114 protein-coding genes, 1 tRNA gene, 2 pseudogenes and 1 riboswitch (2 of these 118 running past the window's edge) are annotated in these 109,997 nt (G+C 61.8%); of the genes and pseudogenes, 53 read left to right on the top strand and 64 right to left on the bottom strand.

Annotation, left to right across the window (positions count from 1 at the left end; translation table 11 throughout):
* Positions 1-8: the 3' end of an LLM class flavin-dependent oxidoreductase gene (locus RWJ89_RS04845; protein ID WP_025395152.1), read on the top strand. The gene continues 1,015 nt to the left of window position 1, outside the view; 8 of the gene's 1,023 nt are visible here — the last part of the coding sequence; the start codon falls outside the window, past its left edge; the stop codon is at positions 6-8.
* A 40-nt stretch (positions 9-48) separates the two neighbouring features.
* Here RWJ89_RS04845 and RWJ89_RS04840 read toward each other — a convergent pair whose 3' ends face one another.
* From RWJ89_RS04840 to RWJ89_RS04830, 3 genes are read right to left on the bottom strand one after another with little or no spacing between them, the layout of a single operon-like run.
* Positions 49-498: a potassium channel family protein gene (locus tag RWJ89_RS04840; RefSeq protein WP_077978658.1), complete on the bottom strand. Its 450-nt coding sequence runs from the start codon at positions 496-498 to the stop codon at positions 49-51.
* Entirely contained in the window at positions 495-1,886 is a 1,392-nt protein-coding gene (locus tag RWJ89_RS04835; protein ID WP_246642441.1) for an AI-2E family transporter, read from the bottom strand. The genes RWJ89_RS04840 and RWJ89_RS04835 overlap by 4 nt, the downstream gene beginning before the upstream one ends.
* Positions 1,801-2,625, bottom strand: a complete 825-nt coding sequence (locus tag RWJ89_RS04830) for a helix-turn-helix transcriptional regulator (protein ID WP_077978660.1) — start codon at positions 2,623-2,625, stop codon at positions 1,801-1,803. Before RWJ89_RS04830 ends, RWJ89_RS04835 begins: the two co-directional genes overlap by 86 nt.
* A gap of 97 nt (positions 2,626-2,722) precedes the next feature.
* Here RWJ89_RS04830 and RWJ89_RS04825 point away from each other — a divergent pair, with 97 nt between their 5' ends.
* Positions 2,723-3,646: a phytanoyl-CoA dioxygenase family protein gene (locus RWJ89_RS04825; RefSeq protein ID WP_132610077.1), complete on the top strand. Its 924-nt coding sequence runs from the start codon at positions 2,723-2,725 to the stop codon at positions 3,644-3,646.
* Positions 3,647-3,943: 297 nt separating this feature from the next.
* Positions 3,944-4,843 (top strand): LysR family transcriptional regulator, encoded by a 900-nt coding sequence (locus RWJ89_RS04820; RefSeq protein ID WP_077978662.1) that lies wholly within the window; start codon positions 3,944-3,946, stop codon positions 4,841-4,843.
* 121 nt (positions 4,844-4,964) lie between these two features.
* On the opposite strand, the gene RWJ89_RS04815 is transcribed toward RWJ89_RS04820, so the two are convergent.
* On the bottom strand, positions 4,965-6,200 hold the full coding sequence (locus RWJ89_RS04815; protein WP_077978663.1) for an MFS transporter: 1,236 nt from the start codon (positions 6,198-6,200) through the stop codon (positions 4,965-4,967).
* Positions 6,197-6,847 (bottom strand): ArsR/SmtB family transcription factor, encoded by a 651-nt coding sequence (locus RWJ89_RS04810; RefSeq protein WP_077978664.1) that lies wholly within the window; start codon positions 6,845-6,847, stop codon positions 6,197-6,199. Before RWJ89_RS04810 ends, RWJ89_RS04815 begins: the two co-directional genes overlap by 4 nt.
* 158 nt (positions 6,848-7,005) lie before the next feature.
* Here RWJ89_RS04810 and RWJ89_RS04805 point away from each other — a divergent pair, with 158 nt between their 5' ends.
* The gene (locus tag RWJ89_RS04805) at positions 7,006-7,689 is read left to right on the top strand and encodes a class I SAM-dependent methyltransferase (RefSeq protein WP_077978665.1); all 684 of its coding nucleotides are present in this window, start codon (positions 7,006-7,008) and stop codon (positions 7,687-7,689) included.
* Here the strand turns inward: RWJ89_RS04805 and RWJ89_RS04800 are convergent.
* The 5 genes from RWJ89_RS04800 to RWJ89_RS04780 all read right to left on the bottom strand — a co-directional run bounded on the left by RWJ89_RS04800 (position 7,670) and on the right by RWJ89_RS04780 (position 12,783).
* Positions 7,670-8,488: an ABC transporter ATP-binding protein gene (locus RWJ89_RS04800; RefSeq protein WP_077978666.1), complete on the bottom strand. Its 819-nt coding sequence runs from the start codon at positions 8,486-8,488 to the stop codon at positions 7,670-7,672. The genes RWJ89_RS04805 and RWJ89_RS04800 overlap by 20 nt on opposite strands.
* Positions 8,489-8,496: 8 nt before the next feature.
* Positions 8,497-9,534, bottom strand: coding sequence for a FecCD family ABC transporter permease (locus tag RWJ89_RS04795; protein WP_077978667.1), 1,038 nt, complete (start codon positions 9,532-9,534; stop codon positions 8,497-8,499).
* Positions 9,531-10,535 (bottom strand): FecCD family ABC transporter permease, encoded by a 1,005-nt coding sequence (locus tag RWJ89_RS04790; RefSeq protein WP_077978668.1) that lies wholly within the window; start codon positions 10,533-10,535, stop codon positions 9,531-9,533. The genes RWJ89_RS04795 and RWJ89_RS04790 overlap by 4 nt, the downstream gene beginning before the upstream one ends.
* A 20-nt stretch (positions 10,536-10,555) precedes the next feature.
* Positions 10,556-11,524 carry an ABC transporter substrate-binding protein gene (locus tag RWJ89_RS04785; protein ID WP_077978669.1) on the bottom strand — a complete coding sequence of 323 codons (969 nt, stop codon included), beginning with the start codon at positions 11,522-11,524 and terminating at the stop codon, positions 10,556-10,558.
* A 155-nt stretch (positions 11,525-11,679) separates the two neighbouring features.
* Positions 11,680-12,783: an adenylate/guanylate cyclase domain-containing protein gene (locus RWJ89_RS04780; RefSeq protein ID WP_077978670.1), complete on the bottom strand. Its 1,104-nt coding sequence runs from the start codon at positions 12,781-12,783 to the stop codon at positions 11,680-11,682.
* Between the two features lie 215 nt (positions 12,784-12,998).
* On the opposite strand from RWJ89_RS04780, the gene RWJ89_RS04775 reads away from it, so the two are divergent.
* Positions 12,999-13,223: a hypothetical protein gene (locus RWJ89_RS04775; RefSeq protein ID WP_017961130.1), complete on the top strand. Its 225-nt coding sequence runs from the start codon at positions 12,999-13,001 to the stop codon at positions 13,221-13,223.
* A gap of 114 nt (positions 13,224-13,337) precedes the next feature.
* On the opposite strand, the gene RWJ89_RS04770 is transcribed toward RWJ89_RS04775, so the two are convergent.
* Together RWJ89_RS04770 and RWJ89_RS04765 are read right to left on the bottom strand one after the other, a co-directional pair.
* Positions 13,338-13,646, bottom strand: a complete 309-nt coding sequence (locus RWJ89_RS04770) for a GCG_CRPN prefix-to-repeats domain-containing protein (protein WP_077978671.1) — start codon at positions 13,644-13,646, stop codon at positions 13,338-13,340.
* Between the two features lie 186 nt (positions 13,647-13,832).
* A complete protein-coding gene (locus RWJ89_RS04765; RefSeq protein ID WP_020050677.1) occupies positions 13,833-14,279 on the bottom strand; it encodes an SRPBCC family protein in 447 nt (148 codons plus the stop codon).
* A 246-nt stretch (positions 14,280-14,525) separates the two neighbouring features.
* Positions 14,526-14,668, top strand: a riboswitch (FMN riboswitch).
* 77 nt (positions 14,669-14,745) lie between these two features.
* On the opposite strand from RWJ89_RS04765, the gene RWJ89_RS04760 reads away from it, so the two are divergent.
* Positions 14,746-15,180, top strand: a complete 435-nt coding sequence (locus tag RWJ89_RS04760) for a 6,7-dimethyl-8-ribityllumazine synthase (RefSeq protein WP_077978672.1) — start codon at positions 14,746-14,748, stop codon at positions 15,178-15,180.
* A 256-nt stretch (positions 15,181-15,436) separates the two neighbouring features.
* Positions 15,437-16,126 carry a VOC family protein gene (locus tag RWJ89_RS04755; RefSeq protein WP_077978673.1) on the top strand — a complete coding sequence of 230 codons (690 nt, stop codon included), beginning with the start codon at positions 15,437-15,439 and terminating at the stop codon, positions 16,124-16,126.
* Between the two features lie 208 nt (positions 16,127-16,334).
* On the opposite strand, the gene RWJ89_RS04750 is transcribed toward RWJ89_RS04755, so the two are convergent.
* Both RWJ89_RS04750 and RWJ89_RS04745 read right to left on the bottom strand, forming a co-directional pair.
* Positions 16,335-16,868, bottom strand: coding sequence for a cytochrome b (locus RWJ89_RS04750; protein WP_077978674.1), 534 nt, complete (start codon positions 16,866-16,868; stop codon positions 16,335-16,337).
* Positions 16,849-17,325, bottom strand: a complete 477-nt coding sequence (locus RWJ89_RS04745; protein WP_077978675.1) for a MarR family winged helix-turn-helix transcriptional regulator — start codon at positions 17,323-17,325, stop codon at positions 16,849-16,851. The genes RWJ89_RS04750 and RWJ89_RS04745 overlap by 20 nt, the downstream gene beginning before the upstream one ends.
* 98 nt (positions 17,326-17,423) lie before the next feature.
* On the opposite strand from RWJ89_RS04745, the gene RWJ89_RS04740 reads away from it, so the two are divergent.
* Positions 17,424-17,792: an antibiotic biosynthesis monooxygenase family protein gene (locus RWJ89_RS04740; RefSeq protein ID WP_132610081.1), complete on the top strand. Its 369-nt coding sequence runs from the start codon at positions 17,424-17,426 to the stop codon at positions 17,790-17,792.
* Positions 17,793-17,866: 74 nt separating this feature from the next.
* On the opposite strand, the gene RWJ89_RS04735 is transcribed toward RWJ89_RS04740, so the two are convergent.
* Positions 17,867-18,751, bottom strand: a complete 885-nt coding sequence (locus tag RWJ89_RS04735) for a LysR family transcriptional regulator (RefSeq protein ID WP_077978676.1) — start codon at positions 18,749-18,751, stop codon at positions 17,867-17,869.
* Positions 18,752-18,874: 123 nt separating this feature from the next.
* Here RWJ89_RS04735 and ampC point away from each other — a divergent pair, with 123 nt between their 5' ends.
* Positions 18,875-20,032 (top strand): class C beta-lactamase, encoded by a 1,158-nt coding sequence (gene ampC / locus RWJ89_RS04730; RefSeq protein WP_077979235.1) that lies wholly within the window; start codon positions 18,875-18,877, stop codon positions 20,030-20,032.
* Between the two features lie 104 nt (positions 20,033-20,136).
* Here the strand turns inward: ampC and RWJ89_RS04725 are convergent, their stop codons facing one another.
* Both RWJ89_RS04725 and RWJ89_RS04720 read right to left on the bottom strand, forming a co-directional pair.
* A complete protein-coding gene (locus RWJ89_RS04725; RefSeq protein ID WP_077978677.1) occupies positions 20,137-20,913 on the bottom strand; it encodes a DUF1194 domain-containing protein in 777 nt (258 codons plus the stop codon).
* Positions 20,914-21,026: 113 nt separating this feature from the next.
* Positions 21,027-21,929, bottom strand: a complete 903-nt coding sequence (locus tag RWJ89_RS04720; protein ID WP_316030641.1) for a LysR family transcriptional regulator — start codon at positions 21,927-21,929, stop codon at positions 21,027-21,029.
* A 194-nt stretch (positions 21,930-22,123) separates the two neighbouring features.
* Here RWJ89_RS04720 and RWJ89_RS04715 point away from each other — a divergent pair, with 194 nt between their 5' ends.
* Positions 22,124-22,849: an SDR family NAD(P)-dependent oxidoreductase gene (locus tag RWJ89_RS04715; protein WP_094085611.1), complete on the top strand. Its 726-nt coding sequence runs from the start codon at positions 22,124-22,126 to the stop codon at positions 22,847-22,849.
* On the top strand, positions 22,843-23,331 hold the full coding sequence (locus tag RWJ89_RS04710) for a RidA family protein (RefSeq protein ID WP_316030640.1): 489 nt from the start codon (positions 22,843-22,845) through the stop codon (positions 23,329-23,331). The genes RWJ89_RS04715 and RWJ89_RS04710 overlap by 7 nt, the downstream gene beginning before the upstream one ends.
* Positions 23,332-23,412: 81 nt before the next feature.
* On the opposite strand, the gene RWJ89_RS04705 is transcribed toward RWJ89_RS04710, so the two are convergent.
* Positions 23,413-23,952 (bottom strand): Pycsar system effector family protein, encoded by a 540-nt coding sequence (locus RWJ89_RS04705; protein ID WP_077978680.1) that lies wholly within the window; start codon positions 23,950-23,952, stop codon positions 23,413-23,415.
* A 130-nt stretch (positions 23,953-24,082) separates the two neighbouring features.
* Here RWJ89_RS04705 and RWJ89_RS04700 point away from each other — a divergent pair, with 130 nt between their 5' ends.
* Positions 24,083-27,841 (top strand): FecR domain-containing protein, encoded by a 3,759-nt coding sequence (locus RWJ89_RS04700; RefSeq protein WP_316030639.1) that lies wholly within the window; start codon positions 24,083-24,085, stop codon positions 27,839-27,841.
* On the top strand, positions 27,841-29,823 hold the full coding sequence (locus RWJ89_RS04695) for an adenylate/guanylate cyclase domain-containing protein (protein WP_316030638.1): 1,983 nt from the start codon (positions 27,841-27,843) through the stop codon (positions 29,821-29,823). Before RWJ89_RS04700 ends, RWJ89_RS04695 begins: the two co-directional genes overlap by 1 nt.
* 31 nt (positions 29,824-29,854) lie before the next feature.
* Here RWJ89_RS04695 and RWJ89_RS04690 read toward each other — a convergent pair.
* Positions 29,855-30,606, bottom strand: a pseudogene (locus tag RWJ89_RS04690) (nucleotidyltransferase domain-containing protein).
* A gap of 289 nt (positions 30,607-30,895) precedes the next feature.
* Between RWJ89_RS04690 and RWJ89_RS04685 the strand changes: the two are divergent.
* Together RWJ89_RS04685 and RWJ89_RS04680 are read left to right on the top strand one after the other, a co-directional pair.
* Positions 30,896-31,591, top strand: coding sequence for a fumarylacetoacetate hydrolase family protein (locus RWJ89_RS04685; RefSeq protein WP_316030637.1), 696 nt, complete (start codon positions 30,896-30,898; stop codon positions 31,589-31,591).
* Positions 31,592-31,601: 10 nt separating this feature from the next.
* Entirely contained in the window at positions 31,602-32,132 is a 531-nt protein-coding gene (locus RWJ89_RS04680) for a gamma carbonic anhydrase family protein (RefSeq protein ID WP_316030636.1), read from the top strand.
* A 244-nt stretch (positions 32,133-32,376) separates the two neighbouring features.
* On the opposite strand, the gene RWJ89_RS04675 is transcribed toward RWJ89_RS04680, so the two are convergent.
* Positions 32,377-33,084: a methyltransferase family protein gene (locus RWJ89_RS04675; protein WP_183594419.1), complete on the bottom strand. Its 708-nt coding sequence runs from the start codon at positions 33,082-33,084 to the stop codon at positions 32,377-32,379.
* 89 nt (positions 33,085-33,173) lie between these two features.
* Positions 33,174-33,575, bottom strand: a complete 402-nt coding sequence (locus tag RWJ89_RS04670; protein ID WP_168269074.1) for a hypothetical protein — start codon at positions 33,573-33,575, stop codon at positions 33,174-33,176.
* A 441-nt stretch (positions 33,576-34,016) separates the two neighbouring features.
* On the opposite strand from RWJ89_RS04670, the gene RWJ89_RS04665 reads away from it, so the two are divergent.
* Entirely contained in the window at positions 34,017-34,388 is a 372-nt protein-coding gene (locus tag RWJ89_RS04665; protein WP_131642998.1) for a hypothetical protein, read from the top strand.
* Positions 34,389-34,417: 29 nt separating this feature from the next.
* Here RWJ89_RS04665 and RWJ89_RS04660 read toward each other — a convergent pair whose 3' ends face one another.
* The 6 genes from RWJ89_RS04660 to RWJ89_RS04635 all read right to left on the bottom strand — a co-directional run bounded on the left by RWJ89_RS04660 (position 34,418) and on the right by RWJ89_RS04635 (position 39,271).
* Complete coding sequence (locus RWJ89_RS04660; RefSeq protein WP_131642997.1) at positions 34,418-34,816, bottom strand: ester cyclase; 399 nt, start codon at positions 34,814-34,816, stop codon at positions 34,418-34,420.
* An 89-nt stretch (positions 34,817-34,905) separates the two neighbouring features.
* A complete protein-coding gene (locus RWJ89_RS04655; protein WP_131642996.1) occupies positions 34,906-35,481 on the bottom strand; it encodes a transglutaminase-like cysteine peptidase in 576 nt (191 codons plus the stop codon).
* A gap of 316 nt (positions 35,482-35,797) precedes the next feature.
* Positions 35,798-36,835, bottom strand: coding sequence for a hypothetical protein (locus RWJ89_RS04650; protein WP_316030635.1), 1,038 nt, complete (start codon positions 36,833-36,835; stop codon positions 35,798-35,800).
* Between the two features lie 324 nt (positions 36,836-37,159).
* Positions 37,160-37,558, bottom strand: coding sequence for a Fur family transcriptional regulator (locus RWJ89_RS04645; RefSeq protein WP_011652680.1), 399 nt, complete (start codon positions 37,556-37,558; stop codon positions 37,160-37,162).
* Positions 37,555-38,367 carry a zinc ABC transporter permease subunit ZnuB gene (gene znuB / locus RWJ89_RS04640; protein ID WP_221942341.1) on the bottom strand — a complete coding sequence of 271 codons (813 nt, stop codon included), beginning with the start codon at positions 38,365-38,367 and terminating at the stop codon, positions 37,555-37,557. Before znuB ends, RWJ89_RS04645 begins: the two co-directional genes overlap by 4 nt.
* Positions 38,360-39,271: an ATP-binding cassette domain-containing protein gene (locus tag RWJ89_RS04635; RefSeq protein WP_221942342.1), complete on the bottom strand. Its 912-nt coding sequence runs from the start codon at positions 39,269-39,271 to the stop codon at positions 38,360-38,362. Before RWJ89_RS04635 ends, znuB begins: the two co-directional genes overlap by 8 nt.
* A 101-nt stretch (positions 39,272-39,372) precedes the next feature.
* Here RWJ89_RS04635 and RWJ89_RS04630 point away from each other — a divergent pair, with 101 nt between their 5' ends.
* From RWJ89_RS04630 to RWJ89_RS04620, 3 genes are all read left to right on the top strand, one after another.
* Positions 39,373-40,482, top strand: a complete 1,110-nt coding sequence (locus tag RWJ89_RS04630) for a zinc ABC transporter substrate-binding protein (protein ID WP_168328978.1) — start codon at positions 39,373-39,375, stop codon at positions 40,480-40,482.
* 146 nt (positions 40,483-40,628) lie between these two features.
* Complete coding sequence (gene zigA, locus RWJ89_RS04625) at positions 40,629-41,834, top strand: zinc metallochaperone GTPase ZigA (protein WP_316030634.1); 1,206 nt, start codon at positions 40,629-40,631, stop codon at positions 41,832-41,834.
* Complete coding sequence (locus RWJ89_RS04620; protein ID WP_316030633.1) at positions 41,831-42,010, top strand: hypothetical protein; 180 nt, start codon at positions 41,831-41,833, stop codon at positions 42,008-42,010. Before zigA ends, RWJ89_RS04620 begins: the two co-directional genes overlap by 4 nt.
* Positions 42,011-42,289: 279 nt before the next feature.
* Here the strand turns inward: RWJ89_RS04620 and RWJ89_RS04615 are convergent, their stop codons facing one another.
* Positions 42,290-42,616, bottom strand: coding sequence for an RcnB family protein (locus RWJ89_RS04615; RefSeq protein ID WP_077978695.1), 327 nt, complete (start codon positions 42,614-42,616; stop codon positions 42,290-42,292).
* 474 nt (positions 42,617-43,090) lie between these two features.
* Between RWJ89_RS04615 and RWJ89_RS04610 the strand changes: the two genes are divergently transcribed.
* Both RWJ89_RS04610 and RWJ89_RS04605 read left to right on the top strand, forming a co-directional pair.
* Entirely contained in the window at positions 43,091-43,474 is a 384-nt protein-coding gene (locus tag RWJ89_RS04610) for a VOC family protein (protein ID WP_012758163.1), read from the top strand.
* 242 nt (positions 43,475-43,716) lie between these two features.
* Positions 43,717-45,048: a hemolysin family protein gene (locus RWJ89_RS04605; RefSeq protein ID WP_077978696.1), complete on the top strand. Its 1,332-nt coding sequence runs from the start codon at positions 43,717-43,719 to the stop codon at positions 45,046-45,048.
* 13 nt (positions 45,049-45,061) lie between these two features.
* Here RWJ89_RS04605 and chrA read toward each other — a convergent pair whose 3' ends face one another.
* The gene (chrA, locus tag RWJ89_RS04600; protein WP_316030632.1) at positions 45,062-46,483 is read right to left on the bottom strand and encodes a chromate efflux transporter; all 1,422 of its coding nucleotides are present in this window, start codon (positions 46,481-46,483) and stop codon (positions 45,062-45,064) included.
* A gap of 1 nt (position 46,484) precedes the next feature.
* Complete coding sequence (locus RWJ89_RS04595; protein WP_077978698.1) at positions 46,485-47,300, bottom strand: chromate resistance protein ChrB domain-containing protein; 816 nt, start codon at positions 47,298-47,300, stop codon at positions 46,485-46,487.
* Positions 47,301-47,683: 383 nt separating this feature from the next.
* Between RWJ89_RS04595 and RWJ89_RS04590 the strand changes: the two genes are divergently transcribed.
* Entirely contained in the window at positions 47,684-47,992 is a 309-nt protein-coding gene (locus RWJ89_RS04590; RefSeq protein ID WP_003541169.1) for a hypothetical protein, read from the top strand.
* Positions 47,993-48,233: 241 nt separating this feature from the next.
* On the opposite strand, the gene RWJ89_RS04585 is transcribed toward RWJ89_RS04590, so the two are convergent.
* The 10 genes from RWJ89_RS04585 to RWJ89_RS04540 all read right to left on the bottom strand — a co-directional run bounded on the left by RWJ89_RS04585 (position 48,234) and on the right by RWJ89_RS04540 (position 57,445).
* The gene (locus RWJ89_RS04585; protein WP_017961165.1) at positions 48,234-48,536 is read right to left on the bottom strand and encodes a hypothetical protein; all 303 of its coding nucleotides are present in this window, start codon (positions 48,534-48,536) and stop codon (positions 48,234-48,236) included.
* Between the two features lie 204 nt (positions 48,537-48,740).
* Positions 48,741-49,037, bottom strand: coding sequence for a hypothetical protein (locus RWJ89_RS04580; RefSeq protein WP_020050710.1), 297 nt, complete (start codon positions 49,035-49,037; stop codon positions 48,741-48,743).
* 155 nt (positions 49,038-49,192) lie between these two features.
* Positions 49,193-49,268, bottom strand: a tRNA-Lys gene (locus RWJ89_RS04575).
* A gap of 327 nt (positions 49,269-49,595) precedes the next feature.
* On the bottom strand, positions 49,596-50,507 hold the full coding sequence (locus RWJ89_RS04570; protein ID WP_077978699.1) for a PhzF family phenazine biosynthesis protein: 912 nt from the start codon (positions 50,505-50,507) through the stop codon (positions 49,596-49,598).
* A gap of 165 nt (positions 50,508-50,672) precedes the next feature.
* Positions 50,673-51,446 (bottom strand): NUDIX hydrolase, encoded by a 774-nt coding sequence (locus RWJ89_RS04565; RefSeq protein WP_222012018.1) that lies wholly within the window; start codon positions 51,444-51,446, stop codon positions 50,673-50,675.
* Positions 51,443-52,552, bottom strand: a complete 1,110-nt coding sequence (locus RWJ89_RS04560) for an endonuclease/exonuclease/phosphatase family protein (RefSeq protein ID WP_316030631.1) — start codon at positions 52,550-52,552, stop codon at positions 51,443-51,445. The genes RWJ89_RS04565 and RWJ89_RS04560 overlap by 4 nt, the downstream gene beginning before the upstream one ends.
* A gap of 179 nt (positions 52,553-52,731) precedes the next feature.
* Positions 52,732-53,751, bottom strand: a complete 1,020-nt coding sequence (locus RWJ89_RS04555; protein WP_025395200.1) for an ABC transporter ATP-binding protein — start codon at positions 53,749-53,751, stop codon at positions 52,732-52,734.
* Positions 53,739-55,433 carry an ABC transporter permease gene (locus RWJ89_RS04550; RefSeq protein WP_316030630.1) on the bottom strand — a complete coding sequence of 565 codons (1,695 nt, stop codon included), beginning with the start codon at positions 55,431-55,433 and terminating at the stop codon, positions 53,739-53,741. The genes RWJ89_RS04555 and RWJ89_RS04550 overlap by 13 nt, the downstream gene beginning before the upstream one ends.
* Positions 55,434-55,440: 7 nt before the next feature.
* Positions 55,441-56,418: an ABC transporter substrate-binding protein gene (locus RWJ89_RS04545; protein ID WP_316030629.1), complete on the bottom strand. Its 978-nt coding sequence runs from the start codon at positions 56,416-56,418 to the stop codon at positions 55,441-55,443.
* A gap of 259 nt (positions 56,419-56,677) precedes the next feature.
* Positions 56,678-57,445 carry an alpha/beta fold hydrolase gene (locus tag RWJ89_RS04540; RefSeq protein WP_316030628.1) on the bottom strand — a complete coding sequence of 256 codons (768 nt, stop codon included), beginning with the start codon at positions 57,443-57,445 and terminating at the stop codon, positions 56,678-56,680.
* A gap of 230 nt (positions 57,446-57,675) precedes the next feature.
* Between RWJ89_RS04540 and RWJ89_RS04535 the strand changes: the two genes are divergently transcribed.
* From RWJ89_RS04535 to RWJ89_RS04525, 3 genes are all read left to right on the top strand, one after another.
* Positions 57,676-58,146, top strand: a complete 471-nt coding sequence (locus tag RWJ89_RS04535; RefSeq protein WP_131666348.1) for a MarR family winged helix-turn-helix transcriptional regulator — start codon at positions 57,676-57,678, stop codon at positions 58,144-58,146.
* 215 nt (positions 58,147-58,361) lie between these two features.
* Positions 58,362-59,420 carry an aldo/keto reductase gene (locus tag RWJ89_RS04530; RefSeq protein ID WP_131666349.1) on the top strand — a complete coding sequence of 353 codons (1,059 nt, stop codon included), beginning with the start codon at positions 58,362-58,364 and terminating at the stop codon, positions 59,418-59,420.
* Between the two features lie 98 nt (positions 59,421-59,518).
* Positions 59,519-60,562 carry a DUF2278 family protein gene (locus tag RWJ89_RS04525; protein ID WP_316030627.1) on the top strand — a complete coding sequence of 348 codons (1,044 nt, stop codon included), beginning with the start codon at positions 59,519-59,521 and terminating at the stop codon, positions 60,560-60,562.
* Positions 60,563-60,864: 302 nt separating this feature from the next.
* Here RWJ89_RS04525 and RWJ89_RS04520 read toward each other — a convergent pair whose 3' ends face one another.
* Positions 60,865-62,085, bottom strand: a complete 1,221-nt coding sequence (locus tag RWJ89_RS04520) for an aminotransferase-like domain-containing protein (protein ID WP_222012024.1) — start codon at positions 62,083-62,085, stop codon at positions 60,865-60,867.
* A gap of 205 nt (positions 62,086-62,290) precedes the next feature.
* Between RWJ89_RS04520 and RWJ89_RS04515 the strand changes: the two genes are divergently transcribed.
* From RWJ89_RS04515 to RWJ89_RS04495, 5 genes are all read left to right on the top strand, one after another.
* Complete coding sequence (locus tag RWJ89_RS04515; RefSeq protein WP_131666352.1) at positions 62,291-63,391, top strand: branched-chain amino acid aminotransferase; 1,101 nt, start codon at positions 62,291-62,293, stop codon at positions 63,389-63,391.
* Between the two features lie 39 nt (positions 63,392-63,430).
* The gene (locus RWJ89_RS04510) at positions 63,431-63,607 is read left to right on the top strand and encodes a type II toxin-antitoxin system VapC family toxin (RefSeq protein ID WP_245503928.1); all 177 of its coding nucleotides are present in this window, start codon (positions 63,431-63,433) and stop codon (positions 63,605-63,607) included.
* A gap of 118 nt (positions 63,608-63,725) precedes the next feature.
* Positions 63,726-63,977, top strand: coding sequence for a ribbon-helix-helix domain-containing protein (locus RWJ89_RS04505; RefSeq protein WP_026158760.1), 252 nt, complete (start codon positions 63,726-63,728; stop codon positions 63,975-63,977).
* Positions 63,961-64,296 carry a type II toxin-antitoxin system RelE/ParE family toxin gene (locus RWJ89_RS04500; RefSeq protein ID WP_011652706.1) on the top strand — a complete coding sequence of 112 codons (336 nt, stop codon included), beginning with the start codon at positions 63,961-63,963 and terminating at the stop codon, positions 64,294-64,296. The genes RWJ89_RS04505 and RWJ89_RS04500 overlap by 17 nt, the downstream gene beginning before the upstream one ends.
* A complete protein-coding gene (locus tag RWJ89_RS04495) occupies positions 64,286-64,870 on the top strand; it encodes a class I SAM-dependent methyltransferase (RefSeq protein WP_077978712.1) in 585 nt (194 codons plus the stop codon). The genes RWJ89_RS04500 and RWJ89_RS04495 overlap by 11 nt, the downstream gene beginning before the upstream one ends.
* A 354-nt stretch (positions 64,871-65,224) precedes the next feature.
* Here the strand turns inward: RWJ89_RS04495 and RWJ89_RS04490 are convergent, their stop codons facing one another.
* From RWJ89_RS04490 to RWJ89_RS04480, 3 genes are all read right to left on the bottom strand, one after another.
* The gene (locus RWJ89_RS04490; RefSeq protein WP_316030626.1) at positions 65,225-67,219 is read right to left on the bottom strand and encodes a PhoX family protein; all 1,995 of its coding nucleotides are present in this window, start codon (positions 67,217-67,219) and stop codon (positions 65,225-65,227) included.
* Positions 67,220-67,887: 668 nt separating this feature from the next.
* Positions 67,888-68,907, bottom strand: a complete 1,020-nt coding sequence (gene ilvC, locus RWJ89_RS04485; protein WP_003560822.1) for a ketol-acid reductoisomerase — start codon at positions 68,905-68,907, stop codon at positions 67,888-67,890.
* A 49-nt stretch (positions 68,908-68,956) separates the two neighbouring features.
* Positions 68,957-69,622, bottom strand: a complete 666-nt coding sequence (locus tag RWJ89_RS04480) for a TetR/AcrR family transcriptional regulator (protein ID WP_206105938.1) — start codon at positions 69,620-69,622, stop codon at positions 68,957-68,959.
* Positions 69,623-69,793: 171 nt separating this feature from the next.
* On the opposite strand from RWJ89_RS04480, the pseudogene RWJ89_RS04475 reads away from it, so the two are divergent.
* Positions 69,794-70,253: pseudogene (locus RWJ89_RS04475) on the top strand (hypothetical protein).
* Positions 70,254-70,275: 22 nt separating this feature from the next.
* Complete coding sequence (locus RWJ89_RS04470; RefSeq protein ID WP_131666355.1) at positions 70,276-70,641, top strand: DUF4087 domain-containing protein; 366 nt, start codon at positions 70,276-70,278, stop codon at positions 70,639-70,641.
* An 83-nt stretch (positions 70,642-70,724) separates the two neighbouring features.
* On the opposite strand, the gene RWJ89_RS04465 is transcribed toward RWJ89_RS04470, so the two are convergent.
* From RWJ89_RS04465 to RWJ89_RS04455, 3 genes are all read right to left on the bottom strand, one after another.
* Complete coding sequence (locus tag RWJ89_RS04465; protein ID WP_131666356.1) at positions 70,725-72,407, bottom strand: hypothetical protein; 1,683 nt, start codon at positions 72,405-72,407, stop codon at positions 70,725-70,727.
* Positions 72,407-73,465 (bottom strand): glycosyltransferase family 2 protein, encoded by a 1,059-nt coding sequence (locus RWJ89_RS04460; protein WP_131666357.1) that lies wholly within the window; start codon positions 73,463-73,465, stop codon positions 72,407-72,409. Before RWJ89_RS04460 ends, RWJ89_RS04465 begins: the two co-directional genes overlap by 1 nt.
* Positions 73,466-73,572: 107 nt before the next feature.
* On the bottom strand, positions 73,573-74,481 hold the full coding sequence (locus RWJ89_RS04455; protein ID WP_222010341.1) for an AraC family transcriptional regulator: 909 nt from the start codon (positions 74,479-74,481) through the stop codon (positions 73,573-73,575).
* A gap of 203 nt (positions 74,482-74,684) precedes the next feature.
* On the opposite strand from RWJ89_RS04455, the gene RWJ89_RS04450 reads away from it, so the two are divergent.
* Positions 74,685-75,731, top strand: coding sequence for an NAD(P)-dependent alcohol dehydrogenase (locus tag RWJ89_RS04450; protein ID WP_316030625.1), 1,047 nt, complete (start codon positions 74,685-74,687; stop codon positions 75,729-75,731).
* 176 nt (positions 75,732-75,907) lie between these two features.
* Here RWJ89_RS04450 and RWJ89_RS04445 read toward each other — a convergent pair whose 3' ends face one another.
* The 3 genes from RWJ89_RS04445 to RWJ89_RS04435 all read right to left on the bottom strand — a co-directional run bounded on the left by RWJ89_RS04445 (position 75,908) and on the right by RWJ89_RS04435 (position 79,911).
* Positions 75,908-77,863, bottom strand: coding sequence for a TetM/TetW/TetO/TetS family tetracycline resistance ribosomal protection protein (locus RWJ89_RS04445; RefSeq protein WP_316030624.1), 1,956 nt, complete (start codon positions 77,861-77,863; stop codon positions 75,908-75,910).
* A gap of 209 nt (positions 77,864-78,072) precedes the next feature.
* Positions 78,073-79,338 (bottom strand): NAD(P)/FAD-dependent oxidoreductase, encoded by a 1,266-nt coding sequence (locus tag RWJ89_RS04440; protein ID WP_168257058.1) that lies wholly within the window; start codon positions 79,336-79,338, stop codon positions 78,073-78,075.
* Between the two features lie 108 nt (positions 79,339-79,446).
* Positions 79,447-79,911, bottom strand: a complete 465-nt coding sequence (locus RWJ89_RS04435) for an Lrp/AsnC family transcriptional regulator (RefSeq protein ID WP_003541227.1) — start codon at positions 79,909-79,911, stop codon at positions 79,447-79,449.
* Positions 79,912-80,070: 159 nt separating this feature from the next.
* Here RWJ89_RS04435 and RWJ89_RS04430 point away from each other — a divergent pair, with 159 nt between their 5' ends.
* The 5 genes from RWJ89_RS04430 (at position 80,071) to RWJ89_RS04410 (ending at position 84,304) form a co-directional block, all read left to right on the top strand.
* Positions 80,071-80,790, top strand: coding sequence for an aspartate/glutamate racemase family protein (locus RWJ89_RS04430; RefSeq protein ID WP_132610125.1), 720 nt, complete (start codon positions 80,071-80,073; stop codon positions 80,788-80,790).
* A gap of 230 nt (positions 80,791-81,020) precedes the next feature.
* Positions 81,021-81,938: a bifunctional helix-turn-helix transcriptional regulator/GNAT family N-acetyltransferase gene (locus RWJ89_RS04425; RefSeq protein WP_168257059.1), complete on the top strand. Its 918-nt coding sequence runs from the start codon at positions 81,021-81,023 to the stop codon at positions 81,936-81,938.
* A 60-nt stretch (positions 81,939-81,998) separates the two neighbouring features.
* Positions 81,999-82,622 (top strand): TetR/AcrR family transcriptional regulator, encoded by a 624-nt coding sequence (locus RWJ89_RS04420; protein WP_020050749.1) that lies wholly within the window; start codon positions 81,999-82,001, stop codon positions 82,620-82,622.
* A 110-nt stretch (positions 82,623-82,732) separates the two neighbouring features.
* A complete protein-coding gene (locus RWJ89_RS04415) occupies positions 82,733-83,941 on the top strand; it encodes an MFS transporter (RefSeq protein WP_316030623.1) in 1,209 nt (402 codons plus the stop codon).
* Between the two features lie 132 nt (positions 83,942-84,073).
* On the top strand, positions 84,074-84,304 hold the full coding sequence (locus tag RWJ89_RS04410; RefSeq protein ID WP_012758202.1) for a DUF6429 family protein: 231 nt from the start codon (positions 84,074-84,076) through the stop codon (positions 84,302-84,304).
* A 21-nt stretch (positions 84,305-84,325) separates the two neighbouring features.
* Here RWJ89_RS04410 and RWJ89_RS04405 read toward each other — a convergent pair whose 3' ends face one another.
* A complete protein-coding gene (locus RWJ89_RS04405) occupies positions 84,326-84,742 on the bottom strand; it encodes a winged helix-turn-helix transcriptional regulator (protein WP_077978728.1) in 417 nt (138 codons plus the stop codon).
* A 123-nt stretch (positions 84,743-84,865) separates the two neighbouring features.
* On the opposite strand from RWJ89_RS04405, the gene RWJ89_RS04400 reads away from it, so the two are divergent.
* Entirely contained in the window at positions 84,866-85,753 is an 888-nt protein-coding gene (locus RWJ89_RS04400; protein WP_077978729.1) for an SDR family oxidoreductase, read from the top strand.
* Between the two features lie 227 nt (positions 85,754-85,980).
* Here RWJ89_RS04400 and RWJ89_RS04395 read toward each other — a convergent pair whose 3' ends face one another.
* Together RWJ89_RS04395 and RWJ89_RS04390 are read right to left on the bottom strand one after the other, a co-directional pair.
* Complete coding sequence (locus tag RWJ89_RS04395; RefSeq protein WP_168257062.1) at positions 85,981-87,711, bottom strand: WG repeat-containing protein; 1,731 nt, start codon at positions 87,709-87,711, stop codon at positions 85,981-85,983.
* A 271-nt stretch (positions 87,712-87,982) separates the two neighbouring features.
* A complete protein-coding gene (locus tag RWJ89_RS04390) occupies positions 87,983-88,735 on the bottom strand; it encodes a pyridoxine 5'-phosphate synthase (protein WP_168257063.1) in 753 nt (250 codons plus the stop codon).
* 443 nt (positions 88,736-89,178) lie between these two features.
* On the opposite strand from RWJ89_RS04390, the gene RWJ89_RS04385 reads away from it, so the two are divergent.
* A complete protein-coding gene (locus RWJ89_RS04385; RefSeq protein WP_077978732.1) occupies positions 89,179-89,871 on the top strand; it encodes a MerR family transcriptional regulator in 693 nt (230 codons plus the stop codon).
* A gap of 97 nt (positions 89,872-89,968) precedes the next feature.
* On the opposite strand, the gene RWJ89_RS04380 is transcribed toward RWJ89_RS04385, so the two are convergent.
* Positions 89,969-91,096 carry an ATP-dependent DNA helicase gene (locus tag RWJ89_RS04380; RefSeq protein WP_316030622.1) on the bottom strand — a complete coding sequence of 376 codons (1,128 nt, stop codon included), beginning with the start codon at positions 91,094-91,096 and terminating at the stop codon, positions 89,969-89,971.
* Positions 91,097-91,169: 73 nt separating this feature from the next.
* Positions 91,170-92,093 (bottom strand): LysR family transcriptional regulator, encoded by a 924-nt coding sequence (locus tag RWJ89_RS04375; protein WP_077978733.1) that lies wholly within the window; start codon positions 92,091-92,093, stop codon positions 91,170-91,172.
* Between the two features lie 132 nt (positions 92,094-92,225).
* Between RWJ89_RS04375 and RWJ89_RS04370 the strand changes: the two genes are divergently transcribed.
* The 4 genes from RWJ89_RS04370 (at position 92,226) to RWJ89_RS04355 (ending at position 95,686) form a co-directional block, all read left to right on the top strand.
* Entirely contained in the window at positions 92,226-92,705 is a 480-nt protein-coding gene (locus RWJ89_RS04370) for a carboxymuconolactone decarboxylase family protein (RefSeq protein ID WP_316030621.1), read from the top strand.
* 68 nt (positions 92,706-92,773) lie between these two features.
* Positions 92,774-93,529: an SDR family oxidoreductase gene (locus tag RWJ89_RS04365; protein WP_025395240.1), complete on the top strand. Its 756-nt coding sequence runs from the start codon at positions 92,774-92,776 to the stop codon at positions 93,527-93,529.
* A gap of 67 nt (positions 93,530-93,596) precedes the next feature.
* A complete protein-coding gene (locus RWJ89_RS04360; protein WP_168335699.1) occupies positions 93,597-94,013 on the top strand; it encodes a cupin domain-containing protein in 417 nt (138 codons plus the stop codon).
* A 191-nt stretch (positions 94,014-94,204) separates the two neighbouring features.
* Complete coding sequence (locus RWJ89_RS04355) at positions 94,205-95,686, top strand: cyclic nucleotide-binding domain-containing protein (RefSeq protein ID WP_222040469.1); 1,482 nt, start codon at positions 94,205-94,207, stop codon at positions 95,684-95,686.
* A gap of 15 nt (positions 95,687-95,701) precedes the next feature.
* Here the strand turns inward: RWJ89_RS04355 and RWJ89_RS04350 are convergent, their stop codons facing one another.
* Positions 95,702-96,190 carry an RrF2 family transcriptional regulator gene (locus RWJ89_RS04350; protein WP_222040468.1) on the bottom strand — a complete coding sequence of 163 codons (489 nt, stop codon included), beginning with the start codon at positions 96,188-96,190 and terminating at the stop codon, positions 95,702-95,704.
* A 130-nt stretch (positions 96,191-96,320) separates the two neighbouring features.
* Complete coding sequence (locus RWJ89_RS04345) at positions 96,321-96,938, bottom strand: MarR family winged helix-turn-helix transcriptional regulator (RefSeq protein WP_316030620.1); 618 nt, start codon at positions 96,936-96,938, stop codon at positions 96,321-96,323.
* A 143-nt stretch (positions 96,939-97,081) separates the two neighbouring features.
* On the opposite strand from RWJ89_RS04345, the gene RWJ89_RS04340 reads away from it, so the two are divergent.
* The 5 genes from RWJ89_RS04340 (at position 97,082) to RWJ89_RS04320 (ending at position 99,753) form a co-directional block, all read left to right on the top strand.
* Positions 97,082-97,417 (top strand): cupin domain-containing protein, encoded by a 336-nt coding sequence (locus tag RWJ89_RS04340; RefSeq protein ID WP_038614364.1) that lies wholly within the window; start codon positions 97,082-97,084, stop codon positions 97,415-97,417.
* A 58-nt stretch (positions 97,418-97,475) separates the two neighbouring features.
* Entirely contained in the window at positions 97,476-97,892 is a 417-nt protein-coding gene (locus RWJ89_RS04335; RefSeq protein WP_221954654.1) for a VOC family protein, read from the top strand.
* Positions 97,893-98,047: 155 nt separating this feature from the next.
* The gene (locus RWJ89_RS04330) at positions 98,048-98,428 is read left to right on the top strand and encodes a COG4315 family predicted lipoprotein (protein WP_062945374.1); all 381 of its coding nucleotides are present in this window, start codon (positions 98,048-98,050) and stop codon (positions 98,426-98,428) included.
* Positions 98,429-98,458: 30 nt separating this feature from the next.
* Positions 98,459-98,974: an RNA polymerase sigma factor gene (locus tag RWJ89_RS04325; RefSeq protein WP_221954643.1), complete on the top strand. Its 516-nt coding sequence runs from the start codon at positions 98,459-98,461 to the stop codon at positions 98,972-98,974.
* The gene (locus RWJ89_RS04320) at positions 98,971-99,753 is read left to right on the top strand and encodes an anti-sigma factor family protein (RefSeq protein WP_221954641.1); all 783 of its coding nucleotides are present in this window, start codon (positions 98,971-98,973) and stop codon (positions 99,751-99,753) included. Before RWJ89_RS04325 ends, RWJ89_RS04320 begins: the two co-directional genes overlap by 4 nt.
* Positions 99,754-99,857: 104 nt before the next feature.
* Here the strand turns inward: RWJ89_RS04320 and RWJ89_RS04315 are convergent, their stop codons facing one another.
* From RWJ89_RS04315 to nthA, 3 genes are read right to left on the bottom strand one after another with little or no spacing between them, the layout of a single operon-like run.
* Positions 99,858-100,226 (bottom strand): nitrile hydratase accessory protein, encoded by a 369-nt coding sequence (locus tag RWJ89_RS04315; protein ID WP_027668583.1) that lies wholly within the window; start codon positions 100,224-100,226, stop codon positions 99,858-99,860.
* Positions 100,213-100,872, bottom strand: coding sequence for a nitrile hydratase subunit beta (gene nthB, locus RWJ89_RS04310; RefSeq protein ID WP_168287728.1), 660 nt, complete (start codon positions 100,870-100,872; stop codon positions 100,213-100,215). Before nthB ends, RWJ89_RS04315 begins: the two co-directional genes overlap by 14 nt.
* Positions 100,869-101,510, bottom strand: coding sequence for a nitrile hydratase subunit alpha (gene nthA, locus RWJ89_RS04305; RefSeq protein WP_316030619.1), 642 nt, complete (start codon positions 101,508-101,510; stop codon positions 100,869-100,871). The genes nthB and nthA overlap by 4 nt, the downstream gene beginning before the upstream one ends.
* A 97-nt stretch (positions 101,511-101,607) precedes the next feature.
* On the opposite strand from nthA, the gene RWJ89_RS04300 reads away from it, so the two are divergent.
* Positions 101,608-102,882: an SDR family oxidoreductase gene (locus RWJ89_RS04300; RefSeq protein WP_316030618.1), complete on the top strand. Its 1,275-nt coding sequence runs from the start codon at positions 101,608-101,610 to the stop codon at positions 102,880-102,882.
* A complete protein-coding gene (locus RWJ89_RS04295; protein WP_072637857.1) occupies positions 102,882-103,358 on the top strand; it encodes a DUF2269 family protein in 477 nt (158 codons plus the stop codon). Before RWJ89_RS04300 ends, RWJ89_RS04295 begins: the two co-directional genes overlap by 1 nt.
* Here RWJ89_RS04295 and RWJ89_RS04290 read toward each other — a convergent pair.
* On the bottom strand, positions 103,350-103,943 hold the full coding sequence (locus tag RWJ89_RS04290) for a LysE family translocator (protein ID WP_077978747.1): 594 nt from the start codon (positions 103,941-103,943) through the stop codon (positions 103,350-103,352). The two genes, RWJ89_RS04295 and RWJ89_RS04290, sit on opposite strands and share 9 nt — an antisense overlap.
* Positions 103,944-104,092: 149 nt before the next feature.
* Here RWJ89_RS04290 and RWJ89_RS04285 point away from each other — a divergent pair, with 149 nt between their 5' ends.
* Positions 104,093-104,941 (top strand): aldo/keto reductase, encoded by an 849-nt coding sequence (locus RWJ89_RS04285; RefSeq protein WP_316030617.1) that lies wholly within the window; start codon positions 104,093-104,095, stop codon positions 104,939-104,941.
* A 79-nt stretch (positions 104,942-105,020) separates the two neighbouring features.
* On the opposite strand, the gene ilvN is transcribed toward RWJ89_RS04285, so the two are convergent.
* Together ilvN and RWJ89_RS04275 are read right to left on the bottom strand one after the other, a co-directional pair.
* Positions 105,021-105,593 (bottom strand): acetolactate synthase small subunit, encoded by a 573-nt coding sequence (gene ilvN, locus RWJ89_RS04280; RefSeq protein WP_003560902.1) that lies wholly within the window; start codon positions 105,591-105,593, stop codon positions 105,021-105,023.
* A gap of 20 nt (positions 105,594-105,613) precedes the next feature.
* The gene (locus tag RWJ89_RS04275; RefSeq protein WP_012758226.1) at positions 105,614-107,404 is read right to left on the bottom strand and encodes an acetolactate synthase 3 large subunit; all 1,791 of its coding nucleotides are present in this window, start codon (positions 107,402-107,404) and stop codon (positions 105,614-105,616) included.
* A 322-nt stretch (positions 107,405-107,726) separates the two neighbouring features.
* Between RWJ89_RS04275 and RWJ89_RS04270 the strand changes: the two genes are divergently transcribed.
* Positions 107,727-109,751 carry an ATP-binding protein gene (locus RWJ89_RS04270; RefSeq protein WP_316030616.1) on the top strand — a complete coding sequence of 675 codons (2,025 nt, stop codon included), beginning with the start codon at positions 107,727-107,729 and terminating at the stop codon, positions 109,749-109,751.
* Here the strand turns inward: RWJ89_RS04270 and RWJ89_RS04265 are convergent.
* Positions 109,736-109,997, bottom strand: the 3' end of a protein-coding gene (locus RWJ89_RS04265) for a dihydrodipicolinate synthase family protein (protein WP_316030615.1). It continues 665 nt past the right edge of the window; the window shows 262 of its 927 coding nt (coding positions 666-927); its start codon lies beyond the right edge, outside the window; it ends in the stop codon at positions 109,736-109,738. The genes RWJ89_RS04270 and RWJ89_RS04265 overlap by 16 nt on opposite strands.

Genomic DNA, 109,997 nt, shown 5'->3' with positions numbered 1-109,997 from the left:
GGCGCTGATGTTCGTTCCCGGCGAGCTGTCTTCGCCGGCTCCAGCACACTACGGCTCATGCGCGGTTTGATTTGCCACAGCCAATTTCCCCATGGCCTGCTGGATGGCCGAGAAGAAGAACGCCGTCGTGATCCCGAACATCATCAGCCCGTTGGCTGCCTGCAGCGGCCCAAGCAGCCGGATACGACCGTCAAGCACCACGTCGCCATAACCAAGCGACGTGAAAGTGACGCCCGAAAAATACATGGCCGTTTCGAAATCCTCGAAGGCGCCGAGCGCACGATATAACAGCGCCCAGAAAGCGACTTGCAAGATATTGCCCAGCATGAGGACGATCATCAACACCGCGAATTGCAGGAAGATCCTCCGCCGAGGCTTTCGGCCCACGGGTTGCGTGCGCGCGTGAGCAAAATAACGCGCGGCCAGCACTGAAGCCAGTGCCTGGAGCGCGAGGCACATCGACATCGCAAGCAGGCCGAGACCAATGACTGTAATCATGGGGCCGGACCTTCGATCTGGGGTCCGTCCTCGATCGGGCGCTGATGCAACCATTCCATCAGCAACACGAAGCCAACAGCCAGCAACACGGGACCGACAAATATGCCGAGAAGGCCGTCGGCTATCATCCCTCCGATGACACCCACCAAGATGACCGGCATTGGCACGTCCGATCCACGGCCGAGCATCAAGGGTTTGAGCAAATTGTCGCTCAGCCCGGCGACCAAAGACCATATGGCGAAGATGATTGCCGGTGTTGTCGTTTCCGTGGCGAAAACATAGGCCATGACGGGCAGCGTCAACAGCAGCGGCGGTATCTGCACGACCGCCAAGAGAAACGTGACGAGCGTCAGAGCACCGGCAGCCGGAAGGCCGATAGCGAAGAAGCCAATGCCGACGAGCATCGACTGGATCACCGCCACGCCGACCACGCCGACCGCCACGCCCCGGATGGTAGCGGCGGTCAGATGGACAAGCCGGGCACCCCGCGCCTTGCTATTGGTGATGAGCTCCAGCAGACGGAGGGCAAATGCCGCAGCACCCTTGGCATAAGCGACAAGCACGGCGGCGATCGCGATGGAAAGAACGAAGGACAAGCCACCAGTGGCCAGGCCGCCGGCGAAGGATGCGAGCCACGCAGCAGGCTTGCTCAGCATCTGGCCGTATTGACTGAGCGCCAACGGCAGATTGGCGACAGTGAGCGACCAGCCCTCCGAGAGCTTCGCTCCGATCACCGGCAGGTCGGCAAGCCACGTTGGCGGCGGCGGGATCGTCAGGCTGTGGTTCTGCAAGCCGGAAACAAGCCAGTAAATGGAAGACCCAAGCGATGTGACCACGACGAGCATGGGCACCAGCACCACGGCAACGCCGACCATCCCGATGAGAAATGCCGACCACCGATTGCCGATCCGACCGGACAGGCGCAGATGCAAGGGATAAAGCATGACCGCCAGGATCACCGACCAAAGCAGAATGCCCATGAACGGCAATATGATCCTGGCACAGACATAGACCAGAAGCGCGACGAGGCCCAATTGAACCGCCGCGTGGATGATGGATGGTCTCGACGACGCAAGGTCGGCGTTCAATGCGCTGGACGTCATTTTCCCCTCCCGATCCGGAACGTTCGCGAATGAGCGAAGCCGGACGTTCCCCAATCGGACAACGAAACCTTCCTGCCGGTAACACGCCGTAATTGGTGGTTCGGCGAAAATATTACCGACGCCATGAAAGGTCGTCTCCAACGCCCCGTCATCATACACGACTTCGTGAAAACGGGATACGGCCGCCGCTGCCGGGCTCTCAAGCCCGCGGATATCTCGCACGGAATTCGCGAGGGCTGCAGCCCTCGCGTTCATGAAAGACCCGCGAAAAATAAAACGGGTCATCGAGGCCGATCATGGCGGCCACCGTTTCGATCTTTTCGTCGGTGGTTGCCAGTAGTTGTTTGGCATGATCCATGCGCGCCCGAAGCTGAAATGCCTTGGGAGGCAGTCCGGTCTCGAGCGTGAACCGCCTGCGCAGCGTGGCCGGAGACATGCCATGCTCGCCGGCAAAGGCTGCAAGGTCCAACGGTTGCATCGCCCGCCGCCGTAGCGTTTCCACGATGTCGGCCATATCCCGCCTTTCCTGGCGTCGATCGGCCGCGCCGCTTGCCTGTCTGGCGGCTGATACGACGATGCGATGCAGCATCAATGCCGCCGACGCCTGCCCGAGGTTGGTGTCGTCAAGCAGATCGGCATGAAGCTTGCCGAAGAGCCGCACCACCTCGTCGAGATGATGCAGGGCCACGACGGGATGTCGCTCCGCGATGATCCTCAGCCTCACGAAGTCCCGCGTGAACGACCCTTCGAAAAGCGCCCAGCGCTCGTCCCAGCCGCCTTCGTCGGGGGCATAGGAATGCACGCGGTTGGGAAACAGCCAGAACAGTGCAGGTCCGGTCAGGCTCATGCGGCCGGTGGCGGCGGTTTCCAGCCAACCCTGCCCCCGCTCCACCAACACGACGGCAAAATTCGGTAGTTTCCGGTCCGTCACCGCGCGGCGGGCATGCTGCCTGCCGCTGCCGGTGACTGCCAGTCCGCCGGCCGCGCTGAGCGGTGTTCTATAGATGGCCTCGGCATCTCTCATGGTGAGCGAAAAGTCCAGCTATGAATTTCCTCTATGTCGGTTGGTATGCCGGATCAGGTAATTGATGACAAGCCAACTCAAGCGACGGAGGAGTGAAATGTCAATTGCTGCAGAGGTCATACAAGCTCGCAAGATGGAATTTCCTCTTGCCGCAAATGGCAGAACCTTGCCCGTTGAGCGAGTCGGTTGGCTCGCGCCGACCGATCCCGGCATCGGCATCGACGCCATCCGCCGCCGCTATCAGGACGATGGTTATGTCTGGCTGAAAGGCCTTCTGCCGCGGGCCGATGTGATCGATTTCCGCCGCTGGGTCTTCGAACGCCTCGCCGAAACCGGGCTGGTCGAGCCCGGAAGCGATTTTTCGCTGGGCTTGGCGTCTGCCGGTGGCTTCGACAGGAGCCTGGCGGACAGGCGCCTGATGTCGCTCGTCCGCTCCGCCGCCTATGAAGGCTTCTGCGCGCAACCGCCACTCGCCCGATTCATGGACGATTTCCTGCAGGGTATCTCCTATCTCCACAAGCGCAAGATCATGCGTTTCGTCCAGCCGGGAACGCCGACGGCCACACCCGCCCACTACGATCTCGTCTATCTCCGCGGCGGCACCAGGCGCCTGGTGACGGCCTGGATTCCGATCGGCGACATCCCGACCGAGATGGGCGGCCTGGTCTATCTCGAAGGTTCGCACGCGCTGGGCGTCAGGATGGAGGCCGAGTTCCAGGCAGCAAGCGGCGATCTTTCTGCGGAAGAGCGGGTCAGTGCCTATAACCGCCATATGGCGGAAGGCGGCTGGATCTCGAAGGATCTGCCCGATATGGCGGAGCGCTTCGACACCCGCTGGCTCGCCGCCGATTATGAGGCCGGCGACGTGGTGCTCCACTCGCCCTATATGATCCACGCCTCGACCACCAACCAGGACCGCAGCCGGCGGCTGCGCCTCTCCACCGACATAAGATATCAGAATGTCGACGACGAGATCGACGTCCGATGGAACAACCATTGGAGTCTCGGCGATATGCTGTAGTCCGGCTCTCCAAGGCCCTTTCGGCAGAACCCCGATTGTCTGAAGTCGACGCCGGCCGCGCGTCAGCCGGCATTGGCGGCCATGTCCCTTTCCTGCCTGTTTGTCGTGCCCCCGCCACCCTTGTTGACCGGCGATCCGGTGCGATGGCTGCTATAGCAGGTTGTTTGACGAAGGCATGTCGACACAGAAGCGAAGCGGTCGGACCTTACTGCCGCGTTGGACGTTGATGGTCGGAACCTTGAATCGATCCCATGACTGACCGACTTATGGCTGTAGCCGAACCGCGCGAGTTGCCTGATGCCGCGTACGAACCTGAACGATATTCTGATCTTCATGGCCGTCGTCGATGCCGGAAGCTTTATCGCCGGCGGCCAGGCCGTGGGCCTGTCGCGTTCGGCGGCAGGCAAGGCTGTCATCCGTCTGGAAGACCGGCTCGGCGTGCGCCTCCTCAACCGCACGACGAGGACGTTGAGCCTGACCGAAGAAGGCCGGATGTTTTACGAGCGCGGGCTGCGGATCCTTGTGTCGGTCGACGAGGCGGAAGCAAGCGTTGCGGGGCAGGACAGCACGCCGCGAGGCGTTCTCCGGCTTACCGTTGACGATGCTTTCGGGCGGCTCGTCGTGCTGCCCTTGCTTGAAAAATATCTTCGGGCCTGGCCCGACATCCAGGTCGAAGTGAGCTTCACCGATCGCCTGGCCGACATTGTCGAGGAAGGCTTCGATCTGGCGATCCGGGTCGGCGCGACGGCGACGGACACCCGCCTGGTCTCACGCGTGATCGCCACCTATAAGGCGCGGCTCTGCGCTTCCCCATCCTACCTTGCCGAGCGCGGCGAACCGCGCAATGTCGACGATCTCGCGGTCCACGACTGCCTGATCTCCGCCGGCCGCAATCAAAGGCAGGGCTGGCGCTTTCGCGGGGAAGGCGGCTCCTGGATCAAGGCGCGGGGCCGCAGCCGACTGAGGCTCGACAGCGGAGAGGCGATCCGCGACGCCGCCTTGGCGGGGCTGGGCATCGCACTGCTTCCCGATTTTCTCGTCACCGACGATCTCGCTGCCGGCCGTCTCCGGCAGATCCTGGCCGACCTCGAAACCGACGACGCAAAGATCGTGACGCTCTATCCCGACAAGCGCCTGCTGGAACCGCGTGTCCGCCGCTTCATCGATCTGATCGGCGAGGAGCTTGGGCGCGGCTAGAGCCTTTCCGGATCAGATTGAAGCATTCTGTTGGCTCAAACGGAGTCGGATGGTCGACCGGCCGGCGCGTGTCGTAGCCCGGCTCTACGGCCAAGCCGGCCGGTCGATCAGCCGGCCCGTTTCAGCCAACTTCAGGCGAGGCCCTGTCAAACCCGCGAAAGCTCTTCAGCGCCAGCGGCGCAAGCGTTGCCGCGAGATAGGCAATCCCCATCAGGAACAGCGCCGCGGCAAGGCCGAGCGTGCTGATCAGCGCGCCGCCGGCGAGGCCGCCGAAAGGGATGAGGGCGAAGCAGAGGGCGGTGTTCAATGCGGTGACGCGACCAGTCAGCGGCTTGGGGATGCGCTCGAAGATGACCGCCGACAGGATCGGGTTGAGGAAGCCCGACGCGAATCCTGCTATGGCGAGCGTCGCAAATACGAGGCCGATGGGCGCGTCCAGCGCCGGAACGAGAAAGCGCGGAAAACCGGTCAGGAGGAAGGCCACCGTATAGACCATCAGTCGCGGCATGCGCTCGCCTATCGCCGCGGCAATCGCCGCGCCTGCGATCGAGGCGCCGGCGAAGGCGGCGAACATCGCACCGAGCAGCTCCGGGCCATGACCGGCATCCCGTGTCCAGACCGGCAGCAGCACGGCATGATAGGCTTGGTCGAAGAGATTGGTAACTGCCACCATGGCGACGATGCTGACGAGCACCGCATCGCCGCGCAGAAAGCGCCAGCCTTCGCGCAGATCCTCGATATAGGAAGCCCGCTCAACCGGTCGAGTCTCGGGCGCGGGCGTGCGTCGCGTCCCGGGTATGCCAGCAGCAACGATCAGCGCGGCGGCGGCGAAAGTGGCGGCATTGACGAGCAGCGCCTGGCCGGGGCCGATCAGCCCGATCAAAGCGCCGGCGCCGGCCGCACCCGCCGTCGAGGCCAGCCGCTCGATGGCGCTCGCAACGCCGGTCACTCGTTCGAGCGGTACATTGGCGAGTGTGGCGATACCGGGAACCATCGCCTGCTTGGCCGCATCGGAGGGGCCGCGCAGCACGCCCATGGCAAAGACGAGCGGCAGCAGCACCGGCATGCCGAGCATGCCGAAGAGATCGAGAAGCGGCACCAGAGCGACCACGAGCACCGAGGCGGTGTCGCAGATGATGGCGATGCTCTTGGCGCCGGCGCGGTCGATCAGCGGTCCGCCGAGCGCCTTGGCGATAACATAGGGTAGCATCTCCATCATTGCCGTCAGGCCTGTCAGCACCGGGCTGCCCGTCGTGCTCAGCACCAGCCAGGGAATTGCGATGGTCGAAAGCCGCGTGCCGGAGAGCGAGAATGTCTCCGCAGCCGCGAGCGCCAGGAACGGCCCGCCCCGTCTCACTGCTTATCCTCACCTTCGCGATGCGGAACGCGGCCCGGATAGGGAAAGGCGTGCAACATGACATAGAAGGGAACCATGCCGGGAACCTGCGACACCGCCTCCCCGAGCGGCGGGGCCGCCCGCATCGCCTCCAGGATGATGTCGCTCAGCCGTTTTGTCAGGGCCTCAGCCTGTACCGCCGTCATCGGGATGATGATGTCGTCGGCAGCCGTCGCCTTGCGCCATTCAGCCGGCAGCTCGGCATATTCCTCCAGCGCCTGCTGCATCTGGCCGACCTGCAGCGAGAGTGCGGCCTGGTTGAAGGCGATGTCGAGATCGAGCGCCTCCCCTTCGGCCTCACTTGGCGGCACCGAGGTCAGCTCATGGCTGGCGCGCCACCAGCGGTCGCGCCGCGAGGCATGCGGCGCCTCCTCGATGAAGCCGTACTGAGCAAGCTGGCGCAGATGATAGCTCGTCGCGCCGCTGTTCAGGCCGAGCCGCGCGGCAAGCTGCGTCGCCGTGGCAGGCCCATCGATCCTGAGCATGCCGAGCATGCGCAGTCGGACAGGATGCGCCAGCGCCTTCAGCGCGGTCGGCTCGGGCACGACCCGGCTAACGGTGCGGGCAGCGGCGGCATCTGCGGCAGGTTTGGTGTGCGGATGTTTCATGCGCGAAGCATATAATCGCAAACATATCTTTGCAAAACTTTCTTTGCAAAAATTTGACTGCTGTGGAAGGCGCTCGAAAACCGGCTTCTGATCTAGCCAAGCATGACCACGCATTTTAAGACCGTCACCGTGATCGGCATGATGCGAGGGGCAAGAGGATGGCTGAGGAAGCGCAGAAAAACATCGGCACGTGGTATATCGATCCCGATGCCGAAGACAGGATGGCCGATGGACATGCGCCAATCTGGCGCCACCTGATCGACCTCATCGTCGAGCGAGACCTGACCGACAAGAGCGTGCTTGATTTCGGGTGCAATCAGGGCGGCCTGCTGCGACATCTCTATGCGATGCGCCCATTCCGCAAGGCGCTCGGCATCGACATCGCCGAAACCTCGATCGCCAAGGCAGAGACGCTGAAAGGCAACCTGCCGATCCAGCACCAGGTTGGCGGCCAACTGGAAGGCTGGGCTGAGGAATTCGATCTGGCCATCAGCCACGAGGTCATCTACCTCGTTCCCGATATCGACTCCCACGCCGCCGATATCTGGCGGGCGCTGAAGCCAGGCGGCGTCTATTATGCGGTGACGGGATGCCATACCGACAACCCGCTCTGGCCGAAATGGCGCGAGCTCGTCGCCAACCGTACGAATACTGTCGTTCAGGATCGATCGATCACTGATTATGGCCGCGCCTTCGAAAAGGCGGCCTTCGACGTCTCCGCCCGCAAGCTCGAATATGACGGCTTCATTCCCTTCGTCGCGGACGGCTGGACGCCGGACTTCGCCGATGCGCTGACCTACTATACCCAGACTAAAACCGTCTTCAGACTGGTGAAGCGCTAATCCCAGTTTCGGATCGTTGAAGCCTCATGAGCTCGACGTCGAAATGCGGCGGGCTGTCCGGAGCGACCTGGACGAAGCGGCCCCTGACGCGGAAGATTTGCTGGATCAGGTCGCATTCGGCCAGCTCGTGCGGTGCGCCGTCAAATCTGAGCTGTCCCTTTTCGAGCAGCGAGATGCGGTCACTGACGGCGATTGCCTGGTTGATGTCGTGGATCGCCATGATGACGGTGACGCCCTTTTCCCGGCTCAGACGATGCACCAAGTCAAGCACTTCGACCTGATAGCCGATATCGAGGAAGGACGTCGGCTCATCGAGCAACAGGATCTCCGCTTCCTGCGCAAGGGCGGCTGATATCCACGCCCTTTGCCGCTCGCCCCCGGACAGTTCCCGAAGGCTGCGATCGGCAAGTCCTGTAAGTCCGGTGCTTTCGAGCGCCCATTCGATCGCCATCTCGTCGCCGCTGTCATAGGAGCGGAACAGACCGACATGCGGATAGCGGCCCTGCCGGACGAGTTGGGCGACAGTCATCTCGTCCGGTGCGGCTGGCTGTTGCGGCAAGAATGCCAACCTCCTCGCCAGCATCCGCCGCGACATCGAGGTGACGGCAACGCCGTCCAGCGACGCCTTGCCCTCCGCCGGTTTGATCAGGCCTGCAAGCGCATGCAGCGCCGTGCTCTTGCCCGAGCCGTTCGGACCGATCAGCGCTCGAATCTCGCCCTTTTCAAGCGAAAGGCTGAAGCTGGTGAGAGCCTTTCGCTGGCCGTACATCACCGACAGGTCAGAGCAGGACAATGGCATTTTCGGCCTCACATGGTTTTGCGCAGCAGCGCGAGCAGAAGCGGCACGCCGAAAACAGCCGTCACCACCCCGATTGGGATTTCCTCCGCCTGTCCCAGCAGCCGGCCGGCGAGATCGCCGAGCGTAACGATGATGGCGCCGAGCACGATCGTCAGGGCAAGCGACAGGATGAAATTCCTCCCCGCCAAAAAGCGGGCGAGGTGCGGCACGATGAGTCCGACGAAGACGACCGGACCGACCGCGCCGACGGCGCTCGCCGCAAGTGCGCAAGACACGATCAGCACGAGCGTGAACTGCCGCCGATAGGCAAGTCCGAAGGACCGGGCAACAGGCGCATCGAATTGCAGCAGCATCAGCGGCCGGTAAATGGCCGGCAACATGGCCAGTCCGGCGATCGTGAACGGCAGCAGGAAGAGCGCGTGATCCCAGCTGCGGGCGTAAAGGCTGCCCGAAAGCCATTCGAGAATGATCTCGATGCGGGCCGACCCCCATCCGGCGATGAGGCCGATCGCCAGTGCATGCAGCACCGCGCCGACCGCCACACCGCAAAGCGTGATGCGCAGCGCACTCAAGCCGAGCCGAAAGGCCAGCAGATAGATGGCGCCGCCGGAGAGCATGCCGCCGGCGAGCCCGGCGGCGGGCAGCCATGCGACCGGCAGCTCGGCAAGCGTGTTCGAGCCGGGCTGGAAGATATAGACGGTGAACAGCAGGAAGATCGTGACGGAGAGCGTCGCCCCTTGCGACACACCCATCAGCGACGGGTCGGCAAGCGGATTGCGGGTGATGGTCTGTAACAGATATCCCGCCAGCGAAAAATGGATGCCAGCCAGAATGCCGGTGACGATGCGCGGAAGCCGGATATCGAGAATGATCGAACGCGATTCAGAGGATCCGCCGCCGGTCAGCACGGCTACAACATCCGCCATCGGAATATCGGCGACGCCGAGGAAGATCGCGGCGGCAAGCGACAAGACCGCCAATGCGGCGAGCGCGGCAACCATCCATGCGGCCGAGAAGCCAACCTTTGTCGAAACCGAAGCGGTCATCGCGTTTCACCCGCAAGGTTGAGCTGCCCGCGCTGGATGAGGTAAATGAAGACGGGACCGCCGAGCAGCGCGGTGATGATGCCGACCGGCAGCTCGCGCGGAATGGCGACACTGCGGGCGATAACGTCGGCGACCGTGACGATCAGCGCGCCGAGGGCGGCGGATAATCCGATCTCCCATCCCGTGCCCCGCGGTTTGAGCAGCCGGGCAATATGGGGAGCGGCAAGGCCGACGAAGGCGACCGGCCCGGCGACCGGCGCGACCCCCGCCACCGGGATGACGGCGAGAATGAGGATGAGCGGTTTCCACAGGCCGAGCTGAAGCCCCATGCCGGCCGCCGCATGATCGCTCAGCATGAACATGCCGATGACGCGCCGGAGAACGAGCGCACCGGCGACGCCGGCGACCGTCCAGGGCAGCATGTAGAGGAGGTGCGACCAGGTGCGCCCCTGGAAGCCGCCGGCCAGCCAGAAGAGCAGCGATGCCGATTGGGGCCCGGTTAGTAAAAGCACATAGGTGGTGATCGCGCCGAGGAAGAGCGAGACGCTGACGCCGCCGAGCGCAAGCTGCAGCGGCCGCCCCTGCCCGCCGCGCGACACCCAGAATGTCACCGAGGCAGCCGCGAGCCCGCCGGCAAGGCCGATGAAGGGATAATAGCCGGCCGAAAGCCAGGGCACGAACACGAAACAGCAGACGATCGGCGCGACCGCCCCCGATGTCACGCCGGTGATGCCGGGATCAGCCAGAGGATTGCGCGTCAGCGTCTGCAGCACGTAGCCGGAAACAGCAAGCCCCGCGCCGCCGGCAACGGCCGTCAGGCTGCGCGGCAGACGCAGCGTCCAAACAAGGATGGATTCGATCTTCCCATCGGGTGCGAGGAGCACGCGGACCGCCGTCTCGATCGAAATCGGCTTTGCGCCGACCAGCAATCCGAGCATCACGGCCAGCATGGATGCAACGACGATGAGCCCTATGGCCAGGAACGATTGCCGGGGGCTCATCGCAGGTCTTTTCCTGAGCTTTAGTTCTGTAGTTCGGCGGGGATCAGCTTGGCGGCCTCCGCTTTGACATCAATGGCCGGGAACGTATCGGGATAGAGATAATGTGCCGCCTCGCGCAGGACGATTTCGCGGGCGATCGGGCCGTTGGTCTCGACCCACTGGTCGCCGACATAGAAGACCCGGTTGTTCTTGACCGCCGACAGCTGCGACCAGATCGGATTGCTCTCATGCGGGCGATCCGGGCCGGAATCATAGATGAAGATGACCTCGGGATCCTTCTCCAGCATGGTTTCGAGGCTGAGATCGATGCCGAATTCACCACCTGGGCTCTTCGGCCCCGGAATATTGTCACCGCCGATTGCGGCGACGATCGAAGCCGAGGTATTTTCCGTGTGGAAGGCGAAAGGTGTTGCGCCACCCCACATGATCAGGAAGCGGGGATGAACATCCTTCGGCGCCTTGGCTGCGTACTCTGCAAGATGCTTGCGGAAATCGGCATTCAGCTGCTCGCCGCGTTCGGGCTTGCCGAGCAGCATCGAAAGCGCGGCGGTTTCGCTGTAGCTCTCTTCGAGCAGTTCCATATTGTAAGCGACATAGGGGGCGATGTTCTGCAGCTGCGCCGCGTTGCCGACGGTATAGCGGCGGATCGCGATGATCAGGTCCGGCTTGGCTTCGGAAAGAAGTTCCAGATTGGGTTTGGCACGCTGGCCGATCTGCTTCATCCCGGAGGTCAGGCCGAGCAGGAAATCGGGTTCGCGGCCCGCCGTCATATAGGTGCTCGCAACGGGCTTGATGCCGAGCGCCAGCGCGACGTCATCGGCGAAATAGGAAATCGAGGCAATGCGCTTCGGCTGCGCCGGGACTTCGACGGTGACGCCGCGGTCGTCAACGATCGAGACTTTCTTGCCCTCTTCGGCCCGAGCGGCCCCTGCCATCAGAATTGCAGACAGACCCAGAGCAGAGAAAAACGTGCGTGTGTATCGAGCCATGCGTGAAACCTCCCGTGCGATGTGCGGACAGGCTTTAGCTAAAAAAGCGGAGTTTCACAATCATGATTTTGCGGTGCGATTTCCCGGGTGGACAAATCGCAACTGGAAGAAACCGTTGCATATCCAACTCCATCGGGCAGTGTCCTGTTGACGGCTCAATCCGCCGGCAGCGTGAACACCGCACAAGGGTCGGCAATGCCGCGCAAGGTATGCTCTCCGAGCGGCGTCAGCGCCGTCGCCGTATTCGCTGCCACCGCGCCCGAGATCAGCACGCTTCGGCCGAGCGGCTTGCAGAGCCCTTCCAGCCGGCTGACCAGATTGACGGCGGGGCCGATGGCGGTGAAATCCAGCCGGTCGGCCGCGCCGATATTGCCCCACAGGATTTCCCCGAAATGCAATGCTGCGCCGAAGGGCAGCGGCGCCAGCCCCTGCGCCAGGCGTATCTGGTCGAGATGGGCCATGCCGGCACGGCTCGCGGCAACCGCGCGAAGGGCGGCCTCGCAGGCCTCGCGATCCCCTCGGCCAGCGTCTGCCTCGACCGACCCAGCCGTGACCGGAAAGATCGCCAGCACACCGTCGCCCATGAATTTCAGCACCTCGCCGCCGAAGGCGTGCACGGCGCCTGCCACACGATCGAACCAAGCGTCCAATGTGGCGATCATTGCGTGCGGCTCGGTCACCTCCGAAAGCGCGGTGAAATCGCGCAGATCGGCGCAGAGAAGAGCGGCACGGATGGTCTCGCCGGTGCCGCGGGCAAGCTCGCCGGCCTGCACCCGGGCGGCACTACGCCGGCCGAGATAGGCTTCGAGCAGAGCTGCCCGCGCCTCCCGCGCCGCGAGTGCTGCGAGTGGTGCGGCGGCAAAACGCGCAACCTCGCGCAGCCGGTCGGCGTCGGCCGGAGCGAATGCGCCCGACCCTGCCCGGTTGTCGATACCCGCCCAGTCGAGCATGGGACTATCCTGCGAAGGCCCTATTCGCTCCTCCCATACCGGCCCGAGCCCGGTCAGCCAGTCGCGCCCGGCCTCGCTCTGCGGAGCCGCGGCAAAGGCCAGCGCCTCGATGACAGCACCGGTCTCGGCCCGCCATAGCCAGGTGCGCCGTGCAATGATCGGATGCGGCACCGAAAGCGTCAGCGTGCCGCCGGAAAGCGGCAGTCCGTCGGCCAGCAGCCGGCGCCCGAGTTCGGCCAGAAACCGTTCGGGACCAGGCGAGGCTCCGGCCTCATCAACCAGCCAGGCAAGGGGAGACGGCAGATCCATCGCTTAACATCGCACGCCCACGTGGACATCCGCAAGGACATCCCCGGGTGATCGTGGGGACGTTTCCAGCGACTCGGCCTGTCGCCCGCAAAGGCCGTCCGCATCGGCTGTCGAAAACCATTCGGCGTGGTGGAAAACAAAAAATAAACACTTTAAACTTGCGCGACTTTGATTCCACTATAGGGTCGTTCGTCATCGTGTGATTGAGGGGTGCGATGGGCACGATATTCTGGCCGAAAGATCCGCTGGATGGGAATGACATGACGCTGCTGACGTCGATCCTTAGGCGATGGTGCGAAAGACATCAGGTCGAGCTGACGGCGGAGGAGAGCAGCCGCAAGGCGAAGGAACTCGTCGAATGGTTCGAATTCGGCGTCAAGGACCCGGTCGAGCTCGAGGAGCTGATCGACGACAAGTACTGGCTCGTCAGCAGGATCTGACCGTATCGGACAAATCGGGAGGACGCTGCCGGTCAGCGTCGTGAAGCTGTCTCATCAGAAAAGGCCGGGCGAAAATCGCCCCGGCCTTCGTCCATCTCCAACTAAGCAAGACCCTTAGTCATCATCCCGCCAACGGCGGTCGCGATCCCAGCGCCGCTCATGGCGCCAGCGCGGACCATCCCAATCCCGGTGACGCCGCTCCCAGCCCCAGCGGGGCGGGCCACCGTAGAAAGCTACCGGCGGTGGGCGGCGCCAGTTTCGCCGGCATTCGCCCCAGCGCGTCAGATGCCAGCCGCGACCGCAGGCGTAGTCGACCTTTGTGACATTGCTCTGGACATTGATTGTCCCCATCGGCATCGCCTGCGCTGTGCCGAACGAGAGGCTGCCAGCGAGCAAGGCAGCCGCGATAGAAAGTGCCTTCATCGAGAACTCCATTTCAATCCAGCCGTCCACACCTTATGACCGCCAAATTGAACTGGAGATGAACTGCGCGTTCATGTTTGCGGGAGAAAAAGAAGCGCTTCCGCACGGCTGGTCCGAGCGCTCGCCGACCGCTGTTGTCGCAACGGCAAGCGCTTCAGAACCGCCCCGCCGCCCGCAAAAAATTGTTCATGTCCTGCCGTAAAAAGGATCGGGACCCGGATCCCCCCCGGCGGCGACCTCGGTCAGCCGTCCGAGATAATGTGCCCAGCCTTCCGCATGGCCGGCGCATTGCTCGGCGCTCGGCAGGCCGCTGTGGGTGAGCCGCAGCAGCGTTCCGCCCCCCTGCTCGATCAGGTCGATCTCGACTAGGCTCGACCCCGGCGGCACCACCTCGCTGCCGTCCCAGCCGAAGCTGTAGGCAAGGCGATGAACCGGCACCACCTCGCGAAACGAGCCGCGCGCAAAGCGCGCGCCGGTAACGTTGACGAGATAGAGCCCGCCGGGCTGCGGCTCGACCTGCGCTTCCGTTCCCATCCAGCGCAGGATCTTTTCCGGGTCGGTCATCAACGCGAACACCGCAGCCGGCGGCGCCGCGATATGCGCCTCGCGGTGGACGACAAAGGGGTCTTGCATCTCTCTCTCCCATGGTTTCCACGGCCCTGCCCGTCTCCGGTGGAGACGGCGCAGCCTGTCTTGCCGTGCTATTCTGACGTGAATATCCTCACGCACAGCATGTAGGCGCAAGCCCATCCTCCGCAAGAGGGCTTGCCCGTCGCGATCGACCAACAAGCGAAATCGCCGGGTCGGGAGCGCTGATGCTGCATTGGCCGCCAAGCATTTCGACCTATTGCCAGCCCGTCACCTTCCCCCTATTGTTCGCGCCGTTCTCAGGGCGGGGTGCAAGTCCCTACCGGCGGTATGCAATTTAGATTGCGAGCCCGCGAGCGCCTTCTCAGGAAGGGTCAGCAGATCAGGTGAGATGCCTGAGCCGACGGTCATAGTCCGGATGAAAGAGAACGTGCGTTCCTGCCGCCCTGCGGCTGTCGGGGACGTTCGTGATCGCCTTGGGTGATGTGTCTGTTCGCCAAAGGAGATTACCATGACACCCACCCGCTATGCCTTCGTCAAAGCCAGCTGGCACGCCGATATCGTCGACCGCGCCCTAGATGGCTTCCATCAGCTTATTCCGCCCGAGCAGATCGATGTGTTCGATGTTCCCGGCGCATTCGAAATGCCGCTGCTGTCGCGCGATCTTGCGGCAACCGGACGCTATGCCGCTGTCGTTGCCGCCGCCTTCGTCGTCGACGGCGGAATCTACCGCCACGAATTCGTCGCCCAGGCCGTCGTCGATGGGCTGATGCGCGCCGGCATGGATACCGGTGTGCCGGTGCTGTCGGTTTCGCTGACGCCGCATCAGTATCAGGAAACCGAGCACCACAAACAGATCTACCGCGCACATTTCGTCGAGAAAGGGCGCGAGGCAGCAAAGGCGGCTCTGACGATCGGCAAAACCCGCGCCGCTCTCGCCGCGTAAGAACTTCCTGCACGCCGGCTCGACGAGCCGCAGGACGACAGACGAAGGTGGCGGGGAACCGACCCCGCCGCCTCACGGACGACATGCCCTCACCAACCGCACGAATCGAGAGCGACGCGCCGTGTGTCGCAGCGGACTCCGCCAATACCGGCCAAATCAGACAGAATAATTGATTCGACGACCCCACCGCGCCGTGGTCAACTTGACCGTCACGTGTCCGCAATTCTCAAGACATCCAGAACCCAAGGAGCTTAAGATGAGCAATGCACTGCGCAGCGAACCCCCCATTGAGACCCCGAGAACACAGCCCGTCGATACCAAGCTCGAGGTGGTCGTCATCCCCGTTTCCGACGTCGACCGCGCCAAACGTTTTTATGACGACCTGGGCTGGCGGCTCGACGCCGACTTCGCCAATGATGCCGACTTTCGGGTGATCCAGTTTACGCCGCCGGGCTCCGGCTGCGCGATCATCTTCGGCAAGAACGTCACCGCCGCCGCCCCCGGCTCCGCCCAGGGCCTCTACCTCGTCGTCTCCGACATCGAGGCCGCCCGCCGCGATCTCATCGCCCGCGGCGTCGAGGTCAGCGAAGTGTTCCGTGACGCGGCCGGCGTCTATGCCGGCAAGGACGAACCATACCTGTTCGGGCGGCTCCGCATTGCCGGCCGCGATCCCGATCACCGCAGCTATCGCTCCTTTGCCTCCTTCAAGGATCCCGATGGCAACGGCTGGCTGTTCCAGGAAGTCACCACGCGCCTGCCGGGACGCATCGACGCCGACGGGACGACATTCACAACGTCGACCGATCTCGCATCAGCCATGCGCCGTGCAGCGACCGCGCACGGCGAACACGAGAAGCGAAACGGCGGCAAACACGACGAGAACTGGCCGGACTGGTACGCCGAATACATGGTCAGCGAACAGGCCGGCAAGCAGCTGCCCTTATAGGCAAGGGCGGCGACGTCACGCAGACGGTGACATCATTTGAGAAGCGTCTCGGCGGGCAACGGCGCGGTGCTTTATCGCGCCTTCTTGGCGCACAGCGTTGATCGTCGAATTGGGCGTGGCACTGGCCAGCTCCTTGCCGGCTTGGTGATCTGCGTCTCCTGAGTCAGGCCCGAGAAGCCAAACATTAGACATCGACGGCGGCGGGATCTCAGCCGCCATACCACATTCGCCGCAGCAGGTGATCACCGCGGACGAACTGGTGATAGAGCGCGGCGCTGGCATGGAAGACCAGCAGGCCGACAAGCAGGAAGGCGCCGAACCCATGCGGGCCACGCGGCGGATAGGTGGTGAAATCAGGCAGCGTGGCGCCGGCTGCCCCGAAGACGGCGGGAGCAGCGCCGCTGAGGATCATCATTCCGATGCCGCTGGCAACCATGCCGAGAATGAAAATGTAGAAGGCGAGGTGAACAAAGCCCGCCAGCCGCTCCTGCCAGCGAGGCGATGCCTGCACCGGCGCAGGCTTGCGATCGAAACGCCACCACCAGACAATGCGGAGAGCCGTGAGAAGCAGGACGACGATCGCCACCGGAATGTGGAAACGCAGCAGCCCGGCCTTGGTCACCGCGTCCATGGCGTTGGCAGCCCGGAAGCCGGAGCCGAGCAGCGCCAGGATCAGAACCGCACTCAACCAGTGGATCGAGACCGCTATTGCGCCATGGCGATCAGGCCTGCTCTTCAACATCTCCATGTCCTTCCAGTTTGCTGCGCAGCGCCTTCATGACGGCATGCGTGGTTTTGATATCCTCGACCTGAAGCCCTTCCGAGAGCATGTCGACCCAGGGGGCCTGCAGGTGCATGGCGGTTTCATATGCCTGTTTTCCTCTGTCCGTCAGCACGACGAGCTGTGCCCGTCGGTGGTGCGGGTTGGGCTCGAACGCCAGAAGCCCTTCCTTCTCCAGATCGTTGACGATGCGCTGGACGTTCTGGCGGTTGGCCCCCATGTCGCGCGCCAGCCATGCGACCGGTTGTGGCCGGCCTGCTGTGATGACGGTGCCGAGGACATGCCAGCGGGCGCTGGTCAGGCCGAGCCCCTCGACGAGCTTGTCGCCGGCGTTGATCATCCGGTTATTGAGCCGGAAGAGATCCAGAATGAGGTCGGTCAAGGCTGTTCCGGCCGGGGTCCGTTGAGGTTCGTGCATTTGTCACCATAAAGCTATATTGACACCATAGTGTCAAATTGATTATGTATCCATATCACCAGATTGACATCATGTAACCAAATCAGATGGAGTCGACCATGTCGCTCATGCGCCCGATGGACCCTGCCTTCCCGATCGATCGCCAAATCGCGATCGATGCCTCCGCGATCGTCCTCATCAACCTCTTCACGCTCGACAAGGCCGATGAGCAGGCCTTCCTTGATGCCTGGCAGGCCGATGCGGCCTTCATGAAACGGCAGCCGGGCTTTATCTCGACCCAGATGCATCGCGCCGTCGGCGAAAGTCCTGCTTATCTCAATTATGCCGTCTGGGAATCGACCGCCGATTTCCGGGCGGCATTCTCGCATCCGGAGTTTCGGGGGAAGCTCTCGGCCTATCCGTCCTCGGCGGTCGCCTCACCGCATCTCTTCCAGAAGGTCGCCGTGCCGGGCATCTGTGTGGCGTAAGCAAAGCGGCGGCGGTGGAGGCATGAAGTCCTTGAGCGTCGGGATGATCTCGGCCTCCGGCTCGCCGGAAGCTGTCATTGCGATGCGGAAGACATCTGCGACATCATCCAATCGGAAAATGCGAGCATGGCTGCTGTTGGCGGCCTTGATTGCAGTCGGGTCAGCCAATAGCTTCCCAGCGATATGGTCGTGGGAAAAGGTTGTCTGATAGCCCCCGAGGATAGATGTCTGGAAAACATCGACGGCGGTGCCAGAGCGATCCCCAGTCCTTGCAGAGCCGCCTCCATCATCGCCAGGGAAGAGTCGAAGACGATACCGGCGTTTATCTGTGCCGCCGGCGGAACGTTCGCTGCGGCAAACCAGGTGCTCCACTCATCCGCTCGATAGCTCCGCAAAAGCGTCGCCTCGACCAGATCTGCAGGCGACCTTAAACGCTCCGCCAATTTGGGTGTGCACAGAGGAGAGAGCGGAGCCTCGAACAGACGCAGCGCCTCTGTGCCGTGCCAGGAGCCGCTGCCGAAGCGAATGGCAAAGTCCAGTCCCTCGGCCGCCATATCGACGCGATTATTGTTTGTCGAAACGCGCACATCGATGAACGGGTGCCGCAGTTGAAAATCCGAAAGCCTTGGCAACAACCAGCCGACGGCAAACGTCCCGACCACGCCCAGGAACAGCAATTCCCGAACCTGCCCGGCTTCAATCCGGTCCAGCGTGATCGCCATCTGATCGAAGGAATTGGTCAGGGTCGGCAAAAGAGCTTCGCCTTCTGCGGTGATTTTCAAGCCTCTTGGGAGGCGCTGAAAAAGCGCAGCCCCCAATCGCTTCTCCAGGCTTTTGACCTGCTGGCTGACAGCCGCCTGGGTAACGCAAAGCTCGATCGCAGCCCGGGTGAAGCTGAGATGTCTTGCCGATGCTTCGAAGGCCCTCAAGCCATTCAAGGGGAGGAATTGCCGAACCATCTTAGCCCTAGATTTTCTTGGATCTCCTCCGAGATATCATCGTTTGCTGCCGCAAAACAGTGCCATAAAATGCCGTCCTCATGCGCCTTTGCGCTGATGAAGCTGCTTTTAGAGGATGAAGAAATGACGCGTGATTGGATAGGAATTCTATCGGCCGCATTGGTCTCGACATGCATTTCCACAAGTGGCTTTGCGGCTGACGAGCTGAAACTGAAAGCCATCTCGGACGCCGCGATAAAACCAATCATGGATAAATACAGCATTCCGGGCATTGCCGTTGCCATCACCGCTGACGGACAGAACCACATCTTCAACTACGGCGTCGAGTCGAAGGACACGGGCAGGCCCGTCACCTCGGCGACCATGTTCGAACTGGGATCGATCAGCAAAACCTTTACAGTCACCCTCACCTCCTACGCAGACGTGACCGGCCGACTTTCGCTGTCGGACAAGGCAAGCAAATATCTTCCGTCGATGAAGGGAAGGCCCTTCGGCGATGTCGTCCTGATGGATTTGGGCACCCATACGGCTGGTGGATTTCCGCTGCAAGTTCCCGATGAAGTCAAAACCGAAAAGCAACTGATGGAGTATCTCGCAACCTGGAAACCATCATATGCCGCCGGAACGCACCGAACATACGCCAATCCAAGCATTGGCGCGCTCGGATATATAACGGCAAAAAGCATGGGCAAAGACTTCGCAGCTCTTATGGAAGAGCAATTGTTTGCTTCTCTCGGGTTGACGAGCACGTATATCAATGTGCCGAAATCGAAAATGGCTGACTATGCCCAAGGCTACAAGCGAAGCGGCGAGCCGGCTCGGATGACACCCGCCACTCTTTCGTCCGAGGCCTATGGAGTGAAATCCACAGCAGGCGACATGATCCGGTTCATCGACGCGAATATGGGACTGGTCGAATTGGACGATAAGCTCCAGCAGGCGATCACGAATACGCACACGGCATACTTCGATGTCGGCGCGATGGCCCAGGACCTTATTTGGGAACAGTATTCCTATCCTGCGACATTGACGACGTTGATGGACAACAATTCCAGCGCGATGCTCAAGACCATCCCCGTCAAGCAACTGATGCCGGCAATGAAACCGCGCGACGATGTGTGGATCAATAAAACCGGCTCAACGAATGGTTTCGGCGCATATGTCGCGTTCGTCCCGAAAGAGCGGCTCGGTATCGTCATTCTGGCCAACAAAAACTATCCCAACGAGGACCGCGTCTCCGCCGCTTACCAGATACTGACTGATATAATTTCGGCGCGCTGATCCGGTAGAGCATGATGCCGAAAAGTGTTCATGCTCTAACTATGTAATTCAGAACAGGATTGAGATTTTAGGCCGACCCGGCCTAAAATCATCCTGTTCTGGCATCAACGGTCGAAGATGTCCCGCCACTGCTTCTCACCGATCAGGCAGTCGGCACCCGCCTCGGCGCCGGCTGTTTCCTGCACCGTCGCCGCCGGGGAAATGCCGCTGATCTCCAGCACCAGCTTGCGGCGCACGGCAACGGCGAAATCCTCGATTTTGCGGACAGGCAGCACAAAGGCGCCGGGACCGCCGATCACGCAATCCGCATAATATTTATCGAGCCCGTTGGGCGCATCGGAAGGCCGCAGCATGATGGCGAGGCCATTGATAATCATGCCGGCTTCTATCGCCTTGTCGCGGGCGGGGGTGACAGGATCGCCGGAATTGTTCGGCCCATCGCCGGAGACATCGATCACCTGCCGCCTGGACTGAAAGGGACTGGAAACGATCATGCTGGCGCCCTGGGCGATCGCGGTGGAGATCGATGTGCGCCGCTGCGTGGCAATCGGCCGGGCTTCGAGCTTGTCGGCAAAAGCGATCGCGTCCTCTTCAGTCTCGATCACCTGCCAGTCGATGACGGAATCCTGGACGACATAGCCTGCCCATTCGAAATAGCTGATGGCGATGCGGCCGGTCAGCCCGCCCTTGACCGCGTCGATGAATTCCTTGTGCTTGAGCGCTTCGACATAGCCCTCGCGCTGGATCCCGATCTCCTCGAAATCCATCGACCGCGAGGTGTCGACGGCAAGTACGAGGGTCACATCGACCTCGCTTTCCCCCGCTTGCGCGATGGGGACGATGCCGGAAAGACTCATGAGCACCGCAAGTGTCGTCAGCATTGGCAATCCAATCCCTGCGCCATGCAAGCCGGCGAACTCTAACACAGCTTGGCCGAGGGAGGACGCTCGCCCACGCGCACGGCTTCAATTTTCGGTGATGGAATCGGAAGCCTTCAATGCAAGGGAAGCCACAAGGGGGTCTTCCATGCTTTCAGCGCCTCGAGAAAGACCTGCAATCGGGAGGGCAGGAAGCGGCGCGTGGGATAGACGGTGTGCACGAAAATTTCCTCGGACGACCAGTCCGGCAGCAGGCGGACAAGTTCGCCTCTTCTGATCTGTTCGTCGCAATAAGTCGAAGGAAGCAGGCCGATGCCGTGTCCGCGATAGGTAAAGGCGCTCACCGCATCGAAATCCCGGCTCGATACCGGCCCCGACACATGCAGGCGAACCGATTTGCGACGGCTCACGAGATGCCATTCTGCCTCGCCGTTGCGGCCGTTCAAGAGCACGCACTGATGGTCCTTCAGCTCTTCGGGCTTCAAGGGAAGCACCCTGGCCTTCAGATAATCCGGTGCGGCGACCAGATAGCGCACGCTCTTGCCGAGCCGCTGCGCCACGATGGAGGAATCCTTAAGATCGCCGAAGCGGATGGCGAGATCGATGTTCTCCGCGATCAGATCGAGGAACAGGTTGGTGACGAAGAGATCGAGCTGGATATTGGGATAAGTCTTCAGGAAGGATGAGATGAATTCGTAGAAGACTTCCTGCCCGAAGATGACGGGCACGGAGATCTTCAGCAGACCTTCCGGTTTTCTCTGTGTCTCGGTGAGCGCCTGCTCGGCGTCGACGAGATGGGCGAGCGGTTCGCTGCACCTGTCGTAATAGGCGCGGCCTTGCGCGGTCAGGCTCAGTTTGCGGGTCGTCCGCTGTATGAGCGTCACGCCGAGCTGCTCCTCCAGCGACGTCACCTTCCGGCTGACGGTCGATACCGGCATGCCGAGGGAATGGGCAGCGCGGCTGAAGCTGCCATACTGCGCCACCTTCACGAAAACGGCGATGTCGTTCAGATCGGCCATGCGTTGATTTTTGCATGGATGCAAAAGAGAATCCAGATATTTCCATCTAATCGGGTAATGAAGTTTTCGCCATATTCACCTTGCGAAAACAACCACAACCGATGGAGGCGCATTCGCAGCAGCCCCATCTCGAGCGACCCCCGCCTTTGCAACCGCAAGGCCCGCGTTGCCCGAACCAGATTATGGAGATCAGCATGACTACGAGAAAAACAGTCATCGTCACGGGCGCCTCCCAGGGTATCGGAGCCGGCCTCGTCAACGCCTTCATCCAGCGCGACTACAATGTCGTCGCTACCTCGCGCCAGGTCAGTGCTTCGGAGGCTTTCCAAGCCTCGGACAGGCTGGCGCTCGTCGATGGCGACATCGGCGATGCCGAAACCGCAGCGCGGGTGGCAAGGACTGCGATCGATCGCTTCGGCTCGATCGACGCACTCGTCAACAATGCCGGCATTTTTCTAGCCAAGCCATTCGTTGAGTTCACGATGGCCGACTTCGAGAAATTGTCCTCGACCAATCTCGAAGGCTTCATCCACCTGACCCAACAGGTCGTCAGGCAGATGCTCGCGCAGAAAACGGGCGGCAGCGTCGTCAGCATCACCACGCCATTGACCGATCATCCGATCGCCGGCTTCTCCGCCTCAGTCTCGATGATGACAAAGGGCGGCATCAACGCCATCTCCAAGAACCTCGCGATGGAATATGCGAACGAGCGAATTCGCTTCAATATCGTCGCTCCGGGTGTTGTGGACACGCCGTTGCACAAAGACAACCCGAAGGACTTCCTGAGCACTCTGTCGCCGATGGCAGGCATTTCCAATGTCGAGGAGATCGCCGATGCGGTCGTCTTCCTCACCGAAGCTCCGCGTGTCACCGGGGAGGTGCTGCACGTCGACGGCGGCGCACATCTGGGCAAATGGTAGACCATGCAAAAGCTGAGGCAGCCGGCGCGGAACGGCGGCTGCAGGATCTCGGCATCGCCCTTCCCCCACCGCCGACGCCCTTGGGCGCCTATGTCGAGGCGGTCAGAACCGGCAAGCTGGTCTTCTTCAGCGGTATGCTGCCGGTCGTCGACCGCAAGCCCCGCTATATCGGCCGCGTCGGCGGCGCGCTGACGGCCGAAGACGGCAGGAAGGCCGCCGAGACAGCGACCCTTAGCGCCCTTGCGGCCGCCAGGGAATATCTCGGCTCGCTGGACAGGGTGGCAAAGGTCGTCAAGCTCGGCGTCTACATCGCCACCGAAGGCGATTTTCGCGACCACCCAAAGGTCGCCGACGGGGCATCCGAAATGCTGCTCCAGGTCTTCGGCGAAGACAAACTCTCCGGCCGTATCGTCCTCGGCGTGGCCAGCCTGCCGTTAGGCGTGCCGATCGAGCTCGAGCTCGTTCTCGAGATCGAAGATTGAACCGGCGGGCGCGCCTCGGCGCGCCCTGCATTCTTGGCCGCGCCTGCGATCGGCGCATTCGCTGGTTCGCCGCTTACTCCCTCACAAAGCAATCAACAGCAGCACATAGGCGATCACGCTTACCATCAGCCCACGAAACGCGAAGGTGACGCAGCGGTATTTGTTGCGGGCGATGGCCGAAAGAATGTTGGCGTTTTCGAGATATTGGTCGAAGAGGTAGCGCTCGTCACGGCGAAGCGCGGCCTCGAAGAACATATCGCGATGATCAGGCCAGGCGCCCCAGAATAGCGAGGTTGAGGTGCCGAGACGCCGCGGCAGCACGACAAGAATCGCCGAGAGGATCGAGAAGACCGAGGCTGAGGCAAGCAGGCCGGAAAAGAGCATGCTGCCCGGTGTGCCGCCGGTGTAACGCGTCAGGCTGAACACGGCCCTCACCTCGCTGGAGCTCACCAGAAAGGCGAGCATGAAAGTAAAGATATAGGCGGCCTTTTGGTCGGATATCTTGATCTGATCATAAAATATGTCGTTGATTTTCTTGATATGATCGAAATACTCGGTGCTGACGTCCCCGCTTGAGGGCTTGCTCAGCATAACCTCAGTGGCATTTTCAAATTCACTCACCTGAATACTCCATACCCCAAAGTGTTTCCCTGATATTACACTTGACGACGAAAGCAAGAACACGTGTGCAACATACTTGACTTTTCCACTCTACACGGACAAAGGGGAAGCGGGGTATGGGGTCGAGGACATGCGGGGTTATTCCAGTAACATCTGTCGCGTCGGGATGGCGCTGGCGTTTGCCGTGCCCGGTTTCGGGCTGCCGGCGATGGCCGATCCCGTGCCGCGCGCTACGCCGGTCGCCGGCTCCGTCATCGCCCGCAAGATCGGCGAGGAAGTCCGCTTCATCGACGTGTCGAACTGGCGCGTCGTCGACATCAATCAGGATCTTTTGACCGGCGACGTGCTGCGCACCAACGCCAACGGCCAGCTCGCCATCGTCTTTTCCGATCACACCCAGGTCCGCCTCGGCCGCAATTCCTCGCTGCAGGTCAAGAAGATGGCTGCCGGCGGCGATACGGTGCTCAATCTCCAATCCGGCACCATCTGGGCACGCGCCGAGCGTGGCGGCCAGGGCCTGACGGTGGAAACACCGGCCGCCGCCGCCGCCATCCGCGGCACGGACTGGACGATGACCGTCGAGGGCGCCAAAACCTCGATGATCGTGCTCGAAGGCCGCGTAGCGCTCAGCAACCCGCAGGGCAGCGTCGAGGTGAACGAGGGCGAAGGGGCGGTCGCCACCATCGGCCAGGCGCCGAGCAAGATCATCAGCGTCAATCCTGACGACCGCGAACAGATGCTCTTCTATCTGGACTTGCGCGACGGCTTCGACCTGATGCCGACTTCGCCGCTGCGGGCCGACCGCATGGCGACCGAACGCCGCCGCCTGTTAGGGCTGCCGCCGGAGCGCCGCACCACCGAAGATTGGCTGGAACTTGCCGAAGTGCAGAGCGCCTTCGACGGACGCCAGGCTGCAGCCGCAACGCTGCAGAATATCCGTGGCCGCAAACTGACGACAGCCCAGCAGGCGCGCGTCGACCTGATCGACGCCACCATCGCCGGCTCGGAAAAGCGTTATGGCGATGCCGCCAGGCTCTTCCAGAAGGCCCTGCCGCATCTCGACCCGACACGCCGCAACATGGCCCAATATGGCGGCTATTTCGCCCGTTCGCTGGCCGACCCCGCCCATGCCGAACAGCCGCCGGCCAACACCACCGGCCCCTATGGCGCAATCATGCAGGCATATACCGCTGGCTTCCTTGAGAATCCGCGCGCGGCGATTGATATCATCAGGAAAGCGGAGCAGCGGTATCCCGATGATCCGACCCTGCCGGCAGTCCGCGCCCAGTTGGCGCAGCTCACCGATGACCGTGAGCAGATGAAGGAAGCAATAGAACGCTCGCTGTCGCTCGACCCCGATCATCCGATGGCGCTGTCGGCCCGTGCCGGCTACAAGGCAAGTTATGAAAGCGATATCAACGGCGCGCTTGCGGACCTGAACCGCGCCATCGCGCTTGCCCCCGGCGCATCGGGCACACTGAATTCTCTCGGCCTGCTGCAGAGTTCGCGCGATGCCAACGGCGAAGCGGAAAAGGCCTTCAAGAAGGCGATCGAGCTCGATCCGCAGGACCCGCTGCTGCACGCGAACCTCGCGATCCTCTATCTCGATCAGGCGCGCATGAAGGAGGCCAAGCGCGAAATCGACACCGCGATCGCTCTCGATCCATCCTTCGATCACGCCCTGCTTGCTCGCGGCCGCTATTACCTGCAGACCGGCGAGCGCGACAAGGCGCTGGCAGATCTGCTCGCCGCCAGCACCGCCAATCCCGCGCATTCGCAATCGCAGTTCATGCTTGCGGCCGCTCATTACGAAAAGGGCGACCGGCTTCCCTCCGAGCAGGCGCTCGACAATGCCAACCGCCTCGACGATGACGATCCTGTTATCTCGTCCTTCCGCACCGCGATCGATATCGACGATTATGATTCAGACGGCGCGATCCGCAACGCGCAGGAATTCCTGCGCCGCTCGCGCGCCCGCGGCGGCGATTACAGCGGCCTCGGCGCCAATGCGAGCGCCGGTTCGACACTGAACGACGCCTTCCGCCTGCAAGGATTGGATGCCTGGGGCCGCTATTACGGCGATGCCGTCTTCGATCCCTTCAACGGCACGGGTTATATCGATCAGTCGATCAAGGGCAGCATCTTTCCTTTCGTCAACGCGACCAGCTTCAGCGACGACAATATCATCCAGAACCGCGGCAACGCGTCGAGCTACTCATCCTTCATCCAGGGCCTGCTGCTTTCGCCGCACATGCTTTCCGGCCGCTCACGCTCGGTAACGCTGTTTGATGTGCCCTTCATCGAAGGCTCGCTCGGCGGCGGCATCAACAGTGTCGACGGCCATACGAGGCGTATCGGCGAAGCCGAAATCCAGGGCTATTCGAACGCGACGATCCCGATCAGCTTCTACGGCAACCTCAACTGGGAAGAGATTGCGCGTGACGGCAACTACACGGACTTCGGCGGCTTCTCCACCGACAACAAGATCCTCAGCGGCAACGGCTATCTCACCGCGACGATCACGCCGGACGATCGCGTGGTGGCCTTCGTCAACCACGCCAAGAGCGACGGAGCGCTGAACGCTCTTTCGCAAGGCAGCGCCTTGACGGATTTTCTGAACGCTCTCGGCGCCGGCATTCCAACGTCGATCTCATCGCAATTCTCCGACCGCTACAATGAGAGCGAGTTAACGAATGCCGGTATCGGCTGGAGCCACACCTTCAGCTATGACAACATCCTGAACGGCGCGTTTTTCTATTCCCAAAGAAAATCGCAGACGGACAATTTCCTGAGGGTTGATGATGCGCCTGTTCTAGGTTTGCGCGATCCCGATATCATTCCGTTCCTCGATGCAACCGAGGACACAAGCTCGGAAACTTACATCTGGGCTCTCAATCACTCTATCGATACAGGCCCGCTGACCTGGCGGTACGGCATCGAGCGCGGCTGGATCGATGCCAGCACGACCACCTCCTCACGCCTTCATGAACTCTTTCCGCGTCTGCTCATCCTTCCGGAAATCATCGATGGTCCCAATACCCTGAGCAACACGATCGACATCGGCCGCGCTTATGTGGACGTCCTGCACGAGATTACACCCGATCTGAAGGCAGAATATGCGCTGTTCGGCACGCAACTGACGGGCGACGGTGTCGATGTCAGCCGGCTAGAGCCACGTTTCGGCGTTGCCTGGGCGCCGGTCCAGAACCACTGGCTGCGTGCTGCCTTCATGCGCCAGAGCGTGGAAACCGGCGTTCCCACTCTCGCCCCGGTCGGCATCCTCGGCCTGCAGACCAACCAGTATTCGGTGGGCATCGAAGGTTATAGCGATACAGTCGCGCTGCAATGGGACGCCGAGTGGACCGACCGTTTCTTCACCTCGGTCGAATACCAGCACCAGGAACTGCATGATTTCTCGATTGACTTTCCGCTGATCTCGCTTCCGGCGGCCGACAGCCTGCCGCTGTCGCGCGGCAGCGTCGACCGCGCCGCCGTGACTGCCAACGTCGCGCTCGGCTACGGTTTCGGCCTCTCCGCCACTTACGCCTACATGGAATCGGAGAACAAGGACCCGCTGGAACCGAATTACGGCGGTTCCCTGCCGTTCATCCCGAAGAATTCCGGCCAGATCGCACTGACCTGGGTCAATGAAGCCAAGGTCAAGGCGACGGTGGCGGCCAATTATATCGGCGAGCGCGACGGCGACGATCTCGGCACCAAGCTCGACGATTACTGGAGCCTCGACGCCCACTTGGTCTGGGAACCGTTCGACAAGCGCATCGAGCTGGAGGCAGCCGCCTATAACCTGCTCGACGAGGAGTTCGAGATCACCCCCGGCGTGCCCGGCTGGGGCCGCGCCTTCAAGGGCACGCTCAAAGTCCGCTTCTGATGCGGGCGCAGAAAAAGCCTCGGCAGGTCAGACCGGCCGGCGGGCAGGCCGAAAGCCGCCGCCTCCGTCTGCTGGTGCTCTCGCTTACCGTCCTGATCGCCATCTCGTTTCTGTCGCGCCTGCCCGCCTGGTCGCTGCTGGAGCTCAGAAGCTTCGACTATCTCTCGACCGTCGACGATCCCCGCCCGCCACCCGGCGGACCCGTCATCGTCGCGATCGACGAACCGTCGCTTGCCGATATCAACGCGCAATGGCCCTGGCCGCGCAGCCTTCATGCCCAACTAGTGACCCAGTTGCGCGCCGCCGGCGCCCGCGTCATCGGCCTCGACATCATCCTGGCCGAACCCTCGACCCCGGAGAACGACAACGCGATCACTAACGCCGTCGGCCCGGATGTCGTCCTTGCCGGCGACGAGACGTTGATCGAGACGCCGCAAGCCACGCAACTCATCCGCGTCACCCCGCTGCAGCAACTGACCGAAGCGGGAGCGAAGACCGGCATTGCCTCCGTCGATCTTGGCGGCGATGGCACTTTCCGGCGGATTCCGGCCTATGAGGACGGGTTTGCCGCAACGCTGGCGAAAGCGTCTGGAACGATTTCGGCAACCCTGCCGGCGGGCCAGCTTATCCAATCATTCGGCCCGGCCCGCTCCTATCCCACGGTCTCCTATTACCAGGCGCTCGATCCCGCACATCTTCTGCCGCCGGATTATTTCAAGGGTCGCGTCGTGCTCGTTGGCCTCAGCCTGCAGAACGCGCCGGTGATCGATAAGGGCGGCGTCGATGCCTTTGCCACGTCCTATACCGTCCACACCGGCACGTTGACCTCGGGCGTCGAAATCCAAGCGACGATCTACGACAATATCCGCCGTGGCCTGTCGATCGAAGAAGCTCGCCTCCCGGTGGTGGCCGCCTGTATCCTCATATCGGTCCTGCTTGCCGCCGCCACCGTCTGGCGCTCGACGGGATGGCTGACGATCGTGACCAGCGCAGCTGCCCTTCTCGCCTTCGCGGCCCTCAGCTTTGCCGGTGTCCGGCTTGCCCATATCTTCGTCGCGCCGCTCGGGCCGACGGTCGCCTATATCTCGGTCGTCTTCGGCCAAGCCGCCTTCGACTACGCCGAAGAGCGCCGCAACAAGCGCCAGATCATCCGCGCCTTCGCACAATATATCTCGCCCGATCTCGTCCGGCGCCTGTCGCAGGATCCCTCGCAGCTCAAGCTCGGCGGCGAGCGGCGCACGCTGTCGGTGTTGTTTTCCGATGTGCGTGGGTTCACCACCATCGCCGAGACCTTGAAGGATGATCCGGAGCAACTGACCGGCCTGATCAACCGGCTGCTGACGCCGCTCTCCGACGTGGTGATGGATCACGGCGGCACGATCGACAAATATATGGGCGACTGCATCATGGCCTTCTGGAACGCCCCGCTCGACGATCCCGATCATGCACTGCACGCCGTCAAAGCCTCGCTCGCCATGCAGGCCGCGATTTCGAGCCTCAACCGCGAGCTGGAACGGGAGGCGGCGATGCGCGGCGGCAGGCCGCACGTGCTAAAGATGGGCGTCGGCATCAACACCGGCGAATGCATTGTCGGCAATATGGGCTCGACCCGCCGCTTCGACTATTCCTGCCTCGGCGACAGCGTCAACCTTGCCTCCCGCCTCGAAGGCGCCTCGAAGAACTATGGCGTGGCCCTGCTGCTCGGCGAGAAGACCGCAAGGCTGGTCGCCGGCACCTACACGGTCGTTGAGCTCGATCGCATCATCGTCAAAGGTCGCACCGTGCCTTCGCCGGTCTATACCGTCGTGCACATGGCCGAAGCCGAAGCCCTTGCCGCCCACCAGGCCTTCATCGCGGCGAAATACGCAGGCACGCTTGCGCCATCCGACCCCACCTTCGACAGGCTGGCCGCCGATATCCCCGAGCTCGCCCCCTATTACGCGATCGTCCGCGAGGCGCTGGCCGAGTCCGGCGAGGAATGACCGAGCAGAATGCAGGCAACGTAAATCGATACTATTCCAGGCGGCGCGCTTCCAGCGGCGCGTCCTGTCTGAACCCCTCGAAATAGCGGCCGCCATGCAGGGCAAGCTCCCGATCGGCCAAAGTCAGAAATCGGGCGCCGTCGCCCGCTGCCGCCACTTTGAACGCCGCGTCGAATTCCGTTGCCAATTGTGCATCGAGCTTCCGCATCAGGCGCGGCGCCCACTTGCCGCGGCCGGCCCATGCGCCGCGCCCGAGCAGGATCAGGTCGGCGAGCTTCTGGTAGAGCAGCGCGGCAATAGCGGCGACCTCTTCGGGCGGGCGGGTACCGCGCAGATCATCGGCCAAATCGGTGACCTGGTAGCGCACCATGTCGTAGTCTGCCCCGGCAAGAGGTTTCGGTCCTGCCGCCAGCATACTTTCCGCCTTTGCCTGGATGACGTGCGCGCTGTCGATATCCGATCCACTATACAGCCCGTCGCGACCATGTGGGCCATGATGGGATAGCCGCTGTCTGCGTCCCGATGGAGGTAATGCGCCAGCGTCTGCGGATCGTGGACAAAGGCTTCGACCGGAAACCCATCCGCGCTGAACGACTCCCGCCAGGCTCTTTGGAGCGACGGGAACACCACGACGAGATCGATATCCGAAAGGACGGTGCCTTCGCCGCGCATGATGGAGCCGGCGACATAGGCGAATGCAGCTCCGGCATAGCGGCTGGCGATGCAGTGGCGGGCGACGGCCAGCGCCCGCTCCGCAAGAACATGTTTCTGGATATCGTCCACGATCTCGTCCTCGAATACGGGGCACAGGCGGGAACAAAAAACCCGCTCGTTTCCGGCGGGTTGGTTTCAGCAGCAATGAACGGAATTCAGTTCACGCGTCTACCACCCACCGCGGCGCGGTGGTGGTAGACGTCGTCGAAACTGCAAATATCCTGCTCATGGCAGTAACGATACCGCTGGATAGTGATAGCGTCAATGCTCCAGGCGCCGGCCAAGGACGCTTCCCCGGCGCGCCGATTTCCGTCTAAGATGACCACAAAGCAAGACTCGAAACAGGAAGAGCCCGCCAATGTCCGATCCCGCCACCGTCATCCCGCTTCCGCAACCGGTGTTGTTGCCGGTCGAAAGCAGCGCCGAGCGTTTTCCGGTGCGCCGCGTCTATTGCGTCGGGCGCAACTATGCCGACCATGCGATCGAGATGGGCCATGATCCCAGCCGCGAACCGCCCTTCTTCTTCCAGAAGAATGCCGACAACCTGCTGCCGGCGGGCAATGCCTTTCCCTATCCGTCGCTGTCGAACGACGTGCATTACGAGGTCGAATGCGTGCTGGCGCTGAAATCAGGCGGCGCAAACATCGAGGCCGCGGACGCGCTCGACTGCGTCTATGGCTATGCCGTCGGCATCGACTTCACCCGCCGCGACCTCCAGGGGGAGGCAAAGAAGCTTGGGCGTCCCTGGGAGGTCGGCAAGGCCTTCGAACATTCCGCCCCTATCTCCCCAATCGTTCCGGCCAGCCGCCTCGGCCACCCCGCTCAAGGCAAGATCTGGCTGGAACAGAACGGCAAGCGCGTGCAGGACGGCGATCTCAACCAGATGATCTGGAAGGTGCCGGAGATCATCACCGAACTGTCGAAGCTCTTCACTCTCGCAGCCGGCGATATCATCATGACCGGCACGCCCGCCGGCGTCGGCGCGGTGGCCAGAGGCGATCGCATCACTTGCGGCATCGACGGCGTCGCCACCCTATCGGTCGAGGTCGTCTGAGGAGAGAGCCATGCCCGTCTACGCGCTTGGCGGAGCGACGCCGAAACTGCCCGCTGCCGGCCTCTATTGGATCGCCCCGGATGCCAACATCATCGGCCAGATCGAACTCGGCGAGAATGTCGGCATCTGGTTCGGCGCCGTGCTGCGTGGCGATAACGAGCCAATCAGCGTCGGCGAAGGCACCAACATCCAGGAAGGCGTGATGGCCCATACGGACATGGGCTTTCCGCTGACAATAGGCAAAAGCTGCACCATCGGCCATCACGCCATCCTTCACGGCTGCACCATCGGCAACAACACGCTGATCGGCATGGGCGCGACCATCCTGAATGGCGCCAAGATCGGTAACAACTGCCTCGTCGGCGCCAATGCGCTGGTGACCGAAGGCAAGGAATTCCCCGACAACTCCCTGATCGTCGGAGCACCCGCCCGCGCACTGCGAGTGCTCGACGAGGTGGCAATCGAAGCCATCCGTCGCTCGGCAGAAAACTACGTCGCCAACTGGCAACGCTTCGCCCGCGATCTCAAACAGATCGGGTGATTGGGTAACTCGGCGACGGGTGGCCAGCCCCGTCCTTCGAGGCCCCTGCGGGGCGCCTCAGGATGAGGCTGGAGAGAGGCTGCGGATGACGGTCGCGAACACCTCAGCTTGCCAGATACACAACGCATCCATCAGCTTATCAGCCTCCAGCCGCCCGGCACTCCGATCAGCCCTCATCCTGAGGCGCGCAGGCCAAGGCCGGAGCCTCGAAGGACGGGGGCGGGTGGCGAAGCACCCTCTCCGCTCACCACACGCCCGGAATCCACCGCCACCGCACACGCTCCATATACTCCGCATAGCCTTCGAGGCCCTTGCGCAGTTCGGCTTCCTCGCCCAGCGTGCGGCCGAAGAGGACGACGACGAGCAGGCCGGCGGGGATCAGCGCGTAGAGCGATCCAAGCGACAGCGCCATGCCGGCGCTGAGCACGATGGCGGTTGCGTATCCGGGATGGCGGATTACGGCGTAGGGTCCGGTGTCGATCACCTTGTGGTCGCGATTGGTCTGAATGCGCACCGTCGGCTCGAAATGCCGGTTGACCGATTGCGCCCAGGTCAGGCCGAGATAACCTGATGTCATCAGGAGATAGCCGATAAAGACGACCCAATCGGGCTGCGGTGCCCAGTGGAAACGTCCGTCGTCGAATGCGCCGACCGGAAGAATGGCGGCAAAGAGAATGATCGTCAGCGTCGCCACTACGGCGTCCCAGGATTTGGTACCCTTCTGGTATCGGCTGCGCGCCGCAAACAGCTCCGGATTCGTCCGCCAGATCCAGATGATTGCGACAGCAGTCAGCACAAGGAACAGGCCGAGAAAAATCCAGCCGCGCGGCCAGTCGAGCGTGCCGGCCGGCCAGAACAGCGCTACAAACATCACGGCAATGGTGATGGCGAGCGATCCGAGCGATGGCGCCGCGGCGAATGAGTGACCGGGCCGAGTGTCCCGCTGTGTCATGATCGCTCTCCGTTCCATTACAGCGGCGAGCGTCCTCTTAGACGCGCAGAAAGACGCTCCGCATGGCGGATTTAATTGAAAAAACCGCGTTACTCGGCGGCTTCGAGAAACTGGCTGTTTCGTGAGGATGAGGCAAGAGCCTGAACCCTGGCTTCGGCCTTGGCGATCAGCTGATAGAATTCGTCCTGCGCTTCGACATCCAGCTGAATGACGGCATTGACGTCATCGGGCGTATCGCAAACGCAGGCGACCGCAGAAATCGGACAGATGCCGCCGGGATAACGCCTGCCGGCGCCCGTATAGGCGCGACGTCCCCAACGCTCGGAATAGACCGTCTCTTCCCGCTCAAGATGCAGGATCGTTCCCTTGCAGGCGGTCACGATAGCCGCCTTGCCGTAGGCGAACCAGTGATAGTTCAGCCTCCGGAGAATATATTTGCCGGTGATATCTTCGCCAGCCAGTTCGGCAGGGTTTTCAATCATTCTAATCATGACGGCTTCCTCAACGTTTAAACAATATCCGTCATGTCTTCGCGCGCAGCAAGTCAAAAAACGCAGCTTTTGGAGACACTTAGTCACAAAGTGTTTCCGATTCTTACATTAACCACGCGCCGAGCACCCCTTGTGCACACAATTATTCGTCGAACTTCCCGCAACCTGCTACCGATTTCGTCATTGTCCGAGGTGGCAGTCACGTCAATGTCCCCTTGTGTTTTTCGGCGCGGGCTCGATATGTCTCCCTGATTGGCCCGAAGACCGCGCCGTTTTCATCCCAGGAAGCGGGCGGCTGGTTTGCCGGTTCGCCATGAGCATGATGCCGAAAAATGTGAGCAGTTTTCGGACGACATCATGCTCTAACTCTTTGATTTAGAACAGGATTCAGGTTTTAGGCCGACCGGACCTAAAATGATCCTGTTCCAGCAAGAGAGCATCATGGTCGACGCTATCAACCCCATCTCCGCCACCGCCGCGTCCGAACCCACCAAGGTTGGCACCAGCACCTCTATCGGCTCCGAACCCGACAATGCCTGGGTCGCCGCCCGCCAGTCGCAGATCACCGCCGATCAGCTGGCAGCGAAGAAGGCCGCGGAGAAGGAGGCCGCAAAAGGTCTCATCCCGCACGCGGATCTGATCGTCGAAAATGAGGAGCATCCGCAAAAGCGGCACGGGCATGCGGCATCGGACGACGGGGAAGAGGCCGGCGAACAGGCGGAACAGCCGGTCTTGTCAGGTGAAAGCGATCGGATCAGCACCCGGAATTTCGACGACGATACGCCCTTCGGCGAGCGCGTCGCCATCATCTGATCGACGCAGACCAGAAACCGTCCGCGCCGTCAATTCGAGCCCGCAAGCTGGGCTTCGATCGCCGACTTATCGATGACCGACCAGACCTCGACGATCTTGCCGCCGCGAAATTCGTAGATGACGTTCTCGGTGAAGGAAAGGCGCCTGCCGTTCACATCGAGGCCGAGGAATTTTGCCTTCGGCCTGCAATCGAAGCCGAGCCGGCAGGCGATGTATGGCGGATCGCAAAGCAGCATCAGCACCTTGAAATAGAGATCGGGAATCTCATCGAAGTCCTGCTCGAGCATGGCCACATAACCCGGCAGCCCGAGCCGCCGGCCGTTATGAACCGCATCGTCGCCGACGAACTGCCCGAGATTGTGCCAGTCCTGCCTGTTCAAGCAGGCGATGTAGCCGCGGTATATCTCCGCGAGTTCGGTTTTCGTCACGCGATCGCCCCCGACTTGGTTTCTCAGGCAAAGATAGCGCCGGGATCAGCACTTGCCAGCAGCGAACGCGCCGCCTCGATAGTTTCAGTTCAAGAGAACTCGCCTGCACGGGGACCAGCAAGCGTCACGCGCCAGCCCGTTCGCGATTGGAAATCCTGGGTGGCCAGAAACGTATAGCCTGTGGTGCGCCAGAGCCTCACCGCGCTGGTCAGATTATCGAGCACATAATCGCCGCCGTCCGTCCGGGCAATGAGAACGACATGGTTTTGATCCTGCGGTCCAATCACCACGGAAAGCGCCAACCTGTTCGATGGAAAACCAGCTTCGATCAGGTCCTTCATCTTCTGAAGAGCGTAGTCCTCACAGTCGCCACGGCCGGCAACCGGCAGAGACCAAATATCCTTATTTCGGGAAGACGGGCGATCTTCCGCGGGAATGATACGTCCATTTACGGCGCGATTGACCTTTTGAAGAAGCGCTGTTCCTGTCTGATCATTCAGCTGTTGCGCCGCCATCCTGCCGCACAGCCACTTGTACTTGGCGCAGGCTGCGGCGAATCCCACGGGTGCGCCGATGCTTCGCGTCACAGGAAGTGATGATCCCGCAACCGCTTGAAAATGCAGCAGAATGAATAAAAAGGCAGCGAGCGAAAAGAGACGCTTCATAGCCGATTCCTTTATTTGTCATGAGACGATAACATGGTTACGATAAAAATTTAGTAAAATTTTATACTTGCGAATTTAACTGTATTAAGCGATTGAGACAGATTAACCATTATCTATTCTTCATGTTAATTGATCGTTAGTGTAAGAGTTCTCGCAGTTAACATTTAGTTAACCTTGGGAGACGATTGAAATGATCAGCAGAGCCGCGAAATTCAGCATCGCCGTTGCTTCCCTTCTGGCAAGCAGCAGCTTGGCAACGGCAGCCCCGGCAGTCGTTAATTGCAAGGCCGCAGTTCGCGGCACACTCGAATACAGACTATGCATGCCGACCAAAGCAATTCGTGCCGATAACAAGTTTAGTCCGAACGATAAGGATCGCGGCAGCCGAGACATTGGCGGCGGCCAGAAGACATCCAGCACCGAATCCGTCGCCAGCAACGGGAATAGCGGCGGCGGCAATGGTGGCGGCAATGGTGGCGGCAATGGCGGCGGCAACGGCGGCGGCAATGGCGGCGACAACGGCGGCGGCAATGGCGGCGGCAACGGCGGCGGCAATGGCGGCGACAACGGCGGCGGCAATGGCGGCGGCAACGGCGGCGGCAATGGTGGCGGCAACGGTGGCGGCCATGGTGGCGGCAACGGCGGTGGCCATGGTGGCGGCAACGGTGGCGGCCATGGTGGCGGCAACGGCGGCGGCCATGGTGGCGGCAACGGTGGCGGCCATGGTGGCGGCAACGGTGGCGGCCATGGTGGCGGCAACGGCGGTGGCCATGGTGGCGGCAACGGTGGCGGCCATGGTGGCGGCAACGGCGGTGGCCATGGTGGCGGCAACGGTGGCGGCAACGGTGGCGGCAACGGTGGCGGCCATGGTGGCGACAATGGCGGCGGCCATGGTGGCGGCAACGGCGGCGGCAACGGTGGCGGCAACGGCGGCGGCCATGGTGGCGACAATGGTGGCGGCCATGGTGGCGGCAACGGCGGTGGCCATGGTGGCGGCAACGGTGGCGGCAACGGCGGCGGCCATGGTGGCGGCAATGGTGGCGGCAATGGTGGCGACAACGGTGGCGGCCATGGTGGCGACAACGGTGGCGGCCATGGTGGCGGCAACGGCGGCGGCAATGGCGGCGGCCATGGTGGCGACAACGGCGGCGGCAATGGCGGCGGCCATGGTGGCGGCAACGGCGGCGGCAACGGTGGCGGCAATGGCGGCGGCAACGGCGGCGACAATGGCGGCGGCAACGGCGGCGACAATGGCGGCGGCAACGGCCGCGACAATGGCGGCGGCAACGGCGGCAATAACGGTTCGGGCAAGGGCGGGTCTGAATCTAAACCGAACTAACTTGATCGGCGACATGAAAATGGACGTGAGGCCGGGTAACCGGCCTCACCTTTTTGATCGCCGCTTTGTGTATCAATGGGCGTCTAATACGGTCCGGGACCCCTGCGGGCTCAGCCATCGCGGTCGCCCATGTGGGCTATAGCATCGCTTCCAGCGAGCACCTTGGCAGCTCATGTCCCAACAGATATGGCCGTCGACGCCGAGCGGCATCCGTGAAAACGGAATGCGATACCGTAAGAATGCAAAGAAGCCGGCGAAAAGGGGGAAGACCAAATCCGCGCCCGCGACTTTGATGACGACGACCCCTTTAGTGAGCGCGAGGCGATCGTCTAGCGAAGCTTACGCCGCGCAGGCCTCGCACAATCCGCGGATCTCGATCGTCGTCTTTTCAGGCTTGAACTTCTGCCCGCGCACCCATTCCATCAGTCGGTGGTCGACCTCGTGGTCGTGGAACTCCGTCACCTGGCCGCAGCTTTCGCAAATGGCGAAGGCGACGATGCCGTGACTGTGGCAGTCGTCGCCCGGATGGGCGCAGGCGACGAAGGAGTTGATGCTTTCGAGCCGGTGCACCACGCCATATTCGAGCAGCTTCTCCAGCGCCCGGTAGACCTGCAGGGGCGCGCGAAAGCCGTGGTCGCGCAGCTTGTCGAGAATGGTGTAGGCGCTGAGCGGCCCTTCGGCCTTTTCGAGCACGTCGAAGACCAGCGACTGGTTCTTGGTCAATTGCGGTGTCGTCATGAGCCTTGTCCTTGCATGACCGCGCGGCGCCTGACCGGAAGCAGGCTGAGCATGAAGAGGATCAGCGCCGCGACCACGATCGAGGGGCCGGAGGGCGTATCGTAGGTGAGCGAGCCGAACAGACCGCCAACGACGGCCGCCGCCCCGATCAGCGAGGCGAGCACTGCCATGATCTCCGGCGTCGGCGAAAAGCGCCGCGCCGCAGCCGCCGGAATGATCAGCAGCGAGGTGATCAGCATGATGCCGACGATCTTCATGGCAATGGCAATGACGACGGCCATCAGCAGCATGAAGAACAGCCGCGCCCGCTCCGGCTTCAGCCCCTCGGCCTCGGCGAGCTCGGCATTGACGGTCGCAGCCAAGAGCGGTCGCCAGAGCCAGGCCATTGCCACGAGCACGAACAGCCCGCCGCCCCAGATCAGTGCGATGTCGGTGGTGGAAACGGCAAGAATATCGCCGAACAGGAAGGCGATGAGATCGATCCGCACCCAGCTCATGAAGGCGACCATGACGAGGCCGATCGCGAGTGTCGCATGCGAGAGGATGCCGAGCAGCGCATCGGCCGACAGCGCCTGGCGTTTCTGCAGGAAGAGCAGCAGCACCGACACGAGGGCGGCGACGGCGAAGACAGCCAGTGTCAGGTTGAGTTCGAAGAGCAGCGACAGCGCCACACCGAGCAGCGCCGAATGGGCGATCGTATCGCCAAAATAGGCCATGCGCCGCCAGATGATGAAGCAGCCGAGCGGCCCCGTCGTCAGCGCCAGGCCGACGCCGGCAAGGATGGCGCGCACGAAGAAATCGTCAAACATGGCGCTCTCCCGCTTCATGCGCGTGCGGATGGGCATGGTCAGGATGATCGTGACCATGTTCATGACCGGCATGCCCATGCTCATGCGCGTGATGGCCGTCGTCGGCGTGGCAATGATCGGTTACCGTGCCGTCGGCATGTTGCACCCGACCGTCCGGCAAGTGCGTATGATCGTGGTGATGGCTGTAGACGGCCAGCGTCTGTGCCGCCCGGCTGCCGAACAGGCGCACATATTCCGGGCTGCGGCTGACGGACTCAGGCGTGCCGCGGCAGCAGACATGTCCGTTGAGGCAGATGACCGTATCGGTTTCGGCCATGACGACATGCAGGTCGTGCGAGATCAGCAGTATGCCGCAGCCCGTCGCATTGCGGATCGACTTGATCAGGTCGTAGAGGGCGATCTCGCCGGAAAAATCGACCCCCTGCACCGGCTCGTCGAGAACCAGCAGATCGGGCTTGCGGGCAATCGCCCGGGCCATCAGCGCCCGCTGGAATTCGCCGCCGGAGAGATGCTGGACCTCGGCATCGAGCATATGCGCCATGCCGGCCGATTCGAGCGCCGAAAGCATGTCGCGTTCCGGCAGCGGCCCAGTCAGCGTCATCAGCCGGCGCACCGAAAGCGGCAGCGTCCAGTCGATCGACAGCTTCTGCGGGACATAGCCGACCTTGAGGCCTGGCTTGCGCTCCACCCTACCCTCGTCGGGCTTCAACACGCCGATCGCCGCCTTGGCGCTGGTCGATTTGCCCGAGCCGTTCGGCCCGATGAGCGTGACGATCTCGCCGCGCGCGACGGAAAAATCGACCCCACGCACCAGCCAGCGGCCGTTGCGCAGAATGCCAACATCTTCAAGCGAAACCAGCGGTTCGGCCCTGACACTGGCGGAGATATTTGCGGGAGAGAGCATCAAATTTTCCGAAAGTGCTGTTGCGTCCTGCTATTGCACACGTTATAGCATAACGCAATTGATGTAATAACATAACAATCGCAATTCAAGCGGAGCATATGATGAAACGTGCGAAAGGGCTTGTCCTTAAAATGCCGGCCTCCGTAATCCCGATGGCGGCGATCCCGGCGCTGGCGATCCCGGCCCTGCTCTTCGCCGGAACCATGCGGGCGGCCGATGCGCCTGTCGTCGTCACCTCGATCAAGCCGATCCATTCGCTGGTCGCGGCGATCATGCAGGGTGTGGGCGAACCGGAGCTGATCGTCGACGGCTCCGCCTCCCCGCATACCTATAGTCTGAAGCCCTCCAATGCCCGCGCGCTACAGGATGCCAAGGTGATCTTCTGGGTCGGCCCCGGCCTCGAGGCCTTTCTCGAAAAGCCGCTGCAGGCGTTGGGTTCGGATGCCAGCATCGCCGCCCTCGACGACGCCCCCGGCCTGGTCAAGCTGCCCTTCCGAGAAGGCGGCGCCTTCGAAGCGCATGATGATGATGCCCCGGAGCACGATAGTGCTTCCCCGGAGCACGATAGTGCTTCCCCGGAGCACGATAGTGCTTCCCCGGAGCACGATAGTGCTTCCGGTCATCATGAGGCCGAAGCCGCGCATGGCGCCGAAGCTGATCATGACCATGGGCACGACGATCACGACCACGGCGCATTCGACACCCATCTCTGGCTCGACCCTGTGAATGCCAAAGCCATGGCGAGCGAGATCACCACGACGCTGGTCGCCGCCGATCCCGCCAATGCGCTGACCTATCAGGCGAACGCCAAGGCGCTGGACGACAGGCTGACGGCGCTCGACAAGGAGATCGCCGCCACCGTCGCCCCCGTCAAGGACAAGCCCTTCATCGTCTTCCACGACGCCTACCAGTATTTCGAGCACCGCTACGGCATCCGGGTCGCCGGCTCGATCACCGTCAGTCCGGAAACCATTCCCGGTGCCGAGCGCGTCTCGGAAATCCACCGCAAGGTCGGCGAACTCGGCGCCACCTGCGTCTTTGCCGAACCGCAGTTCGAGCCGCGCCTCATCGATGTCGTCATCGAGGGCACGAGCGCCAAGTCAGGCGTGCTCGATCCGGAGGCTGCCACGCTGAAGGCCGGCCCCGATCTCTACTTCACCCTCATGCGCGGCATCGCCAACAGCATGAAGGACTGCCTCTCCAGCGCATGACTCACATGCGCTGCTCCGCGCGTCCTGCCGGACACGCGACGCTCAAGGGAGAGCTGAGGCGGAAAAAGGCGGACAACCCGGTTCCGCCTTTTTTCGGATCGTCAAATGTAATGATATAACATTAATAAGACTCTGATGAGGTTCCCATGGACATTAGACTTCCCGTCACGGTGCTTTCAGGCTTCCTCGGCGCCGGCAAGACGACGCTGCTCAACCACGTGCTGAGCAATCGCGAAGGCTTACGCGTCGCGGTTATCGTCAACGACATGAGCGAGGTGAATATCGATGCCGCCCTGGTGCGCGACGGCGGCGCCAATCTCTCCCGCACCGAGGAACAGCTCGTCGAGATGACCAATGGCTGCATCTGCTGCACGCTGCGCGACGATCTGCTGAAGGAGGTGCGCCAGCTCGCCGATCAGGGCCGCTTCGACTACCTCTTGATCGAATCGACCGGCATCGCTGAGCCCCTGCCCGTTGCCACCACCTTCGAATTTCGCGACGAGAATGGCCAAAGCCTTTCCGACGTCGCAAGGCTCGACACCATGGTAACCGTCGTCGACGCCGCCAATCTTCTTGCCGATTATGCCTCGGCCGATTTCCTCGCCGACCGCGGAGAAACGGCCGGCGACGGCGACAACAGAACCATCGTCGACCTGCTGGTCGAACAGATCGAATTCGCCGACGTCGTGGTGCTGAACAAGATCGGCACGGCAACCAAGGAAGAGCGCGACGCCGCGCGCAAGATCATCACCGGCCTCAACCCGGATGCGAAGCTGATCGAGGCGGATTTCGGCAAGATCGTCCTGAAAGACGTGCTCGGCACTGGCCGCTTCGATATCGACAAGGCCGAAACCCATCCGCTCTGGTACAAGGAACTGCACGGTTTCCGCGATCACGTGCCGGAGACCGAGGAATATGGCATTCGCTCCTTCGTCTATCGCGAGAAGCGGCCCTTCCATCCGGCAAAGCTGCAGGCCTTCCTCGATCGGACTTGGCCAGGCGTGGTGCGCGCCAAGGGCTTCTTCTGGCTGGCGACGCGCCCGCACCATGTCGGCGAGATCAGCCAGGCGGGCGCGATCGTGCGCACCGGCAAGATGGGTCTCTGGTGGGCGGCCCTACCCCGCGAACAATGGCCTGAGGAGCCGGCCTTCATGCGCGCCATCGGCCCCTATCTCGACCCCGTCTGGGGCGACCGGCGCCAGGAAATCGTCTTCATCGGCGCCGATCCGATGGACGAAGCCTGGATCAGGAAGGAACTCGACGCCTGTCTGGTCGACAGCACGGTGTTTGCGCCGGAGCGCTGGCGCAACCTGCCCGATCCTTTTGCCAGCTGGAACAGGCAGGCGGCATGACGGCGAAGGCAATCAAACGCACTCTTTGCGTCTGTACCGAATGCGAACCGCTGCCGCCGATCGAAGGGCTTCATCCGTTTACGCATGAGGAGGATACCGACGCTGAAGTCGGAAGACCAAGAGGTTTTCTCGGCATCATTGCTGAACGGATGGTAGCATTGCGTCGGCAGGACTAAGTGATCATAATCGACACCGCGAGTCTGGCGGGAACGTCCCCTCACCCTCCCTCATTCCTGTGCTCGTCACAGGAATCCAGTGCGCCCAAGCCCTTGGGCGCGAGAGACCACTTCGTTCAGAGGAAACATTCACGGCGCAGACGCGCCGTGGCTGGATTCCTGTGACGAGCACAGGAATGAGGGAGGACAGAGAGCGACGATCTTATCCGAGACGGAGGCGCTTGCCGCCCCAGAGTCAAAAAGTCGGCCGAAGCCGCCCTCTTCTCATCCATCCGCCGATCAGCGACCGGCAATAATGCTGGAGATGACGCCGCTGGTGACGCCGATCAGCAGGTAATCGTTATCGGCCCGCACCCAGCGATACCCGCGCGGCGGAGGCGCGAGACGGTAGCGGCGGTAGTCGTTGACATCGGAGAACCGGCGACGCTCGCTGGCATTGACGCGGTATCCCTTTTTCCAATGCGACCGGACGACCGTCTTCTTGACGACCACCTTCTTCTGCACGACGACAGGCGGACGGCGATAATCGTCGGCGCTGGCCTGGGAAACAACCATCGGGGCAAGAAGGAAGGAAGCGGAAAGAAGAGCTGCAAAAATCTTTTTCATGTGGGGTTCCTCATGTTGGGCACGAGACCAAACTAGGGCCGAAAAGATGAACCGAAACTGAAATAAAAATTAAACTTTTGTAATGAAATCCAATAGCTATGGGAAGACGTTTATATTTTAGATTAAACTTATGCACTGTGACGAATATTTCGTCGCCATAGACGAGGCATCGGCGCCGCCGGCCAGTTTCGTCCTTTGGCAGCACCTCAAAGCATGACGGAAGAAAAGATATTTGCGGAGCATCTGAGGATGAGGTTGGGCGACGCCGCCAGTGCTCATCGCCTGGAAGGCGCCGTCGTGGAGGGATGTCCTGCTGCTGGCGGCGGCAGGTGCTCAGCGATTTGGCATAACGAGATGCTAAAAAAACTTGAAACGGGCGCATAATCGAGTTTCGAAGCGACGTATCTTGGGCACAGGAGAATTCTGCATATCTGGTGAGGGGACGATCAGACCAAGACAACAATGGAGGAAAACATGCCCGGTATCAGCATGCGCTATATCGTCGACGACGTCGACGCCGCGGTGGAATTCTACACGAGACATCTCGGCTTCTCCGTCGCGCTTCGTCCCGCACCGAGTTTCGCCATCCTGACCAGGGACGGGTTTCGTCTGTTCGTCAGCGGTATGACGGGACCGGGCGGAGCATCTCAAGCAATGCCCGACGGGCGAAAACCGGAGCCTGGCGGATGGAATCGTATCCAGATCGAGGTCGGAGATCTGGAGGCGAAAGTCACCGCACTGCGCCAAGCCGGTGCGCGCTTCCGCAACGAGATCGTGCAGGGCATCGGCGGCAAGCAGATCCTGCTCGATGATCCGGCCGGAAACCCGATCGAACTCTTCGAAGCGCCCAAGAGGTGAACGAGGCGACGTCGGTAATGCGGTTCACCACGCGTTTTACGCTTCGCATCGATGAACCGCACGTATGATCCCGGTCATGCGGTTTGCCACGCATTTTGCGGCCAGCATAGCAAACCGACGCAGTATTTCCGATTACGCAGCCCGGCTTCGGCATCTCTCGCCCCAGGACTAGCCGGAACGCCTTGCCACCGGTGTGCGAGCGTGTAGTTTCGGATTCCCATCAATTCGAAGGCAGGGAAAACATGTCCGATTCCGCCGGCGGGCTCTCCGACTATGTTGGGATACTAGCCGTGTTTCTTCTTGTCGCCGCCAATGGCTTCTTCGTTGCCGCCGAATTCGCCCTGGTGTCGGTCAGGCGTAGCCGCGTCGCCGAACTCGCTGCGGCAGGCCGCATGAACGCCTCGGCACTTCAGCGCGCCGTCGACAATCTCGACTCCAACCTTGCAGCCACCCAGCTCGGCATCACCATCTCGTCGCTCGCCCTCGGCTGGGTTGGAGAACCGGCGCTTGCCCACCTGATCGAGCCGCTGCTGTCCTGGCTGCCCGGGCAATGGGCGACGGCGGGCGCGCATACTGTTGCCGTCGTCATCGCCTTCGTCATCATCACGGCGCTGCATATCGTGCTCGGCGAGCTCGCGCCGAAGAGCCTGGCACTTCAGCGCAGCGAGGCCACTTCGCTTGCCGTAGTGCGCCCGCTCGGTCTGTTCCTGGTGCTGTTCAAGCCGGCGATCTTTGTCCTGAACGGCATGGGCAACATGGTGCTGCGAGGCGTCGGTCTTCGCGCCGGAACCGGGGAATCGTCGTTCCATTCGCCGCAGGAGCTCAAGCTGCTGGTTGCCGAGAGCCAGGAGGCCGGCCTTCTCAACCAGGTGCAGCAGCAGCTCGTCGAGCGGGTTTTCAACATCGGCGACAGGCCGATCTCCGACATCATGACGCCGCGTCTCGATATCGAATGGTTCGACGCCGACGACAGCGAGGCTGAAATCCTGAAGACCATCCGCGAATGCAGCCACGAACAATTGCTGGTCGCCAGGGGCTCGATCGACGAGCCAATCGGCATGGTGTTGAAGAAGGACCTTCTCGATCAGGTTCTCGACGGCGGCAAGGTCCGGCCGATGGAGGTGATCAAGCAGCCGCTGGTGCTGCATGAGGGCACCTCGGTCGTCCGCGTGCTCGACAGTTTCAAGGCCTCACCCGTTCGCCTCGCGATCGTCATCGACGAATATGGCAGTCTCGAAGGCATCGTCACCCAGACAGACCTGCTCGAAGCCATCGCCGGCGATCTGCCGGGGTCCAACGAAGAGCCCGATATCGTCGTCAGGGAAGACGGGTCGCTGTTGATCGATGCGATGATGCCGGCCTTCGACGCCTTCGAACGGCTAGGCCTGCGCGATCGTCCGGATGCCGATTTCCATACGCTGGCGGGCTTCGCGCTGCATCAACTTCAGCACATCCCCGAAGCTGGCGAAACCTTTGTCTTCGACAACTGGCGCTTCGAGGTGCTCGACATGGACGGCATGCGCATCGACAAGATGCTCGCGACGCGCATTTCCATGGATGGGGCGGAGGCCTAAAGCCGGAAATGCTCTAGTTCACCGCCAGCGTCCAGAGCATTCCCGCGGCTGCGCAGGCTAGCAGCGTCGCGATGACGGAAGCCTTGAAGCGGAAGATCGCTATCGCCGCGGCGGCAGACAGCGCCATTGCCGCCGGCACGGCCGATTGCAGCACGGGAATATCGAGCCGCAAGCCGCCAAGCTGGACGGTCGCAACCTCGGCAAACAGCGTGTGCAGGGCAAACCAGATCGCGAGGTTGAGGATGACCCCAACCACCGCCGCTGTTATGGCCGACATCGCGCCGGCGAGCGCGATGTTGCCGCGCAGTTTTTCGATGAACGGCGCACCGAGGAAGATCCAGAGAAAACAGGGCACGAAGGTGACCCACGTCGTCAGCATCGCCGCCAGCGTGGCGGCTAACATGGGATCCAGCGATCCGGGATCGCGGTAGGCGCCCATGAAGCCGACGAACTGCACGACCATGATCAGCGGTCCCGGCGTCGTCTCGGCCATGCCGAGACCATCTAGCATCTCGCCGGGTTTCAGCCAGCCGAAATGCTGCACGGCCTCCTGTGCGACATAGGCAAGCACGGCATAGGCCCCGCCGAAGGTGACGACGGCCATCTTGCTGAAGAACAGACCGATTTCGGCAAAGACGTTATCGGCACCGAATGTCGCGTAAATCGCCGCGAGCGGAGCGAGCCAGAGGGCGAGCAGCACGGCCGAGATGCGCAGCGACCAGGCGAGGTTTGGACGAGCATGCGCCGGTATGTCCTCGCCCAGCGCTGAATCGGCATCCGACAACACCGCCCCGCTGCCCGCCTTGTGTCCGCCACCAGTCCTGAAGGCGGCGATCCCGGCCCGGCCGCCGAAAAAACCGATAATGCCGGCGGCAAGTACGATCAGCGGGAACGGGACATGGAGAAAGAAGATGGCGATGAAGGCCGCGGCCGCGATACTGACCATGACGCGATTCTTGAGCGCGCGGCTGCCGATGCGAATGACGGCCTGCACGACGACAGCGAGCACCGCCGCCTTCAGCCCGAAGAATAGGCCGGCGACGATGGCGACGTTGCCAAAGGCGGCATAGATGTAGCTGAGACCGAGAATCGACAGAAGTCCCGGCAGCACGAACAGAATGCCGGCAACGAGACCACCCACAGTCCGGTGCATCAACCAGCCGATATAGATGGCGAGCTGCTGCGCCTCGGGGCCGGGAAGCAGCATGCAATAGTTCAGCGCGTGCAGGAAACGATGCTCACCGATCCATCGCTTCTCGTCGACGATGATGCGGTGCATGACGGCAATCTGGCCGGCCGGGCCGCCGAAACTCAATGCAGCGATCCGCAGCCAGACCCGGAAAGCCTCGCCAAACGAGACGCCGTGATTATGTTCCTTGCCTGTGTCTTTTTCCACCATCTCGCCGGCGGACGCATTTCCTGTCATCTCGACCATCTCATGCCCTCTTCTTTGGAGCGGGCCAGTTGTGGGTTTCCTCGGTTGCGTCGCGGCACCAGCGGAAAAAAGCGTCGTAGAGAAGCATCCCCGCCTCGAGTTGCTCCAGATCGTCGGAATACATTCTGGAGAGGCCGAGCGACGCCGCAAGCAGGCCCGCCGCCTCGGGGGCAAGATCGAGCCTTGCGGTATCCGCCGCCCTGACGATCCGCGCCAGGCGCAGAAGCGGTTCCGACGCTAGCCCGAACTCTTCGATCATGACGTCGAAAGTGCATAATTCGCCGCGATGGCTCCAGAACACGTCTTCGATATCGAAGGGCGTCGCCGCGAAGCGCTCGCTGACGGCTAAAACGTCAGGCGCCGGCACGAACAGGAACACGGCGTTCGGATCGACGAAGCGCCGGATCAACCAAGGACAAGCGATACGATCGATCTTCGGCCGTGCGCGCGTCACCCAGACGGTGCGCTCTTCAGCGTCGCGTTGCGGCAGCTTTGCATCGGGCACGGCCGGTCCGCCCGCGATCCACGCCTCGAAGCCACCTTCGAGGCTTTCCGCGTCGAGCCCGGCATGGCGGAGATAGGCGGCAACACCATGACTGAGCTTGCCGCCTCTCTGGCATACCACGACCACGGCTTCGGCATCGACACTGCCAACCCAAGACGCGACGCCGGCATGGGCGCGCCGGATCGAGCCCGGCACCAGGCGCGGATCGAGCGCGAAGTCCTCCTCCGTGCGCACGTCGATAATCATGGGAGCCCCAGGTGTCCCGATGAGACGGCTGAGCTTTTCAGGTGAGATTTCTAGAAATGACGGCATGACGCGTCCCTCCGTTGATCGGTTTTACTGGACGCGATTCTTCAGCATGACGCCTCGTGGGGTGATCGCGACCCCATGCAGAAATCATTCGCAAACAGACCCCGTGGTGTCAAGCGCATTGCGCCCAGGCGGCTGCCGTCCGCACCGGCGGGCTGCCATCCACCAACGCACCCGATCAGCCGGCAGCTCTACTGCCGGGTCCCTGCTGGTCGTCCCCAAGCAGATGAGCAAGGGGTGTGAGCGACAAAGCCCGCGAATGCGCGGAGCGCCAGTAAAGCGAGAATAATGAGTACGAAAACCCAATCAGCACAAGCGCTTCGGCCCAGAACGGAACAAAATGCCCACTTCGGCATTCTTCTGTCACCGAAAGAGGAGAAAGTACCATGACGTACGACCCCAATAATGCCAACGACCCGAACCGCCCGCTGAACCCAAATCTGGATCTGCGCACCACGCCGAGCGCGCGCAGCAGTAATACGTGGGTTGTCTGGGTCGCTGCATTGGCCGTGATCGCTGTCGCTGCATTCGCCTATTCGCAGTGGAGCACCCCCGGCACATCCCCGGACACGACAGCCTCCACGACCCAATCAGAGCCGGCGCCGGCCAAGCCGATCGCTCCAACCGACAACAGCGCAACGCCTGCACCGGCACCAGCACCGGCCACCCCGCCGGCTGCCCCTGCACAGCAGTAATCGCTGCCCGGTCAGAAGAAGCCGACCCAGTGCCGGCTTCCTCTCGGCTGCGAGCTCTTGAAGATTTTTAAGCAAACCCTATTTAAGGGATACTAAATCTGTCTCTGACGGCTGACCACGGAGGTACTGGCAGCCGTTATCGAGACTGATCGAGGAAGGTCGGTGCGAGTTTCGCCCGGCCTTTTTTCTTGACCTCGTCATCCATGCCGAACAGGCTACTGGCAACGCCTGCATCAGGATATTATTTGGGAATCCTATTATAGAAGGACTGCGGATCGTACACGCACTCGTAGTCGAGGAGGCAAAGCTTGCCATTGGCATCCCTCACCCTCGCGGTGTCGTACTTGTCGCCGAGATTGCATCTGGCCGGCGGATAACGGAAGCTGCGGCCGCCAAAGCCCATGCGCACAAAAACCGCCTTGTCCTTGCGGATGATCTGCGCAAGCTCTTCGCAATTGTGATCCCTGGCATTGACCTCCACCGCCTCCGCGGCAAGAGCGACGGACGGAAACAACAGTGCGACGGCCAGAACAACGCTTTTCATGGAAACTCCTGAATGAGAGAGAGCGAAGGTAGGGCATCGCACCGCGTGCCGCCAGTGCGGGAACCGCCGCAATTATACACTGAGCACAGCTCTGCCTTTTTACCTCTCGTTTTTCATCGTCGCAGGCCTCTGGCTCGCAGGCATGAAACTGAGCGGCGGCGATTGAGGGACACACAAAGAACGATTTTCGGAAAGCGCGATGCGCTAGGGAAAGTTATAGGGCGACGCAGGGTCGAAGACGCAGGAATAGTCAAGGATGCACTGCTTTCCCAGCGCATCGCGCAAACTGGTCGTGGTGCGCTTATCGCCCATGCTGCATTGGGCGGGCGGATAGCGGAAACTGCGGCCGCCGAAACCGACGCGGACAAAGACCTTTTTGTTCTGGCGGATGATCTGCGTAAGCTCACTGCAGCTATGCTCGCTCGCTTTGACGTTCATGACGCCTGCGGCAAAGGCAGGCAACGGCAGAGACAATGCGACGGCAAAAATAACGCTTCTCATAGCCCCCTCCCGATACGCGAGAGGGAGATAGGGCGCACGGACCGACGCGGCCAGTCCCGCGGACAGCGCGAACCATGCCGCTCGCTTCGAGAACAGTTTCCGGCAGGCCGGAAAATCCGGCCTGAATTCGAATATATCAATCTTTTCAAGAAATTTGGTGGGTGATGTAGGGCTCGAACCTACGACCCGCTGATTAAGAGTCAGCTGCTCTACCAACTGAGCTAATCACCCGTTCGCGCTTGGCTGCGCGGTGTGACGGGGCGTATAAACAGGATCGGCAGCCTTGTCCAGCGCATAGCCGAAATTTCTTTGGTTAATCGCGAAGATTTTTCGGTTTGGCTGAAATGCAGCCCATTACCCCGAAAATCGGAATCGATTTTCGGAAAGGATTATGCGCAGATTCAAAGTGATAGAGCGTCGCTTAGCGCGTCCTTGGGCGCGGCGCTCCAATACATGTCGCCCAAAAGTGCGCAGCGGTTTTGGGATAACGACTTGCATAAAACAAAGACTTAAAGCGCGTCGCATGAATCCGGATTGACGCGACGCGCTTTAACGAAATCAAAGGTCGAGCGTGCCGCTGGCCAGCCGCACTGCCTGGCCGCCGATCCGCGCGTTAGAGATTGTCCCGCCGTCGACATCGATATGCAGGTGGATGAAGGACGGCCGGCCCATCTCGACGCCCTGCTCGATCATGATCGGGTGATGCCCGTCCGTCAGCCGGTCGAAATGGTGGATCGCACCGGAGAGTGCGGCCGCCGCCGAGCCGGTGGCCGGATCTTCGGCGATGCCCATGCCGCTTGCGAACATGCGCGCATGGAACTTCGCCACGTGGTTGACGCCGCCGCGGCAATAGACATAGGCCGAGGCAAGCGCGCCATCGACGAAGGGCACGATTTTTTCCCAGAGTTGCGGATCGAATTCCACCCGCTGCGTGGCTCCGACATCGTGCACCGGAATGAGCAGGAAGGGAACGCCGGCGCTCCAGACGGAGGGCACATGATTTTCGAAGCCGATCTCGGTCACCTTCAGCGATAGCGCATCGGCGATGCCGAGCTTGTCGAGCGGCATGATGGCCGGCTGCGATTTGCGCGGCAGGTCGAATTCGGCAAAACTCGCCTCCCCCTCTCTCAGCCGCACCGCGCAGCGCACCGGCCCGACATTTTCCTCGAGCACCGAGACAAGATCGCGCGTAGCAGCACCATGCGCCCGTTCGGCCAGCGCCACCGCCGTACCGACCGTCGGATGGCCGGCAAAGGGCAGTTCGCGCCCCGGCGTGAAGATCCTGAGCTTCGCCGCATAGGCGGGATTGGTCGAAGGCTGCACGAAGACCGTTTCGGAGAGATTGATCTCCCGGGTGATCGCCTGCATCGCCTCGTCGCTGAGATCGTCTCCGTCGAAGATCACCGCCAGCGGATTGCCCGCAAGCTTTCGATCGGTGAACACGTCATAGACGCTGTAGCTTCGCGCCACATCGGCCTCCTTGAATCGTCATCGCGCCGCCAACCTGCCCGACCACGCGAGCGAGTGCAAGGCGCTAAAACGCGTCACGTCAACCGGATTCACACAACGCGCTTTCGATCTTTACGTGATGCGTGTCGTTATCCCGAAACGCTACATGGCTTTGGGCGGCATACATCAACTCCGCTCGGCCTTACCGAAATACCAGTCGATCACGGGCAACATGGCGATGTTATAGGCATGGGCGGAGGGATCGGCCGAGCGGATCGCCACCGCACCCGCGATCTCCTGATCCTCGGCGACGAGCATATGCCGCTCGATCCGCTCGATCATCTCGTCCGCCGTCATGTCGAAGCGGAATAGCCGCAGCAGCGTCACCGTGCGCTTGTTATGGGTGGCGAACAGCCCCTCACCCGCGACGGATTCGGCAAGATCGAGCCCGGTCTCCTCGTGGACTTCGCGGCGCATGTTCGCCTCGATGTCGCAGCGCCCCTCGACGATATCCTCCGGCTCCAGCGAGCCGGCGGCGAAATAGACCTGGCCGGGATTGGCGGTATGGGCGCCCATGCGGATCGCCACCAGTGCGCCGTCGGAGGTCTCGAGCACCGGATAGGCGAAGATGTGAATGCCGCCCTGGCGCTGCGGCTGCCGGCGCCACCACATGAAAGCGGAAAAGGGAATGACGTAGCCCTCGCCGGCAATCCCGTCTTCACCGAGCGATACCAACCGCTGGAACACCATGCGCCCGTCGAACAGCGCCGGATTGGCAGCGGTCTCCCTGACCCAATTCTCCCGGATCGCCGCTTCTTCGGCGGCGACGAGGGGATGGGGACCGGGCAGAATGCGCAGATCCACGCCGGCAATCGGAAAGATCGTCGCCTCCGGCGGCCAGCCGGCGAAATCATCGGAAAAATTGATGTTGGTGAAATTCGCGTTCAAATTTGCATTCATGGGAGATCCAGTGTCATGACGACGGGGCAGTGATCGGACGCCTTCGGCCTGTCCCAGCCGGTGCGCGGATAACGCTCCACCTCCTGCCCCGGCGGGAAGACGGTGCGGTAGGGCTGGCCGCTGCGGATGATTTCGGGCAGGCGGCCGGCATTATGGGCGGCAAATGCTGGCGAAAGCCAGAGATAGTCGAGTTGGCAAAGCCACTGCTCCTGTGGCCCGCGCGCGTGATAAAGCGTCCAGCGGTCGAGGGGGTCGCGGCGGCGCACGACATTTTCGGCAAAGCCGTCGCGACTGAAAACGTCGAGCGCGCTTTCGGTCTCGTTCTGATATTCGAAGCGATAGCCGGTGCCCCGGCGGCCGATGACATCGACACGCTCCTGATAATCGTTCATGTCTCCGCAGATGGCGAAGCTCTTCGTACCGGCTTGCTCCGCACTGAAGCGATCCTCGATGATGCGGCGCACGGCGCGCGCCTCGGCGCGGCGGATCGGCATGGTCGATTGCCGCCCGTCCAGCCCGTCGCGCGGATTGCCCATCGACTTGAAATGCACGACGTAGAGCGAAAACGGCCGGCCGCCGATCAGAAGGTCAAGCTCCAGGCAGTCGCGCTTGAAGATCTTGTCGTCGATGCGGTTGGTGAGCATCAGCTCCTCATTGAAGAGATCGAGATCGCGATAGGTCGTCATCGCATGGCTTCTGATATCCCGCAGCTCGATCTTCTGGCCGTCGCGCGTTTCCTCGCGCATGACGACGGCAACATCGATGCCGCGGCCGTCATTGCCCTCGACCAGGAATTTCTGCCGGTAGCCGTTTCCAACCATGCGGAAGAGGTAGCCGTATTCGAAGGCCTGAAGGGCGGCCATGTTGTCGATTTCCTGCAGGCAGAGGATATCGGCATCCGCATCGGCGATAGCCAGCGCCGTCATCTGCCTTGTGTCGTCGGTCGCGGCGACTACCCGCGCCTGCTCGAGCTGCTGGTAGACGCCCTCGCTCGACACTTCGAAAAGCTTGATGACGCGGTCTTGGCGCAGCTGGTTGCGGAAGCCGGTGAAATCGAAACGAGTAAGCAGGTTTTCGACATTGAAGGTGGCGAGGCGAAACGACATGGAATGAGTCCGGTTGCGGGCAGTACCTTAACCAGTAGAAGCAGGAGGAAAAGATGGATGCCGCAAGAAAAGTGCGAATGGCCGTGGCTTTCGAAGCCCCGGACGTGATTGCCTGTGACTTAGGCCGCTGACATTTTCCCGCAGCCGCGGCCACTTTTGCGCGACATGCTTTAGATCTCTCAAAGCCGCCACCCGGCGCGGATGACGATGTGTACGACTTCACCGGGCACGACAGGGACGCGGCTGAAGGCGCGCAGCGTCTGGCCGTTGCCGAGCGTCAGTTTCGCAGCATAACGCTCGCCCTCGAAAAGCGCGGATTCGACGGTTGCCGGAGCCCCCTCGCCGCCGATGATCACATCCTCCGGCCGCACGAGGATATCGGCGCCATCGATATTGGTGGCCTGCAGCGCATCCTGCAGTTCATCCCATTCCAGCTGGCGTTCGCCGCCCATTACCGACAGTGTCAGGATCGCGCCGCGCCCGATCAAGCCGCCGACGATGCGTCCTTCAGGCCGCGCGTAGATCTCGGCGGGCGCCGCCACCTGCAGCAGCCGCCCTTCCGACATGACGGCGACGTCGGTCGCGAGTGCCATCGCCTCGCTCTGGTCGTGGGTGACGTAGATCATCGTCGCGCCCGAGCGCTGGTGGAACTCGCGAAAAGTCTCCTCCATCTCCTGTTTCAGGTGCCGGTCGAGATTGGCAAGCGGCTCGTCGAGCAGAACGACGTCGGGCGATGTCACCAGGCAGCGGGCAAGCGCCACGCGCTGACGCTGGCCGCCGGAAAGATCGGCCGGACGCCGTTCGGCGTAGTCGGCGAGCCTGACGGTGCCGAGCGCATCGCGCACCTTCGCCTGGTAGGCTTCGCCCGAGATGCCGCGCACTTTGAGAGGATAGCCGACATTGTCGGCAACACTCATATGCGGCCACAGCGCGTAGGACTGAAACACCATCGCCATGTTGCGCTTTTCCGGCGGCAGCGACTGTGCGGCATCGGCAAGCAATCTCTCGCCGAGATGGATCGAGCCGTCGCTCGGCGTCTCGAAACCGGCGATCATCCGCAGCACTGTCGTCTTGCCGCAACCGGAAGGCCCGAGCAACGCCAGGAAGCCGCCCTCGCGCACATCGAGCGAAAAGCCGCTGACGGCGGCGCGACCGGTGCCGAAAACCTTGCCGAGCTGGTTGAGGATCAACCTCGCCATGGGACCACTCCTTTCGGCAGTCGTTTCGCCAGAAGTTCGAGCAGCAGCATCAGCACGACGACCATGAGCACGACGAGCACCGAGAGCGCCGAAGCAAGGTCCGAGCTGCCGCTATCATCGAGATTGTAGATGGCGACGCCGAGCGTCTGTGTGCCGGCAGACCAGAGCAGCGCCGAGATTGTCAGCTCGTTGCAGGCAATCAGAAAGACAAGAATAACGGAGGCGCCGGCGGCCGGCGCAATCAGCGGCACGATGATATCGGCAAGCCTGCGGAAGAAGCCGGCGCCGGAAAGCCGCGCCGCCTCTTCCAGCGCCGGATCGAGCTGGTGGAAGGCGCTGACCACGGGTTTTAGGCTGACGGCGAAGAACGAGGAGAAATAGGCGATCAGGATGATCCAGATCGTGCCATAGAGCGACAGGTGGAGGATCGGGATCGGTGCTGCGAACACCAGGATGAAGCAGACCGCCATGACGATGCCGGGCAGCGAATAGGGTATCTCGATCAGACTGGAGACAATGCGGGAAGCCGCATCCCTGCGCCGCGTCAGCGCGTAGGCCGCAAGCACCGTCACCACGAGGAGACCAAGCGCTGTGGCTCCGGCGAGCGACAGCGAATTGATAAAGGCCGTGCGCGTCACCGCCTGCCGGAACAGGATCTCCTCAAAGGCATGCAGCGACATGGTCTTGAAGGTGAGCGGCACGCCATAGGCCGGCACCAGCGCGCCGGCGACCAGCGCGAAGAAGGGTGCTGCCAGCATGAAGAACAGGATCGCCCAGACGAGCGGTGTGAAAGCAAGGCGCCAGGCGCCGAGCTCGAAGGCCGCACTCGCTCCAGATAAGCCGATGACGCGGTAGTCGCGGCCGCGCAACGCCCGGTCCTGTATTATCAGCCCGACGACCGAGATGATGGCGATGATCGCCGAGAGCACGGCGACATCACCGAAGGTGCGGCTGGTGAAGGCGGAGAACTTGGTGAAGATCAACGTCGGCAGCGTGAAAATCGAGGCCGGAATGCCGAGAATGGCGGGAATGCCGAAATTGCCGGTGCAGGAGACGAAGGAGATCGCCGCACCCGCAATGATGCCGGGCAGCGACAGCGGCAAGATGATATCGCGGAACACCTGCAAGCTGGAAGCGCCGGAAAGCCGTGCGGCTTCGACGCCATCGCGCGGCAGCGTCATCAGCCCGGCCCGAAGCGCCAGATAGACCAGCGGCGCATGCTGCACGCCATAGAGCAGCGCAATGCCGCTCACCGAATAGAGCGGCTGCGGCGAGCCGAGTGGCGGGGCGATATGCAGCGCCTTCAGCAGCGGGCTGGAGGGGCCTGACATCTGCACCCAGGCAAGCGCCGTTACCTGCGGGGGGATCATCATCGGCAGCACGAAGAAGAAGCTGAGCAGCCCCTTGGCGCGGATATCGGTCAGCGTCAGCAGGAAGGCAAAGAGGCAGCCGATGACGAGCGAGATGATCGTGCCCAGAATGGCGGTGACGACGGTGTAATAGGTCGCCGACCAGAGCGACGCCTCGCTCAGAACATCAATCACGCCGCCATCGGCAAAGGCCGCCATTCCGACAATGGCGAGGCGCGCGAGCGGCAGCACGCTGAGGATCAGGACGACCACGACGACAAAAGGAAACAGCCAGGCGGGCTGGCTGCTTCCGGTTTTGATGTATCCGTACATGAAAGGATCAGTTCGAGCCGTAGATGCCCGAGAAGGTCTTGAGATCCTGGTCGGTATTCTTCAATGCTTCGGCCGCCTTGATCTGCAGGACCTTGATGGTGTCGCGCGCCGGGAAGCCGTCCGGCAGCTTCATGCCGTTACGGGCCGGGATGTAGCCGAGCTTCAGGAAGCCTTCCTGGCCCGTTTCGGAGAGCACGTAATCGACGAATTTCCTGGCGGCATCGGCATTTTTGGTGCTGGCAAGGATGCCGACTGGCTCGGTGACGGCTGAAACGCCTTCGCTCGGGAACACGAACTCGACGGGAGCGCCCTTGGCCTTCTCGCGGATCGGCATGTAGTCAACAACCATGCCATAAGCCTTTTCGCCCGAGGCGACCGACTTCAGCACGGCGCCGTTGCCGCCGGCAGCAATCGCGCCGTTTTCCGCAAGCGACTTGTAGAAGTCCCAGCCGAGTCCCGGACCGGCGGCAAGCGTCTGGGCGTGGATGAGGGCCGCACCCGAGGCAAGCGGGCTCGGCATGGTGACGAGGCCTTTGGCTTCCGGCTTGGTCAGGTCCTTCCAGCTCGCAGGCTTCATGGCGGCCGAGGTGTTGTACATGATGCCGGTGGTGATCAGCTTGGTCGAGTAGTAATAGCCGTCGGCGTCATAAAGGGCGGCATCGTACCCTGCGGCTTCCGGCGACTTATAGGCCAAGAGCTTGCCGTCTTCCTTGAGGCGCTCCAGCGTCACCACATCGGCGATGAGGAGAATGTCGGCAACCGGATTGCCGGCCTGGATCTCGGCCTGGAGTTTCGCCATGATCTTCGGCGTGCCGTCGCGTACCCAGTCGACCTTGATATCGGGATTGGCGGCCATGAAGCCATCGACCGTCGCCTGCGCGTCTTCGTTCGGCTGGCTGGTGTAGAGAACGAGGTTTGCGGCCGAAGCCGGAATGGCAAAGAGGCTCGCGGCGACAAGGGCTGCGGCAGAAACGATCGTTTTCATGGGAAGGAATCCTCGATTTCGATGTCCCTCCCTTATTAGGGGTCGTTGACAGAGATGTGACAGGGCGCGGCGGTTGGTCCACGCCCTGCGCCACTACTTTGCCACCGACCGGTCGTGACCTCTCCAGGGCTGCTGTGTCGGCATCGAATGGAACGGGCTGAGCCCGGCTTTAACGACGGCGGCATTCTCAAGCCAAATGATCAGGCTCACAACATCCGAGGGCCACGGCGCTCGCGCGCCGTGGCCCTCGGATCGAATACTACTTTGCAGCCTCTTCGATCAATTCCGCCACCTTCTCGGGATGCGACACCATCACGACGTGGGAGGCGCCATCGACCACGACGGTCCTCTTCGAGCTTGCCCGCTCGGCCATGAAACCAAGGGCTGCGGCCGGGATGTTCTTGTCGCCGGTGCCGTAGACAAACCACGACGGCAGCTTCTTCCAGGCGGGTTCGCCGGATTTGTCGGTCAGGGCGGCCTCGGTGACTGGACGTTGGGCAGCCGCCATCAGGGCCGCCTGCTCGGCCGGCACGTCGCTGGCGAACTGATCATGGAACTTCGCCTGGTCGATATAGAGATCGACACCGCCGGTGCTGAGCTTTACCGGGGCCGCCAGCGCTCCGCTCAGCGTGCCGCCCGGAAACTTGCCGGCAAGATCGGCAACCGATTCCCCTGCATCAGGGGCGAAGGCCGCGACATAGACCAGCGACTTGACGTTGTCGTGGCCGTTGGCCGCGGTCGAAATGACCTGGCCGCCATAGGAATGGCCGACGAGGACCACGGGGCCGGCGATGCTGCCGACCACGTCGGAGACATAGGCAGCGTCATTCGCAACGCTACGCAGCGGATTGGCCGCTGCCACGACAGAAAAGCCATCCTTGCGCAGGATTTCAACGACGCCGTTCCAACTGGATGAATCGGCAAAGGCGCCATGGACGAGGACAACGGTCGGCTTGGCCGGCTGGGCAACAGCAGCACCGGAAAGAAGAGCGCCTGCCAGGGCGACGGCAGCAGCAAACTTGAACATTGGTCATTTCCTTTCGTCGGTTGAGTTTCAAAGGAACCGAATCGGGAGCCACAAGGGATTCATGTGCTTGCGCATCCGTTGACGCAGCAAACCTCTGGAGCTTTCCGTGTTTGGCGTATACTTTGTGAGCGATTTCTTTGTACGCTATCTAATTAGGCCGCCTCACTTGCCGAGTCAATAGCTTGCAAATAGATCGCGCACAAATTATATTGAAATCAAAGGAGAGCGTGATGAAAGAAACCAGATCAAATGATCTCGCTGACGTGCCCAAGATCGATGAAATGCTTTGCTTTTCGATCTATTCGGCAAGCCACGTCTTTAACCAGCTTTACCGTCCCCTGCTCGACGAGCTGGAACTCACCTATCCGCAATTCCTTGTCATGACGGCTTTGTGGGCGCGCGACGAACGCACGGTGAAGGATCTCGGCGGGACGCTTTTTCTCGACTCCAGCACCCTCACGCCGCTGCTGAAGCGGCTGGAAAATGTTGGGCTCGTCACACGCAACCGAAATCCCGCTGATGAGCGCCAGGTGCTCTTGCGCCTGACGAAGAAGGGACTGGCTCTCAAGAGCCGTGCCACTCATGTGTTCGACTGCATCGGCAAGGCCGTCGGTCTCGACGCCGAGACTGTCAACAAGATTCGGGACACGATTGCTTCGCTTCGCGACAATATTCATAACAAGGACAAGCACGAGAGCTGATGCGGCCTCCGGCGCGTCGACTGCGCCAAGACGATTTCCGTCGACAAGCCGATGACATATTGTACGATCTGCCGCCCGGCTCGTGATCGGCCATAGCCGCCACATGACCGGAAGATGCCGGCGCTCAGGAATCTTTACCTAAGCCTCGCGAACACGCCGCCATTGCCATCTCGGAGCGTTGAAGTACGTCAGTCTCGTTTAAAGGAGGAGTTCCAATGGAATATCGTTTGCTTGGCCGTTCGGGCCTGAAGATTTCCACATTGACCATGGGCACGATGACCTTCGGCGGCGTCGGTTGGGCGAAGATGGTCGGCGATCTCGGCACCTCCGAGGCGAAAAAGATGATCGATATGTGCATCGATGCCGGCATCAACCTGATCGACACCGCCAACGCCTATTCATCAGGCGAATGCGAAAACATCATCGGTGACGTGCTCTCCGGTAAGCGGCCGCAAGGCGTGTTGCTCGCCACCAAGGCCCGCTTCAGCATGGGCGACGGCCCGAACGACCAGGGTCTGTCGCGCTACCACCTGATCCGCGAATGCGAGGCGAGCCTCAAGCGCCTGAAGACCGATGTCATCGACCTGTACCAAGTGCATGAATGGGACGGCCAGACGCCGCTCGAAGAGACGATGGAAGCGCTCGACACCCTGATCAGACAGGGCAAGGTGCGTTATGTCGGCTGCTCGAATTATTCCGGCTGGCACATCATGAAGGCGCTCGGCATCGCCAACGAGCACAGGTACCAGCGCTTCGTGAGCCAGCAAATCCACTATACGCTGGAAGCCCGCGACGCCGAATACGAGCTGCTGCCAATCTCGATCGACCAGGGCCTCGGCGTGCTGGTCTGGAGCCCGCTCGCCGGCGGCCTGCTCTCCGGCAAGCATCGCCGCAACCAGGCAGCGCCCGAAGGTACGCGCCAGTTCGCCGGCTGGACCGAACCGCCGATCCGCGACGAGAACCGCCTCTGGAATATCGTCGAGACGCTGGTCGCGATCGGTGAGGAACGCGGCGTTTCCGCCGCACAGGTGGCGCTCGCCTGGCTGATCGGCCGCAAGGCGGTGACGTCGGTCATCATCGGCGGCCGCACCGAAGCCCAGTTCCGCGACAACATCGCAGCCGCCGAGCTGAAGCTCACGGACGAGGAGCGCAAGCGCCTCGACGCGGTCAGCCTGCCGCCGGTGATCTATCCCTACTGGCACCAGCTGAACACGGTGAGCGACAGGCTTGGTGAAGCCGATCTCGAGCTTTTCGGACCGCATCTTCAGCAATAGCGTCGGCGCTCCTCCCTTGCACGGTGAAAGATATGCGTCACAAAAGATGCACTTTCACCGTGCTACCATGAGATCCCGCCACCGCAGCGAGGGTTTCCATGCTGAAGAACTACAACGTCCTGAAGGGTACGGCGAGCGCACTCGCCCTTGATGACGACAACGATCCCCATATCGAGATCCGCATCGAGGCGGACGGCGTCAGCTACCGCATCGCGCTGAACGTCCGCTCGAAGATGTCACCGCACGACCTCCTCTACGCCAATATCGTCGATTTCAAGCATCCGGCACTGACGGACGCGCTCGAAGCCCTGCCGATGGGCCTGACCGACATCCGCAAGGACCGTCCGGAGCTTGCGATCGACTACGTCCGCGGCGGGCTGATCGAGCGCGAGGACATGAATGTCGCGCCCTTCCAGCTTTCCGGCCCGAAGAACGATCTCAGGGAATTCATCGAACCGATCGTCGAGGAAGGCATTGCCGATCCCGACATCCATTTCTATGCCTTCGGCGAGGCCTGGGGCCCCGAGCATAACAAGCCCGACCAATATTTCGATTTCGAGCCTGGCAACGGCATCCACGACATCCACATGAACCAGGGCGACGGCGGCAGCTTCAAGGCCACCAATGGGCCGAACCAGGACGGCGCGCTGCTCGTCCATTTCAACGATACCGACGAATGGGCGGCGATCTTCCTCTGCTTCCAGTCCCAGAACTGGAACACCGATGCGGCGACCGGCCATCCCGTTTCGGAGAACCGCGGCGGCCAGGGCCGCGGCGAAGGCACACGCCGGCCGCAGCCGATCGTCGCCTCGTCGCTGCGCATCGTCGCCGCGCTGATCAACCCGGTCAACGGCGAAGGCGGCACCGAGGCCGAAACGGTGACGATCATCAACCGCTCCGACATGGAGGCATCGCTCGAAGGCTGGAAGCTGGAGGACGAAAACGGCAGAACCCAGACGCTGTCGGGATCGCTTAGCGCAGGCGAGCTGCGCACCATAGCGCTCGATGCCGCAGCCGGCGGCCCGCAGCTTGCCAACCGGGGCGGCGACATCATCCTGCGCAACGCCGACGGCGCCGTCGCCGATCGGGTCGGTTACGGCAAGAGCGAGACGGCGAACGAAGGCTGGACGACGATCTTCTGATCGGCGCCCTGCCTGCTGTTTTGCAAAACGGGAAGTCCAGGGAGCTGCATGGCATATCCCACATGTTGCCCTTCGCTTGCGCTCCGTGCATTCGCGGCTCTGCCGCTCACCCCTCAACCGGCTGCCGCCACCTTCTCCCCGCTGGGGAGAAGAGATTTGTGGCGACGCCTCGCCTCCTCGAAAGCGTTCGTCATGGAAGCGAGAGCTTACGGCTTGCTTCTTCTTCTCCCCAGCGGGGAGAAGGTGGCCTGAAGGGTCGGATGAAGGGCCGCACGGCACGCCCTCTCCTCAACCTCTCACGCTCAGCTACCGATCTCGGCCGAGATCAGCGCGCTCAGGCGGCCTATGCCGTCCTCGATCATCTGCTCGTTGGCGCAGGAGAAGCTGAGGCGGAAGGTGTTGGCGCCGGAACCATCGGCGAAGAACGCCTTGCCGGGCACGAAGGCGACCTTGGCGGTTTCGAGCGATTTCGCCAGCAACTTGGCGCCGTCCATGCCCTCCGGCAGCGTGATCCAGATGAACATGCCGCCCTCCGGCTTCGTCCAGCTGGTGCCTTCCGGCATGTATTTCTCAAGTGCGGTCAGCATGCAGTCGCGGCGTTGGCTATAGGCACCCTTGATCTTGGCGACCTGCGCATCGAAGCCGCGCTCGGCGACATCTGATATCGCCATCTGGTTGATCGTCGAAGAATGCAGGTCGGCCGCCTGCTTCATCAGCACCAGCTTGCGGATGACGGGCGCATTGGCGACGATGAAGCCGACGCGAAGGCCGGGCGCCAGCGTCTTCGAGAAGCTGCCGCAATAGATCGTGCGCGTATCGTTGATATGGCCCTTCTCGGCTATCTCCAGCGCCAGGATCGGCGGGATCGGATCGCCGTCGTAACGCAGCGACTGGTAGGCCGCATCCTCGATGACGGCGATGTCGAGATCTTCCGCCAGCGCCAGGACCTTCTTGCGGCCGTCAAGATCGACGGTCTCGCCGGTCGGATTGGAGAAGTCAGTGGAGAGATAGGCGAACTTTACCTTGCCGCCGGCAGCGGAAGCGGACGCACGGTAGGACTCGGGCGTCCGGTTGCCGTTCGGCGTCAGCTGGTCGTAGACCGGTTCATAGGCATTGAAGGCCTGCAGCGCGCCGAGATAGGTCGGCCATGTCACGAGTGCGGTGTCATCAGGCGACAGGAAGAGTTTGCCGAGATAATCGAGGCCCTGCTGCGAACCGGACACGATGAAAACGTTGTCGAGTTCGCAGGGGATGGCGAGAGCCGCCATCTGCCCGACCAGCCATTCGCGCAGCGGCTTGTAGCCTTCGCTGACCGAATATTGCAGCGCCGCGTTGACGGCGGCGCCGTCGAAGATATCGGCATAGGCCTGCTTGAATTCCTGATCGGGAAAGAGCGCCGGATCCGGAATGCCGCCGGCAAATGAGATGATGTCCGGCCGGTCGAGAAGCTTCAAGAGCTCGCGGATCTCGGATGCGCGCATGCGCGACGAGCGCGACGCAATCATGGTGTCCCAGTTCAGCATGGAGTTTCCTCATATTTTCTATACCGCCGACAAACCATGCCGCCGGAATTATGTCAATAATACTGACCTATTTTCTTGTCATGGTGACAAGAAAGCGATGATTCCTCTGATCGATGCCGAAACCGGCTGATTCAGGCCTTTCCAAGACCAGCCCGGCGGCGGTAGTGTCGCCGCCACTATTCAATGTACTACCAAGGTGCCAGCAATGACCGCTACGACGACCTCTCCTGAAATCAAAATCGAACTGCACAAGTCTCCCGTCTCGGACGCCGATCGCATCCAGGCACTGGAGACGCCCGGCTTCGGCAAGGTCTTCACGGATCATATGGTCCTGGCACGATGGACTGCCGACAAGGGTTGGCACGATGCCAAGGTTACGCCGAGGCGTCCTCTGGAGCTCGATCCTGCAAGCGCCGTGCTGCACTATGCTCAGGAAATTTTCGAAGGCATGAAAGCCTACAAGGCAGACGATGGCCGGATTCTGCTCTTTCGGCCCGAAGAAAACGCCCGCCGCTTCGCGCAGTCGGCGACCCGCATGGCGATGCCTCCTGTGCCCGAAGAACTCTTCTTGAAGGCGGTCGAAGAACTGGTCCGCGTTGACAAGGCCTGGATTCCATCCGGCGACGCCAGTCTTTACCTTCGCCCCTTCATGTTCGCCAACGAGGCGTTTCTCGGCGTTCGTCCGGCTCAGGAGTATGTCTTCTGCATCATCGCCTCTCCGGTCGGCGCCTACTTCAAAGGCGGAGCGAAGGCGGTCTCCCTATGGGTCGAGACCGAATACACCCGTGCTGCCGCCGGTGGCACCGGTGCTGCAAAATGCGGCGGAAACTACGCAGCCAGCCTCGTGGCGCAAGCGGAAGCCGCGAAGAAGGATTGCGATCAGGTCGTCTTCCTTGATGCAGCCGAGCATCGCTGGGTCGAGGAACTCGGCGGCATGAACGTCTTCTTCGTCATGAATGACGGATCGGTGGTCACCCCGCCTCTTGGCGGCACGATCCTGCCGGGTATCACCCGGGCCTCGGTGATCGTGCTCGCCGAAGAAAAGGGCTTGCGCGTCGAGCAGCGTCCGTACTCCTTCGAAGAATGGCGGCAGGACGCAACCAGCGGCAAGCTCGTCGAAGCCTTCGCTTGCGGCACTGCCGCGGTCCTGGCGGGCATCGGCCTGGTTCGACATGCCGGCGGCGAGTTTCTGGTCGGAGACGGACAGACCGGTAAGTTGACCAGCGAACTGCGCCAGCAACTCGTCAGTCTGCAGAAAGGCGTAACCAACGATGAGCGCGGCTGGACGCGCCTTATTCCGGCCTGAACTCCCGACGCTTCACGCGAATGGCGGCGTCACACCGGCTTGGTGGACACCGCCTCCGCCTCGCCCAGAAAAGCCGTCGGGCTGACGATCTATTCCGCCCTCGCCGCGGCAATTCATAAACTCGCCACCGCGGAGTGCCACGATGCCGATATCCTGACCTGCGACGCCCATTTCAAGGGTCTCGAACGCGTCATCTATATCGATAAAAAAGACTGATCCGCATGTGACCCAAGCCCTCGACGGCGCGGCACAACGCTTCTATCACAAACTGGGAAATGATAATCTGGCATCTGGAATGGCTGATAACCGGCATGTGCAGGCGGCACCGAATCCAATGGCGAAAATGACGATCTCGCTTCCGGATAATCTGGCGGAATACGTCGAAAACCGTGTCGCAAGCGGTAGATACAGCAGTGCCGACGCATTCCTGGCGGAGCTTGTTCTGAAGGATCAGCTCCATCATAAGCTTGACGACGAAGAACTGCGCAACATTCTGAGACAGGCTGAGGAAAGCGGCCCGAGCGAGCGACGCATTCCCGACATCCTGTCGGAAACGAAGGCAAAGCTGCGTGACAACCACCTATAGGCTGACCCGAACCGCGTACTCCGTGCTATCGGGCATCGACGAATATGCTTGCCTCAATTTCGGCGAGGCGCAGGCAGACGCCTATCTTCTCGACTGGGACAGGATTTTCGTGCTTCTTTCGCATGCTCCCTCCATGGGAGAAGAGTGCGACGAACTCGGCGCTGGCCTTCGCCGCCTCCTCCACATGCGCCACGTCGCCTTCTACCGGGTGACGTCGGAAGGGATTGTCGTCATTGACATCATCGACGCCGACCGGCTTCCTGAAAGACATCTCCAATCCAACCGACGCCCGCGATCGGCCGAACAGCATGCCTCTTGACCGCACCTCCGCCTTCTATGAGGAAAATGCCGAGACATACGCCAAGCGGGTGCGCAGCCTGCCGAAGCAGCTCGATGGCTTCCTCGCCGGGCTTGCGCCGGGTGCGGCAATCCTCGAGCTCGGCTGCGGCGGCGGGCAGGACAGCGCCTACATGCTAGCGCACGGTTTCGACGTGACGCCGACGGATGGCTCGACCGAGCTTGCAAGACAAGCGGAGGCGCTGATCGGCAGGCCGGTGAGGGTCATGCTGTTCCAGGAGCTCGACGCCGACAGCGCCTTCGACGGCGTCTGGGCGCATGCAAGCCTTCTCCATGTTCCAAGATCTGAGCTGCCCGACGTCTTCGCCCGCATCCGGCGCGCGCTGAGGACGGGCGGCATCATTCACGCGACCTTCAAGGCAGGGGAAGCGGAGGGCCATGACGGCTTCGGCCGCTATTACAACTATCCCTCTGCCGACGGACTGTTGGCGCTTCTGACAAAAGGCGGCTGGCGTGACATCACCATCGAGGAAAACGACGGCGGCGGTTATGACGGTGAGCCGACACGGTGGATCACGGTGATGGCGCATCGGTAGAGGCTGCTTGCTTTCCGGGCTGAGCGTCCATTCCCGGTTGAGATCACGATCTTATTCGTAGAGGCGGATTTCTCTGCAGTTGACGGAGGTCTATGTCTCGCTTTGCCCCGTCAATTTTTGCGGCTGCTATCTGAAATCCAAACCGTGCTTCAAGAAACCCTGCATCCATAGCAGGCTACTTCTCAATGGGTCGGGATGACCTTGAGTTTCCCACCGATACGACGGCCACGCCCGTGCTCAAAATGAGAGCTACATAACGCACATACGGGCGCGGCGACAGGCGGCCGGAAGATGGGCTCATCCACGGCCGCCAGAGGGCATTTACAGCGAGGTGGCAGCCTCCGTGTTCAACCGTCAGACGGCAATCTTGCCACCGCCAACCTTGGTGATGGCGACGACCGCAGGCCGCACTGGCATGTCGGGCTTGAAGTCCGGCCAGCGGGTCGAAAGGTCCTCGTAATAGGACGGGCGGCCATGGCCCGGCCAGTCCTCGCCGCCATCGGCGGGATGCTGCACGGCGACGAAGGCGGTCTCGTCGTCCGGCGTGAAAAGCGGGCCGCACATTTCGGCGCCGACCGGCACGCGGAAGAACAGCTTCGAAGTGGCGCGCGCCGCCCCTTCCGTATCGACGGCCCACAGACCGTCGGTGCGGCCGGTGGCCTTGTTGTTGTTGCCGTCGGTCGAAACCCAGAGGCGGCCGGCAGCATCGACGGCGCAGTTGTCGGGCATGCCGAACCAGCCGTTCTTGGTCGTTTCGGTGGAGAAGGTCGCACCGACGGCCGCAACCGAGGGATCGCCGCACTTCAGGAGCACTTCCCACTTGCCCGATGTGGCAGTGAAATCGCCGTCGTTTTCAGAGATCTCGATGATGTGGCCGAAGGCGTTTTCCGCGCGCGGATTTGCGGCATCCACCTGGTCGGCCTTGCGGCGGGTGTTGTTGGTCAGCATGACATAGACCTTGCCGTTGACGCTGTTCGGCTGGACGTCTTCCGGGCGGTCCATCTTGGTGGCGCCGAGCGCGTCACCGGCGCGACGACATTCGATCAGCACGTCAGCCTGGCTGGTGAAACCGTTTTCCGCCGTCAGCGGACCCTGGCCGAAGACCAGCGGCAGCCACTGCATGGTGCCGTCCTCGTTGAACTTGGCGACATGAAGCGTGCCGCTGTCGAGCAGGTTCATGTTGGCGGCGCGATCATTCGGGTTGAACGCTGCTGATGTCACGAACTTGTAGACGTAGTCGAAGCGCTCGTCGTCGCCGAGATAGAAGACGACCTTGCCGTTCTTGGCGACGATCGACTCGGCGCCCTCGTGTTTGGTGCGGCCGAGCGCGGTTCGCTTCTTCGGCGCCGACGTCGGGTCCATGACGTCGACCTCGACGATCCAGCCGAAACGGTTCGGCTCGTTCGGCTCCTTGGAAAGATCGAAGCGGTCGTAGAAATTGGCCCACTCGTAGGCGCCTTCCGGAACGCCATAACGCTTATAGTTCGGGGCTTCCTTGTGACCTTCCGGCAGCGCGCCGGAGAAATAGCCGTGGAAGTTCTCTTCGGCCATGATGTAGGTGCCCCAGGGCGTGACGCCGCCAGCGCAGTTGTTGATCGTGCCGATGGCGCGGGTGCCGGTCACGTCGGCACTGGTCTTCAAGCGGTCGTTTCCGGCGGCGGGGCCGGTAATTTCCATCGGCGTGTTGGCGGTGATGCGGCGATTATACTTGCCGTCGGCGACGACCTGCCACTTACCACCCGTCTTGCGGATCTCGACGATAGTGCCGCCGTGGGCCGCCATCTCGACATCCACCTGCTCCTTGCTGAGCGCGCCCTGCTTGATCTTGCCGTCGACCACCTGGACGAGGCTGGGGAACATCAGGTGCGGGTTCGTGTATTCATGATTGACGACGAGCAGGCCGTGCTCGGACGAACCTTCGAGCGGAATGAAGCCGACATAATCGTTGTTGTAGCCGAACTGCTTGCTCTGTGCATCGGCCGTCTGCTTCGCCGGATCGAATTGCGGGGCACCCGGCAGCACGGCATCGCCCCACCGCAGCAGAATATCGGCATCATACCCTTCAGCGATATGATGCTTGTCATCGACGCCGGCCTCCACTTCGGAGAAGTTGAAGGCAGAGCCTTTATTGTCTGCAGCGCGCGCCTCGTCCGCGCTCATCAGCGCGATCGGGCTTACCGTGGCTGCAATGGCGGAAACGGCAAGTGAGCCCTGCAGAAAATTGCGGCGTGAAAAACGCTTGCCGATGATTTCACCCATCGTCGGATTGGCGCTGGTGTTGTGGCCGTCACCATCCGCGTCTTCGAGCTGAGTCGTCGGGAAAATCCTCTGGGAAAGATGCTCGTTCATCCAATGCCTCCACGGTTAAAAACTGGTGTCAAATTGTCTTGTTTTAGATCCGCTCTAAACCTAAAGGCGCGATATTACGGTTTTGCGACAGGAACATCTTGAGGATGCTGTTCTTTCTCAGGCAGGAGCGACACGGCTCAACGAAGGCCAAGACCGGACGTTGCCGTAGTCGGCACGTTGCCTCCGCCCTATGATTCATGCGTCATGAAGATGAGACAATGGATCGCTCGATGAGCTCTCCGACACGAATGAGGCTTTCGAGCTCGCCTTGACCGGTCCCTATGCCGGGTCTGCGACCCCTCAGGTCCACCAGATGCTTGGCCATGCCACGATCCAGGGAGGCCTCTCGTGTCGCGCAGAGGCATCAAGCTTAGCCGCCTCGCAAGGCTTTGGCGAGTTGGACGACCCGGACGGCTGGATTGTTCTCGCACGGCTGCGCGCCGGCTCGGCAACGGGTCGCGTCTTTTGGGACGCCAGCGATCTCGTCATCATGGCTCCGGCCGCTGACGTTGCAGCCCGACGCTTCGACCATTGTGTGCTCTTGTCCGGCTAGTCCGATGCAAGCGGAAAGCCGCTACCGATGGCAACGGCTTGGCAGGACGATATGCACGGAGGATAACCGCAAAGCGCGCCGCATGAACCAAGTTCGATGCGGCGCGGAAAGTCGCTTAGTTGACCGACTTGTCGACCAGCTTGTTCTTGCCGATCCAGGGCATCATGCCGCGCAGCTTGGCGCCGACTTCTTCGATCGGGTGGCTGTCGTTCAGGCGGCGGATGCCCTTGAAGCGCGAGCCGCCGGCGCGGTATTCCTGCATCCAATCGGACGTGAACTTGCCGGTCTGGATGTCCTTGAGGACGCGCTTCATCTCGGCCTTGGTCTCGGCAGTGATGATGCGCGGACCGGAGACATATTCGCCCCACTCGGCCGTGTTGGAGATCGAGTAGTTCATGTTGGCGATGCCGCCTTCATAAATCAAGTCGACGATGAGCTTCACTTCGTGCAGGCACTCGAAATAGGCCATCTCGGGCGCGTAACCGGCTTCGGTGAGCGTTTCGAAACCGGCGCGGATGAGCTCGACGAGACCACCGCAGAGAACGACCTGTTCGCCGAAGAGGTCGGTTTCGCACTCTTCGCGGAAGTTGGTTTCGATAATGCCCGAACGGCCGCCGCCGACGCCACAGGCGTAGGAGAGAGCGAGTTCAAGCGCATTGCCCGAAGCGTTCTGATGAACGGCAACGAGGCAGGGAACGCCGCCGCCCTTCTGGTATTCGCCGCGAACCGTGTGGCCCGGGCCCTTCGGTGCGATCATGACGACGTCGACCGAAGCCTTCGGCTCGATGAGACCGAAGTGAACGTTGAGGCCGTGAGCAAAGGCGATGGCTGCGCCATCGCGGATGTTGCCGGCGATGTCGGCCTTGTAGATGTCGGCCTGCAGTTCGTCCGGGGTCGCCATCATCATCAGGTCCGCCCAGGCGGCAGCTTCGGCAACCGTCATGACCTTGAAGCCATCGGCTTCGGCCTTCTTGACGGTCGGCGAACCGGCCTTGAGTGCGATGACGACGTTCTGAGCGCCGCTGTCCTTGAGGTTCAACGCATGGGCACGGCCCTGCGAACCATAGCCGATGACGGCGACCTTCTTGGCCTTGATGAGGTTGAGATCGGCATCACGATCGTAATAGACGCGCATTTGAAGTTCCTTCCCTTTGCTTGTCTTGTTGACTGTCATTAAAGCGGAATCAGCCGAGAACCGGCATCTCCGCCAGAACCTTGTCCGTGCCATAAAGCCTGAGGAAGGCGGTGACGGCCCTCTCCGCCTGGCGTGCGGTATCCTTGAGGCCTGGTTCGCCGAGCAGCATGCGCACATGCAGGTCGGAGACAACAAGGCCGTAAAGCGTGTGATAAGCCTCGTCGGCATCGGCAAAACGCAGGAGCCCTGCCCTTTTGCCGGCATCGATCAGCGCCATGGCGCGCCGGTCGATCTGGCGACGGCCGCGCTCGAGCAGCAGTTTGCCGAGTTTCGATCCCTCGCGGTTCGACTGCCCGATCGCCAGCCGGTTGAGCGCCAGCGAGACGTCGCCGGCAAGCACCTCCAGCAGGTCACGCGCAAAAATGACGACATGGTCGTGCAGGCTCGCCGCCGTCAGCCGCTCGCCGTTGCGCTCGAAGGTGCGCACTTTGCTGGCCTGATAGGCGATCATCGCCGACAGCAGCCCGTCGCGATCACCGAACCACTTGTAGAGGCTTTCCTTCGAGCAATTGGCGGCGCGCGCCACGCCGGAAGTCGTCAGCGCCTTCTCGCCACCATCGACGAGCAACTGCAGCGCCTGCTCCAGAACGGCGTTCTGGCGCGGCGAAAATTCGCTCGGCTCTGCGGTATCGACGGACACGGTCATGGCTCCCATATACGTACCGTACGGTACGGTTCGTGAGGTTTATGCGACAAACCGATCAGGTCGTCAAGAAGCCTGGATAGATTTTTTATACGGGAAAGCTCGGTGAGACACCAGAATTGGATAGGCGCGCAATATCAGGGACCGCATAATGCCGCACCACGCCATTTGCCGGAGCCTTCCATGCCGCGCCTGCCTGCAGCCCTTCTCCTCGCCGGAACGATGCTTCTGGGAACTGCGCTTCCGAGCACCGGCGCCTTCCCCCCAGTCGGAAAACGAGGTCTATAACCGCATCGAGGAACTGCACGGCGATGCCGCGAGCTTCGATCGGCCGCTGCGCCGACTCGTTCGGGCGATGCGCTCGGGAGACGCCGAGACAATCGCTGGCCTGGCCGAGTACCCGCTGACGGTCAAGGCCAACGGCGAGACCTACGACGTCGAGAACGCCGAGGATTTCATCGACAATTTCGACGATCTCGTGACGCCGGAGACGCGCCGCGCCGTCGGACGCCAGCAATACGAGGATCTTTTCGTCAACAGCGACGGCGTCATGCTGGCCGGCGGCGCCGTCTGGATGGGCGCGGTCTGCGACGACAACGCTTGCGAGGCGAGCCATTGGGCGATCATCGCGATCAACAACTGACATTTGTCGTGGGGAAAAGGCAATGAGATACTGGATAGCCGCCGCGGTCATGACCACAGCTCTCGCCATCGCAGCAAACGCACAGGCCGCCGAAACGCGCTGCGGCTGGATCGAGAATCCGACGCCCGCCAACTGGTGGCTGGAGGACGCGGAGAACACCTGGACAATCATGACCCAGGGCGACGATGCCGGCGAGGTCGAAGGCATGGAGCTGATCTCCGACATCTCCGAACATGATTATGTCAAAACCAACGGCAATTACGGTTATGCCTGCGCCTGCATGAGTGTGGAAACGGATGGCAAGAACCGCATCACCCGCATCCTCTCCTTCCGTCAGTTAAAGCTCGCCAAATGCCGTGCTGACAAGGCGTTGAAATTCCCCGGCTGACCAACCCATCGCCCGAATACCGGATGGCGGCCGCGATCACGATCCACTCGCCCAGAGGCAGTCGATCCGCGACGAGCCGGAGCCTATGACGCCGTAGCGCAACCAGCAGGGATCGAGAGAGGCTCTGCCGGCATCGCCTTGTCGATCGCGTAAAGCTTTGCGAAACCCGCATCTTCGACCAGCGTCAGGCCCGCCGGCATCAAGGTGCCGACATAGCGGTCGGGGATATCGGCATTGGCGACGAGGATGAAATCGAAACGCCTGCGCCAATCCGACAGGTAAGGCGTAAAGTTTCTATATTCCTGCATCATTGCCGGGCATGAAAGCACGCCGATCGACAGCAGATTGCCCTCGGGAACTGCGATCTCAGACCATGGCGGCAGAACGGAGAGCGGCTGCTTGCCTTTTGCCGTGAAGAGCGTCGGCACGAAAGCATGCGACAAGGGCACGGCAACCGTCGGCAGGTGCCGGAAAGTATCCAACCCCCAGGCAAAATGCCGGTTCGAGTGGGCAAGACCGCTCACTGTCTCGGGTTCATGTCCCAGAGGCAACACGGCTGCACCGGCCGGCACCTTTTTAAGCACAGCCTCGACGGCGGCAACATCCTTCTGTGCCAGCCACCAGTTCCAGCCGACCCAGCCGGTGCGGCCGAAGACTGCGAGATTGATGATGAGTGCCAGCAACAGCGCTTGCCGGCGCGTGAGATTGGCGAACGGGCACACCATCGCCATGGCGACGAGCGCCGTCATGATCGGAAAGCGCCAACTGATCCATCCGGTGCCGAGCATGTGGCGAGGCGAAACACAGGACAGAAGCAGCAGGCCGCAGGCGGCGACGGCAAGCCCTGCATGCATGCGGATGTCGCCCGCGCGGACGGCACGCGTGCAGATGAGGATCAGCGGCAGAACCAGCACGACATCCACCACCGGGACATAGGTCGTGATGGCGGAGAGCAGATTAAGGACGATCAGGACGATGCCGTCGTTCCAGGCAAGGCCGAGGCCGTTGCCGCCGGCGTTGGGCAAAGCCGCCGTATGGAGATAGAGCGCGAGCGGCGGCAGGGCGCAGGCGCCGAGCGCCAGCGCCAACCGGCCGGCGAGCCTCATCAGACCCGCCTTAGATCGCACTATATCGGTGCGCCAGGAAAATTCGAGGCCGCAGACGATCGCCATATAGAAGCCAAGCGCGAAGAGATGCATCACCGTCAGCAGCAGCGCGGCGGCGAGCCGCCATGCAAAAACCAGGGCGGGATTTCTGCGCTGCAGCCGCAGATCGACGCAGGCGAAGAACAAGGCCATGCCGAGGCCGATCTGGAAGTTGATGAAGCCCCCGATCATGGTGGCGCACCAGCCGAGCGACAGCATGGCGGTCTGCCAGTGGTGCCGACCGCCGAACAGCGCGCGGTGCAGGCCGATCGCGCCCAGTGGCGGCAGCACGATCGCCAGGAAAAGCAAAGCCCGCGCAAGCCTGTCTGCACCGACAAGCGGCCCCAGCCAGGTGGCTAGAACGTCGATCCCGACATTGGTGAAGGTGCGGTTCCAATCGACGGCATAGATCTCAGGAAACGGCTGCTCGCCGATCCCGCCCGAAAGGAGCCAGATACGGGCGTAGTGATTGGCGTAATCGAGAACCGGCGGAAAGGGAAACAGGAGGACCAAAGCCGCCGTAAGTCCGACGAATGCGACGATCGCAACGGTGGAATCCTGCCTGGCGATCGATTCCTCAGGCCCGGCTGCGGCCACAGCAGGCGCGGCAATCCGGTCCATTATCCGATCCGGCTGTTCTTTTGCGAGCGCGGCGGCTCTTCGGATGCAAAGGCCGCATCCAGCGCGGCGCGCTTGTCGCTGGCGCTCATCTCCGAGAAAGCGATCGACAACTCTGCGTGTTCACTGCCGCGCACGATCGTCTCGACCATGAACATCGGCCGCTTCTTGCTCTCTTGTACCAGACGGCCGAGATACTCGCCGATGATGCCGATGCAGATCAGCTGGATGGCGCTGAAGGCGCTGACCGCGGCCATGATCGACGACCAGCCGGTCACCGTCTCGCCCTGCAGCCAGCGAGCGAAGGTGTAGACGAGCAAGGCGATCGCGACGCCCGCGCTCATCATGCCAAGCCAAGTGCTGATGCGCAGCGGCGTCGTCGAAAAGCTGGTGATCGCATCGAGAGCGAAATTGATCATCTTTCGCAGCGGATATTTCGTCGTGCCGGCAAAACGGGCGTCGCGCTCGTAAGGCAGCGCCACCTGCCTGCCGCCGATCCAGCTGACCATGCCGCGGATGAAGCGATCGCGCTCCGGCATCGCCAGCAGGATATCGACGACGCGTCGGCGCATCAGCCGGAAATCACCGGTATCGCGCGGGATGGTCACGGAAGCGAGCTTGGACAAAGCGCGATAGAAAAGCGAAGCGGAGGCCAGTTTGAACCAGCTTTCGCCCTGACGGCGCGTGCGCTGGCCGTAAACGACATCGGCGCCGCGCTCCATGATCGGCATCATCATTAAAAGCAGCTCTGGGGGATCCTGAAGATCGGCATCGATCAAAAGCACGCGCTCGCCGCGCGACGCGGCAAGACCCGCCGTCGATGCCAGCTGGTGGCCGTGATTGCGCAGAAGACGAACACCGAGCAGCTGCGGCACATCGGCCGCCAGATCCGAAATGATCTCCCACGTGCGGTCGGACGAGCCGTCATCGACGAGAATGAGCTCGAAGCCATCGCCGGCAACACTATGCGCGGCAGCAGCGGCGCGGCGGCAGAATTCGCGCAAGCCCTCTTCCTCGTTGTGACAAGGAGCGACGATGGAGAGAAACGGTGCTTGCGTCATGCGGACATCTGGGCCTGCTTGATATCTGCCGCAAGACTAGTCGGAAACGTCAAACAATCCTTTAATGATCCCACCGCACTTTGGCACGTTCTTGCTGGGCGCGGTACTTATTCCGCCGCCATGACCTCGCGGGCGCCGTCAATATCGCGGGCCGGCGAGGCACCGTAAAGGCGGCTGTATTCGCGGCTGAACTGCGACGGGCTTTGATAGCCGACGCGGTGACCGGCCGTGCCCGCATCGAGCCGCTCCACGAGCATCAGACGGCGCGCCTCGTGCAGGCGAAGCTGCTTCTGATACTGCACCGGCGTCATCGCCGTGACCGACTTGAAGTGGTGATGGAAGGACGACACGCTCATGCTGACGCGTTCGGCGAGGTCTTCGATGCGCAGCGGCCGCGCGAAATTCTCCTTCAGCCATGCAACGGCGCGCGCGATCCTGTTGCTGTGGCTATCTGATGTGGCGATGTTGATCAGCCGCGCGCCATCCGGCCCGGTCAGCACCCGGTAGAGGATTTCCTGCTCGATCAGCGGCGCCATGGCGGGAATGTCACCCGGACGATCGAGCAAACGCAGCAGCCGGACGGCAGCATCCAGGAGCTCCGGCGGAGCGACATTGACCGCCATCCCGCGCTGCCCATCGGTATGGGCGGCCGGACGCGGAATATCGATGCGGCTGAGTAACTCCAGCAGCTTTTCGGAATCGATTGCCAGCCCAAGGCACAGATGCGGAACCTCGGGGCTTGCCTCGGTGACGCGCCAGGCGACCGGCAGGTCAAGCGAGGTCAGCAGATAGTCGCCGGTCCCGTAGCTGATAAGTTCCGTGCCGAGGCGCAGGCTCTTGGCGCCCTGCAGTACAAAGGCGAAACATGGCCGATAGCTGCTGTGCAGCGGATCGCTGGGCCTGGATCGGCGGCTGACATGAAGATTGCCTATATCAGTCGCAAACTCACCGTCACCAGGCGCGAAGCGCATCGCGATATCGACAATTTCCTGATAGGGGCTGAAGGGCAAAGTCATGCGGCAACTCTTTCTGTCAACTGTCTGACGCCGGCGATACCGCCCCTATCTAGAGTGTCTTCGCCATTTCGCAAACAGGCAGGCGTCTCACTTTTGCAGGATCGTGCAAAAAGCTGAGAGGATCGCTCTAACCGTCTCACGCAGTTCCGGGCAATAGTCCACCATCCCGTTCAACCCCTCCACAATCGAAAAGGAAGGTTCCCATGCCTATTGCAAGAGGCTACGCCGCGACCGACGCTTCCAAGCCGCTGACCCCTTTCACCTTCGAACGCCGCAACCCGAACCCCGATGACGTCGTCATCGACATCAAGTTTGCTGGCATCTGCCATTCGGACATCCACACTGTCCGCAACGAATGGAAGAACGCCGTCTATCCGATCGTGCCGGGCCATGAGATTGCCGGCATCGTCTCGGCCGTCGGCTCCGCCGTGACCAAGTTTAAGGTCGGCGACCGCGTCGGCGTCGGGTGCTTCGTCGATTCCTGCATCGGCTGCGCCGAGCGCGACCTCGATCGGGAACAGTATATGCCGGGGCTCGCCGGCACCTACAATGACTTCGAAGCTGACCGCAAGACACGGACCCAGGGCGGTTATTCCGACTCGATCGTCGTTCGGGAGGGCTATGTCATGTCCATTCCGGACAATCTGCCGCTCGATGCCTCCGCGCCGCTGCTCTGCGCCGGCATCACGCTCTACTCGCCGCTGCGCCACTGGAATGCCGGCCCCGGCAAGAAGGTCGCGATCGTCGGCATGGGCGGTCTCGGCCATATGGGCGTCAAGCTCGGCGCCGCCATGGGCGCCGATATCACCGTTCTCTCCCAGAGCCTTTCCAAGAAGGAAGATGGGTTGAAGCTCGGCGCCAAGGAATATTACGGTACCAACGACCCGGAAACCTTCACGAAGCTCGCCGGCACGTTCGACTTGATCATCTGCACCGTCAGCGCCGAGATCGACTGGAATGCCTATCTCGGGCTCCTGAAGGTGGATGGTTCCTTCGTGGTGGTCGGCGCGCCGGAAAACCCAATCCCCGTGCATGCCTTCTCGGTCATCCCCGGCCGCAAGAGCATTTCCGGCTCGATGATCGGCTCGATCAAGGAAACCCAGGAAATGCTCGACTTCTGCGGCGAGCACAACATCGTCTCCGAGATCGAGAAGATCAACATCCAGCAGGTCAACGAAGCCTATGAACGCGTCCTGAAAAGCGACGTCCGCTACCGCTTCGTCATCGACATCGCCTCGCTGGCGGCCTGAGGAATGAGAGGCGGCTCGCGAGAGCCGCCTTTTTGATAAAGGCATCCTCCATCCGTCCTTATGCTGAGGTGCGATCCAAAGGGTCGCCTCGAAGCATCGCCGGTCAACGCCGCTTCTGCCCGCCGCATCGGAGCGCCCCGCTCGTGCTCGATGTTCGGGCCTCTGGCCTGCGCACCTCAGCATGAGGATCTCGTGGACTGCAGCCGCAGCAAATATTCGACTGGATTGAACGGATCAGGCCCCGAACGCCGGCGCAGGCGCGGCGGCCCGGCCATCGGGGCGTAGTGATCGAAGCCGGTTTCCATCGTCCCCACCCCGCTCGTCAGCCCCGGCAATTGCTGATGGACGCTCTGGACCATCTGAGACGCCAGAGTGCCTTCGAGCCGCGCTACGCCATCGGCAATCACGGAACCCGTCGTCACCGCTGCCGATTTGGCAAGCAAGGTGAGCACGCCACTCAAACTCTCCGCCGGCGCTTCGAGATGGAAACCGTCGACCGGCTCGCAGATGACGGTTTCAGCGGCCGATAGCGCCGTTGCCAGCACCCAGGGCGTCAGCTGGCGGAAATCGGCGGCGGCGCTTGCCGGCGAACTGTGCCGGGCTGCCGTCATCGCCACGTGGCAATCGATGACCTGCCAACCGAAAACACCTTGCTTCAGCGTCTCGAACACGGTGTCCTCGACGGCCCGGTAAAAGGCTGCCGGCATCTGGCCGACATCCACTTCCAGCGCGAAGCTGTTGCCCGCGCCGGCAGGCCGCGGCTCGACCCGCAGACCTACCGTCGCCAGGAAGGGATTGGGTTCCTTGAAGAGGATCTGTAAGCCGGTCCCAGTTCCTACAGGCCTCTCGACCAGAATGACCGTACTTTCCTCGAAGCTGGCGTCGAGGCCGAAATCCGTCAGCAGGGTCGACTGGATAACCTCCTTCTGCACCTCGCCATAGAGCGAAACGAAGACCTCGTCCGTTTCCTCGTTCCGGCGCAGATTGATCAGCGGATCCTGTTCGGCCATCTGGTTCAGCGCAAGCCACAGCGCCGCCTTCTCGGAAGGTCGCCGGGCAAGAACTCGGGTTTCCAGCGTCGGCGGCGCGAAGTAAGCCCGTCTGGCGGAGAGCGGATCGCCGCCCACCGCATCGCCGATGCGGGCACCGGTTAGGCCGCCGACACGCGCGATCTGCCCGGCGCGGACGCTGTCGACGCCATGGCTGCGGCCTTGCTCGAAGAGCTGGATCGCGGTTACTCTTTCCGGGCCTTTCGGCAGATCCAGATATTGCCGGAGCCGCACCGTGCCTGAGGTCAGTGAGAGATAGCACAGCTTTTCCCCGCCCCAGCCGCGCTCGATCTTGAATATCTTGCCGGCAACCGGACCATCTGGATCGGGGCGCCGCTCCGGCAAGATCGTCGCAATGGCCGTTGCCAGCGCGGCTATGCCGACACCGGTCATCGCGGCGCCTGCAAAGACGGGATGCACGAGGCCGCGCGCCACCTGACCGGCTAGAGAGCGGCCAAGCCTTTCCTCCGTCAGGCGCTCGGGGGCGAGCACATAATCCTCGAGCAGTGCTTCGTCGTTTTCGCCGAGCGCCTCGCAGAGCGCCGAAAAAAGCGGCTCGCATCCCGGAGAGAGCGCCTCCACCCCGGCAAGTTTGCTGCCGGCATCGATAACCGCGGACATGGCGATCGGCCGGACCGAGAGCTGCGCGGCAAGTGTCTCCAGCACCTCCTGATAACGGGCACCGAGACGATCGACCTTGTTGACGAAGAAGACGAAGGGAACGCCAAGCCGCCGGAGCGCCCGAACCAGCACGCGCGTCTGCGCCTGCACGCCTTCGACCGCCGAAACGACGACGACGGCCGCGTCGAGCAATCCAAGCACCCGCTCGACCTCGGCGATGAAATCGGGGTGGCCGGGCGTATCGATCAGATTGACGACCCTGTCGCCGATCGCAAACGACACCACCGCGGCCCTGATCGTGATGCCGCGTTGCCGTTCGAGCTCGAGAGTGTCCGTCTGTGTATTGCCGGTATCGACGCTGCCGAGTTTGTCGATGACGCCGGCGTCAAAAAGCAGTCTTTCGGTAAGGCTAGTCTTGCCTGCATCCACATGGGCGAGGATGCCCAGATTTAAAGTGCGCATGAACCACCAATTTCTCAGAAATTCGGATGTGATTTTCGTGAGAAGTGAGTCTGCGCATTGGAACCTCTACTCGCTGTAGCTACGGCTGGATGCGTAACCCCCGGTGGTATCCGGAAGACACGGCGCAAACCTAAGGGCGGATCCGAAGATATGTCAAGCTTGGCTACATCGCTGCTTCAAGGCTTGGCCTCTGGAGGACGGGAGAAGAGTTACTCCTCCTCCCGCATCGTCTCCCGCTGGGTGATCAGCCGGGCGCTGTGCTGGCCGCTCAGATAGATCCACAGCCAACTCCAGGCGACGGAGAAGCGCGAGCGGGTGCCGATCAGGAAGTAGATATGGGCAAGGCCCCAGATCCACCAGGCGAGCCAGCCTTTCAGCTTGATCCGGCCGAAATCGATGATCGCCGCACTCTTGCCGATCGTCGCCAGGCTGCCCTGATGCCAATAACGGAAGGGCGCCGGCGCCGGTTTGCCGGACAGGCGCGCGCGGATGACCTTGGCGACGTAACCGCCCTGCTGCTTGGCGGCGGGCGCAATGCCCGGCACCGGCCTGCCATCCTCGCGCATGACGGAGGCGGTATCGCCGACGACGAAAACGTCGGGCAGGCCGGGCGCGCTCAGATCGTTCTCGACCACGACGCGCCCTGCCCGGTCGGCCGGCACGCCGAGCCATTGCGCTGCCGGCGACGCGGTGACCCCGGCGGCCCAGACGATCGTCCGGCTGGCAACGAAGGTCTCGCCGATCTTCACGCCGTCGGCGTTGCATTCGGTCACCGGCTTGCCGAGATGGATCTCGACCCCGAGTTTCTCCAGCGCCTTCTGAGCATAGGCCGAAAGCTCCTCGGCGAAGGTCGGCAGCACCCGCGGGCCGGCTTCGACCAGAACGACGCGAGTCTTGCGCGTGTCGATGTTGCGGAATTCCTTGGGCAGCGTGAAATGCGCGAGTTCGGCGATGATGCCGGCCAGCTCGACGCCGGTCGGCCCCGCCCCGACGATGGTGAATGTCAACAGCGCATCGCGCACGGCCGGGTCGGCCTCCATCTCCGCCTTCTCGAAGGCAAGCAGCACGCGTCGACGGATCGTCGTCGCATCCTCAAGGGTCTTCAAGCCGGGCGCCACCGGCTCCCATTCGTCGTGGCCGAAATAGGCATGTGTCGCCCCGGTCGCCAGCACCAGCGTATCGTAACCAAGAGTCATGCCGTTGCTTAAGGAAACCGTCTTCGAACCGCTGTCGACGCCGGCGACTTCGCCGAGCAGCACCGTCACGTCAGGCCGGTCGGCATAGAGGCGGCGGATCGGCCAGGCGATCTCCGAGGTGGAAAGAATGGTGGTCGCCACCTGATAGAGCAGCGGCTGGAAGAGATGGTGATTGCGCCGATCGACCAGCGTGATCTTGACGCCGGCACCTTTCAAGCCGTTGACGAGCTGCAGCCCGCCGAAACCGCCGCCAATGACGACGACATGATGATCGCTCATGACCTACCCTTTTGCGCCATTTCGCTCAAAGCCAATGTGGCCTTCGCCGCGATGGTTGCAACTGCCGTTTCGGAATAGCTCCCCTGCATCCCGGTCGGTGGACCCGGCTCAATCGGCATACCCCACGGGGATCGCCGTGCCGCCCTTCAGAAGCTCCATCGAGATTGAGGCCGAGACGTCGAAGAGCTCGATCTTGCGCACGATCTGCTTGTAGATCACGTCGTAGTGCTCGACGCGCGGCAGCACGATCTTCAGGATGTAGTCGTGATTGCCAGTCAGCCGGTGCGCTTCGACGATCTCGGGAATGTCGCTGATGATCCGGCGGAAGGTCTCCGTCCATTCGTCGGAATGGTGCGCCGTCTTGACCAGCGCGAAGACCGTCGTCGGCACGCCCATCTTTTCCCGGTCGAGCACGACGATGCGCCGGGCGATATGGCCGCTCTCCTCCAGCCGTTGGATGCGCCGCGAGCAGGCCGATATCGAAAGGGCCACGCGCTCGGCAAGATCGGTCACGGATATGCCCGCATCCTTTTGCAGCATGTCCAGAATGCGTCTGTCGCGATCATCAAGCATGTGTCGAACATATACCTCTCGCGTCTTTTTTTGCAGGATTTCATAAAATGACGCAAAATCCTGTCACATATATGACGCGAGAGACAAACAATGCAAACACATCGCGCCGGGATTGCGGCATCATTTTCGAAAGTTCAGAAGCATGGAGAGCATGAAGAGATGGAAACGATCGGCCTTATCGGCGGCATGAGTTTCGAAAGTTCGGCGGTCTATTACCGTGTCGTCAACGAGATGGTGCGTGACCGCAAGGGTGGCCTCGCCTCGGCCGAACTCATCCTGCATTCTGTCAATTTCGAGGAGATCGTCGCGCTTCAGAAGGCCGGCGACTGGGGTATGGCCGCCCGTCGCCTCGCCGACGTGGCGCTGCGCCTGCAGATCGCCGGCGCCGGCTGCATCCTCATCTGCACCAACACCATGCATCTGATCGCCGACAAGGTCGCAGAGAAGATCTCCGTACCGCTGATCCACATCATTGACGAGACCGCGAGATCGCTGCATGCGGCCGGCCGCAAGCGCCCGCTGCTGCTTGCTACCCGCTATACGATGGAGCACGGCTTCTATAGCGACCGCATGAAGAGCCTTGATGTTGATATCATGGTGCCAGATGCTAGCGACCGCACGACCGTGCACGACATCATCTTCAACGAACTCTGCGCCGGCAAGGTGCTCGACAGCTCTCGCGACAAGCTCATGGCAGTGATTGCACGCGCCATCGACAACGGCGCCGACAGCATCATCCTCGGCTGCACCGAGATCTGCATGATCCTCGATCCCGACCATTTGCCGCTGCCGGGCTTTGACACCACCGCGATCCATGCGAGGGCGGCGGTCGATTTTGCGCTCGGCGCAGACGAAGCGGCAGAAGAGGAAGCAGCTTGATATTGCCATGTTAGTTGACTCAGTCCACTAAATACAGGACAAGATCTCCATCTGGAGATCTTGTCGGACTGCTGACAAAGTCGGCCAACTCCTCTTTCGTCATGCTCGGGCTTGTCCCGAGCATCTGCAACCGGTGCAGCAGATCCTCGGCACAAGGCCGAGGATGACGCCGAGCAAAGAGCGAGGTTTGTCAACAAACCGGCAACGATCTCCATCTGGAGATTTTTGCCATGTCCGATATTGCCCTCATCGAAACCGCTCGCGATTTCAACCGCTTCTATACGAACTTCCTCGGCCTGCTGAACAAGGCCTATCTCGACACGCCCTTCACGCTGACGGATGCCCGAATCCTCTTCGAGGTCGGCTCGCATGACGGCGTCAGCGCCGCCGCACTTGTCCGCGACTTGCATCTCGACGCCGCTTATCTCAGCCGCATCCTCAAGCGTTTCCGCGCCGAGGGGTTGATCGAGACCAGCCCCGATCCGGCCGACCTGCGCAGCCAGGTCATCATTGTCACCGACCGGGGACGAGAGCAGTTTAAAGAACTCGGCCGGCGCGCCAATGCGCAGATCGCCGCCCGTTTCGACAATCTCGCCAGCGGCGAGCCGGAGGCCGCGGTCTCCGCCATGCACACGATCCGCACGCTGCTCGACCGGGCGGCAAAGCCCGCACCGGCCATCATCCGCGCCCACCGCGCCGGCGATATCGGCTGGATCGTTCAGAGCCAGGGCCGTTTCTATGCCGAGGAGTATGGCTGGGACCTACGCTTCGAGGCGCTGGTGGCCGACGTCGCCGGAAAATTCCTCGCCAATTTCGATCCGGCCAAGGAATATTGCTGGATCGCCGAACGCGGCGGCGTCAATATCGGCTCCGTCCTCGTCACCAATAGCGGCGACGGCATCGCCAAGCTCCGCCTGCTCTATGTCGACAAATCAGCCCGCGGCCTCGGGCTCGGCAAACTGCTGGTCGACGAATGCATCCGCTTCTCCAGGCAGAAAGGCTACCGCGAACTCTCGCTCTGGACCAACGACATGCTGGAGACCGCCCGCGCCATCTACGTCAAGGCGGGCTTCCGCCTTGTCTCCGAGGAGAGACATCGCATGTTCGGCCCTGAGGCCAACGGGCAGACCTGGGTGCTCGACCTTTGAATTTGCTGCGTCACAGAAATTTCACTTGATTTGGAAACGTTCATTCCCTAATTAGGCGCCATGACCGTTGCCACTCTCACATCAGAAGCAAAGACCCGCAGCCGTGGCCGTCCGCGCGAGTTCGATATGGACGCCGCATTGGATTCGGCCTTACGGGTATTTTCCGAACGCGGCTACCACGCCACCTCGATCAGCGATCTGACCGAGGCAATGGACCTCGCCTCTGGCAGTATCTACAAGGCGTTCAAGGACAAGCGCGGCGTCTTCCTCGCCGCTTTTGGTCGTTATCGCCAACTCGGCCGGCGGCGTCTCGAAGCGATGATTGCGTCGGCGGAAACAGGCCGCGACAAAGTCTTCCAGATGGTGATGTATTATACCGAGCTCTCCTATGGCGAGGCCGGCCGTAAAGGCTGTCTCGTCGTTGGCGGCGCCAACGACTTCGCCCTGCTAGACGAGGAAGCGGCTGCCCACGTCGTGACTGCCTTTGCCGCAGACGAAAAGCTGATGGCCGATCTCATCCGCATCGGCCAGGCAGACGGCAGCATTCCGAAGACGGTGGACCCGGATGCCGCCGCCCTCGCCTTCCTCTGCTTTACCAAGGGCCTGCGCGTCATCGGCAAAACAGGACGCAGCAGGGAAGAGATGATGTCTGCGGCCGAGGCCGCGATGAAGCTCGTGACCTGAACAGTCCGCACCGTGGACGAGAGAAATACCGGCATTCGGTCAAGGATCGGGTGGCCGCAGCCAGCATTTTTGCATTCAATCCCTACAATCTTTGAATACCGGAGTTTCTGATGAGCGTTTCAGCCACCACGCCGGATGAGGCCATTCCCCGGGCGTTATCCCCCTGGCTCACCTTCCTTTTCGCCGCCGCCTGCGGGCTGGTGGCCGCCAATCTCTATTACGGCCAGCCGCTCGCCGGTCCGATCAGCGCCGACCTCGGCTTCACGCCTGCCGCCACTGGCCTGATCGTCACGCTGACGCAGATCGGCTATGGTCTCGGTCTGCTGCTGATCGTGCCGCTCGGCGACCTCACTGAAAACCGCCGTCTGGTGCTGATGCTGATCGCCGTCTCCGCCGTTGCGCTCATCGGCGCGGCGCTGTCTTCGACGCCCACAACCTTCCTCGTCGCCTCGCTCTCTATCGGTCTTTCATCGGTCGCAGTTCAGGTCCTGGTTCCCTTTGCCGCCAACATGGCGCCTGATGCCACCCGTGGCCAGGTCGTCGGCAACGTCATGGGCGGCCTGCTCTGCGGCATCATGCTGGCGCGCCCCTTCGCAAGCTTCGTCGCCGAGGCCTCTTCCTGGCATGTGGTCTACTACGTCACTGCCGGCGTCATGCTCGTGCTCGCCGTCGTGCTCCGCGCCAACCTGCCGGTCCGCCGGCCGACGACCAGGCTACGCTACGGCGAACTGCTCGCCTCCATGGGCCATCTGGCGCTGACGTCGCGGGTGCTGCAGCGCCGGGCGCTCTATCAGGCCGGCATGTTCGGCGCCTTCAGCCTGTTCTGGACGACGACGCCGCTGCTGCTCGCAAGTCCCGCCTTCGGCCTGACACAGAACGGCATCGCCCTCTTCGCCCTCGCAGGTGCTGCCGGCGCGATCGCCTCGCCGATTGCCGGCCGGCTTGCCGATCGCGGTATGACGAAGATCGCCTCGACGCTTGCCATGCTGCTCGGCATGGCTGCCTTCCTGATTGGCCATTTCGCCGGCGACGGCTCGCTTGGCGCTTTGCTGCTCTTGACGGCAGCGGCGATCCTTCTCGATTTCGGCGTGACAACCAATCTCGTCTGCGGCCAGCGCGCCATCTATGCGCTCAACCCGGAACACCGCAGCCGGCTCAACGGCCTGTTCATGGCGACCTTCTTTGCCGGCGGCGCACTGGGCTCAGCACTCGGCGGCTGGGTCTATGCGACCGGCGGCTGGACGATGACGGCCTGGATCGGCTTCTGCTTCCCGGCGCTGGCTTTCCTGCTGTTCCTGACGGAAGGACGCGGCAAGTAAGGCGCCATTAGAATCCAGGATCGAACACCTAAACCTTGACAGAGCCAACTTTTGGATGCCCACATCCAGGAGGCAGCGTATTCATCCGTTTGAGATCTGCAGAATTTTCGCCTTTTTGCATGGGATTCCGGCATGGAGATAGACGAAGAGAAAATCGACGATGCCGTTCTCGCATTGTTATGGCTGACCCTGCATGACGGAGACCGTGCCTGGAAGGGTTTTGACTGGGGCGTGATGGACCGTTTGCATCAGAAAGGTCTGATTGCAAATCCCGCGGGCAAGGCCAAGTCTGTGGTTCTGAGTGACGAAGGTTTGCGACGATCGGAGGAATTGTTCCGCGCTCTGTTTATGCGATCGACCTGATAGTCCGATTTATCAGTGGCACTAGCCGTTGGCGGAATCGAATTGCGAACGGGCGGCGCGAACCGCATCATGGTTCGCTTCCGCCCAGTTCAACAGTTGCGCCAGCGTCTGATAGAGCGAGCGGCCGAGTTCGGTCATCGAATATTCCACACTCGGCGGCTTGGTTGGGAACACCTCGCGGTGGATGTAACCGTCCCTCTGCAGGTCGCGTAGCGTCTGCGTCAGCATGCGCTGCGAAATATCGGGGATCATCCGCCGCAGCTCGCCGAACCGGTAGGGCCGATCCGCCAGCACATCGAGGAGCAGCGTCGACCATTTGCCGCCGATCTGCTGCATCATGTCCCTGACCGGGCAATTGCCGAAATCGAGGCCGGCAAGATCGATCTCGCGCCGCGTCCCCGGCATCCTGTTCTTCAAACTGAGGACTGCACCGCTCATCTGCTGGTTCCCTTTTGGTAACGTACAGCCGAAAAACTGCCTCCTTTACACCGCCAAGTCAATTCCTATTCTAGTGTTACTCTCTTTTTGAGACCACCGCTGAAACATAGAAGGAAACGACTTATGAGCGAAACCATCCTGGTCACCGGCGCTGCCGGGCAGCTCGGCCAGCGAGTCATCCATCACCTCATCGAGACCTACAAGGTCGCCCCCGGCAACATTGTCGCGGCAACGCGCAGCCCCGAAAAGCTCTCCGAACTCGAAAAGAAGGGTGTGGTCACCCGCAAGGCCGATTTCGATGACGCGGCTGGCCTGGAAAAGGCTTTCGCCGGCGTCGACCGGTTGCTGATCATCAGCACTGACGCACTGGATACTCCCGGCAAGCGCCTCGCCCAGCACCAGGGCGCCGTTGCGGCGGCAGTCAAATCAGGCGTAAAGCACATCGCCTACACCTCGATGCCGGCGCCTGACAATTCGGTCGTCACCTTCGCGCCCGATCATCTCGGCAGCGAAAACGCCATCAAGGCAAGCGGCATCGCCCATACGATCATCCGCGACGCCTGGTATCACGACAACTATCTGCACGGCATGCCGCACAATCTGCAGGGCGGCAAATGGTACAGCGCCACGGGCGGCGGCAAGATCTCGACCATCTCGCGTGACGACTGCGCCCTGGCGATCGCCGCAGCCCTTGCCTCCGGCACATCCGAGAGCGCCACCTATACCGTAACCGGCACCCAGTCGCTGAACAGCCGGCAGATTGCCGCCATCGTTTCCGACGTCGCCGGCAAGCCGCTCGAAGTGATCGACGTCACCGACGAACAGCTCGGCCAGGGCATGCGCGGCGCCGGTCTTCCCGGTTTCGTCGCCGACATGCTGGTTTCTGCCGACGCCAACACCCGCGCCGGCAAGTTCGACATCGTCACCGAAGACTTCTCCAAGCTGACCGGCAAACAGCCGCAGCCGTTGAAGGATTTCTTCGTGGAGCACAAGGCTGCCCTGACCGCCTGAGGCAACGCTTGTCGCCCCTGTCCTTTGGGTTTAGCCCAAGGACAGGGGTGCTGTAGACACCGTCCTTGATTGCAAAAAAGCTTCATTCCAAGTGCGTCATTCACGACGAAGACGCCTGCGGCTGAATTCTGCGACAAGAACATGACCGAGGGACCATTGGAGAATACCGCGCTGTTTCTCGATACGGGATCGCCTGACGACTTCATGACGCAGAAAATAGCCGATCCTTAGAATTGCGAGACGAAGCGAGGCGGTTTTTCCCTAAGGTCGAGCCCGTATTCAAGCTCGGCCCGCATCCAGAGAACACCGCTTTCATAGGGATCGTCAGACATTGTCTCAGCTCGCGCGTGGGCGACATTACTGTCAGGCCAGTTCTTGATGCACGCGACGCTCTCGCGTCTCCGCTCGTTCCGGTCGATCGCACACCATTCTTGTCTCTCGTCGAACGGAACCCATACGAGACCATCCCGGAAACAGGTGATGGCGCGATATTTCGGCTCGACGACGATATTCCCGGCTGCATCCGCGATGCCCCAAAACAAGGTTCCGTTCGAATTCCTGGAGACGCGCTGTCCGCCGTCTGGTTCGCAACGCAACTTTGATTGCCGATCCTCCAGGCGGCGCGGCTCGGAGACTTCACGTCCTGATGCGTCGATCCAGAACTTCCGCGCATCCTTCGATACCGCATAGGCGCCGGAATCGGGCTGCATCTCGTCGAACTGAGGAGCGAGGGCCAGCAAACCGCCACTGTCCAATATACCCCATTTGCCGTCAATCTTCACGCCGGCAAAGCCACCGCTGAAACCAAATTGGCTCTGAAATGACGGCGGATCGACAAGCAGTTTGCCGTCCTGCTTCAGAAATCCCCATTTTCCATTGTACCGAACCGATACGGGGAATTCGCAAGTCATGTGCATGTCGTCAAAGAGATACGAAACCGTCGGCTTTTCGTCCGCTCCTACGACCTGAATACGGTTGCCGCTGTGCATGAATTTGATACCCGACGGACATACCGCAAGCACCTTCCCATCCTCCGGGTCGGGTATCAGATCCCCGGCACGGTTGAGCCCGATCCACTGGCCGTTGACCAATATCTTGGCCACCTCACCGGAATAATCGGGCAATCTCGCATCGTCAAACAAACGCCCGCCAAGCAACCGTCCCGCCTCGTCAAGGACGCCCACTTTCTGGCGTTCGGTCACAAGGTAAAAACCGTTTCGATACCCATGAATCCTAAACTGCTGTGGGGCGAGAATAGTTTGACCGTCCCGGTCGATCGCGCCGCATTGGGTGGCGTCGGCCAGGCCATGTTGGGCGGACTGATCTTCGTGTCCGGTCGGCCGGCCATAACAGACAATTGCTCTTCCTCCATGGAGTTTACCGGCTGTTTCGAAGCGAGGCTCGATCTTCCAGGTTCCGTCGGGAGCAAGCAATCCGTATCGTTTATCTCCCGGTTGAGCGGCCCAGACGAAAGTGCCGAATTCGAATTCTTTAATGGCCAGCTCGTCCTTCAGGATCTTTCCCGAAGGCAGATCAATGAGCAGATAGCGCGAATCGGCTCTTTGGAAAAAAAGTTCCTGAGCCGTAAAGCGTAAAAGGCCATAGGCATCCGACGCGACCGCTTTGCCGGGACGAACGAGCGCCGCCCCGGCTCCGAACGGAATGGCACGCGCATAGTTCGGCGACAGCAGAAACTTTCCCGTTCTATCGACAATTCCTGCCTTGTCACCAACCACCACTTCGGCGTGCCCATTGCGAAATCCGCGGGCAAGGTCGAACGCAGGCGCGATCACCATCTCGGCACTCAAATTGATATAGCCGAATTTGCCCTCGGAGCGCACGGCGGCCAGCCCCTCCGAGAAAGGAAGCCCAACTTCGAACTTGCGATCGATCCGCGGTTCTAACGTCGCTCTGTCGATATAGCCGCACAGAGCGTAGACGCCACCGCACCTTTCCACCCATCTTTCCGGTCGGGGATCGGCGACTCCAGCTCCAACGGAGCAGAGCAAACACGCCCATGCCGCCGTGATAAACATAAGTTGACGCGTAACAACTCTCATCCTATCACCGCCGGTTGAAGGAACTAGGAGATGCTCGTGTGTTGGAAATATGGCCGGTCCGCAGGTCAGATGTAACGAACACAGGAATCCTGCGCCCTCATTCGCGGCACGAGAGACCCTTGCAGGGCAAGTTAGTCGCCGCCAATACGCAAGAAGTAAGCGACCTTCCTCAAACCACCTGCCCGCAAGCCCGGCAGAAGCGGCGCACCGTTTCCGCCATGCCGTATTCCAGTGCATCGGCGGTCAGGCCGTGGCCGATCGAGACCTCGGCAAGCTGGGGAATGCGCTTCACCAGATCAGGCAGGTTTTCGACCGTCAGGTCATGGCCGGCATTGACGGCCAGCCCGATCGCAAGGGCCGCATCCGCCGTCCGTCCGAGCGCTTCGAGGATCGGCGCCGCCCGCTCCGGCGCGTCGAAGCAGCCGCCATAGGGGCCGGTATAGAGTTCGATTCGATCGGCGCCGACCGCCTTGGCGATCTCGACCGCTTCTGCATCCCCGTCACCGTCGGCAAACAGCGACACCCGGCATCCCATCGTCTTCAGCCGCGCGACGGCATCGGTCAGGAACGCCTGGTGCTTGCGGAAATCCCAGCCGTGATCGGAGGTCGCCTGCGCGGGATCGTCAGGCACCAGCGTCACCTGCTCGGGTGCTGCCCCGGCACAGAGCTCGAAAAATTCCTCTGTGGGATAACCCTCGATATTAAACTCGGCCTTGGGAAATTCGTCATCGATCAGATTGCGGATGACGGGCAGGTCGGAGAAACGAATGTGCCGCTGGTCGGGGCGCGGATGCACCGTCAGGCCGCTGGCGCCGGACGCGAGTGCGATCCGCCCGAGCGCTTCGACGCTCGGCCAGGGCAGGTCGCGCCGGTTGCGCAGCATGGCGATGGCATTGAGGTTCACGGAGAGCTTGGCGGGCATGGCTGATATCCATCGGTCACGGAAACGGGAGGCCCTGCTTTTAAGCCAAGGGCCATGCGATGGCCAACGAGATTCGCAGATGGATGCGATGCGGATCGCTGATGAAACCCCGGTATTTCGGCTCGGCATTGACCGGGTGCGCACGGCAAACAGTATTTCCCGTCGCCGTTGAAGACGACCGACCGATGCGGCGGTGCAACACATGTCTTGCTGCAGCACACCCGAAATCATGCCGTCACGTTGCTATCCCATTTAAAAGAGATTATTTTTAGCACTTATAAAAAAGATCGTTCACGCATAACGTGGACATCGTATCGCGTAGTGTACGCCGCGTACTGCTTCTTTCCCAATGAGAAGAACGCCTAGAGGAAACCCCACTCGCCGCGCATGGGAAGCAACTGGCAAAACCGCATGAGGTGCAACAACATGCCCCAGGAGGGTTCATGCCAGACGGTTCCAAACGCCTGTTTGCCACCGCCGGTATCGCTTCGGAGGCCCGGTCGAAATACCGGTTCCTGCCTTCGGCCGCGCTACCGCCGGATCTACCGGATGGTCCGGTGCCCATTGCCGACATGGCAAACGCATTCGGCGTCACGCACAGGACACTGCATTTCTATGAAGAGAAAGGGTTGATTTCAGCCAACCGCATCGGCCTGATGCGGGTCTACGGCCAGGACGACGTGATGCGCATGGCCGTCATTACAGTCTGCCGCGAAACCGGCATGCCGATCGCCGTTATCCAGGAACTGATGGACGAACTCCGCAACGCTGATTCGCAGGAAACGGCTGAGGCGATGTTCCGCGAGGCCCTGCAGGTGCGCAAGCGCGAACTGACGGCCGAGATGTCGACGCTGCACCGCCAGCTCCAGCAGGTTGGCGACCTCCTGGATTTCGACGGCGGCGTCGAGTCGCCGCCATTGAACGACAATCAGGACAGTGCAAGCCTGACCGCACAGGAGCGGCGTTGCCTGGAACTGATGGCGGAAGGCTATTCCACCCAGCGAATCGCCCGGGCGCTCGACCTGAAACATGACGAGACCCGTGACCTGGAGGCCGGAATTATCCTGAAATTTCGCGCCAACAACCGCTTCCAGGCCATCGCCAAGGCAGTTCTGCTCGGTATCGTGCAGGCTTAACGCCACTCACGAGCCACCCACCTGAGACACGGCCGCCACCGTTTCTTGTTCGCCAGTCAAGATCGGGAATGCGACCTGGTCGTAGGTGCGACTGGAATTAGCGGACGATTGTCAGCGTCTCCGCCGCGCGCGTGATCGCGGTATAGAGCCAGCGTTCCCGGGTATCGCGAAACGCCCAGCTCTCGTCGAAGAGCACGACATCGTTCCATTGCGAACCCTGCGCCTTATGCACCGTCAGCGCATAGCCAAAGTCGAACTCGTCGTATCGTTTGCGGGTGTTCCAGGGAATCTCGCCCTCGACATCCTCGAAGGCCTGCTTCAGCAGTTTGATCTTGGCAGCCCCGCGGTCCATGTCGTCGTCTTCGGGGCGAATGAGCAGATTGATGCCCGGCTTCGTCGTTTCCTTGGATGAGGTCATTACCTGCCAGAGCGAACCGTTGAGCAGGCCCTTGGCCGGATCGTTCCTGAGGCAGACGAGCTTGTCGCCGGTCTGTGGATAATCGGCGTTGAAGCCTTTTAGCTCGCGCAGGCGCTGATTGTAGCGCCGCCGCGTGCGATTGGTGCCGACGAGCACCTGGTCGGCATCGAGCACCAGCTGCTGCGTCACCTCGTTCTTCGAGATCACCTTGGCCGTGCCGTAATCGCCGTACATCACCTCATTGCCTTCGCGCACCTGCATGGCGAGCTTGATGATCGGATTGTCGCGCGCCTGCCGGTGGATATCGGTGAGCAGGTAGTCCGGATCCTGATTGGTGAAGTAGCCGCCGCCGGTCACCGGCGGCAGCTGGCCGGGATCGCCGAGCACCAGGATCGGCGTGCCGAAGCTCATCAGATCCTTGCCAAGCGCCTCGTCCACCATCGAGCATTCGTCGACGATGATCAGCGCCGCCTTGGCGACCGGGCTTTGCCGGTTGATCGAAAACATCGGCGCGATCGAGGTCTTGCCCGTTTCCTCGTCTTCCACGGCCTCCTCGCCGCGCGGCCGGTAGATCAGCGAATGGATCGTCCGGGCGTTGGAGGCGCCGCGCGAGCGCAGCACCTGCGCCGCCTTGCCGGTAAAGGCGGCAAACAGCACGTCGCCATCGACATTCTCGGCGAAATGCTTGGCAAGCGTCGTCTTCCCCGTTCCGGCATAGCCGAACAGGCGAAAGAGCGGCGAGCGCCCTTCCTTCAGCCATTTCGAAACAGCCTTCAGGGCTTCGTCTTGTTGCGGCGCAAATTGCATGATCGCAGGACTTGGCAGGATTCGCGGGCTTTAGGCAAGGCGGAAAACGGCAAATCGCCCGGCCGGACAATCATCAGTTCCACTGCCGGTCCGCGCCACTGGCACACATCGACGGGTCCTGCCCCATAGCGTCGGTGAGAAAATCCAGAACCGTCTTGACGCGCAACGGCATGTTGCGCCGCGAGGGATAGACGACGGTAACCGGCAGCCGGCTCGGCTGGAAATCCCTCATCACGGGGACCAGCCGGCCGGCGGCGATATCGGGCATCGCGATGATATGCGAAAGCACCGCAAGACCCGCTCCAGCAAGGGCTGCCCGGTGGATGGCGACCGCATTGCAGGCGGTCAGTCGCGGCGAGATCCGGACCGATATGTCTTCCGAACCGTTCGAGAAGGACCAAGTATTGGCCTCGCCCGCCCTGTTGTAACACAGGCATTCATGGTCCTTGATCTCCTTCGGTGCGCGGGGGGCAGCCCTGCGCGCGAGATAGGCGGGCGAGGCGACGAGGAAGGCCGTCGTCCAGCCGATCCGCCGGCAGACGAGGCTGCTGTCGGCGACCTGGCCCAAGCGCACTTCGAGATCCAGGCGCTCCTCGATCATATCAGAGCCCTGCTCCCTGAAGATGAGTTCGACCGAGAGCTTCGGATGGGCGGCAAGAAGATCGCCGAGCCGCTCGCTGAGATAGAGGCCGAGTGGTGCTGGAACGCTGAGCCTGACCTTTCCCGAGGCCATGGTTCCGTCCGATCCGGCCGCATCGCCAAGCTCCTCAACCGCTTCGAGAATCCGCAGCGCCATCGGCAGCATCCGCTCCCCCTCTGCCGTCAGCGACAGGCCACTCGTCGTGCGATGCAGGAGGCGGGTGTTGAAATGGCCCTCGAGGGCTGCGACCTGTCGCGAGACGGCGGGCTGCGTCACGTCGAGATCGTGCGCCGCCGCCGAAAACGAACCCGTCTCCACGACGCGCTGAAAGGTCCGCAATGCCGAAACGATATCCATCCCCCTGCCCCTCATACTTTTGCGCATAAGCTTTATGCAGCCAGACTAAACGAGAATGGCTTTACAGTCCAGCAATTAAGGATATCTTCTATCCATAAGGATATTCAATATCCTTAATTAAAGGAGAGACACATGACTCAGCGACTGAACTACGCCCAACAGTCCCCCGAGCTTTTCAAGAAATTCATGGAATTCAGCATGGCGCTGAAGGGCAGCGTGATCGACGAGAAGCTGCAGGCCCTCGTCGAGATCCGCGCCTCACAGATCAATGGATGCGGCTTTTGCCTCGACATGCATGTGAAGCAGGCCAAGATCTACGGCGAGACGGAACTGCGGCTCTACCACGTCGCCATCTGGCGGGAATCGAACCTGTTCATCCCCCGCGAGCGCGCAGCCCTTGCCTGGACCGAAGCACTGACCAAGCTTTCCGAAGGCGGCGTTCCCGACGAGATTTACGAACGGGTGCGCGGCCAGCTTTCCGAGAAGGAAATCTCGGATCTGACTTTCGTCGTCATGGCGATCAACGCCTGGAACCGCGTCAATGTCGGCTTCAAGACCGTGCCCGGCACGGCCGACAAGGCCTACGGCCTCGATAAGGCTGGCCTGAACTAAACCGCGCAATTCATTGAGAAGATTCACCTTTGACGCTGCCGCACCACGACAGCGAACGGAGATCCATTATGAAAATCGTTGTCATCGGCGGAACCGGCCTCATCGGTTCAAAGACTGTCGAACGCCTGCGCAAACGCGGCCATGACGTGATCGCCGCCTCGCCGAACTCCGGCGTCAACACGATCACGGGAGAAGGACTGGCAGAGGCGCTCTCGGGCGCCGAAGTCGTGCTCGACCTCGCTAACTCGCCGTCCTTCGAGGATAAGGCCGTGCTCGAATTTTTCGAGACCTCGGGCCGCAATCTTCTCGCCGCCGAAAAAGCTGCCGGCGTCAAGCACCATATCGCCCTCTCCGTCGTCGGCACTGAACGTCTGCAGGAAAGCGGCTATTTCCGCGGCAAGCTTGCCCAGGAAAAACTGATCAAGGAATCGGGAATTCCCTACACCATCGTCCATTCGACGCAGTTCATGGAATTCCTCGGCGGCATCGCCCAATCGGGAACGGTCGGCCAGACGGTCCACCTGTCTCCGGCCTATGTGCAGCCGATTGCTTCCGACGACGTGGCGGACGCCATGGCGGACGTGGCCCTCTCTGCTCCCGCCAACGCGACGCTCGAGATCGCTGGTCCGGAACGGGTGCGCCTCAGCGAGCTCGTCGCCCGCTATCTGAAGGCCATGAAAGACCCGCGCACCACCGAGGCTGACGTAGAGGCGAGATATTTCGGCGCAAGACTGAAAGACCAGTCGCTCGTTTCCGACGACAATCCGCGGCTTGGTTCGATCACCTTCGAGCAGTGGTTCGCAAAGTCCACCCAGCCGACATGATTGACGTGCCCTTAAGACGCAACCGCTCGGACGCGTCTTCCCCGACCCAGCAACCATGGAGATTCCGATGATCAGAACACTTTTCCTCGCCGCCGCCCTCGCCTTTCCGGCTGCCACCGGCGTCAGCGCCCATGACAGCAGCGAGTCTGCGGAGGTGACACTCGTCTATGAGCACGAGCTTCCGAACGTGCCGGGCAAGAGCATCAAGGGAGTGCTGGTCGAATACGGCCCGGCCGGCTTCTCCGAAGGCCACACTCATCCCGACACCGCCTTCATCTACGCCACCGTGCTCGAAGGGTCGATCCGCAGCCAGGTCAATGACGGCCCGGTCAAGGTCTATCAGGCCGGAGAGAGCTTCTCCGAAATGCCGGGCGACCGTCATGGCGTCAGCGCCAACGGCAGCGAGACTAAGCCCGCCCGCCTGCTCGCCGTCTTCGTCGTCGACACCAACCAGAAAGAGCTGACCTATCCGCTCAAGAAGTGACGATCGCATTACAGCGCCGCGCGTCTTTCAGACGCGCAAAGGACGCTGCAACACTTTGCATCTACGCATCGTGCTTTCCGAAAGTCGGTTCCGATTTTCGGGCCGATACAATACCGCCTGCGCAGGCCTGATGCTTGCGCAGGCGGCCGAGATGCTGAATCATGTGCGGCCTGCACACCGGAGACAGAGAGATGATTGACGACGCCCTCTTCGGCAAGCCTCTGATATCCCTGATAACAGTAGGATTTGCCGGTATCGTCGTCTGGCATCTGCTCTCCCGTCATCGGCCGACGACGCGGCTGGTGGTGCAGATCCTCTTCTTTGCAGTGATGACGCTGATCCTCGTCGGCAGCGGCATCGAACCCCACCGGTTTCAAGGATATGAGTCCGAGGATCCGCGGGCCCTGCTCGTCATCGTCGCAAAAACGCTCTGGTGGATCCATCTGGCATGGGCCGTCATCGGTTTCATCAGGCTCTATCTGGTGCTGGAGGGCAGTCCGCGAGAGGCTCGCCTGCTACAGGATCTGGTCATCGGCGTCGTCTATATCGGCATGGCCCTGTCGGTTCTGGCCTTCGTCTTCGGCGTACCGATCGGAACCCTCGTCGCGACCTCGGGCGTGGTCGCCATCATTCTCGGCCTGGCGCTGCAGAACACGCTCGCGGACCTCTTCTCCGGCATCGCCCTGACACTCGGCCGGCCATACATCATCGGCGACTGGATCCTTCTCGGCGACGGCACCGAGGGACGCGTCGTCGAAAGCAATTGGCGCGCGACACACATCCTGACCAGCGCCAACAATGTCGTCGTACTGCCGAACAGTTTTCTGGCAAAGCTCGGCCTGACGAATGTCAGCCGGCCTGACGAGAGCCATCTCCTGATCCTCACCATCCGCATCGCCCCGACGCGGATGCCAGCATCGGTCCGGCACGTCATGGCAACGGCACTTGCGAGTTGCAATTCGATCGTGCGCGAACCGCCGCCGGTCGTCGCGCTGAAGGGACTGGATGCCACCGCACTTGAGGTCGAGCTGCAGTTTCGGGTGACGAGCCCGAGCCAGCGGGTGCCGGCGCGGAACGAGGTGCTCGATCTCGTCTATCGCCATTGCAAATCCGCCGGCCTGCTGCTGGCCATCCCGCCCTCGGCGACGGTGCTGACCGCCGATCTGCCGACGGAAGAAAGCGCAAAGCCGCCGAGCGTAACGCCGCTTGCCCTGATCGAGGCCATTCCGGTCTTTACGACACTGACGTCCGATGAAAAGCGCAGGCTCGCCGAAACCGCGACTGTCCGGGAGTTCCGCAAGGGCGATGTGATCGTGCGGGAGGACGAAATGCTCCCCTCACTGATGATGGTGCGCGCCGGCATCATCGCGGCGAGGAACGCAGGCGAGGAACGCGGACGGCTCGCGCCGGGCGACTTTTTTGGCGAGACCGGACTGCTCGCCGGCATGCAGGAAGTGTGCACCCTGGAGGCTCTGACCCCCGTGACCGCCTATGAGATCGATCAGGAGGCGTTCGCGCCGCTGCTAAGCGAACGCCCGGCGCTGGCCGAAGAAATCGCCGACCACCTCGCCAGCCGCGCCGGGCGTTTCCGCAACGGCGCCTCTTTGCCCCCGGAACATGCCCGCAGCGCCCATGCCATCCTGAAGACTATCAGGACCATCTTCAAGGCATAGAGACCGGCACCCCGCTCAGCCGGCGCGCTTGAGCACCCATTCAAACGTGCTCCGCCAAATGTCGGCCGGCACTTCCTCGGACAAGGTGCCGACCAGATCGGAAAGCCGGACGCGCCTCAGCGTATCGCGCCAGGCCTCGTCGGCTTCCCACATGATGCGGGCGACCGCGCAGGGCTTGCTGTCGCAATAACCGGCCGGCCGGCAGGGATTGTTCTCCCGGATGTTCGTGCAGGTGAAGCTGCGCGCCGTCCCCTCGACCGCCTCGACGATCTCGAGAAAGTTGATATCCGAGGGGGGCTTGGCAAGCCTGTAGCCGCCACTCGGACCGAGCGTGGTCTCGACCAGCGATGCCTGCGAAAGGCTCTGCAGTGCTTTGGAGAGATATTCCTTCGGCAGACCATGAAGCTCGGCGAGCGCCTTGGTGGAAAGATACCTGCCCTCTGGCAGGCCCGCGAGAATGGCGCAGCAGTGAAGCGCCCACTCGACCTGGCTTTTCAGGATCATTCAGCAACTCGTGTGATAGCTGGTTCCGCCAATGGAATTAAGGATATATCATATCCGAAAGCAGCAGTGATGTAAATGAGCTGCAAAAGCAGCGTGTTGCTGCCTGAACGGTGACGGCGTCGATCTCCATTCAGCCGGCGTTCTCGCCCTCTGCCTCACTTCGCGCCTGATCACTTTCAATTCCTGCGATCAGCTTGCGCAGCAGCGCCGCAAGCGCCTCACGCTCCTTTCCATCAAGAGCCTGCAGAAATGAGGATTCGCTCGCCATGTCGGTACGGAAGGCCTGTTCGGCGAGTGCCGCACCCGCCTCGGTCAAAGCTACCAGCACGCTGCGCCCGTCACGCGGCGATTTCTCGCGGCGGATCAGTCCCGCCTTCTCCAGCCGGTCAAGCCTGTGGGTCAGGCCTCCGGACGAGATCATCAGCGCCGAATACATCTCCGTCGGCGTCATCAGGTAAGGCGGTCCGGAACGGCGAAGCGTTGCGATCACATCGAATTCGCCGCGGTCGAGGCCAAAATCGGCAAATGTCGCTTCGATGCTGGGGCGCACCAGGTTGGATAGACGAAAGGCCCGCCCCAGGATCGCCATCGGCTCGGTATCGAGGTCGGGCAGTTCCAGCGCCCATTGCCGGCGCAGCCGGTCGACATGGTCCTCCCTGGGGCAGTCCTCGTCCCCGGGGCGGTCACCGTCCCCGGGGCGGTCACCGTCCCCGGGGCGGCCACCGTCCCCTTTCGTTCCATTCATCATTCTCTGCCTCATATCACCACAAGCGAGACATACACCTTCCAACCGAGTTACGGAAGATATCTTGACAGGAAGATAGTTTTGGGAATATATCTTCTCGCGAAGATAGTTTTGCGATCGCAGATGGCACCAACAGGAGGCACGTGATGTTCAGGATTCTTCGCCACCAGGAACCGCGACCCGATCAGAGCCGCACGATCCGCTTCGAAGGCCGCGACCATGGCGGCGAGATATCGCTTTTCCTGGTCGACAATGAGCCCGGCCAAGGGCCTGACCTGCATGTCCACCCCTATTCCGAAACGTGGACAGTCAGGAAAGGCGAAGCCGAATTCACGGTGGGCGACGCCAAGACCCGCGCCTTTCCCGGCGATATCGTCGTCGTGGCCGCCAACATTCCCCACCGCTTCGAGAATGTCGGCACCGGACGGCTCGAAATCGTCTGCATTCATGCCAGCGACACCATCGTGCAGGAATTTGTGTGAGGCAAAGCCCTCGCCTGGAAGACAAAGCCTGGAGACAAAGGAAGAGGAGAGAACTGCAATGTCGAAGGTGATCTTCGTGAACCTGCCGGTGAAAGACCTTGCCGCTGCGACCCGCTTCTATGAAGCCATCGGCTGCAGCAAGAACGAACAGTTCAGCGATCACCAGGCCTCGAACATGGTTTGGTCCGACGCCATCTTCTTCCATCTGCTGACGCGCGATTTCTTCGCGACCTTCACGCCCAAACCCGTTGCAGAAGCGCAGAAAGCGAGCGAAATGCTGATCGCGCTGACGATGGACAGCCGTGAGGAGGTGGACGCTATCGTCGAGGCAGCCGCAGCCGCCGGGGGCCAAGCCGATCCACGCGCGCCGACGGACATGGGTTGGCTCTACAACCGTGCCTTCGAAGATCCCGATGGCCATATATTCGAGGCGGTCTGGGTCGACATGGCGGCGGCGACTGCCCCCGGAGCATAACCGGTAAGGCGCCCGACACGAAGTGCGCGGGCGAAACGGGCTCGGCCCACCTCGCCCGCCGCGAAAACTTTTACTGCCTCTGGAATAAAACTACCGCGCCTCGTGTCTCATCTCAGGTAGCGCAAGATCGCGTGCCCAACCTGAGGAGAGACATCATGAAATCCGTGAAATTCCTGTCCGTCGTGGCGGCCGCCGCCCTTGCCGCGACCGCTGCTTTCGCCGCCGCTCCTGTCACGACCGTGGAATCCGCCAAGGGCAAGGTGCTTGCCGGCGAAAACGGCATGACGCTCTACACTTTCAAGAAGGACGTGAAGGGCGTGTCCAACTGCTACGATGATTGCGCCAAGAATTGGCCGCCGCTGATGGCGGCTTCCGATGCCAAGGCTGATGGTGCATATTCGATCATCGACCGTAAGGATGGCACGAAGCAATGGGCCAAGGACGGAATGCCGCTCTATTATTGGGTCAAGGACAAGAAAACGGGCGACATCACCGGCGACGGCGTTGGCGGCAACTGGGATCTCGCCAAACCTTGATAGTCAGGCCCTGATGCCAAGAGAGCCGGCATGAAGATACCCGCACCCGAAACCTTCGAGGGCCAGATCCTGGCCCTCCTGCCCTCGCTCAGGCGCTATTCGCGCAGCCTGACGCGTTCGGATGCCGATGGCGAGGATCTGCTCCAGGATTGCGTCGAAAAGGTTCTCACGCGCCGCGGCCAATGGCGCGGCCTCAACCTGCGCGGCTGGGTCCTGACCATCATGACCAATCTCTACCGCAACGGCCGGCGCGGCAAGACGCGCGATGGCCTTGTCGAGCTCGATGCCGCAGACAATCTGGCCGTGCCCGAACCGCCGGCCGATCCGCTGGAACGTGCCCGGCTGGGCGATGCGCTGAACAGCCTTTCGGAGGAACACCGCGCCGTGCTGATGCTCGTGGTCATCGAGGGATACACCTATGGCGAGGTCGCAGCCGCGCTCGATATCCCGATCGGCACCGTCATGTCCCGCCTGTCGCGCGCCCGCCGGCGCGTCGCCGAGCGATTGAAGGCCGACAACATCATTACGCTTCGGAGACCGAAATGAACGAGCCCAATCCGAGCGTCACCGAAGCCGACCTTCACGCCTATGCCGACGGCCAGCTGCCGGAAACGGTGCGCGCCCGCATCGGGGCCTTCCTGGCCGACAATCCCGAAGAGGCGGCGATGGTCGCCGAATGGCAGGCGCAGAATTCAGGCATCCGATCGCTGTTTGCCGGTTATGAGAAGGCGAAGGACACCGATCCTCTGCTCGTCGTCCCCCCGCGCGCCGTTTCATCGGGAGCGAAACGCTGGGCGATCGCCGCATCAGCCCTCCTCGTCTTCACGCTCGGCGCCGCCAGCGGCTATTATGGCCCCGCACTTCTGGAAAAGCCGGAACTGCAGCTTGCCGGCTCCGAAACCCTGCCGAAACAGGCCCAGACCGCGTTTACGGTCTATGCCGCCGAGGTTCGCCACCCCGTCGAGGTCTTCGCAAACGAGGAGGTCCACCTCGCCACCTGGCTCGGCAAGCGCCTGGCAATCCAGCACCTCAAGATTCCGAACCTACAGTCGCTCGGCTTCAAGCTTGTGGGCGGCCGCCTGCTGCCGGTCGACGGCAGGCCGGGCGCGATGTTCATGTATGAAAACCAGGCCGGCGAGCGCCTGACCGTCATGGTCGGCCGCAACACGGAGAACCGCACGACGAGCTTCCGCTTCGCATCATCGGGCAATCTCGAAACCTTCTACTGGATCGACGGCGAACTCGGTTATGCCGTGACCGGAGAAATCTCCCGCGAGACGCTGCGGGAGGTAGCCGAGGAGTGCTACAAGCAATTCCCGTCGTAGAGTAATTCCAGGAAAAGTGCGAAGCGGTTTTCCGTCCGGAATTACGTAAAACAAATACTTAAAGCGGTTCTGCGCTTCCGTGAACAGCTCAACCGCTCTAGGGATCAGCGTGAGGGATCGTTGCTGAGTTCGATCGGCCGTCCATGCGGCGTCGCCTCCGCCGCCCGCTGCCAGCTCTGTTGCAGTGCCAGGATCGTTTCCGCATCGGCGATGCCGTTGTCGACGATGAGGTCGCAGAGTGCCGCCACCCAGCAGTCGAAATAGTCGCTGCCATCTTCGGCCCGGCCAGGCTTGTGCAATTGCGCGGAAAGCGTTTCAGCCCATTCGCTCCAGCTGAACAGGCCTTTTGCGTGCAGGTGCACGGTCATGGCGAAAGCTTCGGCCGCCCATGGTTCCGGAAAAACCGGCTCGCCCTCCGGCGACCTCGGCAGCCCGGACGATTGCGTCAGCGGCGACATTTCATGCCGGCTCAAGATAGCTCTCCCAAGCATCGATCGACACGGTCAGCGTGGGATCGGCATCTCCACCCCAAAGCTCCGCGCCGTCGAAAACGACCGTATAGAGCCATTGCGGGTTTTCGCCCTCGCCATGCGCATTGTCGTCAGGGAAGACGAAAGCACCCTGCACTGCCTCGACCACGCCTGTTTTGGCTCGGGCATAACGCGGCAGGCGCGTATGTGTTACTGGATTGAAATTCTTTGTCTTCACCCCTTCGCCGGCCACGAAGCGCGGCGCGGTCTTAACAGGACGATCGCAAGACCCGCCCTTCGCAAGAACGCCGGGCACCATGTCCGCCTTCAGCACCCGCTTCGGAACGGCTCCTGGCTGCTGCGCATGACCGGACAGCAATTCCGCGCGAGTCGCAAAGCCATGCTGTTCGAGCAGCTTGTCGATGCCGCGGATCCAGATCTCGTAATAGCTGGCGGCGAGATAAACGGCCGGCGGAATATTCTCGCGCGCGTGCCGGCTTTCGTCGATGGTCCAGGCGCCGAAAGCGCCGCAGGAAAGCGTGATGCCGAGCGCCCGCTTTTCCCATTCGGCATGGAAATAAGGCTCGTCCTTTTCGGGCGCGACAGGTCCGAACCCCATCTGCCCGCCGAGATCGTGCGGTCCGTTCATGTCAAGCTCTCCGGCTTGCCGGCAACGGCCGTACCGATCATCGCATCGCGGCTGACGAGGCCAGCGAGCGCCTGCTCGTCCATTCCGTCGGTCCCTTCGGGCCGCTCGGGAATGACGAGGTAACGCAGCTCCGCCGTCGAATCCGAGGCGCGGACCTTCTTATCCTCAGGCAGCGTCAGCCCGAATTCGGCCAGCACGCCGCGCGGATCGATGACGGCGCGCGAACGATAGGCCGGCGCCTTGTACCAGACCGGCGGCAGGCCGAGCACCGACCAGGGATAACAGGAGCAGAGCGTGCAGACGACGAGATTATGGGTCTCGGCCGTATTGAAGACGGCGCGCATATGCTCGCCCTGCCGGCCGGTATAGCCGAGGCTGGCAATGGCCGCCGTCGCATCACGCTTCAGCCAGTCGGCGAAATCAGGATCGCTCCAGGCCTTGGCGACGACATGCGCGCCGTTCCTCGGCCCCACCTTCGTCTCGTAGGTCTCGACGATCGCGTCGATCGCTGCCGCATCGATCAGCCCCTTCTCCGTCAGCAGCGTTTCCAGCGCCTTCACGCGCGCCTGCATGTCGGAATAATGGTTGTCGTGATCATGCCCATGGGCGTGCTCATGGTCGTCGTCATGGTCGTGCAAGGCGAAGCCCTCCCGAAACTGCCCGCTATTTCTAACAGATGCCGCAGGCCCGCCAAGCCCTTCTATGTCTCATGCGCTTTTCCGCTAATCTCCTGCCATGAACATTCTGATTCTCGGCGCAACCGGTTTTATAGGATCCGTCGTCGCGGCCCGGCTCGTCGCCGACGGCCACGTCGTGACCGGCCTCGGCCGCAATCCCGCGCGTGCGCGCCTGAAACAGCCGGCGATCGACTGGCGGCGCGCAGATCTTTCATGCATGACGAAACCGGCGGATTGGGACGAGATCCTCAAGAACCGGCATGTTGTCGTCAATTGCGCCGGCGCCCTGCAGGACGGCCTGTCGGATGATCTGTCGGCCACCCAGGCAGAGGCGATGCTGGCGCTCTATTCCGCCGCAAAAGGCTCGTCCCGCCCGCTGATCGTGCAGATATCGGCAAGGACGGCGGGAGCCGCTGGCGATCTTCCCTTCCTCGCAACCAAGCGGCGGGCCGACGAGGCGCTGGCGGCAAGCGGCCTGCCTTACCTTATCCTGCGCCCTGCCCTCGTTCTCGGCCGCAATGCCCATGGCGGCTCGGCGCTGCTGCGGGCGCTTGCCGCCTTTCCCCTGGTGCTGCCGCTGGTCCACGCCGAAAGTCCGGTCGAAACGCTTTCGGTGGACGATGTGGCGAAAGCCGTGTCGCAGGCGGTCTCCGGCGGCATCTCCGGCGATATCGATCTTGCCGCCGCCGAAGTTCTGACGCTCGCCGATCTCGTCCGCCTTCACCGCCAGTGGCTCGGCCTGCCGCCAGCCCGCGTGTTCGCTCTCCCTCGCTGGCTTGCCGGCCCGGTCACGTGGCTGGCCGATCTATCAGGACTGCTCGGCTGGCGTTCGCCGCTGCGCTCGACGGCGATGACCATCATGTCGGAAGGTGTGCGGAGCTTGAAAGTGGAGAGGGGCCTTGCCACAACACCCGCGGCAGCGACGCTCTCGGCCAATCCCTCCGGCGTACAGGATCTCTGGTTTGCCAGGCTCTATCTCCTGAAGCCGCACGTCATAGCGGGCCTATCTGTTTTTTGGCTGCTCTCAGGTTTGATCCCGCTGCTGACGCTCGAGAAGACGTCCGCTCACTTCCTGCCGTTCATGCCTGAGGCCGCAGCAACGGCGCTGACGCTTGCAACCTGCCTGATCGACATCGCTCTCGGCGCCGCCGTCATCCTTCGCCCGCTGGCGAAACGTGCCCTTCTCGGCATGCTGGCCGTGTCGTTCGCCTATCTTGCCGGCGCCAGCCTGCTCGAACCCGCGCTCTGGCTCGATCCTCTTGGTCCACTCGTCAAGGTGCTGCCATCGATCCTTCTGACGCTCACCGCACTTTCCACGCTGGATGAACGCTGATGCTTGAGGAATGGCTGCTGCTTGCCCATGTCATCGGCGCGACCGTGCTCTTCGGCACCGGCGCCGGCATCGCCTTCTTCATGGTGATGGCGCACCGGACACGCGATCCCCGTCTGATCGCCCATGTCGCCAGCACGGTTGTCATCGCCGACACCCTCTTCACGGCCACCGCAGCTATTCTCCAGCCGGTGACCGGCTATCTGCTGGCCCGGTCGATCGGTTGGGACCTGTCGGAGGGATGGATTGCGCTGTCGCTGCTGCTTTATGTCGTGACCGGCCTGTTCTGGCTGCCGGTCGTCTGGATCCAGATCCGATTGCGCGATCTCGCCCGTGCCGCAGCCACAGCGGGAAAGGCCCTGCCGCCGGCCTATTTCAGTCTTTACCGCATCTGGTTTGCCTGCGGTTTTCCGGCCTTCTTCGCCGTCATCGGCATTCTCTGGCTGATGCTCATGAAGCCGGCAATCACTCTATTTTAGCATCGGCCAGAGGCTTAGCACCAACAGCACCGCCATGCTGATATTGAACCATTTCAGCCGCACCGGATCGGAAAGCCATTCCCTCAGCGCCGAGCCGAAGCCGGCCCATGTCGAGACGCTGGGCACATTGACCGCCGCAAAAGCGAGACCCACGATCAGCACGCTCACCAGGTAGAGTTGCGGATTGGTGTAGGTCGCCATCGCGGTGACCGCCATCACCCAGGCTTTCGGGTTGACCCACTGGAAGGCGGCCGCCGCGAAGAAGGACATCGGCTCGACGCCGCTCCCGCCTTCGCTGAGCGAGCGCGACGAGGCGATCTTCCAGGCGATCCAGAGGAGATAGGCTCCGCCCGCAAATTTCAGCGCCGTATAGACCATAGGCACCGTGTGCAGCAGCGCGCCGAGCCCAAGGCCGACGCCGATCAGCAGCGAGAAGAAACCGACACCGATGCCGAACATATGCGGGATCGTCCTGCGGAAGCCGAAATTCACGCCCGATGCGAAGAGCATCATATTGTTCGGCCCCGGCGTGATCGAGGTCGTGAAGGCGAAGAGAACGAGGGCGAGAAATGTATCCAGCGGCATGCGACCTCCCGAAGCCAGCTTTCTGCGGCCTGTTTATTTAGGTCAGCATAACTGTCCTAAGTGGCCGATACCATTACATCATTGTCATGGTGACAGGATTACTTGAAAGATAAGAAATCGCCGCAATCTCCTGCAAAGTGGAAAAGATCATGCAAGACAGCCGGATTCCGACAATCACCTTCCCGAACGGCGTAGAAGTGCCGGCGCTCGGCCAGGGAACCTGGGCGATGGGCGAGGATGCCGGCCATGCCAAAGCGGAGATCGAAAGCCTGGGGGCCGGCATCGATCTCGGCATGACGCTGATCGACACCGCCGAAATGTACGGCGACGGTGGCGCAGAAGAGATCGTCGGCCAGGCGATCAGGGGCCGGCGCGACGAGGTCTTCATCGTCAGCAAGGTCTATCCCTGGAATGCCAGCCTGACAGGCACGATCGAGGCGTGCGAGCGCAGTCTCGAACGGCTGGGCACCGATCGCATCGATCTCTATCTGCTGCACTGGCGCGGAGACCATCCGCTCGCAGAGACCGTCGCCGCCTTTGAAACACTCAAGGCATCCGGCAAGATCGGCGCCTGGGGGGTCTCCAACTTCGACACCGACGACATGGAGGAACTGCTCGGAGTGCCCGACGGCACCAAGGTCGCCGCCAACCAGGTGCTCTATAACCTTTCCCGCCGCGGCATTGAGTTCGATCTGCTGCCCTGGTGCCAGAGCCGCGGCATTCCTATCATGGCCTATTCGCCGATCGGGCAGGGAAATATCCTGCACCATCCCGAGTTGATCCGCATCGCCAAGGCCTATCAGGCAACGCCCGCCCAGCTGGCGCTCGCTTTCCTGCTGGAACGCGGCGGCGTCATCGTCATTCCGAAGACCTCGAATGCCGAGCGCGCAGCCGAAAACCGCGACTGCGTCTCGCTCGACATCACCGACGACGACTGGGATGCCCTCGACGCCGCCTTTCCACCGCCCACAAAGAAAAAGCCGCTGGAGATGCTTTGATCTCAGCGGTTTTCTCAATTATTGCAGCATCGGGCTTTGATTCCCGGGCTGTAATCCTTACATGCCCGGGCTGTAATTTTTACATGCCCTGCACGCCGCGGTTCATCGCCGCAATGCCGGTACGGCACACCTCGATGAGGCCGAGCGGCTTCATAATCGCCACGAACTGATCGATCTTCGATGATTTGCCGGTGATCTCCAGAATGAAGTGGCCGACCGTCGCATCCACCACCTTGGCATGGAAGGCATCGGCAAGGCGCAGGGTCTCGGCGCGCATCTCGCCCTCGCCGATCACCTTGACCAGCGCCACTTCGCGCTCGATCGGCCGGTCCTGGCCGAGCTCGCGGGCGCGCACCGTCAGATCGACGACGCGGTGCACCGGCACGATGCGCTCGAGCTGCGCCTTGATCTGCTCCAGCACCTGCGGCGTCCCGCGTGTGACGACGGTGATGCGGGAAAGATGCGCCTGATGCTCGGTCTCGGAGACCGTCAGGCTCTCAATATTGTAGCCGCGGCCGGAAAACAGGCCGATGACCCGGGCAAGAACGCCCGGTTCGTTGTCGACGAGAACCGAAAGCGTGTGGCTTTCGACCGCCGCCGTTTCCGGCGAGATGAAATAGGCGGAGCCCGTGGGCTGTAGGTGTGCGTTCATGTTCTTAGTTCCTTCCCTGATCAGACGAGCGCGCGGCCCTTGGCGTCGATCGCATTGGCGACCGCTTCGTCGGTGGCTTCGTCCGGCAACAGCATTTCGTTATGGGCCTTGCCCGAGGGGATCATCGGGAAGCAATTGGCGAGATTGGCGACGCGGCAATCGAAGATGACAGGCTTTCTGACCTCGATCATCTCCAGAATGGTGTCATCAAGCGCATCCGGCTTTTCGCAGCGCAGGCCAACGGCGCCATAGGCTTCCGCCAGCTTGACGAAATCGGGCATCGCCTCCGTATAGGAATTCGAAAGGCGGTTGCCGTGCAGCAGCTGCTGCCACTGGCGCACCATGCCCATATACTGGTTGTTCATGATGAAGATCTTGATTGGCGCATCGTGCTGGATCGCCGCCGACATTTCCTGGATACACATCTGGATCGAGGCGTCGCCGGCAATGTCGATGACGAGGCTGTCGGGATGGGCGATCTGCACGCCGAGCGCGGCCGGCAGCCCGTAGCCCATCGTGCCGAGACCGCCCGAGGTCATCCAGCGGTTCGGCTGCTCGAAACCGAAGAACTGTGCCGCCCACATCTGGTGCTGGCCGACCTCGGTGGTGATGTAGGTATCGCGGTCCTTGGTGTGGGCGAAGAGCCGCTCCAGCGCATATTGCGGCATGATGACGTCATTGCTCTTCGTATAGGCGAAGGAGTTGCGTGCCCGCCAGCGGGCGATATCGGTCCACCAGTCGTCCAGCCGACCCTTTTCCGGCTTCTTCGGCAGCGCCCTCCACAGGCGGACCATGTCTTCGAGGACATGGCCGACATCGCCGCGGATGCCGATATCGACCCGGACGTTCTTGTTGATCGAGGATGGATCGATATCGATATGGATCTTCTTCGAGTTCGGCGAAAAGGCATTGAGACGGCCAGTAATGCGATCGTCGAAGCGGGCGCCGATGCAGACCATGACATCGCAATCGTGCATCGCCATGTTGGCTTCGTACGAGCCGTGCATGCCGAGCATCTTCAGCCAGTTCTTGCCTGAAGCAGGATAGGCGCCGAGGCCCATCAGCGTTGAGGTGATCGGGAAATCGGTGAGCTCGACCAGCTCGCGCAGCAGCTTGGAAGCCTCGGGGCCGGAATTGATGACGCCGCCGCCGGAATAGATGATCGGACGGCGCGCATTCGCCATCAGCTCGATCGCGGCATGGATCTGGTTGAGGTCGCCCTGGATCTTCGGCTGGTAGCTCTTCTGGATCGCATAATCCGCCGGCGGCGTGTAGGTGCCGGTCGCAAACTGCACGTCCTTCGGAATATCGACGACGACAGGGCCTGGACGACCGGACTGGGCGATGCGGAAGGCCTCGTGAATGACGGCGGCAAGCTGGTTGACATCCTTGACCAGCCAGTTGTGCTTGGTGCAGGGCCGGGTGATGCCGACCGTATCGCATTCCTGGAAGGCGTCGGAGCCGATCAGTGGGGTCGGAACCTGTCCGGTCAGGCAGACGAGCGGGATCGAATCCATCAGCGCATCCTGCAGCGGCGTGACGGCATTGGTGGCGCCCGGGCCAGAGGTCACCAGCATGACGCCGACCTTGCCGGTGGAGCGGGCGTAACCTTCGGCCGCATGGCCTGCCCCCTGCTCGTGGCGGACGAGGATGTGCTTGACATCCTCCTGCTGGAAGATCTCGTCGTAGATCGGCAGGACGGCGCCGCCGGGATAGCCGAAAATATGTTCGACGCCGTTGTCCTTCAGCGCCTTGAGAACGATCTCCGCTCCCGTCATCCGATTGCCTGCCGCCTGATTGTCCGTGCTCATCTGTCTGTTCCGTTTGATGCTGGGATTGCGTTTGTGGCCGGAAGCCCGAATTTCGGGCATAAAAAAAGGCCCCTGAGGAGCCTGTCATCTAGCGCATGGGTGGCTATCGCCGGATGGTTACACCATCCTGCCCATGCGCTTTCCCACCACGATAAGAGCCGTTGCGATTTTCATGGTCGGAAGTGATAGACAGAAAATTTCGCAGCGTCAACGCATGCCGCAATAAAAACTGCCCCACGCCTGCATCCACGAAAATCGATAGGATGAAGGATTTGTTAAAGGATCGACTTTATTCTTCTACGCTACCGCATGGAGTAGCCCTTTGCTCAACAACGACTTGCGCACCTCTGGCAAGGCAGGCGAGCATGATCGCCGCGATGGCCATGCGCCGGGAAATCGCTTTCTCGGCCGCGTCGTTGCATGCAGCGGGTCGCGGGCGACGATTGCCGCCGTCGCCGAACAGGGCGGCACCGATCTGACCGAACTCTGGTCCGTGGGGCGGCTGATTTCGATCAGCGTCGGCCGCAACCGCGTCGTCGCGCTCGTCTATCAGATGAACACCGGCAGCCATGCCTGGGGCGAAGGCGAAGACAATATTTTCAAGATCGAGACCGAGCTGCTCGGCGAAGTCCGTGTCGACGAGGACGGACGCGAGGAATTCTCGACCGGCATCTCGCGTTATCCCTATCTCGGCGCCATCGCCCACCGCATCCGATCCGCCGACCTGATGCGCATCTACGATGCCGGCGAAGGTACGACCGCCGTCATCGGCAAGCTGACGCAGGACGAAAGCATCGATGCGGCGATCCACATCCCCTCGATGCTCTCCAAGCATTTCGCCGTCGTCGGCTCCACCGGTGTCGGCAAGTCGACGGCCGTGTCGCTGCTCCTGCACAAGGCGATCGCCGCGGACCCGAAGCTGCGCGTCCTGATCCTCGATCCGCATAACGAATTCGCCGCCGCATTTCCTCAGCACGCCGTCACCATCGATACCGATACGCTTGATCTGCCCTTCTGGCTGATGCGGCTGGAGGAATTCGCCGAAGTCGTCTTTCGCGGCCGCCCGCCGGTGCCCGAAGAGCTCGACATGCTGCGCGATATCCTGCCGGAAGCCAAGCGCGCCTTCCGCGGCAGCGACAATTCGCTGGTCCGCCGCACGACGGAAAAGAGTTCGATCACCGCCGATACGCCGGTTCCCTATCGCATGGCCGATCTGCTGGCGCTGATCGACGAGCGCATCGGCCGCCTGGAAGGCCGCTCGGAAAAGCCCTTCCTGCGGTCGCTGAAGATGCGCCTCATCGCTGCGATCAACGATCCGCGCTATCACTTCATGTTCTCCAACAACACGATCAGCGACACGATCACCGAAACCATCGCGCAGATCTTCCGCATCCCCGGCGAGAACCGGCCGATCTGCACCTTCCAGCTTGCCGGCATCCCCTCCGAGGTCGTCAATTCGGTCGCCTCCGTACTCTGCCGCATGGCCTTCGAGGTGGCGCTGTGGAGCGACGGCGCCATCCACATGCTCGTCGTCTGCGAGGAAGCTCACCGCTATATCCCCTCCGATCCGAGCCTCGGCTTCGTGCCGACGCGCCAGGCGATCGCCCGCATCGCCAAGGAAGGCCGCAAATACGGCGTCTCGCTCGGCATCATCACCCAGCGGCCGGGCGAGCTCGACCAGACGATCCTGTCGCAGTGTTCGACGCTCTTTGCCATGCGCCTCGCCAACGACCGAGACCAGGAAATCATCCGCTCAGCCATTCCGAATTCGTCGATCTCGACGACCAGCTTCATTTCCTCGATCGGCAATGGCGAAGCGATCGCCTTCGGCGAGGCGATCAGCGTGCCGATGCGCATGCGCTTTTCCCGCGTCGACGAAAAGCTCCTGCCGAAGGCGAGCAGCGCCAACAGCAAGCAAAGCGAGGAAGATCCGGATACGGTCGATCTGCGCAAGATCGTCACCCGCATGCGGGCGGTGACCGTCGGACCCGACATTTCGAATTTCCAGCAGAACTATGCCGCGTCGGTGGCAGGTTTCGACGAGGCTGATGCAGCCGACGAGGATATCGACGCGAAGCCCTACCCGCCGCCCACCTCTTCCGTCGCGCCACTCGAATCCTACCGCCGCGAACTGCTGCCGCAAACACCGCGGCTGGACCCGGCCACGTCACCCGCGATCGATCCCCGGTTGGATGCGCTCCGCCGCGAGATGCGCCGCGACGAGCCGGTCTTTCCCCGGCCGATACCGCCGGCGGATCAGCCGGCCGTCTCCCGCCGGGAGCCAGGCACGTCGCTGCGCGAAAGCATCCTGAAAAAACCGCTGAGCGGCCTCTACAACAAGGATTGAGGCTTCAGCTCGCTCTCCAATGCGATCAGAGGCTCGACGGCCTCGAGCACTCGTTGCCGGTCCATCGACCCGAGCGGCAACAGAGGGCGTGGGAGCTCTGCCCTGGCGAGTGAGAGAAGGTCGAGCAGCGTATAGACCACGCGAAGGCTTCCGAACTCTTTGAACGTTTTCCAGAGCGGCTGGAGGAGACCATCGAGCCGATGCGCCTCGCCGCCCTCGCCTGCAATCGCGGCCTTGCTCAGGGCA

This window comes from Rhizobium sp. 10PS4, from assembly GCF_032464805.1.
In the GTDB taxonomy this organism is placed as follows: domain Bacteria; phylum Pseudomonadota; class Alphaproteobacteria; order Rhizobiales; family Rhizobiaceae; genus Rhizobium; species Rhizobium laguerreae.
Note: the sequence above shows the minus strand (reverse complement) of the source record. Positions and strands in the feature narration are given on the sequence as shown.

What these genes read in the sequence shown, in the direction of transcription:
- RWJ89_RS04390 (WP_168257063.1), bottom strand. Translation starts at nt 88,735, where the DNA reads ATGCCCGCCAAGCTCTCCGTGAACCTCAATGCCATCGCCATGCTGCGC.
- RWJ89_RS04355 (WP_222040469.1), top strand. Translation starts at nt 94,205, where the DNA reads ATGATTGACGACGCCCTCTTCGGCAAGCCTCTGATATCCCTGATAACA.
- chrA (WP_316030632.1), bottom strand. Translation starts at nt 46,483, where the DNA reads ATGGTCGAGATGACAGGAAATGCGTCCGCCGGCGAGATGGTGGAAAAA.
- RWJ89_RS04345 (WP_316030620.1), bottom strand. Translation starts at nt 96,938, where the DNA reads ATGATGAATGGAACGAAAGGGGACGGTGGCCGCCCCGGGGACGGTGAC.
- RWJ89_RS04285 (WP_316030617.1), top strand. Translation starts at nt 104,093, where the DNA reads ATGCAAGACAGCCGGATTCCGACAATCACCTTCCCGAACGGCGTAGAA.
- RWJ89_RS04300 (WP_316030618.1), top strand. Translation starts at nt 101,608, where the DNA reads ATGAACATTCTGATTCTCGGCGCAACCGGTTTTATAGGATCCGTCGTC.
- RWJ89_RS04415 (WP_316030623.1), top strand. Translation starts at nt 82,733, where the DNA reads ATGAGCGTTTCAGCCACCACGCCGGATGAGGCCATTCCCCGGGCGTTA.
- RWJ89_RS04365 (WP_025395240.1), top strand. Translation starts at nt 92,774, where the DNA reads ATGAAAATCGTTGTCATCGGCGGAACCGGCCTCATCGGTTCAAAGACT.
- RWJ89_RS04375 (WP_077978733.1), bottom strand. Translation starts at nt 92,093, where the DNA reads ATGGATATCGTTTCGGCATTGCGGACCTTTCAGCGCGTCGTGGAGACG.
- RWJ89_RS04490 (WP_316030626.1), bottom strand. Translation starts at nt 67,219, where the DNA reads ATGAACGAGCATCTTTCCCAGAGGATTTTCCCGACGACTCAGCTCGAA.
- RWJ89_RS04590 (WP_003541169.1), top strand. Translation starts at nt 47,684, where the DNA reads ATGACGTACGACCCCAATAATGCCAACGACCCGAACCGCCCGCTGAAC.
- RWJ89_RS04670 (WP_168269074.1), bottom strand. Translation starts at nt 33,575, where the DNA reads ATGATTAGAATGATTGAAAACCCTGCCGAACTGGCTGGCGAAGATATC.
- RWJ89_RS04335 (WP_221954654.1), top strand. Translation starts at nt 97,476, where the DNA reads ATGTCGAAGGTGATCTTCGTGAACCTGCCGGTGAAAGACCTTGCCGCT.
- RWJ89_RS04380 (WP_316030622.1), bottom strand. Translation starts at nt 91,096, where the DNA reads ATGCAATTTGCGCCGCAACAAGACGAAGCCCTGAAGGCTGTTTCGAAA.
- RWJ89_RS04295 (WP_072637857.1), top strand. Translation starts at nt 102,882, where the DNA reads ATGCTTGAGGAATGGCTGCTGCTTGCCCATGTCATCGGCGCGACCGTG.
- RWJ89_RS04585 (WP_017961165.1), bottom strand. Translation starts at nt 48,536, where the DNA reads ATGAAAAGCGTTGTTCTGGCCGTCGCACTGTTGTTTCCGTCCGTCGCT.
- RWJ89_RS04540 (WP_316030628.1), bottom strand. Translation starts at nt 57,445, where the DNA reads ATGTTCAAGTTTGCTGCTGCCGTCGCCCTGGCAGGCGCTCTTCTTTCC.
- RWJ89_RS04530 (WP_131666349.1), top strand. Translation starts at nt 58,362, where the DNA reads ATGGAATATCGTTTGCTTGGCCGTTCGGGCCTGAAGATTTCCACATTG.
- RWJ89_RS04840 (WP_077978658.1), bottom strand. Translation starts at nt 498, where the DNA reads ATGATTACAGTCATTGGTCTCGGCCTGCTTGCGATGTCGATGTGCCTC.
- RWJ89_RS04515 (WP_131666352.1), top strand. Translation starts at nt 62,291, where the DNA reads ATGACCGCTACGACGACCTCTCCTGAAATCAAAATCGAACTGCACAAG.
- nthB (WP_168287728.1), bottom strand. Translation starts at nt 100,872, where the DNA reads ATGAACGGACCGCACGATCTCGGCGGGCAGATGGGGTTCGGACCTGTC.
- RWJ89_RS04480 (WP_206105938.1), bottom strand. Translation starts at nt 69,622, where the DNA reads ATGGGAGCCATGACCGTGTCCGTCGATACCGCAGAGCCGAGCGAATTT.
- ampC (WP_077979235.1), top strand. Translation starts at nt 18,875, where the DNA reads ATGACGCGTGATTGGATAGGAATTCTATCGGCCGCATTGGTCTCGACA.
- RWJ89_RS04715 (WP_094085611.1), top strand. Translation starts at nt 22,124, where the DNA reads ATGACTACGAGAAAAACAGTCATCGTCACGGGCGCCTCCCAGGGTATC.
- RWJ89_RS04635 (WP_221942342.1), bottom strand. Translation starts at nt 39,271, where the DNA reads ATGCTCTCTCCCGCAAATATCTCCGCCAGTGTCAGGGCCGAACCGCTG.
- RWJ89_RS04745 (WP_077978675.1), bottom strand. Translation starts at nt 17,325, where the DNA reads ATGCACGAACCTCAACGGACCCCGGCCGGAACAGCCTTGACCGACCTC.
- RWJ89_RS04785 (WP_077978669.1), bottom strand. Translation starts at nt 11,524, where the DNA reads ATGGCTCGATACACACGCACGTTTTTCTCTGCTCTGGGTCTGTCTGCA.
- zigA (WP_316030634.1), top strand. Translation starts at nt 40,629, where the DNA reads ATGGACATTAGACTTCCCGTCACGGTGCTTTCAGGCTTCCTCGGCGCC.
- znuB (WP_221942341.1), bottom strand. Translation starts at nt 38,367, where the DNA reads ATGTTTGACGATTTCTTCGTGCGCGCCATCCTTGCCGGCGTCGGCCTG.
- RWJ89_RS04410 (WP_012758202.1), top strand. Translation starts at nt 84,074, where the DNA reads ATGGAGATAGACGAAGAGAAAATCGACGATGCCGTTCTCGCATTGTTA.
- RWJ89_RS04425 (WP_168257059.1), top strand. Translation starts at nt 81,021, where the DNA reads ATGTCCGATATTGCCCTCATCGAAACCGCTCGCGATTTCAACCGCTTC.
- RWJ89_RS04740 (WP_132610081.1), top strand. Translation starts at nt 17,424, where the DNA reads ATGTCGCTCATGCGCCCGATGGACCCTGCCTTCCCGATCGATCGCCAA.
- RWJ89_RS04595 (WP_077978698.1), bottom strand. Translation starts at nt 47,300, where the DNA reads ATGCCGTCATTTCTAGAAATCTCACCTGAAAAGCTCAGCCGTCTCATC.
- RWJ89_RS04755 (WP_077978673.1), top strand. Translation starts at nt 15,437, where the DNA reads ATGAGCAATGCACTGCGCAGCGAACCCCCCATTGAGACCCCGAGAACA.
- RWJ89_RS04795 (WP_077978667.1), bottom strand. Translation starts at nt 9,534, where the DNA reads ATGACCGCTTCGGTTTCGACAAAGGTTGGCTTCTCGGCCGCATGGATG.
- RWJ89_RS04545 (WP_316030629.1), bottom strand. Translation starts at nt 56,418, where the DNA reads ATGAAAACGATCGTTTCTGCCGCAGCCCTTGTCGCCGCGAGCCTCTTT.
- RWJ89_RS04535 (WP_131666348.1), top strand. Translation starts at nt 57,676, where the DNA reads ATGAAAGAAACCAGATCAAATGATCTCGCTGACGTGCCCAAGATCGAT.
- RWJ89_RS04675 (WP_183594419.1), bottom strand. Translation starts at nt 33,084, where the DNA reads ATGACACAGCGGGACACTCGGCCCGGTCACTCATTCGCCGCGGCGCCA.
- RWJ89_RS04400 (WP_077978729.1), top strand. Translation starts at nt 84,866, where the DNA reads ATGAGCGAAACCATCCTGGTCACCGGCGCTGCCGGGCAGCTCGGCCAG.
- RWJ89_RS04655 (WP_131642996.1), bottom strand. Translation starts at nt 35,481, where the DNA reads ATGAAGCGTCTCTTTTCGCTCGCTGCCTTTTTATTCATTCTGCTGCAT.
- RWJ89_RS04550 (WP_316030630.1), bottom strand. Translation starts at nt 55,433, where the DNA reads ATGTACGGATACATCAAAACCGGAAGCAGCCAGCCCGCCTGGCTGTTT.
- ilvC (WP_003560822.1), bottom strand. Translation starts at nt 68,907, where the DNA reads ATGCGCGTCTATTACGATCGTGATGCCGATCTCAACCTCATCAAGGCC.
- RWJ89_RS04650 (WP_316030635.1), bottom strand. Translation starts at nt 36,835, where the DNA reads ATGTCGCCGATCAAGTTAGTTCGGTTTAGATTCAGACCCGCCCTTGCC.
- RWJ89_RS04420 (WP_020050749.1), top strand. Translation starts at nt 81,999, where the DNA reads ATGACCGTTGCCACTCTCACATCAGAAGCAAAGACCCGCAGCCGTGGC.
- RWJ89_RS04765 (WP_020050677.1), bottom strand. Translation starts at nt 14,279, where the DNA reads ATGCAAGACCCCTTTGTCGTCCACCGCGAGGCGCATATCGCGGCGCCG.
- RWJ89_RS04450 (WP_316030625.1), top strand. Translation starts at nt 74,685, where the DNA reads ATGCCTATTGCAAGAGGCTACGCCGCGACCGACGCTTCCAAGCCGCTG.
- RWJ89_RS04275 (WP_012758226.1), bottom strand. Translation starts at nt 107,404, where the DNA reads ATGAGCACGGACAATCAGGCGGCAGGCAATCGGATGACGGGAGCGGAG.
- RWJ89_RS04340 (WP_038614364.1), top strand. Translation starts at nt 97,082, where the DNA reads ATGTTCAGGATTCTTCGCCACCAGGAACCGCGACCCGATCAGAGCCGC.
- RWJ89_RS04465 (WP_131666356.1), bottom strand. Translation starts at nt 72,407, where the DNA reads ATGGACCGGATTGCCGCGCCTGCTGTGGCCGCAGCCGGGCCTGAGGAA.
- RWJ89_RS04560 (WP_316030631.1), bottom strand. Translation starts at nt 52,552, where the DNA reads ATGTCGTTTCGCCTCGCCACCTTCAATGTCGAAAACCTGCTTACTCGT.
- RWJ89_RS04800 (WP_077978666.1), bottom strand. Translation starts at nt 8,488, where the DNA reads ATGCCATTGTCCTGCTCTGACCTGTCGGTGATGTACGGCCAGCGAAAG.
- RWJ89_RS04495 (WP_077978712.1), top strand. Translation starts at nt 64,286, where the DNA reads ATGCCTCTTGACCGCACCTCCGCCTTCTATGAGGAAAATGCCGAGACA.
- RWJ89_RS04665 (WP_131642998.1), top strand. Translation starts at nt 34,017, where the DNA reads ATGGTCGACGCTATCAACCCCATCTCCGCCACCGCCGCGTCCGAACCC.
- RWJ89_RS04610 (WP_012758163.1), top strand. Translation starts at nt 43,091, where the DNA reads ATGCCCGGTATCAGCATGCGCTATATCGTCGACGACGTCGACGCCGCG.
- RWJ89_RS04820 (WP_077978662.1), top strand. Translation starts at nt 3,944, where the DNA reads ATGCCGCGTACGAACCTGAACGATATTCTGATCTTCATGGCCGTCGTC.
- RWJ89_RS04630 (WP_168328978.1), top strand. Translation starts at nt 39,373, where the DNA reads ATGAAACGTGCGAAAGGGCTTGTCCTTAAAATGCCGGCCTCCGTAATC.
- RWJ89_RS04435 (WP_003541227.1), bottom strand. Translation starts at nt 79,911, where the DNA reads ATGCTTGATGATCGCGACAGACGCATTCTGGACATGCTGCAAAAGGAT.
- RWJ89_RS04360 (WP_168335699.1), top strand. Translation starts at nt 93,597, where the DNA reads ATGATCAGAACACTTTTCCTCGCCGCCGCCCTCGCCTTTCCGGCTGCC.
- RWJ89_RS04330 (WP_062945374.1), top strand. Translation starts at nt 98,048, where the DNA reads ATGAAATCCGTGAAATTCCTGTCCGTCGTGGCGGCCGCCGCCCTTGCC.
- RWJ89_RS04555 (WP_025395200.1), bottom strand. Translation starts at nt 53,751, where the DNA reads ATGGCGAGGTTGATCCTCAACCAGCTCGGCAAGGTTTTCGGCACCGGT.
- RWJ89_RS04455 (WP_222010341.1), bottom strand. Translation starts at nt 74,481, where the DNA reads ATGACTTTGCCCTTCAGCCCCTATCAGGAAATTGTCGATATCGCGATG.
- RWJ89_RS04685 (WP_316030637.1), top strand. Translation starts at nt 30,896, where the DNA reads ATGTCCGATCCCGCCACCGTCATCCCGCTTCCGCAACCGGTGTTGTTG.
- RWJ89_RS04735 (WP_077978676.1), bottom strand. Translation starts at nt 18,751, where the DNA reads ATGGTTCGGCAATTCCTCCCCTTGAATGGCTTGAGGGCCTTCGAAGCA.
- RWJ89_RS04710 (WP_316030640.1), top strand. Translation starts at nt 22,843, where the DNA reads ATGGTAGACCATGCAAAAGCTGAGGCAGCCGGCGCGGAACGGCGGCTG.
- RWJ89_RS04620 (WP_316030633.1), top strand. Translation starts at nt 41,831, where the DNA reads ATGACGGCGAAGGCAATCAAACGCACTCTTTGCGTCTGTACCGAATGC.
- RWJ89_RS04440 (WP_168257058.1), bottom strand. Translation starts at nt 79,338, where the DNA reads ATGAGCGATCATCATGTCGTCGTCATTGGCGGCGGTTTCGGCGGGCTG.
- RWJ89_RS04505 (WP_026158760.1), top strand. Translation starts at nt 63,726, where the DNA reads ATGGCGAAAATGACGATCTCGCTTCCGGATAATCTGGCGGAATACGTC.
- RWJ89_RS04445 (WP_316030624.1), bottom strand. Translation starts at nt 77,863, where the DNA reads ATGCGCACTTTAAATCTGGGCATCCTCGCCCATGTGGATGCAGGCAAG.
- RWJ89_RS04830 (WP_077978660.1), bottom strand. Translation starts at nt 2,625, where the DNA reads ATGAGAGATGCCGAGGCCATCTATAGAACACCGCTCAGCGCGGCCGGC.
- RWJ89_RS04645 (WP_011652680.1), bottom strand. Translation starts at nt 37,558, where the DNA reads ATGACGACACCGCAATTGACCAAGAACCAGTCGCTGGTCTTCGACGTG.
- RWJ89_RS04835 (WP_246642441.1), bottom strand. Translation starts at nt 1,886, where the DNA reads ATGACCCGTTTTATTTTTCGCGGGTCTTTCATGAACGCGAGGGCTGCA.
- RWJ89_RS04825 (WP_132610077.1), top strand. Translation starts at nt 2,723, where the DNA reads ATGTCAATTGCTGCAGAGGTCATACAAGCTCGCAAGATGGAATTTCCT.
- RWJ89_RS04370 (WP_316030621.1), top strand. Translation starts at nt 92,226, where the DNA reads ATGACTCAGCGACTGAACTACGCCCAACAGTCCCCCGAGCTTTTCAAG.
- RWJ89_RS04290 (WP_077978747.1), bottom strand. Translation starts at nt 103,943, where the DNA reads ATGCCGCTGGATACATTTCTCGCCCTCGTTCTCTTCGCCTTCACGACC.
- RWJ89_RS04325 (WP_221954643.1), top strand. Translation starts at nt 98,459, where the DNA reads ATGAAGATACCCGCACCCGAAACCTTCGAGGGCCAGATCCTGGCCCTC.
- RWJ89_RS04525 (WP_316030627.1), top strand. Translation starts at nt 59,519, where the DNA reads ATGCTGAAGAACTACAACGTCCTGAAGGGTACGGCGAGCGCACTCGCC.
- RWJ89_RS04695 (WP_316030638.1), top strand. Translation starts at nt 27,841, where the DNA reads ATGCGGGCGCAGAAAAAGCCTCGGCAGGTCAGACCGGCCGGCGGGCAG.
- RWJ89_RS04405 (WP_077978728.1), bottom strand. Translation starts at nt 84,742, where the DNA reads ATGAGCGGTGCAGTCCTCAGTTTGAAGAACAGGATGCCGGGGACGCGG.
- ilvN (WP_003560902.1), bottom strand. Translation starts at nt 105,593, where the DNA reads ATGAACGCACACCTACAGCCCACGGGCTCCGCCTATTTCATCTCGCCG.
- RWJ89_RS04430 (WP_132610125.1), top strand. Translation starts at nt 80,071, where the DNA reads ATGGAAACGATCGGCCTTATCGGCGGCATGAGTTTCGAAAGTTCGGCG.
- RWJ89_RS04725 (WP_077978677.1), bottom strand. Translation starts at nt 20,913, where the DNA reads ATGCTGACGACACTTGCGGTGCTCATGAGTCTTTCCGGCATCGTCCCC.
- RWJ89_RS04605 (WP_077978696.1), top strand. Translation starts at nt 43,717, where the DNA reads ATGTCCGATTCCGCCGGCGGGCTCTCCGACTATGTTGGGATACTAGCC.
- RWJ89_RS04760 (WP_077978672.1), top strand. Translation starts at nt 14,746, where the DNA reads ATGACACCCACCCGCTATGCCTTCGTCAAAGCCAGCTGGCACGCCGAT.
- RWJ89_RS04780 (WP_077978670.1), bottom strand. Translation starts at nt 12,783, where the DNA reads ATGGATCTGCCGTCTCCCCTTGCCTGGCTGGTTGATGAGGCCGGAGCC.
- RWJ89_RS04720 (WP_316030641.1), bottom strand. Translation starts at nt 21,929, where the DNA reads ATGGCCGATCTGAACGACATCGCCGTTTTCGTGAAGGTGGCGCAGTAT.
- RWJ89_RS04520 (WP_222012024.1), bottom strand. Translation starts at nt 62,085, where the DNA reads ATGCTGAACTGGGACACCATGATTGCGTCGCGCTCGTCGCGCATGCGC.
- RWJ89_RS04615 (WP_077978695.1), bottom strand. Translation starts at nt 42,616, where the DNA reads ATGAAAAAGATTTTTGCAGCTCTTCTTTCCGCTTCCTTCCTTCTTGCC.
- RWJ89_RS04680 (WP_316030636.1), top strand. Translation starts at nt 31,602, where the DNA reads ATGCCCGTCTACGCGCTTGGCGGAGCGACGCCGAAACTGCCCGCTGCC.
- RWJ89_RS04565 (WP_222012018.1), bottom strand. Translation starts at nt 51,446, where the DNA reads ATGAATGCAAATTTGAACGCGAATTTCACCAACATCAATTTTTCCGAT.
- RWJ89_RS04580 (WP_020050710.1), bottom strand. Translation starts at nt 49,037, where the DNA reads ATGAGAAGCGTTATTTTTGCCGTCGCATTGTCTCTGCCGTTGCCTGCC.
- RWJ89_RS04805 (WP_077978665.1), top strand. Translation starts at nt 7,006, where the DNA reads ATGGCTGAGGAAGCGCAGAAAAACATCGGCACGTGGTATATCGATCCC.
- RWJ89_RS04775 (WP_017961130.1), top strand. Translation starts at nt 12,999, where the DNA reads ATGGGCACGATATTCTGGCCGAAAGATCCGCTGGATGGGAATGACATG.
- RWJ89_RS04350 (WP_222040468.1), bottom strand. Translation starts at nt 96,190, where the DNA reads ATGATCCTGAAAAGCCAGGTCGAGTGGGCGCTTCACTGCTGCGCCATT.
- RWJ89_RS04470 (WP_131666355.1), top strand. Translation starts at nt 70,276, where the DNA reads ATGAGATACTGGATAGCCGCCGCGGTCATGACCACAGCTCTCGCCATC.
- RWJ89_RS04750 (WP_077978674.1), bottom strand. Translation starts at nt 16,868, where the DNA reads ATGTTGAAGAGCAGGCCTGATCGCCATGGCGCAATAGCGGTCTCGATC.
- RWJ89_RS04790 (WP_077978668.1), bottom strand. Translation starts at nt 10,535, where the DNA reads ATGAGCCCCCGGCAATCGTTCCTGGCCATAGGGCTCATCGTCGTTGCA.
- RWJ89_RS04770 (WP_077978671.1), bottom strand. Translation starts at nt 13,646, where the DNA reads ATGAAGGCACTTTCTATCGCGGCTGCCTTGCTCGCTGGCAGCCTCTCG.
- RWJ89_RS04460 (WP_131666357.1), bottom strand. Translation starts at nt 73,465, where the DNA reads ATGACGCAAGCACCGTTTCTCTCCATCGTCGCTCCTTGTCACAACGAG.
- RWJ89_RS04700 (WP_316030639.1), top strand. Translation starts at nt 24,083, where the DNA reads ATGCGGGGTTATTCCAGTAACATCTGTCGCGTCGGGATGGCGCTGGCG.
- RWJ89_RS04320 (WP_221954641.1), top strand. Translation starts at nt 98,971, where the DNA reads ATGAACGAGCCCAATCCGAGCGTCACCGAAGCCGACCTTCACGCCTAT.
- RWJ89_RS04385 (WP_077978732.1), top strand. Translation starts at nt 89,179, where the DNA reads ATGCCAGACGGTTCCAAACGCCTGTTTGCCACCGCCGGTATCGCTTCG.
- RWJ89_RS04810 (WP_077978664.1), bottom strand. Translation starts at nt 6,847, where the DNA reads ATGAAACATCCGCACACCAAACCTGCCGCAGATGCCGCCGCTGCCCGC.